The sequence below is a fragment of the Mucilaginibacter sp. genome (assembly GCF_039921305.1).
Classification (GTDB): domain Bacteria; phylum Bacteroidota; class Bacteroidia; order Sphingobacteriales; family Sphingobacteriaceae; genus Mucilaginibacter.
The window spans coordinates 57,672-144,014 of record NZ_JBDSCA010000079.1 but is presented as its reverse complement, the minus strand read 5'-3'; the positions used below and the strand labels follow the sequence as shown (position 1 = coordinate 144,014).

Here is an 86,343-nt window from a genome sequence, read left to right as displayed (position 1 = left end):
CACTCACCACGCGACAAACAAACCAAAAACACCACCACAAAAAAGCGCGCAGGGTGTCACGCTGAGGTACTCGAAGCGCGGAGCGCAAAAGCCACTCACCACGCGACAAACAAACCAAAAACACCACCACAAAAAAGCGCGCAGGGTGTCACGCTGAGGTACTCGAAGCGCGGAGCGCAAAGGCCACTCACCACGCGACAAACAAACCAAAAACACCACCACAAAAAAGCGCGCAGGGGCGTCACGCTGAGGCACTCGAAGCGCGGAGCGCAAAGGCCACTCACCACGCGACAAACAAACCAAAAACATCACCACAAAAATTGCGCAGGGGTGTCACGCTGAGGGCACTCGAAGCGCGGAGGAGTATGTCATTCAAGACAAATCAAGCGCACAAGGTGTCATGCTTAAACACTCAAAGCACAGAACATTTTACAGATATTGATTAAATCAGATAATAAATTTGAGTAATTCCAGAAGTTCCTTGTCGGTGATATTTTCTTTCTCACTTTTATCAAAAACAGAGATCAAATAAACAGTACCATGTACAATTTTGAAACAAGTAATTACGCGCGCACCACCCGATTTGCCTTTCCCTTTGCTGGCAATGGACATTCGGATCTTATAGCAATCATTTCCAAGCGAAATACCTTGAGATGGATCTTCCTTAAGAGATTTTAGAAGAAATAAAAAGTCCGACTTAAGTGAAGGGAATTTTTTAGATAACCGTTTAAGTTCCTTTTCAAATTTAGGTATAAACTTAACCCTATAGCTCATTCAATAATTCATCTGCGTCGCGAGCCTCAAGCTTTCCAGATAAAACAAGGTTTAATTCGTCTACGGCTTCTTTCAGGTCTACAAGCACTTTGGCTTTATAAGGTGTTAAAGGTTTGGTTTTTACATAAGGCAAATCATTAAGCAACGCCATAAGCGCGGCGGCCTTACTCTCCTTAACCTCTAATACAAATTTCATAATAACAAAAATACAAAATTATCTAATCAAACATACATACTTCTTTAACACGTTCACATTGCTATTAATTGATTTTTTGTATCAAAACAAGAATCAATTTTTGACCGCCCTACCAAACAATCTGTCCAATTTTCCAAACTACCTTTAGTTTCAATTACAGGCGATAAATCACGCTATTGGCATCTATGCAAACAAAATCAAGTTTGGTACGCTATTGGCATAAGTACCATCAAAGGAGCAATCATTATGATAGTCACCACAGAACCGAAACCAGAAAACAAGGAAGAAAAGGATTGGGAAAATCCAAAGAATCCTGAAGCGCCAACTGATGCCCGCGATAAAGAACAAGCGCAACGCCTGTTTGAAGAAGCACAAAGGCAAAAAGAAAACCTGACTGATACCGACGATAAGAAACAATAGAAGAGCTATATTTCAACCTAAAGAATAACCCATATGAAAATCGAAGAAAAAACATCTACCAGCGAATTAGTTGATCGTTTTGATAACGAGTTGAGAGAACTTCTGATGAACGATCTGAAAGCCATTCGTGCAACTAAAGATTCGTTGGTCAATAAAATAAACAAAGGGCTTAACCAAGACAGTTTAACCGCTGCCTGACCATCATATAAATATACACACCGCCTTCACACCTGATGAAGAATTAGTCCTGGCTCACAAGCCGGGATTTATTTATTTGTGGCGTATTGGATAATTAATGCCGCAGTTTTAGCCGATGCGCCGGGCCTACCCATCCGCACATCAAGTTCGTCATAGTTTTTAAGCATACTATCGCGATAATCGGCATCATTTAAAAGCAGGTTTAATTCAGCCGAAGCCGTTTCTATGGTGTAATCGGCCTGTATCAGTTCTTTAACCACCAGCTTGTCCATAATCAGGTTCACTAAGGATATAAACCTGATCTTGATCACCGCCCGCGCTATCCCGATAGAAATTGGGTTGCCTTTATAAACTACCACTTGCGGCACATGGAACAAGGCGGTTTCAAGCGTAGCCGTGCCCGATGCTACAATGGCGGCCTTCGCGTTCTTTAACAGATCGTACGTTGAGTTAAACAATACCGGAGTAGTACTGCCAGCCATATATTGCTCATAAAAATCGACCTTGAAGGATGGCGCGCCGGCTATCACAAACTGGTGATCGGGAAAACGAGCTGCCAGGGCTATCATATCCGGCAGTAAGTAGTTGATCTCTTGCTTGCGGCTGCCGGGTAGCAGGGCCACAATGGGCTTATCAGTAAGCTTATTATTGGCCCTGAATTCCTTATCGGGATCAAAGGCTGATACAGCATCCAGTAGCGGATTGCCAACGTAATCAACTTGCATATCCCAGCTCTTGTAAAAATCAACCTCAAAAGGTAGGATACAAAACATATGATCCACTACCCTCTTTATCTTTAAAACTCTTTTCTGGTTCCATGCCCAAACTTTGGGCGATATATAGTAACATACCAAAATACCATTGGCTTTGGCAAAATCGGCTATCTTCAAATTAAAGCCGGGGAAATCGATCAGCACCAAAACATCGGGCTGCCAGGCCAAAATATCCTCTTTACAGGCTTTCATGTTTTTGAGGATGGTGCGCAGGTTTAGGGCAACTTCTAAAAAGCCCATAAAGGCCATGTCGGCATAGTGCTTTACCAACTCCCCGCCTTCGGCCTGCATCAAATCGCCACCAAAATAACGGAATTCCGCCTGCGCATCGCGCTCTTTAAGCACCTTCATTAAGTTTGAACCATGCAGATCGCCCGAGGCTTCACCGGCAACAAGGTAATATCGCATACGCTACATTTTAAGTTTAAACACCGTCCATATTATCACAAAGCTGGTTACCATAATTCCATAGGCGGCATTCTCTTTACCGTTCCGCACCAAATAACGCATAATAAACAAGTTAACACAAACCGAAACTAAGTAAGGGATGGCGGGTTTATTAAACAACACCCAATTTTTGTTAAGCACATCAAAAATGAGCCATGCAATAGCCGGGATAATCAAGCCGGATAATAATCCGGCTATAAACTGAACTTTAGCGCCCATTAATAGTCTAACATATTTAAACACAAACAATTACCAACCTATAAAAACAATGAAACGATTAAACCTTTTAATACTCGCCATGCTACTGGGTACTGTGGTGTTCGCTCAAAAAGTTGTTCCCAAAATTAAGAGCAATTCTGTTATAAACTATACATTATCGCAAAACGGTCAGGATGCGCCAATGGTGCTCACTTTTACCAGCCTTGGCGACCCAACAAAAATAGACTGGAATATTGACGGCTATGGCTCCGGATCGTACGAAATGAGCGCCAAGGCCCTGCAAAGTGGTAAAAGCACCTTACCCAAAACGCCCGATATTGACGCCTTAACCAAACTGCCCGATTATCAAACCATAGCCTGCATATCTAAAGATGCTTATAACGATATGATAAAAAACCAGGCCTTTAGTTTTGACGAACTTAAATTTGTGGTTAAACCCGATGCCCAAACCATCAAAATAAATGATACAGAACTGGATGTGATACATGCCGTAGCCACCAACGGCAAAGGCGAACTATGGATATTAAACAACCCCGATTTTCCGCTCATATGTAAAACTAAAGATAACGCCCACGGCATAGATTTAAGTTTAGTTAACATACAATAGCCTTAAACACAATCATTAATTAATCACCGCTTAATAACAGAAGGGTACTTTCAGGCATGAAAAAGATCCATCTGTTACTGTTTTTATCAATGGGCTGCCTTGGTGCTTTTGCACAAAAATACGTGCCCCAAATTACCGCCGGAACCCAGATAGCTTACACCGTTTCAAAAGATGGCGAAAGCATCGCCTTTCGTTTAAACATCCATAGCATAAGCGATTCGCTAAAAATGGATTGGGAAGTTTCCGAATACGGCAACGGCAGCTATACAATGGCTTTAAAAAGCTTACAGAACGGCAAAAAGATGGTGCTAAAAGTACCCTTGCCTGATGAAGTAACCCAGCTACCAGATACCGAAACAATGGGCTTTATTTCCCGGTCGGCATTTAAATGCATGGCCAAAAACAAGTTTATGGTATTTGATAATATGAAGTACATATTAAGTACGGTTACAACTCCTCCAATAAACTCAAATGGCCAGGAACTGGATGTTATTCACGCGGTTTCGGTAGATGGGCGTAACCAATTGTGGATATTGAACAACCCCGATTTTCCGCTCATCTGCAAAACCATAAATAATATAGTAGGCGCAAACCTCACTTTACGATATATAAAATAGCCTTTGTTAACTCAAAGTGTAATAGTACATTAGGGGCATGAAAAAAATATCCCTGATTATTTTTGCTTTATTAATGAGCAGCACCATTTTAGCGCAAAAATATGTACCACAAATTGGCATAGGCACCACTTTAAACTACAATGCCGAAGCTACCAACATGGGTTATAAATCGCCGTTAACCTTAAAGGTGATCTCGATGAACGACCCGATGAAATTTAGCTGGGCCATACCCGCATTAGGTACAGGCAGCTTTTTAATACCTACCCGGTCTTTAGATAGCGCCAGCAAAATGATCGTTCGCATCCCTCAGTCAGATCAGCCTATTATTTATAAAAATGATGAGTCCATCATGTTCATTTCCAAAAATTTATTGAATGGTTTGGTCAAAGATCAATTTTTCACACTCAACAAAACCAAATTCAGCGTAAAACCGTTGGAAACGCCCTACCTCATCAACACCAAAGAAGCTGATGTTATTTATGTAACATCCGAAAACGGCAAAGTGAAATTATGGATCCTAAACAACCCTAATTTCCCGCTGTTAGTAAAAATGACCGGCAACCCCGGTGGAGTAGATTTCGATCTGTCGTCGATAAAAGAATAACGGGTTAAACGCTAAAATCCCAGCTATTTAAAAGCGGGATAGCATGGTGCGCGGTCAGGTCAAACTGTACCGGCACTATAGATGCGTAATTATGTTCCAGCGCCCATATGTCGGTATCCTCGCCCATGTCATTATTCTCCAGCACGCCCGATATCCAGTAATATTTACGCTTATACGGATCAACACGCTCATCAAAATCCTCAGTCCATTTGGCATTGGCCTGGCGGCATATCTTAACACCCTTAATATCCTTTGTATTGGGGAAGTTTACATTGAGCAAGGTACCCGCCTGCAAGCCATTTTGTAAAACCTGTAAAGCTATCTGCTTAATAAATTTGGTGCAATGGCTAAAATCGGCCTCCCAACCATAATCGTCCAACGAAAAACCGATAGACGGGATACTTTCAATAGCCCCCTCTACCGCCGCCGACATGGTACCCGAATACAGCACATTGATAGCATTATTCAACCCATGGTTAATACCCGATACGCATAGATCCGGTTTTTTACCTTTAAACACTTTGGTAACCGCAAGCTTCACACAATCAACCGGTGTACCGCTGCATTTATACATTTCAATACCATCGTATAACTCAACCTTATCCAAACGCAAAGGTTTGCCAATGGTAATGGCGTGCCCCATCCCGCTCTGCGGAGTATCCGGAGCAACCACAACTACACGGCCAATTTCGGCCATAGTTTCTATCAAAGCTTTAATACCCGGAGCGGTAATGCCGTCGTCGTTTACAACAAGTATGGTAGGTTTGGTGGTTTTCATATTGGTGCAAAGTTAGAAAAGCAATTTACCTATCTAAAGTTTAAAACATAAAAAAGGCGGTGAGTTACCTCCATCGCCTTTTCAAAAAAACTATCAATCAAATTCTATTATAAACTATTGATCCATTTTACCAGTTCATCACGGCCTTTGCCGGTTTTTTGCTGGAGCTTGCCTAACAGTTCATCATCTTTTCCTTCTTCGTGGGCCAAATCATCTTCGGTTAAATCGCCATAGGCTTGTTTAACTTTTCCTTTAAGCTCGTTCCACTTTCCTTTTATCTCTAACTTATCCATTGTTTCTATTTTTAGATGTAATTAAACAACATTCTAAAATAGAATTAGTTTCAAATAATTCATACAAAACCATGAACTATCACCCATGAACTACGAACCTTTTATAACGCTCCCGCCTTGATCTCATCCACCACACCCGGATCTAATAGCGTAGACGTATCACCTAAATTAGAAGTATCGCCTTCGGCTATCTTCCGCAATATCCTGCGCATAATTTTACCGGAACGCGTTTTTGGCAAGCCGCTCACAAACTGAATTTTGTCTGGCCTGGCAATAGCGCCAATAATGCGTGTTACCGTCATCATGATATCCTTACGGGTCAGTTCTTCATTATGTCCTCCTAAATCCGGACAAACCACAAAGGCGTAAACACCCTGCCCCTTTATATCATGCGGGTAACCCACCACGGCCGATTCCACTACAGTCGAGTGCATGTTAATAGCGTTCTCTACCTCGGCAGTACCAATACGGTGACCGGATACATTCAGCACATCATCAACACGGCCTGTTATCCTATAATAGCCATCTTCATCGCGCAAGCAACCGTCACCGGTAAAATACATATCCGGGTAAGTAGCGAAGTAGGTGGTACGGCAGCGCTCGTGGTCGCCATAAGTAGTACGCAACATTCCCGGCCAGGGGAACTTGATGCACAGGTTTCCGCTTACGCCGTTACCTTCTATAACATTACCTTGTTCGTCTACCAAAACAGGCTGTACTCCAGGCAAGGGTAAAGTAGCATATCCCGGCTTGGTTGGTGTGATACCTGCTATTGGCGATATCATTAAACCACCGTTTTCGGTTTGCCACCAGGTATCAACTATAGGGCAGTTCTTTTTGCCTATCTTTTCGTCAAACCAGTGCCAGGCTTCCTCATTAATAGGTTCACCTACCGAACCCAATTTCTTTAATGAGCTTAGATCCTTCCCCTCAACAAAAGAGTCACCAAAGCTCATCAACGAGCGGATGGCGGTTGGGGCAGTATATAATATATTAACCTTATGTTTGGCTACAATATCCCAAAACCTTCCGGCATCGGGCCAGGTTGGTATCCCCTCAAACATCAGCGTAGTTGCACCTTGCGATAACGGACCATATACTATGTAAGAGTGACCGGTTATCCAGCCAATATCGGCAGTACAAAAATAAACCTCGCCTGGGTTGTATTGAAATACATTAGCGAAGGTATAACCTGTATACACCATATAACCGCCACAGGTATGTACCACACCCTTAGGTTTACCGGTTGAGCCGGATGTATATAAGATGAATAACATATCCTCGGCATCCATTTCTTCGGCCGGGCAATCTATGTTACCTTGGGTTTCTACTTTTTTAATTTCATCTTCCCACCAAACATCGCGGCCTTTTATCATAGCAACCGGGGTGCGGCTACGGGTTAAAACAATTACGCGTTTAACGGATGGGCACTGAACCAAAGCATCGTCTATCACATTCTTCAACGGAACTTCCTTAGTACCGCGGTAACTGCCATCGGCAGTAATAACAACTTCGCACTGCGCGTCAATAATCCTATCGGATATAGACTGCGCCGAAAAACCACCGAATACTACCGAATGTATGGCCCCTAATCTGGCGCAAGCCAAAACCGCTATGGCCAATTCAGGCAGCATAGGCATATAGATACAAACCCTGTCGCCTTTTTTAACGCCATTGTTTTTAAGCACATTGGCAAACTGGCAAACCTTGGCGTGTAATTGTTTATAGGTTAGTACGCGATGATCTTCTGTCGGGTCGTTTGGCTCCCAGATGATGGCCGGGGTATCACCATTTTTTTCAAGGTGGCGATCTAAGCAGTTCTCGGTGATATTAAGTTTCGCTCCCTGGAACCATTTAATGTTTGGCTCTTTAAAATTCCACTCTAAAGTTTTGTCCCACTTTTTGCGCCACTGGAAGTTTTCGGCAATGCCATCCCAAAATTTTTCAGGCTGCTCTACACTTTGTTTATAAACTTCTTTGTACTCGTCAAACGATGATATTTTCAAATTCATTATAATAGGTATGTTTGGTGCGGTTAAATTACAACTTATAGGCTAAAAAACCCTCAAAAAAGTTGATTAAAAAGAATTTGAAAATATTTACACAACACTATTGTCTTATTCACCTAAAATCCTGATATTTGCAAACTCTTTAAAAAAAGGGGTTTATTAAAAATTGATCAGTCATGTCAAGAATTTGTGATTTAACAGGAAAGGGCTCTATGAATGGGTTCAACGTTTCTAACTCTAACGTTAAAACGAAACGTAGATTTTATCCTAACCTGCAAACAAAAAAGTTTTACATACCAGAAGAGGATAAATGGATCACTTTAAAAGTGTCTACCGCTGCTATTAAAACCATCAGCAAGAACGGTATAACCGCTTGTATTAATAAATTTGTTAAAAAAGGATACATATAACATTTGGTAATTAGTTATTTGTTATTGAGTTGCTGAGTTTATTCAAATTCATGTCGCTCAGATCAACCGATAACTTAATAACCCAATAACTCAATAACCAACAAGGCAATGGCAAAAAAAGGCAACAGAGTTCAGGTAATATTAGAGTGTACAGAGCACAAAACCAGCGGTATGCCGGGTATGTCTCGTTACATCACTACCAAGAACAAAAAAAATACAACTGAGCGTTTAGAATTAAAAAAATTCAACCCGGTTTTACGTAAAGTTACTGTTCACAAAGAGATCAAGTAATCACCAAATAATACGATAAGAAAATGGCAAAGAAAGTAGTTGCAACCCTGAACACTGGTAAGGGTAAAGAATATTCAAAAGTGATCACAATGACTAAATCACCTAAAACTGGTGCTTACTCATTTAAAGAAGTGATTGCTCACAATGATGCTGTTAAAGATATAATTGCAGCAAGCAAAAATTAATATTTTTATAGCTCAATAAAAAAGCCGTTCCGTTTTACAGGGAAGGGCTTTTTTTGTTAATTAGAATTTCAGAATGGGATTATTCGATTTTTTTAAGAAAAAGGAGAGCACCCCGCAAGAGCAGGAAGCCCTTGATACTGGTTTAGAAAAAACCAAGGAGAATATCTTTTCAAAGATCTCCAAAGCTGTTGCCGGTAAAACTACCGTTGACGATGATGTGCTTGATGAATTGGAAGAGATATTGGTAACATCCGACGTGGGTGTGGCCACCACCCTGAAAATTATCGACCGTATACAAACCCGCGTTGCCCGCGATAAATACCTCGGTGCATCCGAACTGCAAACCCTCCTTCGCGACGAAATTCAACAATTACTATCCGAAAACAACAGCAACGATTTTCAAAGCTTTGAATACGGCAACCACAAACCCTATGTAATTATGGTGGTTGGTGTTAACGGTGTAGGTAAAACAACCACTATTGGCAAACTGGCGCACAAGCTAAAACAAGCCGGTAACAGCGTAGTATTAGGTGCAGCCGATACATTCCGCGCGGCAGCGGTTGATCAGATCCAACTTTGGGGCGAGCGTGTCGGCGTGCGTGTTGTAGCGCAGCCCATGGGTTCCGATCCTGCCTCGGTAGCTTTCGACACCTTAAAATCTGCCGTAGCCAATAGCGATGATGTAGTCATAATTGATACCGCTGGCCGCCTGCACAACAAAGTGAACCTGATGAACGAGCTCACCAAGATCAAAAACGTAATGCAAAAGGTTATCCCCGATGCACCGCACGAGATCTTGTTGGTACTTGACGCATCAACCGGTCAGAACGCTATTGAACAATGCAAGCAATTTACCCAGGCTACAGACGTTAACGCTTTAGCATTAACCAAGTTAGATGGCACGGCTAAAGGTGGTGTAGTAATAGGCATATCAGATCAGTTTAAAATACCCGTTAAATACATAGGTGTTGGCGAAGCGATAAACGATCTACAGTTATTTGACCGTAAAGGGTTCGTAGACTCGTTATTCAAGCAATAATACAAAGCTTCGCCCCCGTGTCATTGCAGGGAACGAAGCAACCGCACGGTAGCATAGCAAACTCGCATAGTTCGCGATTGCTTCGTTCCCCGCAATGACAATTAGATAGAAACGAATGAAGACGAAATCGATAGATAAATCAATAATCATCAAAAAGCCCCGTGTAAACGTGGTTACCCTCGGTTGCTCAAAAAATACGTACGACTCCGAAATACTAATGGGTCAGCTACGCGGCAACGCTTTTGATGTAGTGCACGAAGCCGAAAAAGTAGGTAAAGACGATATCATTGTAATCAATACCTGTGGCTTTATTGATAATGCCAAGCAGGAATCTATCGACACCATTCTACAATACAGCGAATTAAAAGACCAGGGTAAGGTGGGCAAAGTTATCGTTACCGGATGCTTATCCGAACGTTACAAACCCGAACTGGAAGCCGAAATAACTAACGTTGATGCCTTTTTTGGCACTAACGACTTACAAAATTTACTGCAAAGCGTAGGCGCTAACTACAAACACGAACTGATTGGCGAGCGTTTACTAACCACCCCGTCACACTTCGCCTACTTTAAAATATCCGAAGGTTGTAACCGCCCATGCTCATTTTGCGCCATCCCCTTAATGCGTGGCAAGCACCTGAGCACACCAATGGAACAATTGGTTAAGGATGCTGAAAATTTAGCCAAACAAGGCACTAAAGAATTGGTGGTAATTGCTCAGGATTTAACCTATTATGGTTTGGATCTATATGGCAAACGTAACTTAGATGAGCTTTTACGCAGATTATCCGACGTAAACGGTATCGAATGGATCCGCCTGCAATACGCGTACCCTTCCGGTTTCCCAATGGAGGTTTTGGATGTGATGAACGAGCGTAGCAACATTTGCAATTACATGGATATGCCATTGCAGCACATCAGCGATAACATGCTCAAATCAATGCGCCGTGGTATCACCAAGCAAAAAACCATTGATATTGTGAATGCCATCCGCGATAAAGTGCCTGATATTGCTTTCCGCACCACACTAATTACCGGTTATCCGGGCGAAACACAGCGCGATTTTGAAGAAATGGCCGAATGGGTTGAAGAAACCAAGTTCGACCGCTTGGGTTGCTTCACTTATTCGCACGAAGAAAAAACACACGCCTATCAATTGGTTGATGATGTACCTGATGAAGTTAAACAGGAACGTGCCGACGCCATTATGGAAATTCAGCAAGGCATCTCTTTCGATAAAAACCAAACTCGTATTGGTAACACTTACAAAGTACTCATCGATAAAAAAGAAGGCGATTACTTTGTAGGCCGTACCGAATATGATTCGCCCGAAGTGGATAACGAAGTACTCATTGATGCCAGCAAACACTACGCAACCGTAGGCAGCTTTGTGAACGTAAAAATTGATACCGCCGAAGATTTTGACCTTTATGGACAAATTGTAAAATAATTTATAGCGCACTGCTATTTAACTTATTGCTTATAAATTTGCTGCCCATGTACCACGATTGTATAAACTACGCCCAAACCGGCTACTTCTCCAAAACTATCATTAGTTACCTGGATAACGCACCCGAGTTAAGGCCATTTTACAATCACCGGCCCGATGTGGATGGTTTTAAACAACTCATCCAAACTAAAAAAAACACTCCCGGCAGGCAAGTTTTAGTTGATGTTTTAAAGGAACAGTATAGTCAGTTATCAGTTGTGAGTGGCGAGTTGTCAGTTGCCGTGATGGATAATATTGAATCCCTTCGCAACGAAAATACCTTTACCATTACCACCGGGCACCAGCTTAATATCTTTACAGGTCCCTTTTATTTTATTTTTAAGATAGCTTCGGCCATAAAATTGTGTAAGCAGTTAAAGGCCGGGTTTCCCGATAAAAATTTTGTGCCGGTTTACTGGATGGCTTCCGAAGATCATGATTTTGCGGAGATCAATCACACCAGCGCAGGTGGCAAAAAAATACAGTGGGATCTGGACGCGGCCGGAGCAACCGGTCGCCTAAATACTAAAACTATCCGCGAAGCGCTCAACCAATACAAGGGCGTTTTAGGCACACAAGGCAGTGCAAATGAGTTAGCAGAGATCGTTGAAACGGCTTACTCTAAATTCACCAATCTTGCCGATGCTACCCGTTACATGGTAAACGCGTTGTTTGCCGAATACGGTTTGGTGATTATTGATGCCGACGATGCACGCTTAAAACAACTCTTCGCCCCTATTATGGAGCAGGATATAATTGGTCAGCATAGTTTTAAAAACATATCGGATAGCAATGCCGCTCTGCAAAAACTGGGCATACATATCCAGGTTAATCCGCGCGAGATCAATTTCTTTTACCTGATTGACGGCTTACGCGAACGCCTTGTTTTTGAAAATAACATTTACGAAGTACTCAACTCCAATATCCAATTCACCGAAGCCGAATTGCGTACCGAAATAAAACAGCATCCCGAAAGGTTTAGCCCTAACGTTGCCATGCGCCCCCTTTACCAGGAGGTGATACTGCCAAACTTAGCCTACATAGGCGGCGGTGGTGAATTGGCCTATTGGTTTGAGTTGAAAAGCAATTTCGATTTTTACGGGGTTGATTTCCCTATCATTATCCTGCGTAATTCAGGTTTGATCGTACCCAAACAAACGGCTGCCAAGATCAATAAATTGGGCCTAACCACTGCCCACCTGTTTAAAAGTGCTGATGAATTAAAAACCCAATGGGTTAAACAACACAGCAACAATAATCTTAGTCTGAAAGAAGAATGGCAGCAATTGCAAGTCGTTTTTGATAGCATCAAACAACATTCCGCACAAATAGACGCTACGCTTGCGCCATCAACCGAAGCCATACAAGCCCGTTTAAAACACGCCATTGATAACCTGGAGCGCAAATTTGTTAAAGCCGAAAAACGCAATTACGATACGCGACTATCTCAAATAGACGCCATAAAAACCGACCTGTTCCCCGGCGGTGGATTGCAGGAACGTAATGAAAATTTCGGGTTGTTTTATGTGAAGTTTGGCAAGCAATTAATTGCTGAACTGGTTGATAAATTTGAGCCGTTGGAGTTTAAGTTTACGGTGTTAACGGAATAAATAAATTAAATACCCATATTTACCCATGTATCTCAACGCGTCATTGCGAGGTACGAAGCAATCCCTAGACTGTACAGAGCCGCTCTGTAAGTCCGATTGTCCTAAAGAGATTGCTTCGTTCCTCGCAATGACGTGTGGTAAAAACATCTACTATCCATGATCATCTCCGAATCCACCCTCCGCACATTCACTCAAAATATATTCCTGGCTATGGGTTGCAGCGACGAGCATGCGCAACTTGCTGCCGATGTTTTGATCCGGTCGGACATGCGGGGCATTGATTCGCATGGCGTGGCCCGTTTAAGCGGCTATGTGAGGCTTTGGGAAAAGAAACGCATTAACCCCACTCCCAATATCACCATCGTACACGAAACCCCAACCACAGCTACTGTTGATGGTGATGCCGGTTTAGGCCTGGTGGTTGCACCTTATGCTATGAAAATAGCTATCGAAAAAGCAAAAACTTATGGTTCTGGCTGGGTAGCAGTGCGTAACTCTAACCACTTTGGCATATCAGGTTATCATGCACTAATGGCCGTTGAGCAGGACATGATCGGCTACGCCATGACGAATGCCAGTCCGCTGGTTGCGCCTACTTTTAGTAATGAGCGGATGTTGGGAACCAATCCCATGTGTTACGCTTTCCCGGCAGGTAATTATCCGCCTGTTGTTGTTGATATGGCAACATCGGCAGCGGCTAATGGTAAATTAGAGATAGCCCAGCGTGCAGGCAAACCCGTACCCGAAGGATGGATACAAGACGGTGAGGGTAACTTCACTACCGATCCGCACGCTTTAAAAAAAGGAGGCTCCCTGCTCCCACTTGGCAGCGACCGCGAACATGGCAGCCACAAAGGTTTTGGCTTAAGCGCCACGGTTGATATATTATCGGCAGTGCTATCAGGTGCAAACTATGGCCCCTGGGTGCCGCCATTTGTTTCGTTTTTAGAACCGCCTACTGATCCGGTTGGTTTGGGTATCGGTCACTTTTTGGGTGCGATGCGTGTAGATGGTTTCCGCCCGGTTGATGAGTTTAAATCACATATGGATAACTGGATCAGCCGCTTTAAATCGGCTAATAAAATTGATCCCGGTCAAGGCGTAATTATCCCAGGTGAACCGGAGCTGGAAGCAGAAAAGGAACGTATTATAAGCGGTATACCTCTGGTTGATGCGGTTGTTACCGATTTGAATGAGCTGGCAGATCGGTTTGGATTGGAAAGAATTCAATAAAAAGCGTCATTGCGAGGTACGAAGCAATCCCTAACTGTACAGGGCGAATTTGCATAGCCGCTTTGCTAATCGGGGATTGCTTCGTACCTCGCAATGACGCGATGGTTAATAGCTATATTAAGCTTAATGTATTCCTCTAAATAACCTGCTCCAGCGTATTTTGTGCAGGAATGAACCTTCATCATCCCAGCTCATCCAGATAAACAGAGCCTTACCCACGATATGGTCTTCGGGAACAAAACCCCAGAAACGGGAATCCAATGAATCGTGGCGGTTATCACCCATCATCCAATAGTAGTTCATTTTAAAGGTATAGGTACTGGTTTTAGCACCATTGATAAATACCTCGCCATTTTTCACTTCTAATTTATTACCCTCGTATATTTCAATAGCGCGGGCATATATAGGGAAGCTCAAGCTATCCAACTTAACTGTCCAGCCTTTTTTAGGAATAATAATGGGGCCGTAGTTATCCAGATTCCAGTTATATGTAGGATATTTATCACCCAATTTATATTTCGGATTGAGTACAAAATCACGGTTATCCAACGGATAAACCGGGCCGTACTGATCAACACCCTTAGCCTTAATATTAGGTACTACCGATGTTACGTTCGAATATGTTTTTAACGTGGCCGCGGCATCTGCGGTCATGGTATAAAGCGGGTTATTTTCATATAAGGTCATGTTCAAATCCTCGGCCGCTTTTGGGTTCAGCATTGAGCTTAAGGTTACGTTGTAATCTATCTGCTCGCCCGGAGGGTTTGGCATAGCTTTACCATTTACGTAAACCTGCGCGTCAACAACACTTAAGGTATCGCCGGGAGCACCCTGGCAGCGCTTGATATAATTTTCGCGCTTATCAACCGGTCGGCTAAGCGGCGAATCGGCATCCATTGGGTAGTTGAATACTACTACATCTCCTTTTTTAACGTCGCTTAATCCCGGTAAACGGTAATAAGGCAATTTAACACCATCCCAATAAGCCTTGGTATTGAGCAATGGCATGGTATGGTGCGCGAACGGGAAGGCAACAGGCGTCATGGGTGTACGGGCGCCGTAGTTCACTTTACTTACAAACAAAAAATCTCCCACTAAAAGGGAGCGTTCCATTGATGGGGTTGGTATGGTATAAGCTTCTATAAATAAGGTACGTATTAAAGTAGCGGCTACAACGGCAAATATGATGGCTTCTGTCCACTCTTGAGTTGATGATTTTTTAATGCTTTTTTGATACTTTGCCTTAAACCCTTCGCTTGCTGAAGGACCTAAATATTGTGTTTTAGGGTCAAGACCCCATAGCGGAAGGTAGATAAATTGCAATAAAGTACCTTTAATAATATCACCAAAAGTAATTTTACCATATGATTTTATAAAATCAACAGTGATACCGACACCGACAATTACGCCAATACCGGGTATAATCAAAAGCAGAACCCACCATTTAGGTCGGCCGCTTAATTCTATCATGATATATAAATTATACAAAGGTATCAATGCTTTCCAACCAGGTTGGCCAGCTTTTTCAAACATCTTCCACAATCCTATGAATGGGAATACTATGAGTAAAAAAAAGACAATTACAAATCCTACTATATTCACTTTCTAAAATTTAAATTTTATTTACTTAAAACATCAAAATTAAACATATCAGCGGCACTAAAAAAGCCCTTTTTATGTTGGATCCATTCGGCAGCTAACACAGCGCCTAAAGCAAAACCATTGCGGTTGTGCGCGGTATGCTTAAACTCTATACTGTCTACTTCCGAATCGTATATAACGGTGTGCGTACCGGGAATGCTATCAATCCTTAACGACTCTATCAGCACCTGGTTAGGTTTTACTACATCATCAATGGCGTTGCCACTTTCTGGTTCCAGTACATTTACCCACTCGGTTTTATCGGCTATGTTATCAATAATACCTTCGGCAATGGTCATGGCTGTTCCACTTGGCGAATCCAGCTTTTGAGTATGGTGAATTTCTTCTACCTGCACATCATAGTACGGGTATTTATTCATCATCTTAGCCAACACCTTATTCAGGTGAAAAAAAACATTCACACCTACGCTAAAATTGGTGGCGTAAAGCAGGGCATTATTTGTGCTTAAACACTCATCTTTAATTTGTTGCAGTTGGCCGTACCAGCCGGTAGTACCAATAACAATAGGCACTTTAGCTTCAAAACACTTAGCTATATTACCCAATACAGAATCGGGTGTACTGAATTCGATGGCTACATCGGCCTTTTTCAGGTTTTCAACCGTTAAATCTTCCAGGTTGTTGTAATCTATTTTGAGTACGATATCGTGTTTACGGTCAATAGCTATCTTCTCGATAATTTTGCCCATTTTTCCGTATCCTAATAATGCTATGTTCATTTTAAAAAGAATGTGACTTTTAAAGAAGGTGTAAAGCTATAATTAAAATTTGAAGCGTAAACAGGCCCCGTTGCCGGATTGCCCATTAATGATGGTGTAACTTTAAAACTCAGATCGTTATCCATAGAATACGAGTGTGTAAACTTGGCATCAATATAAGCATCAATGGCGTTTACACCCCAAACCAATATAAAACCAAAAATACTCAGATCGCGGTTACGCCTTAAATTATCCTTATAATCGTATATGGTTTGATCTGCAATGTTGGTAATTGGCGAACCTTGATAATAGGGCAAAGGCTCATCCCCTATTCTGCCATGCGCGCGCCATTCCGATTCTTTTAAAAATACATTATAATCTTTACCATTCGAATAAATATTATAAGCCAGGGCACCTAAACCTCCGTAAATAAGGGGCAAACGCCACCATATACCATGCCGGTTATATATTTGCCCTAAACCCGGGAAAGATAAAGATTTGATAACCGCTTTACGCGGACTATGGGTACTATCGGGATGGTAAATTTTAAGCGATTTAACCGTGGGTTTAAAAGGCTTTGATGTAATAGAATCGCGGTGGGCATTTAATATATCATTCTTACTACGCTGTTTGGTGGTATCGGCAATTTGGGCCTTAACCCCAACAAATGCGAGCAAAAAAGCAATTAGAAACAGGTATTTATGCATGCTTACCAATCCAACATTTCAAGAATACGGCCCAGGTCGTTTTCTGATAAAAAAGGAATTTCTATTGCACCTTTACCCTGATCGCCAATTTTAACCTTTACACGGGCGCCAAACCTGGAAGCCAGATCGTCTTGTATTTTTTGCACCTGGAACGATAAGCCAGCAGGTCTTTTCACTTCCTTTTTTTGTGATTGATTCTGTATCTCACGCGCAATCTCTTCAACTTTACGAACAGATAAACCACCCTGCAAAATTTGCTGATGAATGAATAGTTGGTTAACCGGATCGGCAATGGTAATTAACGCCTTAGCATGGCCCATTGTTATACGGCCATCGCGGATGGAAGCCTGTATAGTTGGTGGCAGTTTTAATAAGCGTAAATAGTTGGTAACTGTTGAGCGGTTTTTGCTTACGCGCTCGCTCAATTCATCTTGCTTTAAGCTGCACTCGTCAATCATTCTTTGGAAACTCAGAGCCACCTCAATAGCATTTAAGTTTTCACGTTGAATGTTTTCTATCAGCGCCATTTCCAGCATTTGCTGGTCGTTAGCCAGGCGAATGTAGGCTGGTATAGTTTTCAGGCCTGCCAGCTTTGACGCCCGTAAGCGGCGTTCGCCGGATATTAATTGGTATTCGTGGCCACTTACCTTACGTACAGTTATAGGCTGTATTAAGCCTTGTAGCTTAATGGAATCGGCCAATTCAAGTAAGGCCTGCTCGTCAAACTCGGTACGGGGCTGAAATGGGTTTACCTCGATCTCGCTAATGCGGATCTCATTAACCGAGCCCATATCATTAACCTGCGGACTGCTTTCAACTTTAGTATTGCTACTATTGTTATTGTTCCCGGTAGGCCGCGTATTCGGAATTACATCTGCAGAATCATTTAACAGTGCACTTAATCCTCTTCCTAATGCGTTTCTTTTTTCTGCACTCATTTATTCTATAGTTGCGGTATCTAAGTTGGCTTCGCTTTTAGTGAGGCCGTTGTTGCTGATAATTTCGCGGGCCAAATTCAGGTAATTGATGGCGCCTTTGCAATTAGCATCGTGCATAATTACCGATAAGCCAAAGCTTGGAGCCTCGCTTAAACGGGTATTACGTTGGATGATGGTATCGAAAACCAGATCTTCAAAATGGGTTCTAACCTCTTCTACAACCTGGTTTGATAAGCGTAAACGCACATCGTACATGGTTAATAAAATACCTTCTATCTCCAGTTTGGTATTCAAACGGTTTTGAACAATTTTGATGGTATTTAACAGTTTGCCCAAACCTTCTAATGCGAAGTATTCGCACTGTACCGGTATGATAACCGAATCGGCGGCAGACAAAGCGTTAATGGTAATTAAACCTAACGATGGTGAGCAATCAATGATGATGAAATCATAATCGTCGCGAATTTTAGCCAATACGCCGCGCATTTTGTATTCACGGTCGGTAAGGTTTATCATTTCTATCTCGGCACCTACCAGGTCAATGTGAGCAGGTAGCAGATCAAGGTTAGGGGTATCCGTTTTTTGGATGGCATCGGCAGGGTGCACATCGTTAATGATACACTCGTAAATACTATTTTTAATATTGCGCGGATCAAAACCAATACCCGAAGTTGAGTTGGCCTGCGGATCAGCATCAACCAATAGTGTTTTGAACTCCAATACAGCTAAACAAGCAGCCAAATTGATTGATGATGTAGTTTTACCCACACCGCCTTTTTGATTAGCTAAAGCAATAATTTTACTCATTTGTTATGTTATAATTTATTGACCAGCGAAACAAACCGGTGCTATATTAACGAACATTTATGTGCAACTATATAAAACACGGGCTAAATAAAGTTGCATTGGTTATCACCTAAAACTGAAAACAAAAGCCGGAATATAAATTACAGGCAGAATTTTATAATTTCGTGGTGTTTAAACCGGGTTAAAGATACAAAATTAAACAATTCTGTAATCCACACCTAACACTAACTTACAAACAAAAAACATACATGGTAACTATTATTGCCGGTACTAACAGGCCCGGAAGCTCCACCCTTAAACTGGCAAATTATTACCAAAAAGCATTAGCCAAAAAAGGCATTGAAGCCGGAGTATTATCGTTAACAGAACTACCCGATACTTTAATAGCCAGCGACCTGTTTGGCAAACGTAGCGAAGCCTTTGCCCCTATTCAACAACGCATAACCGCTACCGATAAATTCATTTTCATTATCCCCGAGTACAACGGCAGTTTCCCCGGTGTATTGAAGGTTTTTATTGATGCCTGCACCTTTCCGGATAGCTTTTACGATAAGAAGGCGGCTCTGGTTGGCCTGTCATCGGGCAGGTATGGCAACATCCGCGGCATTGAGCACTTTACAGGGATCTGTAATTACATCAACCTGCATGTAATGCCACTTAAAATCCATATCACATCGGTTAAAGGCGAGATTGACGCGGATGGAAATTTGACCAATCCGGAAACGATAAAATTTACGGATGAGCAGATTGATAAGTTTATTAAATACTAAGCTATCCGGTAATCTGTCTGGCACCTTCGCCCATTTAAGCGTCCATGCCTGAACGGGCGTTATTCGATGTTAAATCTATTTCTACCCCGTTATTTGTCTGGCCACTAAAAATGCAGCTGCCGCGGCCAATGCACCAATAACAACCACTTTAAGCGCTCCGTTAACCGGATTTTGCCCCGTTACTTTACTCTTAAAGTACCCAAAAACAAACAGGCATATCAAGGTAATACCACACGAGTAATATAGCGCCATTTGCGAGTTACTGATGAAAAAGTACGGCGATAACGGAATGATACCACCAACTATATATGAAAAACCTATGGTGATGGCGCTTTGGGTAGCACGGTTGGCTTCGGGTTTTTCAAGGCCCAGTTCGTAGCGCATCATAAAATCAACCCATTTATCTTTGTCTTTAGCCATTTCATCGGCAACCTGGCGTTGCAGGGTTGGTGATAAACCAAAATCGGCAAACACCTCCATTACTTCGGTCTTTTCCTGCTCGGGTACACGCTCAACCTCCTCGTACTCGCGCTGCAATTCTGAGCTGTAGTGGTCGGCTTCGGTTTTACCGGCTAAAAAACCGCCTAATCCCATGGCAATGGAACCAGCCACTATTTCGGCAATACCGGCGGTAACAACAATGGTTGATGAGTTAATGGCCCCGCTTAACCCAGCGGCCAACGCAAAAGGAACAGTTAACCCGTCGGACATGCCGATCACAATATCGCGGATGGTATCAGAGCTTTTGAGGTGGTTTTCGTTATGCATTGTTAAAGGTAAACAGGTTTAGGGGTTACCACAATAAATAAATCAGTTTAGTATTAGTATTGATACACAGCCGCTGCTTCACAAACAAAAAACCCAACCAGCAGTTACTATCAAACTAAATAAATTGTTACTTAATGAACAAGCAATTATTAGCCCTAATATTTATTACCACAATGCTTGCGGGCTGCGCACAAAACAAACCTGCCGACTATAGTAAAACGAGTGTAGCAACAAGTGTGGGTACCATTGAATTGGCTGCACCACATGCCACAAAATCAACCACTACTTATTGCGATGTGATTGGCTGGGATAATAAAACCCCTGTTGCGCCGGCTGGTTTTAAGGTGAGTTTGTTTGGCAATAACTTAACCAACCCGCGCAATATTTATGTGGGCCGTAATGGCGATGTATTTGTATCAGAAGCCAATACCGAAGTTGGGGTTATCAAACGGATAGGCGCGGCTATCATCGGCGTAAGCAAATCGCAATACTTAGGCAAAAGCAAAAACGACATTGTTTTATTTAGAGAGATTAATGGTAAACCTACCAATATGGGCGTATTTTTAAGCGGACTGCATCAGCCTTACGGGATGCTTGTTTGGCGGAATTGGTTTTATGTGGCTTGCACCGATGGTTTGTGGGCCTACCCCTATCACGCAGGTGATACTAAAATTACTGGCGCGGGTAAAAAATTATTGGACTTACCCGCCGGGGGCTATAACAACCACTGGACACGCAACATTGTTGTAAGCGGCGATAGCTCACACATTTACATCTCGGTAGGTTCGGGTAGTAACGATGGAGAGCATGGAATGGATAATGAGAAAAGGCGTGCCTGTATTTTACAGATCAAACCTGATGGCAGCAACGAGAAAATATATGCCAGTGGTTTACGTAACCCCGCGGGCATAGCCATCAACCCATTCAATTACGAAGTTTGGGCTTCGGTTAATGAACGTGATGATCTGGGCGACGAGTTGGTTCCCGATTATTTAACCAGTGTTAAGGATAGCGCATTTTATGGCTGGCCCTACGCTTATTTTGGCCAGCACGAAGACCCTAACCATAAAGGTGAACGGCCAGATCTGGTTGCCAAAACCCTGGTTCCGGATGTTTCTTTGGGGGCTCATACAGCATCGTTAGGGTTAACTTTTTATAAATCCAGAACCTTCCCTGTAAAATATTACCGTGGCGCGTTTGTTACGCAGCATGGATCGTGGAACAGCTCAAAACTGGTGGGCTATAAAGTTTTGTTTGTCCCTTTCAATCACGGGAAACCGGGTAAGCCCGAAGATTTTTTAACCGGCTTTATTGCCGATGCTGATAAACATGAGGTACATGGCAGGCCGGTTGGTGTTGCTGTTGCCAAGGATGGCTCGCTGCTGATAGCCGATGATACATCAAACAGCATATGGAAAGTTAGTGTAAATCCTTAATTACAATTATCTTCCAGCTTTCACAAAGTCTATATTTACGCCTTTAAACCTATTTATGTTTTACAGGCCTTATTTATTGCTGCTCCCGTTTATTTTTTTGCATTTACCATCCATCGCGCAAAAGCGGGATACCAGTAAATTGGATACCAATAAACATTTAAACGAGATTACCATCAGGGGCTACCTTTCCGAAAGGCCATTGCTCAATATCCCGGCATCAGTTGGGGTTTTAAGTAATCAGCAGTTGGGTTTACAGCCGGGTAATTCGTTGGTTACGGCTGTTAATACTATTCCGGGAGTGCGGATGGAGGAACGCTCGCCGGGGAGCTATCGCTTGGCTATCCGCGGCAGTTTATTGCGATCGCCGTTTGGGGTGCGGGATGTAAAGATCTATTTTGATGAGATACCTTTAACCGACGCGGGCGGCAATACTTACCTCAACGCTATTGATGTAAATAACATATACAGCATTGAAGTTTTAAAAGGGCCCGATGGCAGCTTGTTTGGCGCCAACTCCGGCGGGGTAATGCTCATCAACCCGGTTAATAAATATGCGGATAGCAACAGCGTATCCATTGGTGTTAATGGTGGCTCGTATGGATTGTTTCATCAGTATGGTTCGGTTCAAAATAAAGCGGGTAATAACTTGTTAAACATTAGCGAAGCTTATCAAAACGCTAATGGCTTTAGACAGAACAGCGCTATGGAGCGCAAGTATATACAACTGATTGACCAGTTAAATTATGGGCAGGATAACAAAGTAAAAGCGATAGGTTTTTATTCGGATATGAATTACCAAACGCCGGGTGGGTTAACGCTTGCGCAGTTTCAGACTGATCCGTCTTCGGCAAGGTTGGCTACTAAGGCTACGCTATCCGCCCAGGATTTAAAGGCGGCTATTTATAGTAAAACGTTTTTTGGTGGTTTGGTTAACGATGCGCGTTTAAGCAGCAATTTGCGTAATGTGGTTACCATTTTCGGTACCCATGTTGACTTTACCAATCCATCATTCACTACTTATGAGCATCGTAACGAAAATACTTTTGGCGCACGTACTTATTTTGAATTATCGGGCCAACCTAAAACCAACTTTAGCTGGAAAGCAAATTTGGGCGGCGAGTGGCAGCAAACCAATTCGGATATTAATAATACTGATAATAACCGTGGCGAGCCAGGTAACCCACAAACGCACGATTTGATCCATACTACGCAGAGTTTCATCTTCGCCCGTTTTGAGGCGCATATCCTAAAAAAACTGAATATAGAAGCGGCTTTAAGTTTAAACAATTACCAGTACCAGTTTGAAGGTATTTACCCCATAGCCCAAAGCAATTTTACTAAACGGCCCTTTGATGAGGAGTTGATGCCGAGGCTGGCCTTATCTTATAACGTAACTAATGATTTCATCTGGCGGGCATCGGTTAGTCGCGGGTACTCTACTCCTACTACGGGCGAGGTAAGGCCTACTGATCATATTATCAACCCATCGTTACAAGCCCAGGATGGTTATAATTACGAAACCGGCTTTAGGTTGCGCAGTAAGGATGAACGCCTTTTACTGGATGCCTCGGTGTTTTATTACCGCCTGAACAATGCCATTATTCAATTACAACATGCTGATGGCACTACCTATTACACCAACGCGGGCGGCACTAACCAGCCTGGATTGGAGCTTTATTTTACGGGATGGTTAATTAAGCAAGGCGCAAGGGATTTTATTAAAGGTTTGCAATTTAATCAGAGTTATAGCTATAACCAATTCACCTTCCGGGATTACAGTAATGCCACTACCAACTTTTCGGGAAACGATCTAACTGGTGTACCGAGGCAGAATGTAGTAAGCAGCTTTTATGCTTTCCTCCCAGAGCGGTTGTATGTATTTACCCAATATAGCTTCACCGGAAAAGCGCCACTTGACGATGCCAATACAGTTTATGCCGCTGCCTACCATTTACTGGAAGCCAAAATTGGATGGCATGTTTCATATGGCAAAACACAATTTGAGCTTTACGCCGGTGCGGATAATCTATTAAACCAACATTATAGCCTGGGTAATGATTTAAATGCCGCTGCAGCACGGTACTATAACCCGGCGGCTTTGCGTAATTATTTTGGCGGGGTTAATGTGAAGTTTTAAAGTTGTCATTGCGAGGTACGAAGCAATCGCGAACGATACAGGGCGAACTTGTATAGCTGCCCGGCTTCCGTGCGTTTGCTTCGTTACAGCAATGACAGAAAATTGTCTACACCGAAAACTTGATCCACCCCTCGCCCTCATATCCAAAAATAAATTGTTTTGGGTTGATGATCTCGGCCAGTATCTCGATAGAATCTATTATTCTCGGGCCGGAACGGTTAAAGTATTGGTTGCCATCGGTAATGTAGAGGCGGTTGTTTTTTACGGCTTTTAGTTCGTCAAATCCCGGCAAGGCCAATAAAATACTCATCTCTTTCATGCTGCGCTCTATGGAGAAACCACAGGGCATTACTACAATAATATCCGGGTTTTGCAGCCTGATATCGTCCCAGTCAACATAAGGTGAATGTTTCCCGGTTTGGGTTAAGATGGAGCTGCCACCTGCAATATCAACCAGTTCGGGAGTCCAGTTACCGGCCAGCATTAACGGTTCTATCCATTCTATACAGGCTACGGTGGGTTTATCGGTAATAAATTTGAGTTTGTGGCGGATGATGTCGATACGCTCTTCCATTAATTCGATCAACAAGTCGCCTTGTTGTTTTGCATCCAGTTCGGCGGCTATCAGTTTAATATCGGCAAAAATATGATCGAGGTTGTTGGGTTCTAATGATATGATCTCCACTTCTTTTTCCAGCAGGTTTTCTAAAGCCTCTTCAACATCCTTTAAGCTTACGGCGCAAACATCGCATTGGGTTTGGGTGATCACAACATCGGGATCAAGGCTTTTAATAAGCTCTTTGTTTACGGTGTAAATGGAAAGTGCGTGGGTTAAAGTTTCTTTTACCAGCTTGTCTATTTCTAAACTACTTGAGCCGGGCATAAATTTGGCTTCGGAACAAATGGGCAAATCTTTTACCGTGTCGGGATAGTCGCACTCATGCGAGCGGCCAACCAGGTTTTGTTCAAGGCCCAGCGCGCAGATGATCTCGGTGGCGGCGGGTAAAAGTGAAATGATCTTTTGGTTTGTCATTATCGGGCAAATGTACAAATCTGCGGCAAGCTATCTTAATCCCATTATAAACTGTTTACCTTTGGGTGATGCTATTTTTAACCTTTATAATAGGGCTGGCGGTAAACTTTGTGGGCTACGTACCGCCCGGAAACATCAATTTAACGCTGGTGCAAATTGCCATTAACCGTGGTTTAAAGCAAGCTCTGTACTTTATTTCGGCGTTCTCGTTCATCGAATTCTTTTTTACCTGGTTTATTATTCACGCGGCAAACTGGCTAACCGGGCAGTTAAAACTGGATATTATTATTGACTGGGTGATGATCGTGCTCTTTTCGGCATTAGCCATAATAACCTGGCTTAACCGCAAAAAACCGCCAACGGCTGATTATTCTAAATACGACAGCTTAAAATATGGCATCATACTGGGTTTTATTAACCCTATGCAAATACCTTTCTGGATGATTTGCGGAACGTATTTAATTGCTCACGGTTGGATATTGACGGGTACTTTGCCGCTTATTATTTTTAGTTTAGGATCGGCAGCGGGTGCATTTTTGTGTTTGTTTATTTACTCGCGGATGGCGAATTATATACAGCGCAGGTTTGAGTTGAGTACTCAGGCTATCAATACTTGTATAGCGGTTTTGTTTTTCGCTTTCGCGCTATATCATATTATTAAACAAGTACTTCCCTTGCTTTTAAAATAGTTTGTGCTTCCAGCGGAAGCGAAACATAAAATTTACTACCTATATTTTCTTTACTCTCCATCCAAATGCGGCCTTTGTTGAGTTCGATAAAATCCCGGCAGATCTTTAGTCCGATACCCGTTCCTTTTTCGTTGGCTGTACCCAGGGTGGTGTGTGATGTGAACGAGAATATTTTAGCCTGGTCTTTTTCTTTGATCCCAATGCCGGTATCTTCTACACAAATAACAATCTGTCCATCTTTTGTATAACTGCTGATGCGGATAGTGCCATTATCGGGCGTAAACTTAATGGCATTCGAGATAAGGTTACGGAGTACGATCTTGATCATTTCCATATCGGCATGAACTATTGTATCCGGCTCTATATCATTCTCAATACTGATGTCTTTTTTATCTACAATAGAATCTAAATTCTTTAAATTTTCTTCGGTAAGCCCGCGCAGATCAAACGCTAAGGGATTAAAGTTGAAGCCTTGTAATTGGTTTTTAGACCAGATGAGCAGGTTATCCAATAATTCGAGCGTGTGCATGATGCTGCTTTTTACGGTAGGGGTTAAAACCGACATTTCCTGATGGTTCATCTCGCCGGCTTCCCACAGATTGAGCAGGCCAACTACCTGTGTTATTGGACTGCGAAGATCGTGCGAGATCACAGAAAACAGCTTATCCTTAACCAGATTATTATTTTCGAGCACCTGGTTTTGCTCGTTAATGATCTTGTTTTTATCGTTTACCTGGTTATTGATACGGAAGAGGTAAACCGCGCCTACAAAAATGATAATGAAACCAATGATCAATACAACTTCGATAGTGTGTTGCTGATTAATGATGGCTTCACTCCTTTCCTCTTCTATTTTTAAACGCTGGTTTTCGGCAATACGTTTTTGCGAGTCGAACTTGATCTGATAAAGCGCTACCAGTTGGTTTTTATTTACGTTGATCAAGCTATCATCTAAGCGGGTATATTGCGAGTAGTTTTTGAGCGCCGACTCATAATCGCCTTTCACAGAATCGAGCAGGTACATGTTGTAATAATTCTGGCTCAGGTATTCGGCATTGCCCAGGTTAGTGGCAATGGCCAAACTTTGATCAAATACTTTTCGGGCCTTATCATACTGCCTCAACTTATAATAAATTTTACCCTGCAAAATGTAAATATTGGCTAAATCGCGAGGTTTAAAGTTATCGCTTGTATTGTGTATGGCTAAAACCTGGTTACAGTAATCCATAGCCAGTTCATACTTTTCTTCTTTGAGGAAAACGGATGCCAAATTGGAGTAAGCAGCAACAATTCCGTTCGATATTTTGTATTTCACAGCCAGATCAAGGGCTTTTGTATAGTAATCTTTGGCTTTACTAAACTGACCAATAGCTTCGTAAGCGTTACCAATGTTACCGAGTATGGTACTTTTAGCCGTTTGATCGTTAGAAAACTTAGCCTCATCATAAGCTTGTAACAAGTAGTTCAATTCCTGATGATGATCTTTGATCACGCCGTAGTAATACCCCATATTGTTTAACACTTTCGCACTGTTCAGCCTCTCACGAAGTGATATAAATATGCCGAGAGATTTGTTAAAATAATCAAGCGCGGTAGGATTGGCATTATCGGCAAGGTAACCAAGTCCCAAATTTTTGTAGGCAAAGGCCTGCCCCCTGGGGTAGTTTAGTTGTGTTGCCAGTTTTAATGCTTCGGAGCCGTATAGCCTAAGGTAACTTAGCTTAGTATTGTAATAACTGAGAGATAGCTTATTGAGTGTAATAACACGGTTTGTATCGGTCCCCGGATAGTTTTGAAGAACTTTTTTTAAGCTATCGATATCGTGTTGCTGGCTATAGCCCGGTTGGTACGGATATAAAGCTATAAAAGCAATAAGCGCACTTATATAAAGGCCCTTTAAACGTATACTGTTAGTTAAAATAGTAATTTTCAATACAATTTAAAATATGGCATTGTACGGTATTTTACCCAATTTGGTTACATACCCAATCAATGAGTTAATTAAAAGTTAAGATAAGATTATTATTCGAAAGCAGAAATTTCTTGCTGGTCGTTTTGTTTAAGCAGGCGGATAACCTGTATAAACCGATGTTTATAACGCTCATCCATATTGCTGATGGTAACACCGTGTTCTTTACCGGATGTGGAGTGGATAAAGGTTACCCCGCTTTCCTGGTTACTCATCATAATGGCAATATGGCCTATTCTGCGGCTGCGTTTGCTGGTACCTGTAAATAGAATGATATCGCCCGGTTTGGCATCAACCAGCTTTATCTTTTCGCCTACGCTGATAAATTCGCATGATGAACGCGGAACATTAAAATTAAAATTTTTGAATACATAGCTTACGAAGCCCGAGCAATCAAAACCGGATACAGGGCTTGACGAAGAGGAACGGTACCGGGTACCAATTAATGTTTGGGCAAAACCAAGTAAATCATCGGCACAAACATCGTTGGTGTTTAGAGAAGTATTATCGGTTTTTGCTTTGTGTGACCTTTTTATTTTACCTGCATAGGTGGGGTTTACCAACAGCAATGCGCTGCATAAAAAAACTATTCCAAAAACTGCCAGGTATTTCCTCATTTTAGAATTAGCAAGATAGATACTAATCTGATCCCGACATAACCATTAAGCTGCCAATGTTTCCACAAAGCGGTGTACTTATTAACATTATTTTGTTTTAACACGATTCTTTTTATTGATATTACAATATTAAACTCAACAAATCTCATAAATTTATTAAGCCGACAGTTATCAATAAATCAAGCAGTTAACTAAAAAGAAATACATTATCTAAATGTGGACAAATAGTATAAAAAGACCAGTACGTCAGTATTTTTTATATGACCAATATGGCTTATTTTAGCGGAAAGTTAGGTTTAGTATAGTAAACAGATCAGTAATTTATTATTTGATATTTTATTATACATACCTACTAATAACGTTTTAACTAACCCCCTAAACTTTAACTATGAAAAAACCCTTACTCGGTTTATTATTGGTGCTGCCATTGCTTGTTTCGGCACAGCAAAAAATCAAATCAAAAGCTTCGGCACCTCAAAAACAAGAAGACATCCTTTACAGCAAACCGCTATCATTACAACTACAAGCCGGAACACAAGGCGTAGGTGCCGATTTACGTTATGGCTTATTCAAACGACTATCATTACGTGCCGGAGCCAGTTTTATTCCTGTATCTAAAGATAACCTGATTACCTTACCAGGTTTTAAATCAGACAACACAGCCAGCATCAATTTTTACAATGCCCACCTTTTGGCCGATTTTGTTCCGTTTAAAGGAATGCGCGGTTTTAGATTGGTAGGTGGAGCAGCCTATTTATATAAGGCCAGCGGAGCTTTAGCGGTTACACCTGTGGGCAACTATACTTATGGCAACAGTACGTATACCCCTGCAGATATTGGTACTTTAAACATGGATGTATCATGGAAGGGTATCGCACCATACGCAGGTATTGGCCTGTTTAAAAGTTTCCCTAACCACTTTTTTAATTTCAATTTAGATTTAGGCACTTATTACCTAACACAGCCAAGCACGCATGTGGTTGGTACCGGCGTACTAAGCCCGAACAACCAGCTTGAACCACAGTTTAACGATAACTTGAAAGAGTACCGCTGGTTACCTGTAATACAATTGAATTTCAACTTCAGGTTAAAATAAGAATCTGTAAGCATCACATACAAATCAAGATCATAATCAATGAAAAAATTATATACCCAAAAAAAATTTTCAAGGCTGGCTATCGTGCTGATATCGTGCATAACGGCTTTATCCCTATTATTATACGCTTGTAAAAAGCCAACGGACGGCATTAAAATACTGTTGGATTCGACCTCATTATTTCCATCGCCAACGCTTGTAAAATTCACCAATGCCGATACCATATCCAATGGCCAGTTACCCGCCAGTTTCGCGGTAGCGATAAGCGGACCAGGTGCCAAGTATGTGCAAATGGCATCGGGCGGTACGGATTTTAAGGTTACAAGCGGTTTACTATCATTAGCCTTAACTAAAGATGCACATGCATCAGTTACCAACCCAATCACTTTTACTGTTACTGCAAGCCTTACAGGTTATGCACCTATAACACAAAATATCACCATCACTAAAAACGACTTATCGATTTACCCGGTAAAGGTGCTTGAATATGCTCATCCGCCGGTTGGTACTACAGTTTTGTCGGTTGAAAATAATGGCTTAACAGCAGGCGCGTTAACATCGGCATATGCTTTAACCACGTCTAAAACTGCTACCATGAACGAGCAAGCTACCATCACCTTTGCAGCAGGTACGCAAATGCAGGATGCCAATGGTGTAGCTTTGGGGGGTACAAAATTACTATCAAACATTGTACAATATGGTACCGGTACAGATGCATCAATGCAGGCGTTTCCGGGTGGTTTAAATGCCCCGCTAGCTTACAAGAGCGATAATACACAAATTGCAGGCGGTGTTACCTTTGTTACCGCCGGTTTATTGCAAATGAATTTAGAAGCCAGTGGAGTACCTGTTAAAAAGTTCTCGAAACCGGTATCAGTTAGTATCGAGTTGAATAGCAATATGGTAAACTTTGCCACATTCGCTACCATACAGGTTGGCGATAAAATACCGGTTTGGAGCATGAACGAAACCACCGGGCAGTGGACCAACGAGCTTGACGCGACTGTTGTATTGGACGGCAACGGACGGAAAGCGGCCCAGTTTTCAATCAATCACTTATCATGCTGGAATTTGGATTGGAGTTATGGTGCCAACTTTGGTACTTACACTACCTGCACCAACACCCTATCTGTTACGGTTAACCCAAGCGACCCGGCTTTTAAAGGCGGCCCTTATGAAATTACGTTGCAAACGCCATCCGGTCAATATCTGGGTGCTCTGCATAGTGCAACCATATCACAGGGTTTTGTGGCTACTTTCCCATCGGTACCTAATATTCCGCTGGCTAAAATTGTGGTTAGCGGCGGTATACCATATGCCAGAGTACAGAGCAATACGTTTAGCCCATGCGGAGCAGGCGGCGTAACAGTTACAATGCCTGTGGGTACCAATAACCCTATCAATGTTAATATAGATATTAAAGGAATATGCAGTGGTAAGGATATTGTTATTTTACCATCTGCAACATTTGAGCTGTATCAACAAACAGGTGGTTCAATAGCACAAGGTACAGGTATTTTTGCCGATGCTGGAACTTTCTAGTTAAACAATGGCAAGGGTGTAACCACCTTACAGGTTGGCAAGCAGTATTATTTTGTTACGGTATACAATGGTACACAGTATAAAACGGATCCGTTCTCGGTTAGTAAGTCGGATATCATTATCCCATCAACCAGCAGCGCTTTACAAGCATCGGCTACTTATGATGCCACTACAAACTCGCTGAATATTGTAGGTACTATACCTGTAAACTGTAACTAATTCAGAATATATTTTAGTGTAATTTATATGGAGCCGGGCTAAAATAGCCCGGCTTTTTGCGCAATATGGGCTATATTTTGTATCTTTGTATGAACGTGGTACAGAGCTTCTTTGGATTAAATAACAAGGAGCAACATCAAAAACCAGTGATCAATGAAACCAGACCGATCAGTGGCTGGTATAAAAAACATCTCACTTTATCCCCCTTTTTTTGGGAGAAGTAAGAATCAGAGATTAGAGCAATTTACTGATTAGTGACACTACCAACAACGGTTATAATTCTTACTTTATCCCCCTGGTTAATAATTGAAGCCTGCCTGTCGGCAGACAGGGATGGAACGAGAATTAAAGAAAGTTCTTTTTAAATCCCCCTTATTCCCCCCTGGTGTGATCCTGGTTATTGAGGTTATTGTCTCAAATTTCATATCTCAATACTCAGATCTATACTTTATATTTGCTTAAACTGATCTTGTACCATATATGAAATTTAAACTCACCTTACTTTTCCTGTTCTGTATTTCCGCTATTGCTTCGGCCCAAAATACCGACTCATTGATGCTTCGTAAAATATATGATGAAGCTTTGGTGAATGGGCAGTGCTATCAAAATCTTCATTATTTGTGTAAGAATATAGGCCAGCGTTTAAGCGGTTCGGCTAATGCGCAAAAGGCGGTGGACTGGAGTAAAAAGCTGATGGAAACCTATGGTTTTGACCGTGTGTTTTTACAGCCGGTTATGGTTACCCATTGGGAGCGTGGCGAGAAGGAAGTGGGTAAGATAATCAATGGCAAAACAGAGATACCTGTTGCTATCGCGGCATTGGGTGGTTCGGTAGCTACACCGAAGGGGGGCTTATCGGCTAATATTATAGAGGTACGGAGTTTAGCTGAATTGAAAGACTTGGGTGAGAGGGTTATTAAAGGCAAGATCGTGTTTTTTAACCGCCCGTTTGACCCACGTTTTATAGAGACCGGCAGCGCTTATGGCACAGCCGGTGATCAGCGTTTTGCAGGGCCTGCCGCGGCAGCTAAGTTTGGCGCGGTTGGTGTGATTGTTAGATCGTTAACTGAGGCTTTAGATAATTATCCCCATACGGGAACAACACAGTACGACGAAGGTGGTATTAAGATACCTGCCGCGGCTATATCAACTATGGCGGCTAATAAGTTGAGCAATATGCTGAGGTTAAAAAAGCTTCCGCTAATCAAATTCTACTTTAAGCAAAGTTGCCAAAGCATGCCTGATGCACCGTCGTTCAATGTGGTTGGCGAAATAAAAGGGAGCGAGAACCCCGGCAGGTTTATTATTGTTGGCGGGCATTTGGATTCGTGGGATCTGGCTGAAGGCGCACATGATGATGGTACAGGAGTAATGCAATCGGTAGAGGTGTTGCGGATACTTAAAGCAGTTGGTTATCATCCTAAAAACAGCATCCGCGCGGTTTTATATATGGACGAAGAAAGCGGTGGTAAAGGCGGTGCAGAATATGCCAGGTTAGCCAAACAAAATAACGAAGATCATATTGCCGCTATCGAAACTGATGAAGGTGGTTTTACGCCACGCGGTTTTAGTTTTGTTGATGCTTCGCCGGCATTTCTAAAAGGAGTAAATCAAAGCTGGAAAAAGCTATTTGAGCCTTACGAAAGTGATCGCCTGGTTGCCGGTGGTGGCGGTAGTGATATTGAACATTTAAAGGATACTCAGCCATCGGTTAAACTAATTGGCTTCCGTCCGGATTCTCAGCGTTACTTTGATATTCACCATACACCTAATGATGTATTTGAGAATGTTAACAAGCGCGAGCTGGAATTGGGTTCGGCATCCATGGCTTCGCTGATCTATCTGATAGATCAATATGGATTAAATTTCAAGTAATTTATATCCTTAAAACAGCTTTCCCTATTTTTGTAACTCAATAATTTGCTTTGGAAGACGGAGAACAGATAGTAAAAAAAGATCCATACGCGGCTTTACGCTTTCAAGAGTTTCGGTATTATATGGCCATGCGCTTTTTTTTAACGCTGGGTTATACCATGCAGGCTGTAATTATCGGTTATTATATATATCAGCAAACTAATGATCCGCTGGCATTGGCCATGATAGGTTTGGTTGAGGCCATACCATCAATAGGCATCGCTTTATATGGTGGTTATGTTGCCGATAAATCCGAAAAGAAAGGTTTGTTGCTCAAAATATTCAGTGTAATGTGGGCTTGTTCGATAGTGATGTTAGTGGTTACCTTACCGGGGATCCATCACTACATTAACTATCACCTTTCGCTGATCATTATTTATGTGATGATATTTTGTATTGGATTGGCGCGTGGCTTTTATGGCCCTACAGCCTTTTCGGTGATGACGCATATTATACCGCGCGAACTTTATCCCAACTCATCAACCTGGAATAGTTCGGCTTATCAAACAGCGGCAGTTATTGGCCCCATGATCGGTGGATTGCTTTATGCTTATGCCGGTATTACGCCAACGTTTATTGTAGTAGTTGTATTTATCAGCATTGCATTACTGGCTATTACATTTTTGAATCGCCATGCGGCAGAGTACATCCCGAAAGAAAGCATTAAGGATAGTTTGAAAGAAGGGATCAGCTTTGTATGGAACAGCCGGATGATGCTGGGCGCATTGAGTCTCGATTTGTTTTCGGTACTGTTTGGTGGGGTGGTAGCGGTGTTGCCTATTTTTGCCAAAGATATTTTGGACGTTGGCGCAAGCGGTTTTGGTTTGATGCGGTCTATTGATTCGATAGGGGCGGTATTAACCATGCTTTTGATGACACGTTACTCGCCAATGGGAAAACCATGGCGTAACCTGCTGATAGCCGTTACAGGCTTTGGCGCATCTATTATTTGCTTTGGTTTATCTAAAAACTTTTACTGGTCGTTATTCTTCCTGTTTACGTTGGGGGCTTTTGATAGCATTAGCGTACTGATCCGGTCAACCATTATGCAGGTACTAACTCCTGATAGAATGCGTGGCCGGGTATCGGCAGTAAACTCCATGTTTATTGGCTCATCTAACGAGTTAGGCGCTGCGGAATCTGGTGCTATGGCTAAGTTATTGGGTGCGGTACCATCTGTGCTTGTAGGTGGTACAATTACCTTAGGTGTAGTATTTACAACCTGGTTAAAAACCAAGAAACTGGTACCAATGACCTTGAATGAAATACATCAGCCCGAGCCGGTTGAGGCAGCAGCCTCAGACGAAATCCTGGTTGCGGCCCCAAAAAATGTAGAGTAGCGAGCCTATAAAGGGTATCAGTATAATAATGATGATCCAAAGTAATTTGGTGTTCATATTCATTGGGCTTCGTAAAATGGATAGCACGGCATATAACACCAACAGGATGTTGATGATAAAGAAGATCAATCCGAAAGCACCGCTGATCAATGAACCAATAAAATGCATAATGTTAGGGTTGAATGCGACCTGCATCGGTCGCGCATATTAAACAACTCAAAATCAGATTGGTTTAGCGTGCGGTAACAATTATATTACGGCATGCTTTTCGCCTATCTGCTGGCGCCACATGGCATAGTATAAACCCTTCTGATCTATCAGATCAAAGTGTTTGCCCGATTCGATTATCGAACCACGTTCCAATACATAGATTCTGTCGGCATGCATAATGGTTGATAGCCTGTGAGCGATTAGTATAGTGATCTGTCCGCTTGAAACGGATACATCGCGGATGGTTTCGGTGATCTCTTCTTCGGTGATAGAATCCAAGGAAGAAGTAGCCTCGTCAAATACCATAATATCTGGCTGACGTAACAGTGCGCGGGCTATTGATAAACGTTGCTTTTCGCCACCTGATACCTTTACGCCGCCTTCGCCGATCACGGTATCCAAGCCATTACTGGCACGAGCCATTAAGGTGTGGCAGGCTGCTTTGCGTAAAACTTCCAGACATTGCTCGTCGGTAGCTTCGGGGCGAACAAAGAGTAGATTTTCTCGGATGGTTCCTGAAAACAACTGGGTATCCTGGGTTACAAAGCCTATCTTTTCGCGAAGCTGATCAAGATCGATCTCTTTGCTGGATATCTCGTTATACAGCACATCGCCTTCAAGCGTTTGGTATAATCCTACCAAAAGCTTAACCAGCGTAGTTTTACCAGATCCTGATGGGCCAACAAAAGCGATGGTTTCACCGCTTTTAACCTCAAAACCAATGCTATTTAAAGCGTTACGGTTAGCGGTTAAATGTTTAAAGCTAACGTTATCGAAAGTTAGTTTTTCAACCTTCTCAATGAGTACAGGTTTTGTTGGTTTAACATCAATAGGTGTTGAGAGAATACTTTTGAAGTTGTTTAACGAAACTTCGGACTCGCGCCAAGCTAAAATAACATTTCCAAGTTCTTGTAAAGGATTGAACAGGAAAAACGAATAGAACAGAAAACTGAAGTATTGACCTGGTGAAATGGTACGCTCAAATATGAGCAATAACAAAACCACAACCATAGTGCTCCGAACAAAGTTTACGGTGGTGCCTTGTACAAAGCTCATGCTACGTACAAATTTTACTTTTTGCAATTCGAGACCCAATATTTTGTAGGTGGTTTTGTTCAGGCGGTCAATTTCCTGATCGGCGAGACCCAAGCTTTTGATCAATTCGATATTGCGCAAAGATTCGGTGGTTGAACCAGCAAGCGCTGTAGTTTCACCCACAATTTTGCGCTGTATAACCTTGATCTTACGACTTAAAACAATACTTACTATGGTAATTATGGGTATGGCGGCAATATAAACCAATGTTACTTTGTAGCTTACACTTAATGAGTATACAATTACAAAGCTCATACCTATAAGGCTCACAAAAAGTACACTTATAAACGCAGTAATGAATTTTTCGCTATCTAAACGTACCTTTTGCAGAATACCCAAAGTTTCGCCGCTACGCTGGTCTTCAAAAACCTGGTAGGGCAATTTAAGCGAGTGCTGCAAGCCATCTGCATACATTTTTGCACCAACTTTTTGCACAATGATACTGGTATAATAATCCTGGAAGTTTTTGGCGATGCGCGATACCATTGCAGAACCTACGGCCAGGCCAACCCATTTTAAGATAACGGACACGTATTCGGCATGGTTCAATGCGTTACGTTTTTCAATAGCCTGGTCAACAAGCTTTCCGGTAAAAAAAGGATCGAGCAACGAGAAACCCTGGTTAATGGCTGCCAGAAGCAGGGCAAATATAACTACGCCCGTATAATTTTTTAAATAACTGAGTAATATTTTCATCGATGCACAAAAATAAAAAAGGGAATGGCTAAATAGCTCATTCCCTTATAATTTGACATTAGGTTGGCTGTTTACACAGTCATGATATCTTTTTCCTTTATTGCTGTTAACTGGTCTATCTTTATAATATAGCTATCCACCAGTTTTTGAACATCGGCTTCACCAACTTTGATCTCATCTTCTGATACGCTTTCGCCTTTCATTTTTTTGATCTTCTCATTAGCATCTTTGCGGATGTTACGCAGCGTGATCTTTCCGTTTTCTGCTTCAGCTTTAACCCGTTTAACCAGGTCGCGGCGGCGCTCTTCGGTCAATGGTGGTACATTAATGCGAATAACAATACCATCATTTTGTGGATTGAAACCTAAATTAGCCTCCATAATACCACGCTCAATTGGGCCAAGCATGGTTTTTTCCCAGGGCTGTACAGTTAAGGTGCGTGCATCCGGACTGGTGATACTGGCAACAGAAGTTATAGGGGTTGGAGCACCATAGTACTCAACCATTACACCCTCAATCATTGCAGGCGATGCCTTGCCGGCACGGATCTTTAAAAATTCACTATCGGTATGCTCAATGGCTCTATCCATTAAAGCTTTGGCATCAGTCAGTTGTTTTTTAATGAGTTCGCTCATCGAATTTTAATTTTGCCCAAAAATAGTAAAATCTACCATTTACTGAGTGGCAGATTTTCAATTAGATAATTTTTATGTATTTGTTAATCCCTATTCTATTTAATTTCAAACCTTTGCGATCTGAGTTTATCGGTATCATAACCCATATCCTTTGGAAAAAGTTACGAGATTTAGCTGCTGTGAGATTTTATTCGGGAAGAAAGCTCAAAAAAAATGCCCGCTATTGCAGGCATTCTCTATTTCATGGTCAGGATATTATTTAACCAAAGTACCTATTGATTCACCTTCGGCAATCTTCATAAAATTGCCAGGGCGGTTCATATCGAATACAATGATAGGCAGTTTATTTTCGCGGCAAAGGGTAATGGCTGTCATGTCCATCACGTTTAAACCCTTATCATAAACTTCCTGGAAAGTAATTTCTTCATACCGGGTAGCGGTTGGGTCTTTCTCAGGATCGGCGGTGTAGATGCCATCAACACGGGTCCCTTTCAAAACTACGTCGGCTTTGGTTTCTATAGCGCGTAAAGAAGCAGCCGTGTCTGTAGTGAAATAAGGGTTACCTGTGCCGGCTCCGAATATTACAATACGGCCGATCTCCAAATGGCGCATAGCACGGCGGCGGATATAAGGTTCGCAGATCTGCTCCATTTTAATGGCCGATTGTAAGCGTGTTGGTGCGCCAATGGTTTCCAGAGCATTTTGTAAAGCCATGCAATTGATCACTGTGGCCAGCATACCCATATAATCGGCCTGAGCACGGTCCATACCCGATTTTTCGGCACTTAGCCCGCGGAATATATTACCACCACCCACAACAATGGCAATTTCAATGCCTTTATCAAAAACGGCTTTGATCTCGTGCGCGTATTGTAAAACACGGGCATTGTCAATACCGTACTGTTTATCGCCCATCAGCGATTCTCCGCTAAGTTTTAAGAGGATCCTTTTGTATTTCATGGATGTGAGTAGTTTGTCAAAATTATTGAAATATACTTAGTGTTAAAATTTTATATTGTAATTGTGAATAGTGCCCTTAAAAATAACGGCCTGCAATTCAAAATTATCGTCAAATACAATCAGGTTAGCCAAATAGTTATCAGCTATTTTACCTTGCTCGTTATCTTTCCCGATAAGCTCTGCGGGGTACAACGATGCCATATTCACAGCTTCTGCCAAATCAATACCTGCACGGTTAACGCAGTTTTGCACCGCTTTTAACATAGTAAGGTTTGATCCCGATAAGGTACCATCTGGCATTGTGTAATGATCGCCATTCAAAACATGCTGATAAACGCCTTTGTTAGCTTCGGCAACCGCATCTGTAATCAGGAATAGCTTATTGCCCAGCATCCGTTTAGCCAATTTAATCATCGTAAAATCAACATGGATACCATCAGCTACTACACTGGTATAAGGCTTATCCTCAAACACCGCCGGAATAATACCCGGTTGCCTGTGGTGCATTGGCGGCATGGCATTGTATAAATGAGTAATCGCCTTTACAGGATTGTGAAGAAATGCTTTAGTTTGCTCATAAGTAGCATCGCTATGACCTGATGAAAGTACGATACCCTGTTCATCCAAATATGCCAACACTTCGGCATCCTGTAACTCTGGCGCAAGGGTTATCATTTTGATCTCGCCATCGGCCATTTCAACCCAATGTTTTACTTCGGCTAAGGTTGCTTTTTTGATCAGGCTATCGGGGTGTGCGCCTTTGCGTTTGGGGTTAAGATAGGGGCCTTCCAAATGTAAGCCCATCATATTACCCAGCTTGTTATCGCGGTGAGCTAATGCGGCTTGTATGCCTTGTTCAACAATATCATTGGTATTGGTAGCAATGGTGGCGAAGAAGCCTGTACAGCCCTGCTTTAGCAACGATGCTTCCATTTGAGATAGAGCCGCTGCCGATGGATCGCCACCAAAAAATAGTGGTGAGCCGCTACCATAAATTTGCAGATCTATTAATCCGGGAGCGAGGTATGCTCCGTTAAGGTCAACTTTTGTTGCTCCTTGCGGGATATCGCCTTCTTCGATAACGCTTATGATCTTATCACCTTCAATTAAAACAGCTTTCCCCTGGGATATTACCCCATCCGAAACCAATTTTAAATGATGCAACAGCTTTATCATATGTCAGTTGAAAAAGAAAGGCAAAAAAAATCCCCGCCTGTTAGGCGAGGATCTAAATAATATTAAGCTCCTAAAGCAACTCGCTTAAAGGCGGTTACGGTAAGGTCTTTTTGAACCCCGTTTAAAAACTGGGCTACTGTTTTAGATGAATCTTTTACAAACTCCTGGTTTAACAAAGTTGAGTCTTTGTAAAATTTGTTCAGTTTACCGGCAGCAATTTTTTCAACCATTGCTTCTGGTTTACCTTCAGCACGAATCACATCGGCAGCAATTGCCATTTCGCGTTCTACTGTAGTTGAATCAACACCATCTTTATCGATAGCGATTGGGTTCATGGCAGCAATTTGCATTGATACATCTTTACCGGCTTCGTCGGCACCATCAGCAGTAGCTGATAAAGCAACCAATACACCTAAACGGAAGTTACCGTGAATGTAAGCAACAACTTTTTCGCCGGTTACAGTTTCAAATTTAGAAACACCGATCTTCTCGCCAATTTTACCTGTTTTTTCGATAACCAGATCACCGATCTTAGCACGGCCGGTATCTGTATCTAATTCCAGGTTATATAATTCTTCAACTGATTTTACATCAGATTCGATAGCCGCGTTAGCAACAGCGTTACCGAAAGCGATGAACTCAGCATTTTTAGCTACGAAATCTGTTTCGCAGTTTAACTCGATAATAACACCGCGTTTTCCATCAACAGATGAACGTGCGATAACCACACCTTCGTTTGATTCTCTATCCTGACGGCTGGCGGCTACTTTAGCACCTTTTTTACGTAAAAAATCGATAGCTGCTTCAAAATCACCGTTAGTTTCGGTTAAAGCTTTTTTACAATCCATCATACCCGCACCTGTTTGTTGGCGCAGTTTGTTTACGTCGGCTGCAGAAATTTGTACTGTAGACATTTTATTTTCCTTTTTTAGTAGGTTATACATTCAATAAAAAACCGGATTCTGGCATTTAACCCTGGAACCAAGTCCGGGATTATTATCCAGATTCCGGTTTCCCTTAATTATTCTTCAGTTTTCTCAGCTTCTGCTGATACTTTCCTTGTTCTTTTACCAGCTTCGTCTTTTGAACCAGCTTCAGCAACCGGGGCATCAGCTTTCGCTTTAGCAGCAGCGCCTTCTTTTTCAGCTTCGTCTTCTTTCTCGCGTTTGCGCTCATCCAAACCTTCTTCGATAGCCTTGATGATAATGCTCGCGATCAATGAAATTGATTTTGTAGCATCGTCATTAGCAGGGATAGGGAAGTCGATGTTTGAAGGATCAGAGTTGGTATCAACCATTGCAAAGGTAGGAATGTTTAATTTCATTGCCTCAGCTACAGCGATGTGCTCTTTCTTAACGTCGATCAAAAATAATGCTGCCGGTAAACGGTTTAAGTCAGCAATACCACCTAATAATGATTCTAACTTGATACGCTCACGTTGGATCATCAGTCTTTCTTTTTTAGAAAGGTTGCTGTATGTTCCGTCTTTAGTCAATTTATCGATGTTTGACATCTTTTTGATCGACTTACGCACGGTAGCGAAGTTAGTTAACATACCACCTAACCAACGCTCGGTTACGTAAGGCATGTTTACACCTTTTGCATAATCAGCAACGATATCTTTTGCTTGCTTTTTAGTAGCAACAAATAATACTTTACGACCTGATTTTACAATTTGTTTTATAGCTGCAGCAGCTTCTTCAACCTTAGTTAAGGTTTTGTTTAAATCGATAATGTGGATACCGTTACGCTCCATGAAAATGTACTGAGACATTTTCGGATCCCATTTGCGGGTAAGGTGACCAAAGTGTACACCTGCATCCAGTAAATCCTGATATGTTGTTCTTGCCATTGTGTTGTCCTCCTTAAAATATTAACGTTTACTGAATTGGAATTTCTTACGGGCTTTCTTACGACCTGGTTTCTTACGCTCAACCATACGGTCATCGCGGGTCATAATACCTTTAGCCCTTAAAGCTGGTTTCTTTTCAGCGTCAAGTTCAACAATAGCTTTAGCGATAGCTAAACGAACGGCTTCTGCCTGTCCTTTAACACCACCACCTGCTACGTTAGCTTTAACATCAAATTTTCCGGTTGAGCCAGATACTTCTACAGATTGTGTAGCGATGTATTGCAATGGCAGAGTTGGGAAATACTCTTTGTAATCCTTACCGTTAACGATAAGTTGGCCTGTACCCTCAGTTAAATAAATGCGGGCAACTGCTGTTTTTCTTCTTCCTGAAGTGTTTGTAGTTGACATTTCTCTTGGGGATTAAAGTGTAATGGTTTTTGGTGATTGGGCCTCATGTGGATGAGTGGCGCCAGCATAAACATGCAGGTTTCCGTAGATTGCTCTACCCAAACGATTTTTAGGTAACATACCACGAACGGCTTTCTCAATGATGCGTTCTGGATGTTTCGCCATTAACTCCTTAGGAGAAATGAAACGCTGACCACCTGGATAACCAGTGTAGCGAACATATTCTTTGTTTTCGAATTTGTTGCCGGTCAACTTTACCTTGTCTGCGTTAATAACGATCACGTTATCACCGCAGTCTACGTTCGGGGTGAATCCTGGCTTGTTTTTTCCTCTGATGATCATAGCGATCTTAGAAGACAAGCGCCCCAAAATCTCGCCTTGAGCGTCAACAACAACCCATTCCTTGTTAACGGTTTTTTTGTTGGCAGAGACAGTTTTGTAACTTAACGTATTCACTTGCTTAATATTAAATGATGTAAATTAATTTATTACCCCTTATTTTAGGGACTGCAAAGATACACGAATTATTATTACTGTCAAATGGTTTATAACATTTTGTTGGCCACCTTGTAATGATATTGTAAGATTGCTTGCCGCCATACCCGCTATCACCTAACTACTTATAGCTAAATGCCACTTTTTTGTATATTTAGCACTCTATATGAAAGCATTTCAACTCTATATACTTCTTTCGTTAATCGGCCTTACCACCATAACATCCTGCAACAAGAGCAATAAAGATTCATCCAAAACCATTTTTAATATGAATATGGAAGATGGTTTAACCTCGCTCGATCCTGCTTTTGCCCGTAACCAGTTTGCTTTGTGGATGGACAATCAGTTGTTTGATGGTTTGGTACAGGTGGATGATAGCTTACATATTAAACCCTGTGTAGCCAAAAACTGGGAAATATCCGATAACGGTATGCGCTACACATTTCATTTACGAAACGATGTTTACTTTCAGGACGACCCTAAGTTTGACAAAGGGATTGGCCGCAAAGCAACAGCCGTCGATTGGGTGTATAGCCTTGGCCGTTTGATTGACCCCAAGGTGGCATCATCAGGCTCCTGGATATTTAGTGATAAGGTAACCGGTAAAGATGCTTTTAAGGCCCTGGATGATACCACTTTTCAAATACAGTTAAAGTTTGCCTTTCCGCCGCTGATCAGTTTGCTTACCGCGCAATACTGCTCGGTAGTTCCGCACGAGGTAGTTGATGCTTATGGTAAGGATTTTCGTGCCCATCCGGTAGGAACCGGTCCCTTTAAATTTAAGTATTGGAAAGAAGGTGAAGTACTGGTATTACTCAAAAATGAAAAGTATTGGGATAAGGATTCGAGCGGACATTCGTTACCTTATTTAGATGCAGTACGTGCAACTTTTATTAACGACAAGCAAACCGCCTTTATGGAGTTCATTAAAAAGAACCTTGATTTTTTTAATGATATTGATGGCAGCTACCGTGATGATATACTCACAAAATCTGGCGAGATAACTACTAAATACAAAGGCAAGTTCCAGTTTAATACCCGCCCTTTTTTAAATACCGAATATTTGGGGATGTTGGTTGATAGCACCTTGCCCATTGTGAAGAAATCACCGTTAAGGATCAAAAAAGTGAGGCAGGCTATAAACTACGCTATCGATAAAAAAACGATGGTGAAATATCTGCGTAACAGTATAGGCACACCGGGATATGCAGGCTTTATCCCCAAAGGTATGCCGGGCTTTGATGATAAAGAAGTGGTTGGTTATAGCTACAATCCCGAAAAGGCCAAAAAACTATTAGCTGAAGCTGGTTTCCCGGAAGGAAGGAATATGCCCGAGATTGTATTAAGCGCTACCACCACAACCCGAAACCTGATCGAGTTTATACAGGGTGAGTTAGGTAAGATAGGCATCCGTAGTAAAGTTGAAATAACCCAACGCGCCAGCCTGCGCGAGTTGATCGCTAAAAACGGTGTTAACTTTTTCCGCGGTACCTGGATAGCCGATTATCCGGACGGCGAAAATTACCTTTCGGTATTCTATTCTAAAAACAAGATCCCGTTTGGGCCAAATTATACCGGCTTTAATAATAAGGAGTTTGACGCATTGTTTGAGAAGGCTTATACGTCTATTAATGACGAGGAACGCTTTAAACTATATCGCCAAATGGATAATATTGTGATGCAGGAAGCCCCTGTAGTTGTTTTGTATTATGATAAGCTGGTTAATCTGTATCAGAATAACATATCAGGATACGGTAAAAATTCAGAGAATTTACTGGTGTTGAAAAGGGTTAAGAAGGTAAACCCTAAATAATAAAAATGTCATTTCGAACCGAAGGGGAGAAATCTTTTGCGATTGCTTAGTCTGCTGTATACTTATCGCGCGTAAAAGATTTCTCCTCGTTCCTCGTTCGAAATGACAATTTCTATCGTGGATAATTATTAATTACCTACCAGGGCCGCTACTTTCGCCTTGTTTTAAGTCATCATTGTTAACACCCTTCTTTTTCTTCTGGGTTGGGTCATTCGGATCAGCAAATTTAACCTTACCAAACGCGTAGCTAAATGATACCCCGAAAGAACGGAAAGGGAATTGTGTATTACTGTATTGTGTAACTGTTTTACCTTTAATGTTAGTGTTAAAGGCAATGTTTTCGGCAAATGGATTAAAGGTATTTATACCAAGGCTTGCTTTTTTATCCCAAAACTCTTTCTTCACACCTATTATCCATAAGCTGAACGCTGGGTTTGTACCTTGAATGGTACGGCGTGGCGAATTCATTATCACGAATGATTCTGCTGCGAAACCATTTTTAAGGTTTACCGAACCACTTAAGAACGCGTTGTAGTTAATATAGGTTCCGTTTTGTGATTGCTCTAATCCGTAAGTACCTGTTGGGTCTGGCTTGTAGGTGAACGCGTTGATACTACCGCGGATAGTTAATATTTTAATAGGATTTATTGAACCAAAAAAGCTTGAACCAAATGAGTTATTGGTACCAATGTTTTGGAAGCTGGTTAAAGTAACTCCTGGTTTATAGATACTTACAATGCTCTCTATCAAATTACTGGTGTGTTTATAATAAGCCGAAAGGTTAATTACAGATGCGCCAATGTAAGTTGAATAATTTAACTCTGCATATTGTGAAATTTCTGGAGCCAATAATGGGTTACCCTGGCTGTATGCTGTTTGGTTTGTTGTATTTAAAAATGGATTCAAATAAGTTAAACTTGGCCTTTGTATACGCTTGGTGTAGGTTAACTTATAAGTTGAGTTACTTATCGTTTTTGATAAAGTTAATGTTGGGATGTAAATGTTATAGTTATTGCTGAATGGTAATAAAGTAGCCGAAGATGTTTTGGGTGCTCCGCTTATTTGTGTGTTCTCTAAACGGCTACCAACTTGTAAGGCATAATTTTTAGGCAGTGTAAAGGTTAATACAGCATAACCGGCGTAAATATCCTGATCGTAGTTGTAGTTGTTTGATGTTAAGCTATTAAACGCAAATGTATTAGGATCAACATTCAGATCGCTTGATGTTCCGTTGTAGTTATCAAATTCGCTTTCAATTTTTCTTATGATGGTTTTACCACCAGCCTCTATCTTAAATTTTTCAGTAACTGGTAAAGTATAATCAGCCTGTGCGGTATACTCATTATTACTGCCGTTGTTTTTAGATCTCAGATCAGAGAAAAAGGTAGTGTTATAAAGTGCAGTAGAATTAAAATCAGTTATACCGTGACTCCATTGACCGGCGATGTCTATCTGATGGCCTTCTTTTTTGAATTTATGAACATAGTCGTTATTCCAGTCAAAACCACCAAAAGTGGTTTTGCTGTTTGATAAGCTTAAATAACTAAATGCTGTTGCGGGAGTAGTTGTATTCAAAAGATAATCACTATTTGAATTGCCTTCCGCTTTAAAACCGCCCTGATTTAAGGCAATATTTGATGTAAAACTGTTAAAGTTATTAAAATCATAACTCAACGCGCCTGATCCCCTGTAGCCATAACGGGTTATTTTGCTTTGCGTTGTTGCAGTGTTTGAATAAGTCCCGGCATTATCACTGCTTCCTGATAAGGTGTTACTGGTTTGCGGCCAGGTAAAGTTACCACCAAAGTTACCGGTAACACTTAAACGATTTTGATTGATGTTTAAGTTAGCATTACCGTTGTTTTGGCGTGTACCCACACCACCGCTTATAGAACCACTAACACCTGACACATTTTTGTTTTTGGTTACGATATTAATGATACCAGCCGAACCTTCTGCATCATATTTTGCTGATGGCGAAGTGATCACTTCAACGCTTTTGATCTGATCTGCAGGTATAGATTTCAATACATCGGCAACATTATTAGCCATCGCCCCAGATGGTTTACCATTGATCAATACCTTTACATTCTGATCCCCACGGAGTGAAACATTACCGTTAATATCAACAGATACCAATGGTACTTTACGCATTACGTCGGAAGCGTTACCACCTTGAGAAGTAATATCCTTTTCAGCATTGTAAACGATCTTGTCTATTTTAGTTTCGATAACGCTTTTAGTAGCGGATACTTCAACTGCTTTTAAAGCTCTGCCAGATGGCGCTACAGTAACTGTACCCATGTTAAAATCGGGCTTCTCTGGCGTAGTAATTACCGGGTCGATGGTTTTTGATGGGTAGCCTATAAAGGATACCACTATTTTCCATTTACCGCTTTTAACCTCGTTTAGTTTAAAACTTCCTTTTTCGTCGGTTAAAACACCGTTAATTGGTGCCCTGCCGCCGCTGCGATAAATAGATACCGAAGCATAATCCATTGGTTTTTTGGTGATCGAATCAATCACGATACCGGATATTCTACCCACAACACCGCCGCTGCCGCCACCCATTTGGGCCATGGCCGATGCTGTTGTAAATAGTATAGTTATAAAAGTAAAAATATGTTTCATTGTTGTGTTTTTGATATTAGAGGCAAAAGTACTTCAAATGTTACTGCGAACACGAGAATTTTTTTGCCATTATTGTAATGGTAATATGAATTTGATTGAAGTATGCTAAAATTGGGCATACGTATAAGTATGCGGGTTTAATCGCTTATAGGCAATAGAAAGCCCCACTTCCAAAACATGTTTAGTAGTGGGGCTAAAAATTAAGTGCTATTATATAACCAGGTTAATAATACGCCCTTTAACAACGATAACTTTTTTCAAGGTTTTACCTTCCAGATATCTTTGTACATCGGTATTGGCTTTTACCAGTTCTTCAACCTCACTGTTATCTAAAGACAGCGAAAGATTGAGGTTCATTTTGGTTTTACCGTTGATGGATACCGGGTAAGCAAATTCGTTCTCAACCAAATATTCGGCATTGAATTTTGGATACGGGGCGTATGATAAAGTACCAGCCTCGTTACCTAATAATACCCAAAGTTCTTCGCAAATATGTGGCGCGTATGGCGATAAGATCAACACCATATCCTGCAAAATAGAACGTTTGTTACATTTCAGATCAGTCAACTCATTCACCGCGATCATAAAACTGGATACTGAAGTGTTAAATGAGAACCTGTCTACATCTTCTTCAACCTTACGGATGATCTTGTGTAACGATTTGTATTCGGCTTTGTTTGGTTCTGCATCAGACACATTAAACTCCCATGCATCATTATGGAACAGCCTCCAGAATTTACGCAGGAATTTGAACACACCCTCAATACCATTGGTATTCCAGGGTTTACTTTGCTCTAACGGACCTAAGAACATTTCGTACATGCGCAAAGTATCGGCACCGTAACGCTCAATGATATCATCCGGGTTAACCACGTTGAATTTAGATTTCGACATTTTTTCAACCTCAACACCGCAGATGTATTTACCGTTTTCTAAAATGAATTCAGCATCAGCAAAGTCCTCACGCCATTTTTTGAACTTCTGTGTATCTAAAATTTCGTTCTCTACAATATTAACATCAACATGTAAAGCGGTAGTTTTATACTCACCTTTCAATCCAAAAGATACAAACGTATTAGTGCCCCGGCCTTCATCATCGTTCACACGATAAACAAAGTTCGAGCGCCCCTGGATCATCCCTTGATTGATTAATTTTTTGAAAGGTTCTTCTTCACCTACCAATCCCAGATCTTTCAAAAACTTGTTCCAGAAACGGCTGTACAACAAGTGACCGGTAGCATGTTCGCTTCCACCGATGTATAAGTCAACATCTTTCCAATAAGCTATCGCTTCTTTTGATGCAAATTCGGTTGAGTTTTGCGCATCCATGTAGCGGTACCAATACCAGCTACTTCCGGCCCAGCCCGGCATGGTGCTTAGTTCGTACTCGTAAAGAGCCTCACCCCCGCCCTCTCCAAAGGAGAAGGAGTTAACCTCATTTATTTCAGAAGTCCTCTCCTTTGGAGAGGATTTAGGTGAGGCATATTTCCAGTTTTCGGCGCGGGCCAAAGGTGGCTCGCCGCTTTCTGTTGGCAGGTATTTATCAACTTCGGGCAGTATTAAAGGCAATTCGCTTTCCTCAATTAAATAAGGCAAACCATCTTTAAAATAAACAGGAACAGGCTCACCCCAATAACGCTGACGGCCAAAAATGGCATCGCGCATGCGGTAGTTTATTTTGCCATAACCCATACCCAATTCTTCCAATTTGGCAATAACTACTGTAGTGGCTTCTTTATAACCTAAGCCGTTAATAAAATCGGAATTAATGTATTTACCTTCCTTAGTTGGGTCGGCCTCCACTTCAATATTTTGGATATCAAGGATGGGGATGATAGGCAGATCAAAATGCTTGGCGAACAAATAATCACGCTGATCGCCCGATGGTACACCCATTACACAACCGGTTCCGTATCCAGCCAAAACGTAATCGGCTATCCAAACCGGAACTTTAGCTCCGTTTAACGGATTGATCACATAGCTACCGGTAAATGCGCCGGAAATAGTTTTGGTATCGGCCATCCGGTCCAGTTCACTCTTCTTTTTAGTTTGAGCTATGCAGGCATCAATTTCGGCTTTGTGCTCTGGTGTGGTTAAGGTTTGTACCAATTCATGTTCAGGAGCAATTACAATGGTAGTTACGCCAAATATGGTATCAACCCTTGTAGTGAAAACTTCTAAGTAAGAAACTTCGGCACCCGACTCAGGACTCAAAACTTTAGACTCCAGACTAAACTTTACCATGGCGCCAACGCTTTTACCTATCCAGTTGCGTTGCATTTCCTTTAAAGGATCGGGCCAGTCAATGTTGTCCAACCCTTGCAATAAGCGCTCGGCATAAGCGGTGATGCGCATACTCCACTGCATCATTTTCTTTTGCTCAACCGGGTAACCCCCGCGTTCGCTAAAGCCGTCTTTAACTTCATCATTAGCTAAAACGGTACCCAAAGCGGCACACCAATTTACGGTGCTTTCGCGAAGGTAAGTTAAGCGGTATTTTAAAAGTTCGGTTTGTTTTTCATCGTGGCTCAAAGCCTTCCATTCTTCGGCTGTAAAGCTGGCGGTATCATCATCGCTAACAGCGTTGATGCCTTTTGAACCGCTTTGTTCAAGGTGAGCTATAAGCGTATCTATCGATTGCGCTTTATCTGCATCCTTATTATACCAGCTGTTAAATAGCTGCATAAATATCCACTGCGTCCACTTGTAATAATCAGGCGAACTGGTGCGCACTTCCCGGCTCCAATCGAACGAAAAACCGATCTGGTCTAATTGGCGGCGATAGGTGGCAATATTATCTTCGGTAGTGATGGCCGGGTGTTGTCCGGTTTGTATGGCGTATTGCTCGGCAGGTAGTCCGAATGAATCATAACCCATTGGGTGCAATACATTAAAGCCTTTTAAGCGTTTGTAACGTGCAAAAATATCGGAAGCGATATAGCCCAGCGGGTGGCCAACATGTAGCCCCGCGCCCGATGGGTAGGGGAACATATCCAGCACATAATACTTTGGCTTAGATGATTGGCTATCGGCCTTAAAAGTTTGGTTGGCTGCCCAAAACGACTGCCATTTTTTCTCGATGTCTTTAAATTGATAATCCATTTCGCTGTTTTCCGGACTGCGAAAATAGTAAACCTATATGATTGATGGGTAATTAATTGCAGAATTACCCAAACTACTCTTTAGGAGCCTTTTTTACCGAATGTACAGGCTGCTCCTCATTCTCATAGCGTTTGGCAATGTTTTCTTTTTTAGGCTCATCAGCATGGTATTCTTTATCCTCTTTTTTTACCACGCTTTTATGGCCGTTATCTTTTGGTCTCTCAGTTGGCGTATCTGATGGTGATGGTTTATCGTGCGAATTAGCGTCTTTTTTCATGATGATATTTCAACTAATAACCATTATCAAACAAAAGAGTTTTAGTGTCCCTAACTTCCGGTCTTCCGGACTTTTCCGTCTCGCCTAAGCGTTAATTTTTGTTAAAACCAATACATTACTATTCCGCCTTTATAATATAAACAGAATTATATTTTACCTTTATGGCAACGTTTTTTTATTTTCGCGAATTAAAAGGTAATTATGGAAGAATTTGAGGCCAGCGTATCGGCAAAAAAAACCAAGGCGATCTACATATCAACAGTATTTGGTATTGCCATGGTATTATTGATGATTGGCCTTTTGGGTTTGATTTTGGTGCATGCCAACAACCTTTCGCGCTATGTGAAGGAAAACATCGTACTCAATATTATAGTTGACGATGCCGCTCACGAAACAGATGTGCTGCAACTGCAAAAGCAACTGGATACCGATCCATCTGTTAAAAGCACCCAATACGTAAGTAAAGAATTAGCCGCGCGTAACCTGCAAAAAGATCTGGGTAAGGATTTTGTGAGCTTTTTAGGTTTCAATCCGTTACCATCATCCATAGATGTTTATTTAAAGGCCGATTATGCCAATAATGTCAATATAGCCCAGTTTAAAGCCAAATTGCTTAAAAACACCCTGGTTAAAGAAGTGATCTACCAACAATCATTAGTTGACCTGATGAATCAAAAACTGGCATCCATCAGTTTAGTTATTCTGGCTTTCGCCGGGATATTTGCGGTGGTATCTGTGGCTTTGATCAACAATACAATACGCCTGGCCATCTACTCGCAAAGGTTCTTAATTAAATCGATGCAGCTGGTTGGCGCTACTAAAGGCTTTATCCGCAAGCCATTTTTGCTTTATGGTTTATGGCATGGCTTATTGGGCGGCCTTATCGCGATCATTATGTTGATCGGTATGCTTTATTTAGCTACCATTCAAATTCCAGACCTGGTTATTCTTCAAAACTACTACGAATTTGGTATTGTATTTTTGGGTGTGATAGGCATTGGTATATTCATTTCAGGCTTTAGCACCTATCTGGCTGTAAGCAAATTCCTTCGTTTAAAAATTTACGATCTATATAGATAATAATGGCAAAAGAAACTAAACCCGTAATTGCTCAACCTGTTAAAACAGCCGAAGCTAAAACACCACAAGCTGTTCCGGCGGCACAATTTGTGTTTGGTAAAGAAAATTACCGCATCTTTTTATTGGCGATTGCTGTAGTAGCTATCGGCTTCTTTTTAATGAGTGGGACTACCGATATTTATGAGTTCCGCAAAATAGTTTTAGCGCCTTTAGTGGTGCTTGGTGGTTTCGCTATTGGATTTTTTGCCATCTTTAAAAAATCGGCTACCAAAGCATGAATCTAATTCACGTAATTATTCTCGCTATAATTGAGGGGATAACTGAATTTTTACCTGTATCATCAACCGGGCACATGGTTATTGCAAGCTCATTTATGGGCATTGCAAGTGATGCTTTTGTAAAACTTTTTGAAGTTGTAATTCAATTAGGCGCTATCCTTTCGGTGATTATTTTATACTTTAAGCGATTTTTTAAATCTTTTGATTTTTACTTTAAGCTTATTGTGGGTGTTATTCCGGCAGTTATTGTCGGTGTCCTTTTTAAAAAGAAGATTAATTTATTATTGGAAAGTCCGCTTGTGGTGGCTTGTTCACTATTAATTGGAGGTATCATCCTGTTATTTGTTGACGAATGGTTTAATAAGCCGGCAGTAAAAGAAGAAGCCGAAATTAGCTATGCCACAGCTTTAAAAGTAGGGTTATTTCAATGTCTGGCGGTTATCCCTGGCGTTTCCCGTTCTGCCGCTACAATAGTTGGTGGTATGAGTCAGAAATTAACCCGCACCGCCGCCGCGGAGTTTTCTTTCTTTTTAGCGGTACCAACCATGTTAGGTGCCACACTAAAAGAAATATATGATTACCATAAAGAACATGAGCACATGTTTAACGGTGAGCAGATTAAATTTTTGATCATTGGTAACATTATCGCATTTATTGTAGCTATGCTCGCCATCAAAACCTTTATTACTTTTTTAGAGAAAAAGGGCTTTAAGTTATTTGGTTACTATCGTATCATCGTTGGTATTGTATTGATTGCGATGTACTACACCGGGCACTTAACGGCTTAATATTAAAACATTGATGCTGAATGTTGAATTATAACCTGATTCGATATTCAGCATTATTATTTAAACAGCTATTCATTTGACAGCAGACAACACCAAATTCCGCGACTTTAACTTTACCCAGGGCGAACTGCTGCTGATCAATAAACCCTATAACTGGACGAGCTTTGATGTAGTTGGTAAAATACGCAACACACTAAAACCCCTTAAACTCAAAGTAGGCCATGCGGGTACACTTGATCCCTTAGCAACGGGCTTACTAATCGTTTGTACAGGGAAGCTTACCAAACAAATAGATACCTTTCAAGCTGAAGACAAGGAATACACAGGTACCATGGTATTAGGCGCAACCACGCCATCTTACGATATGGAAACGGACGAGGATGAAACCTTCGACATCAGTAACCTAACCGATGAACAAATATACGCTGCCACCGCACAATTTACCGGTGATATTCAACAATATCCGCCAGCGCACTCGGCAGTAAAGATCAATGGGGAGCGCTTGTACGAAAAAGCCCGCCGTGGCGAAGAGGTTGAGCTACGCCTGCGCTTTGTAACCGTTAGCGAGTTTGAAATAACCCGTATCGCTTTACCCGAAGTTGATTTCCGTGTGGTATGCAGCAAGGGTACATACATCCGTTCTTTAGTTAACGATTTTGGAAAGGCGCTAAATAATGGCGCTTACCTATCCAAACTTTGCCGCACCCGTAGCGGTAATTTCCGACTGGAAGATGCTTTTGAAGTGCTGGAACTGGTTGATCACATCCGCGAATTAAAAACCCAACCAGAATTGCTTAAATAAAAAAACCTCTGCCAAAAATAATTTCGCAGAGGTTTGATGATAGATTGAACTACTAAGGCAACATTGAAACAGTGCCCATATCCTTAACAGAGCCATTAATTACCAATACATTATCAATGGTTTTAGGTAAATAAGGGCTTGCGGGTATAAAGTTAACCTTATAAGTACCTGCGGCTAAACCAGGAAAATAAAACTTGCCATTGCCATCAGCAAGTGTACCTACAGTATCTGTACCCATAATAGCATATACCTTAGGATAGGATGCAATTGGCGTAACGGTACCGGTAATAGCGCCTGAAACAGCCTGCGAAATGGCTCGTATTACAGGTTTTAAAATGTACTTTCCGCTTCCGGTGTTTACAATGGATTGACTTGCATCAAAATCGAGCAATAAGGTATAATCAATGCCTGCGGTTAAATCATCCTTAACTTTAAGCTTAACACCGGATGTTTGTCCGCTTGGAGTTGTTAAGTCGTACGATGTTCCACTAATAACTACACGGTTTCCGGTATTATTTAGTACAAGTCGTATTTCCTGAATTTGCCCTGCCGGAATATCTTTTGCTGCAAGTAAAGTATCTTTACCCAACCTGAAATGCAAAATATCAATCGGACCACCTCCAATATCAATGGTTTCTTGTCCGCCAGTGGTAATAACTACAACTTGTTTGACGCTTAAAATAACAGCATCATATGCTCCTGGTGCATCGGTTAGCCTTACGCTAACATGAGCTGTGTTTGATGTACTGCTTTTTTTGCACGCAGTAAATCCTAAACATAAAGCAGCTACAGATAACAAAAATAATCTTTTCATAATAGTATTGGTTTGTATTGTAATAAATATATTACAAATGGTATGCAGTAACCGTGCCAATGGGGTTTCTGGCGTTTACCAAAATAACAAGACTATTAAATTATAAAATAAGTTACTTTTGCATTTTTAACATCCCGCTGTCAGGTAAATGAAGATCTATAACAATATTGACGAGTTTAAGTTAATAGAAAACGCCGTTGTAACCATCGGGACGTTTGATGGTGTGCATACCGGGCACCGTAAGATCATCGCTAAACTACAGGAACTGGCGAAAGAGATAGGTGGCGAAACGGTGATCCTTACCTTCTTCCCGCACCCGCGGATGATACTGCATCCCGAAGATCAAGACCTAAAACTTATCACCACCATTACCGAAAAGGCACAGCTTTTAGAAGAAATGGGTGTTGATCATTTAATAGTAACACCGTTTTCACGGGATTTTTCAAACCTATCGGCCCTGGAATACATTCACGATATCTTAGTTGCTAAGATCGGGACTAAAAGGATCGTAATTGGCTACGACCACCGTTTTGGTAAAGACCGTAAAGGCGGTTTGGAAGATTTACAAAGGTTAAGCAAAGTTTACGATTTTGAGGTTGTAGAAATCCCCGAACAGGATATTAACGATGTAGCCGTAAGCTCTACCAAAATACGCACCGCTTTACTAAGCGATGATATAGCGCTTGCCAACCAGTTTTTGAGCTATCCCTTCTTCATCACCGGCAAGGTTATCCGTGGCGATCAGTTGGGCCGTACTTTAGGTTATCCAACTGCTAATATCCTCATCGGCGAAAGCTATAAACTGATACCTGCTGATGGTATTTTTGCCGTAACTGTTGAGGTTAACGGAGCCCCGCACAAAGGCATGGCTTACATTGGTCACCGCCCAACCATTAACGGGATGACACGTAACATTGAGGTTAATATATTCGACTTTAACCAGGATATTTATGATCAGCAGATCCGTATGAATTTCCACCACTTTGTACGCAGCGATATTAAGTTTAACGGGTTGGACGCTTTGGTTGTACAACTGGCAAAAGACAGGGAAAGCGTGTTGGCCTTGCTATCCTAATTTCAAATAAACACAACCATTTTGCCACGATAAGGTTTATCTTTAATAAAATCTTACAAAAACCATTGGAAAAACTCGACCTTGATAAGCAGGAAAGCGAATTTCTAAATCAAACCATTGCCCATTGGGAAAAGGAAGGGGTGATAGAAAAGGCTGTTGCCGATAAGTTACGAACTACCTACGATGTAAAAGGTTTCGATTGGATGCGCCTGGCCAAATATTCCTTTTGGATAGCTTTAATATGCGGCGCAACTTCGTTCGGTTGGTTTATTATTGACGATGCTTTTTTAAACTACATCAAAAAGCTTTATTATACGCCAAACATTGTTATCGCTATTATTTCGGGCATCGCGGCCGCGGGGTTGTTTTTATGGGAGCGGCGTTTAAAACGCATATCACCCGAAAAGGTATTCAGTAACGAAGCCGTAACCTTTATGGCCGTACTATTCACTGCCTTATGTATTGCATATTTGGGCAAAGCCCTGGATAATGGCTCGGGGCACTATTCCATACTCTTCCTCATCTCTGTATTTGTTTATGGCATATTGGCCTGGAATATGGATTCAAGGTTGATCTGGCTCTTCGCGCTCATCTCTCTAGGTAGCTGGTTTGGCAGCGAAACCGGTTACCAAACCCATTGGGGCTATTATTTTTTAGGGATGAATTATCCTTTACGTTTTGTGCTATTTGGGATATTAGTTGTTACCGCCGGCGCCATTTTGAAAAACAAGGCATGGTTTAAGCAATTTGCCGATATTACTTATATCACCGGTTTGTTGTACTTGTTTTTGTCGTTATGGTTCCTCTCATTTTTTGGCAACTATGCCAATTTCGACCAGTGGTGGCCGGTTAAACAGATCACCTTATTTTATTGGGGTATCATAGCGGCCGTTTTTTTTGGCGGCTTCCTTTTATATGGCTTGAAGAATAACGATGTGATAGCCCGCGAATTCGGTATTAGTTTCCTCATCATACTCATCTATACCAAATATTTTGAATATTTTTGGATGAACACCAACAAGCCGCTTTTCTTTGCTATACTGGCTGTTTCGTTCTGGTTCATCGGTCGCAAGGCCGAGAAGATCTGGAACGTTCGCTCGGCTAAAAGTAAAGATTAGGTATTTACAGTGTTCAAAAATTAACCATCTTCACAGTTCAATTCATACAATGGCAACAGAAGTTAAGTGTCCGGGATGCGGTAATGTATTTCCTTTAGAGGAAGCCATGACCGAGGAATATAAAAAAGAACTACGCGAAAAGATGCTGTCGTTCACCAAACAAAAGGAGGACGAGTATAGCCGTAAGCTCGAAGAGTTCAGCAAAAAGGAACAACAACAATTACAGCAGTTTGAGCAAAAACTTACTGATGAAAAGAAAGCCCTGCAATTATCCCTGGAAGAAAGCCTGCGCAAAACTATAGCTACCGATTTTGAGAACAAGCTCCAAATGCTCGAAACCAGTAATAAAGACGCTGAAGAAAAGCTAAAGGCATCGCGCCAAAAGGAGCTGGAGTTTCTGCAAAAGGAGCAACACCTCAAAACCCGCGAAGAGGAAATGGAGATCAACCTGCAACGCAAATTGCAGGAGCAACGCGGCGAGTTGGCAGAGTTGATACGCAAACAGGAAGCTGAGAAAAGCCAATTGAAAGATTCTGAACATCAACTACTTGTGGCCGAGCTCAAAAAGCAACTCGATGACCAAAAGAAGCTTGCCGAAGAAATGAAGCGCAAAGCCGAACAAGGCTCAATGCAATTACAAGGCGAAGTGCAGGAACTGATATTGGAAGAGCTTTTGCGTAACACCTTCCCGTTTGATGTGATCAGCGAGGTGGGTAAAGGTGTTCGTGGTGCCGATTGTGTACAGCTGATACGTAACCAGTTTGGCCAGGAATGTGGCCGCATTATCTACGAAAGTAAGCGCACCGCAACCTTTGGCGGCGATTGGGTTGATAAGCTTAAAAAAGACATGCGCGCCAACGGTGTTGATGTAGCCGTAATAGTTACTCAATGCTACCCTAAGGGCATGGATTGCTTTGGTGAAAAGGATGGCGTTTGGATCTGCTCTTTCGAGGAAGCCAAAGCTGTAGCTTATGTATTGCGCGATGGCATCATCAAACTCTATAACTCCACCCGGTCACAAGAGAACAAGGGCGATAAGATGCATCTGTTATATGATTACCTTACGGGAAGCGAGTTCTCTGAACAATGGAAAGCCATCCGCGAGGGTTACATGCGTATGCGCGGATCCATCATCAAAGAACGTGAAGCCATGGAACGACTATGGAAAGCCCGCGAAAAGGAACTGGACAAGGTATTGCTAAACGCCGCAGGCATCCGTGGCTCAATCGAAGGCATAGCCGGTAATCAGGACATCCACCTAAGCCTCACCGATGACGAAGATCTGCTGTTAGAAGAATAGACAAAATAACAACAAAAACATAGCGGTGCCCAATGAGCGATTCCCTCCCAACGGGAACTTTCAGAGATGGACTTCTACTTTGTGAAAAAACGCAGGCCAAGTGCGATTCCCCTCTTGAGAGGGGCGGAGGGGTGCGTCATCTCTACGCCAAGCAAATAGCCATCTAATAAAAAAGGACCGGGGAAAAATCAAACCCCGGTCCTCACATTATCCAAACTATTTACAAAACATTAATTACAATTGATAGGGATGCTTCCTGTAAAGTTAAGCGTGTTGGTTGTAGCATTATACGTGGCATTTAAAGTTAAAGCTGATGATGGAACTGTAAAATCACTCTTACTTACCGAGAAGGCATCCGTAGTATAATCTTTACCATTATAAGTGGTGGTTAAGTAATACATACGGCCCACCTGTAAACCGGTTGTACCTTTGCCATTGGTGAGTTGTAAGGTACCGGCATCGGTATAAGTACTGCCTGTTTGCTGGTATAATTCAAACGTTGCCGAAGGTAAGATAGTTAAGTCTTTACCATTGCATAAGCCAATCACATCCACACTCACATTTACCGTATTTGAACTTACCGGAACATTAATAGTTACCGAACCCGCGCCACAAGGCTCAAATAACGAGCTTTGCACACTGGTATAAGGTATACCGCCGCTCACCACAATTTTAGCCCGTGCAATATTAGGTACCGATGTTAAAGTAACCACATTGCCATTGCTAATGGTTACGCCTTGCACCCCACCCAAATAAGTACCATCTGGTGTTTGTAACGATACATTGTATGGGCCACCTTTAAAATTAGGATCGCTGGTATTGATAGTAACATTTAAACTACTGCTGCAAGTTGAGTATGAGCCAACTGCGCCCCAGCTCCAGCCCACGCTCCAGCATGATAGGTGCGAAATTTGCATTGGTGCCGATAGTTTGCCCTTACCATCTATAACAACGGTTGTGTTACCCTCGCTTTTCCATTCGCCGGTAGTTTCGTTCAAGCTCCAGTAAGGGATAACATCACCCGCCTGAATAGGCTTGCCGGTAGCAAAGTTGGTTAGCTTGCTGTTGATCTCGATACTCACATTAACCGGTTTCGAAAACCGTTTAACCGCTACGCCGCCTGCATCCAAATTCATTTGTAATAAGCCGGCAGTAACAAAATTCACGTTCCCGCTTATTGGTGTGCCATCAGCTTTAACTGCTGTATTGGTACTTGTTCCACCTGGTAAAGCCTGTAAGCTCGCGCTGCTGTTGGTGCCATATTGTACCACGTTCAGGTTTAAATTACCTCCGGTAATGGTTGTGCCATTCGCATCCTGCATTTGGGTACCGCCATCAAAAGTTACCGTGGCCTGTTCGGTCATGGTGCTGGTTTTGGGCGTTGTTATGGCATAAGTAGCAGGCAGTATTCCTGCGCTCAGGCCTGTATTCTGCGCCAGTACGGTAGTGCCTTCGGCAGGCTTGGCGTATTCTAAAGCTTTGATGGTATACACAGATAGCTTGTCTTCAGTAATGGTAATATTTTGCAATACAGGCGCAAAATTGTTTAACGATGCTGCTACCGTGAACGAAATGGGGTTAGCCGCCGATGCATGCGCATCCTTAGTTAATGCTATTGATAAAATACCATTAGATGCCTGGAAGTTTACACCACCAGATGCCATTTGCACGTATTTAGCACCCGGACCAGAAATAGTTACCGCGAAATTGCCCAGTTTATTAGCCGAAGTTGAATCGGCATTGGCAAATTTGATAACCGTAGGCGATGGAAACAATGAGTTAGAGTTAATAAGAATCTTAACACCTTCGGTTGGTTTTTTACAACCTGATATTGAAACCGCTACAATTGCAGCCGCAGAAAGTAATACCACTTTCGTAATAGATAGAATAGATTTCATGATGTTTCTTACTTTAATTTAAAGTTGAAATTCAATTGGATAACCGGTAACCATCGGTAATCTTTTAAATTGTTATTGAACTGCGGCTCAAGGCTGCTATTATCGGCTAATAAGCCGGTGCCAATAATATGGGTTGATGGCGATGTCATGTAATAGGTACCCAGGTCCAGGTTAAAATTGAACATATGGCTGGGAAAGCTTTTAAACAAACCAATACCAGCGTAAGGTGCAACGCCTTTCCATGATACATTCATATTGAGGTTACCAATATCGGCACCGGTAACTGTAGTATTGCCATAAGTGTAGCTGCCTGTGGGGATGATAGATAAACCGCCATCGGCTTTATACAAATAGCCTGCACCGCCAACCAGCCTGAAACCACGCATCCCTTTAAACGGAACAAAATCGGCCAGTAGGTGGGCATTATAAAAATTGATAGTAGCGCTATTGGTCGACTGGAATCCCGGAAGGCTCAAAACATTATTTGCCTTAACGGGGATAAAGCTCAACCCACCGCGTACTGAAAGGCGCGATAATATGCCAAACCTTAGATCAGCACCTACACCTTGTGTGCCGGCCTGTAATTGTAATGATAAGGAATGTTTAAATGGAGTTTGAACCACAGGCTTAGGATAAAATTCGGCTTGGCCATCCTTATCCGTCAGGGTTCTTGCTACTGATAGCATGGGAAATGCTAAAAGTACTAAGATTAAATAGTTCTTCATGTTATTAATTAGGGGGTGTTATGTTTTACTTAAAGTACAACAGGTATTTATTGCACTTTATATTAGGCTTTTACGATAGGATTAAAAAAATGTTTCGCCTCGATAAAAAATTGCCATAAAACATCCAAAGGGAAAATTTCGGAAATTAGGAATGTTAAATCATCGAAGAACGGGGGAGGATAAGAGGGATATTTTAAACAACATATAACGCTTTGCTCCTTTTGCTTTGCCTTATACAAAAATATCAGCAACAGGCACTATTTAGGATATCTTATCCCAACTCAAGCCACCATTATGCGTGAGCGATGCCTGGTTCAAAATCTGATTTTCGGGCAATTGTAATTGAGGGTCCTGCTCAAAAACCTCCTCAACACATCTGCGGGCCACCAATAACATTTGCTGGTCGGTAGCCAGGTTAGCCAGTTTCAGATCGAGCACACCACTTTGCTGTGTACCCTCAATATTACCCGGACCACGTAATTGCAGATCGATCTCCGATATCTCGAAACCGTTATTCGTTTTCACCATCGTATCCAAGCGTACCTTACCATCATGACTCAGCTTTTGGGTACTCATCAATATACAAAACGATTGCTCTGCCCCCCTGCCCACACGTCCGCGCAATTGGTGCAACTGTGATAGCCCGAAGCGCTCAGCGTTCTCAATAATCATTACCGATGCATTAGGCACATTTACCCCAACCTCAATAACCGTGGTAGCCACCATAATTTGCGTTTCGCCCCTTACAAAGCGTTGCATTTCGGCATCCTTATCAGCGGCGCTCAACTTACCATGAACTATACTAATGCGGAATTGCGGTAAAGGAAACTCCCGGCTCATCACCTCAATACCATCCGTCAGGTTCTTTAGGTCAAGTTTTTCACTTTCTTTAATTAAAGGGTAAACCACATAAATCTGCCTGCCTTTAGCTATCTCCTGTTTCATAAAACCGAACATGCGTAAACGGCTACTTTCAAAAAAATGCAGTGTCTCTATAGGCTTGCGGCCTTTGGGCAGCTCATCAATTACAGATACGTCCAGATCGCCATAAAGCGTCATGGCTAAAGTGCGTGGTATGGGCGTTGCTGTCATCACCAACACATGGGGTGGTACCACATTCTTTCGCCAAAGCTTGGCACGCTGCTCAACGCCAAAACGGTGCTGCTCATCAATCACCACAAAACCCAGGTTTTTAAATTGAACTTTATCTTCAATCAAGGCATGCGTGCCTATTAATATTTTCAATTCGCCACTTTCCAGCTTCTCATGAATAACTCTCCTCCGTTTGGCCGGGGTTGATCCGGTTAATAGCGCAACCTCCAAAAATTCATCATTAATCAAACTCTCTATCGATTGATAATGCTGATTAGCCAGTATCTCGGTAGGCGCCATAATACAGGTTTGGAAGCCGTTATCTATAGCCAGCAACATGCTCATTAACGCCACAACCGTTTTACCGCTACCTACGTCGCCTTGAAGCAGGCGGTTCATTTGAATACCGCGCTGGGTATCTAACCGAATCTCCTTCAACACGCGTTTTTGCGCGCTGGTTAAATCAAACGGAAGTTTATTTTTGTAAAAGTCATTAAAGTAATCGCCAACGGTATTAAACACATTCCCTTTAAACTTAAATGCCCGTTGAACTTTATTCTTCAGCATTTTAAACTGAATGAAGAATAACTCTTCAAACTTGAGTCGGTTAGTAGCCACCATTAACGTAGCAGAATCTGCCGGGAAATGGATGTTATGATAAGCCTCACGCCTATCAACCAACTTAAACTTTTGCAGGATCTGCTGCGGAATGGTTTCTAAAATATCTCTCGAAGTTTGCTCAATTAATATCGCGATAAGCTTCTGTAAACCTTTGCTATCTAATGAAAATGCCTTCAGTTTTTCGGTAGAATTATAAACCGGCTGCAACTTTAAATTACCGCTCTGTTTTGTCCCACCTGGTATATATGGCTCAATTTCGGGATGGGCCATTTGTGCCTTGCCATTAAATGAGCCTGGCTTACCAAAAATAACATACGCCTTGCCGGGAATCAGCAACTTTTCAACCCATTTAACACCCTGAAACCAGGCCAGCTCCATCACACCGGTATCATCGTAAACTTGCGCGATTAATCGTTTGGTATGTTTTTCGCCAACAATCTCTTTACTTTTTAAGCGCACAATAATTTGTACGTGCGGCAAATCGGGATTGGTTTCGCTTATCTTATAAAACCGGGTACGATCAATGTATTTATAGGGGAAATGCCTCAGCAGATCGGCAAAGTTTGATATACCCAGTTCTTTTCTTAAAACTTCAGCCCGGGCGGTACCTACGCCTCTCAGATATTCTATTGGGGTTTGGAATATTTGCTGATTCAAGCTTAAAGCGTATTAATAGCCGGGCCATCAATTACCCGGCTTAATTTATGTATTAACCCTTAAAGGCGATAACCGAAATCTCGACATTTAAATTTTTAGGCAATACCGATACCTGCACCGTTTCGCGGGCGGGGTAATTGCCTGTAAAATACGAACCATATATCTCGTTTACTTTAGCAAAGGTACCCATGTCTGATAAAAAGATGGTGGTCTTTACTACATCTTCAAACCCAAAACCTGCTTCATTTAAAATAGCTTTAAGGTTATTCATTACAAGTATAGTCTCAACTTCAATGGTACCCTGTACAACCTGGTTAGTAGCAGGATCAATAGCAACCTGGCCAGATACATACAAAGTATCACCAGCCAATATGGCCTGATTATATGGCCCTATAGGCGCTGGCGCTTTATCGGTTTTTATTATGGTTTTCATTTTTTTATAAAATATAGATCAATTATTTTCCAGATGATACCTGCCAAAAATATAACAATGGCCAATGCATTAATAAAATGCATCGCCCTCAGGTTAAAACTGGTTGGTCTGTTTGGGTCTTTCTTTCTGAAAAAGTACATGGCCAAATATAATAAAAAAAGAGGGTTCCAGTTTCCCGGAACCCTCTTTCAAGTTTTATTGATTCAACTAATTCAAAAATTATTTTTTGAATTCAACACGGCGGTTTAATACACGTCCGTCTTCAGTTGAGTTATCAGCAATTGGGTGAGTTTCACCTAAGCCTTTAATTTTAACACGTTTAGCATCAACACCAGAGTTAACTAAGTAAGTTTTAACTGAGTTAGCACGATCTTTAGATAAAGCAAGGTTGTGTGCTGCAGTACCTTCTGATGAAGCATAACCGTTAACAGTTACAGATGATTTAGAAGCACGTAGGTCAGCAGAAGTAGCATCTAATACTGGGTAAGATGAAGTACGTAATACTGAGCTATCAAATTCAAACTGAATGTTTGAGTAAGCTGTAGCTGCTACTGCAGGAGTAGCTGTTGCTGCTGCTGCAACTGGCTCAGGGAATTTGATTGGGCAACCAGAACCATCAACTACTGTACCAGCAGGAGTGTTAGGGCATTTGTCAAATTGATCAGCAACACCGTCACCGTCTGAATCTTTTTTCAAGTCGTTAACTGCGTTTTCAACGTTAGTAACACGGCCTTTTAAAGCTTCAACTTCTTGACGTAAAGTTGGGTCTTTCAACTCATCATACATCAAAGCTACTGGGTTAACCCAATCCAAGTTAGGTTTAGCACTTGAACCTAAAGAGAATTCTAAACCACCGTAAGCGTAAGAGAATTTATCCTTGTGGTAACCATTTGCCTTAGTTGCATCAAAGTAATCACCATCTAAGAAATTAGCTGTATAACCAAAGTTCAAAGCAGCTCTGTCGCTTAACCTGAATTTCAAGCCTACGCCAATTGGAATAGTAATTTGAGTTAAAGCATCACCATTTGTGCTTGTTCTAAAAGCTGGACCTGTTTGATCAACTGATTTGTAAGCTGTAGGTACATAACCAATAACACCAGCACCAGCACTAACGAAGAAGTTAACAGAATTTTTACGGGCAAGGAAATCAACAGTAGCAACATTAACAACACCACTTAATGTAGCTGTATACTTAATTTCTGTTGAGAATGACCCTGGACCTGTGAGTGCATTTGCATTTTCAATGTTGTGACCTTTTACTTTAGAGCCGTAACCCATAACATCCAATTGTAAACCGAATGAGTGAGCTAATTGATCTCTCAAAGAGATGCCGTAAGCAAAGCCAAGATCGAAGTTTTTGTAATTGTTTGTACCACCGATAGCAAGGAATGGAGATGTAACACCAGCGTTAACACCTATACTCCAGGTTCTGTACTGTCCGCTACCACCAAATATCTTTGGAGTAGTTGCAGTTGACATTGTCGTGTCCTTTACAGCATGAGCGCTAACAGCGCCAACAGCTAACAAAGAGGCGAATGACAAAGCAACTGTTTTCTTTAATGTAGAATAGTTCATAGTTTTAAGATTAAACAATTTTAATTGTGATTTTTTTTTCAAATTTAGTTATTATGTTTGAAACCAATACCAAACTCCGTTCCAATTTTTATTATTTTTTGATATTTATTATGAGAAAAAAAATAAAAGTTGAAATGAAACTATAACAACAATGAAATATTTGCCTTTAAGTTCTGATTTATTTACAAATAATAGAAATAATTTCGTTTTGCGATTAAAAAGCAATTCAATAGCCATTTTTAACTCAAGTGATGAGTACACAAAAAGTGGCGATCAAACTTTTACTTTTAAGCAAAATGCCGATTTTTTTTATCTTTCAGGCATCGATCAGGAACAATGTGTACTAATTTTATACCCCGATTGTCCTAATCCGCTATACAAAGAAGTACTTTTTTTAAGACAAACCAACGAACATATTGCCGTTTGGGAAGGACACAAATATACCAAAGAAGAAGCTTTAAATGCATCGGGCATAAAAAGCATTTATTGGTTAGATGATTTTAATAGTATATTACATAGTATAATAAACTATTCCGATAATATATATCTAAATACAAATGAGAATGATAGGTATCAATATACCGTACCTTATAAAGACTTAAGGTTTGCAAAAGACCTTCGTGAGCGCTATCCTTTGCACAATTATTTAAGATCGGCACCTATACTGCGGGATCTGCGGTCGATAAAGTCCCCTACCGAGATCGAACTGACCCAAAAAGCCTGCGATATAACTAACGATGCATTTAAAAGGGTTTTAAAATTTGTTAAACCCGGCGTTACCGAGTACGAAATAGAAGCCGAGATCATCCACGAGTTTATTCGCCAGCGCGCTACCGGGCATGCATATAATCCTATTATAGCATCGGGGCCAAATGCTAACATCCTGCATTACAATGACAATAACCAGGTTTGTAAAGATGGCGATGTGATTTTATTTGACTTTGGCGCCGAATACGCGAACTATAATGCCGATATGAGCCGCTCCATCCCGGTTAACGGCCGTTTTACTGATCGGCAGCGTGCGGTATATAATGCGGTACTGCGGGTAATGAAAGAAGCCACCAAAATGATAATAGCCGGAGCCATCTGGAACGAGTACCACGAAGAGGTAGGTAAAATAATGACAAGCGAATTAATAGGCCTTGGTTTACTGGATAAGCACGATGTTGAAAAACAAAACCCGGCTATGCCAGCCTATAAAAAGTACTTTATGCATGGTACATCGCATCACTTAGGGCTTGATGTTCATGATTTTGCGAGCCGTTACGAGCCTTTCCGCGTAGGGAACATTCTAACTTGCGAACCTGGCATCTATATCCAAAAAGAAAACTTAGGTATCAGGCTTGAGAATAACATTTTAATAACCGAAGGTGGCAATATCGACCTCATGGCAGCTATTCCGATAGAAGCCGACGATATCGAAGAGATCATGAATTCATAAAATCATCGGCAAACCGATAAATATTAAAATCACTTTTTAAGTAAACTCCGGCAATAATTTCCCGGAGTTTATTTTTTTCTATGTCATGCATTCTGTTATACTGTATTAATCTGTATACTTTTTCGGTCAGTAAGTGTAGCTTTTTAATACTTTTTGTTGTATCCTGAGTATACACATGCTCTAAAACTGCTGCAATACCTGTATTATTAATGGCAACCGTTTTAAAAACCGGCACCTGCACCTGGTTATAATGTATTAACTTTTGCAGATTATTGGCAAAGGCATCACCATTATCCCTATCGGCCTTGTTCACAATAAAGGCATCGGCAATTTCCATCAATCCCGATTTAATGTGCTGTATCTCATCTCCCGATTCGGGCACCAGTACAACCATGGTTATATCGGCCAAACCGGCAATATCAATTTCCGACTGGCCCACACCTACCGTCTCTATTATAATGGTATCAAAACCTGCCGCTTTTAAAACATCGGTCATCTCCATTGTTTTCACACTCAAACCACCAACCCAACCACGCGTAGCTACCGACCGGATAAAAACATCCGGATGGTTAAAGTGCGATGTCATCCTGATCCTATCTCCCAACAGCGATCCCATGTTAAATGGCGAAGTAGGATCAACCGCCAATACGGCAATCCTTTTTCCTTCCTTTAATAATTCACCAATTAAAGCATTTACTAAGGTACTCTTGCCCGCCCCCGGCGGACCGGTTAATCCTATTACGGGCACATTTGCATTAAATTTCAACCCTTTCAATAAATCATCAGCACCCGGCAGGTTGTTTTCGACCTGGGTTAAATGCCTCGCCAGCAATTTAAAATCTATTTTATTTTCGGCCTTTGTGGATGACATTGTTGAGTTTTGTGTTTAACAGCTAGCTAATTTAGGTGCTTTTATCTTTAATTAAAACATTTGGGGCTTATACTTTATCTTTACACCTTATATATAAGGTATATTAATCACAATTAATTTAATTCCTCCTTTAGGGGGTTAGGGGGCCAATGAAAGTTGCAGGTTTTACATTCATCCGCAACGCGGTAAAAAACGATTACCCGGTTGTAGAAGCCATTACATCTATTTTGCCCATTTGCGATGAGTTTATTGTAGCCCTTGGTAATTGCGACGATGGCACCCGCGAGTTGATAGAAAGTATTGATTCGCCTAAGATCAAAATACTGAATACCGAGTGGGATGAATCCAAACGTAACGGCGGAACCGTGTTTGCCGACGAAACCGATAAAGCCTTCGCGGCGATATCGCCAGATGCAGACTGGGCCTTTTATATACAGGGTGACGAAGCCGTTCACGAAAAGTATCTCCCTACCATAAAAAAGGAGATGGAAGACAACCTGAACAATCCTAAAATTGAAGGCCTTTTATTTAAATACCTACACTTTTATGGATCGTATGATTATTACAGCCAGTCGCGCCGTTGGTACAGGCGCGAGATCCGCATCATCCGTAATAACCAAGCCATTCATTCCTATCGGGATGCGCAAGGTTTTAGGTTAGATAGCCGGAAGATAAATGTTAAACTGATTGATGCTTATATCTATCATTATGGTTGGGTGAAACCTCCAAAAGGCATCGTCAACAAAATGTACAACTTTAACAAGTTTTACCATGGCGAACAGGCAGCCAATGCGCCCGAGCCTCAAACTTTTGATTTTGACTATGGCAATGCCGATAAGCTGATCCGTTATACCGACACGCACCCGGCAAGCATGCTTAAACGCATAGCCGTTGCCAACTGGAAACTGAACATTGATTGGGCAGCCGTAAAAAAGAATATGCCCTTCCGCCGTAAGGTACTCCAAAAAATAGAAGAACTAACCGGCTGGCGCGTGGGCGAATACCGCAATTATAAAATAGTTAAAAAGTAGTGAGCATAAATAAACAACAACATATATTAATTAGCCGGGTTGATGCCATTGGCGATGTAGTGCTCACATTACCCCTATGCGGATATTTAAAAAGTATTTACCCCGATATAAAGCTCTCTTTTTTGGGCCGCACTTATACCGGCCCGGTAATTAAAACCTGCGCCGCAGTTGATCACTTTATTAACTATGATGAATTAAAGGCATTGCCGGAGCAGGAGCAGATACTGGCGCTCCGGTCCGAAAACATAGATACCATTATTCACGTTTATCCTCAAAAAAAAATAGCAGCACTGGCTAAACGCGCGGGCATAAAGAAGCGGATAGGCACAACCAACAGAACCTTCCATTGGTTAACCTGTAATAAATTAGTAAAACTAAGCCGTAAAAATTCTGATCTGCACGAAGCACAATTGAATATTGCGTTATTAAAGCCTTTGGATATTACACAAATACCCAAGCTTAACGAGTTAGCCGGTTTTTATAATTACCGATCAACAACAAAATTACCAGAAGAACTTGCCAAGCTGCTACCAGCAAATAAATTCAATATCATCCTCCACCCTAAATCAAACGGTAGCGGCCGCGAATGGGGGCTTGAACATTTTAAAGAATTAATAGAATTATTACCTGCCGATCAATTCAACATCTTCATTTCGGGATCTGATAAAGAAAAAGAGCTGCTTAAAAACTGGTTACCTACCTTACCAGCCCATGTAATTGACATGACGGGGAAATTAACTCTCGATCAGTTTATCGCTTTTATTGCTCATGCCGATGGTTTGATAGCAGCAAGCACCGGGCCTTTGCACATTGCTGCACTCACAGGAATACATGCTTTAGGTTTATACCCGTCAATACGGCCAATCCATCCCGGCCGCTGGGGGCCAATAGGTAAACAAGCCGAATATATAGAAAGTGGTGCCGACCAGTTGCATAACATATCCCCGACTGATGTTTATGACAGGATTAAGAAATGGATTTAACTGGTTTTACCCATTCCATTATCGCATCCATAACCATATCAACAGATATACTCGAAAGATCATCAGAATCACTTTCAATGTGCTGGCCTTTGCGGCCTAAAGGTGCCCATTGTATAGCATTCATGGCCCAGCTGATTGGGAATAAGCCAAGCGTATGTATACCTGATGCCGCGCCAATATGTACCGGCCCAGTACCCGAAGCCAATAAACCATCCGCTTTAAAAATAAAGGCTACCAATTCGGCCAAGCTCATTTTTCCGCTCAGGTCGGTTACGTTAGCGGGCATATCTTTCACCCAATCTTCAAACAGTAAGGCCTCTTTTGGCGATCCGGTGATAATGATATTGAATTTGCTTGCAGGTATTTTATTAATAAGTGCCTTAAAGCGGTCCATATGCCACTCCCTGCCACTCCCGTTTGATTTTGGGTGCAGTATCAGGTTAAATTTATCAGCTTTTAAATGTTGCGATAACCTTTCGGGAAGCTCTGTTGCCGGTTTAAAATGATCGCGGTAGCTATAAGCCAGTGTACCCTGAGTTGGTACATGATCAATACCTATGGCACGCAGTAAAAATATAGGGCGTTGTGCTTCGTGTAAAAATGATTTACCGCGACTCAGCCTGATCAACCTGTTACAATATAAAAAGTGGCTGTTTTTGCTGGTAATACCTATCCTTATCGGGATGCCAGCTTTTTTACCTAGCCTGGCTACAGTAGTTTTAATAAAGGCATGAACAATTACATCAATATTCCTGGCCCTGATATTTGCTATCTGTTCCTGTTCGGTCATCAAAACCAACTCATCATGATCAATAAAATGATCAACTGCCGAGCAGGCATCAACAATGGGTTTGGTATAACCACGACCTAAAAAACTGATAATTACCTCCGGTATTACTTGTTTCAAATAAATGCAGGTTGGTAACGTTAATACAACATCGCCAACCGCATCGATACGGTGAATCAGAATATGCTTTATATTGTCGTTAGGGTTAACAGCCATGCTTGTAAATGATATTTCTAATCCCGCAAAAATAGGTTAATAAAATTTTGAACGAAATTATCGGGATTAATTATATGCAATATAAGCTAAAAATTGATTTTACCCACAGAATACAATGTAGCCGTAATGCCATACAAAATATCCATTACTATTGATTATTTTTGCAACCTTAAATTCTTTAATGAAAACTTATTTCCGTTTACTATCCTTTGCAAAACCTATTGAAAAGTTTGCAATACCATATATCATTTTTACCATATTCTCGGTAATTTTTAATACGCTCAATTTAGCATTGCTTGCTCCATTATTAAACTCCATATTTTTCAGCAAAGCCATTCCAGATGTTGTGACTAAGCCCGAGAGCTTATTTGATATAAAAAAAGCATTTGATTATTACTCTTACCTGGCACAGGTTAACTATGGGCAATCCGGTGTGCTGCACTTTGTTTGTTTGGTTATTGTAGTATCCGTTTTGTTAGGGAACCTTTTCCGCTACCTTTCACAGCGTACTATGGAAAACCTCCGGATCCACACCTTATTAAACCTGCGCAAATCGGTTTTTGATAACGTGATGAATTTGCACATGGGCTTTTTTAGCAACGAGCGCAAGGGCGATATCATATCAAAAATAGCATCAGATGTACAGGTAGTTCAATTTTCGGTTACGGGTACGTTGCAGGTTATTTTTAAAGAGCCTTTAACATTAATTACCTATCTGGTTTGGTTATTTGCCATATCATACAAACTAACCTTCTTTTCCATGCTGGTTATCCCGGTATCGGCGTTCATTATTTCAAGAATTGTGAAACGTTTAAAAGAGCAGGCCATCGAATCGCAAAAATCATATGGTAATATGATCAGTAATCTGGATGAGGCCTTAACCGGAATAAAGATCATTAAAGCATTTAATGCCGTAACCTTTATTAAAAATAAGTTTCATGGCGAAAACCTGCGTTACTCAAAAATTGTCCGTTCAATGGCTAAGAGGCAGCAATTGGCATCACCGGTGTCTGAGTTTTTAGGAACTGCCATGGTAGCGGCCATTGTATTGTATGGTGGCGATCTGGTTATTCAGCATAAAGGCGATTTGGATGGGCCTCACTTTATTGCCTACATCGCCATGTTTTCGCAGGTAATGCGCCCGGCGAAAGCTATGTCTGATGCCTTTAGCGGCATTCACTCAGGTATTGCGGCCGGCGAGCGTGTTTTGGCTTTGATAGATGAGAGGCCATTAATAGTTGACGCACCTAACGCTGTACCAATTGAAAGTTTCAATAGCGATATCAAATTCCAGAATGTATCCTTCGCTTACAACGAAAAAGTGGTTCTGAATAATATTAATATCACCATCCCGAAAGGTAAAAAAGTAGCATTAGTTGGCCCATCAGGTGGTGGTAAATCAACCATGATGGATTTGATACCACGTTTTATTGAACCACAAAATGGCAGCATTTTAATTGACGGGCAGGATATTAAAGGCTTGACAACCGACTCCGTTCGTAATTTGATGGGGATTGTGAATCAGGAATCCATTCTCTTTAACGATTCCATTTTCAACAATATAGCCTTTGGCAAACCCGGCTCTACACTGGCCGAAGTTGAAGCCGCCGCCCGCATAGCCAACGCGCACGAATTTATTTTGGCTACTGAAAACGGTTATCAAACCAACATTGGCGATAGGGGTTCTAAACTATCCGGTGGTCAAAAACAACGGATCTGTATCGCGCGTGCCGTTTTAAGCAACCCACCACTGATGTTGCTTGATGAAGCTACCTCGGCATTGGATACAGAATCGGAAGTGTTAGTACAAGAGGCCCTGAATAATTTGATGGAGAACCGCACATCATTAATTATAGCTCACCGTTTGAGCACCATCAAAAATGCCGACCTGATTTTTGTACTGGAGGATGGCCGTGTAGTTGAGCAAGGCACCCACCAGGAATTATATGATAAGAACGGCTTATACCGCAGGCTAATTGACATGCAGGCTTTTAATTCGTAATTATAATGGGCGATAAAAAAGTAGCTGTAATTGTTCCGTTTTACACGAGCGATATCTCGGAATACGAACACATAGCCCTTGCCCAATGCGAAAAGATCTTATCATCATATCCCATTATCGCGGTTAAGCCCCAATCGTTGGATCTTAGTTCGATAGCATCCAAATATAACTTTACAGGTACCATTAGTTTTGATGATAGCTACTTTGCCAGTGTGCAGGGCTATAATAAACTAATGTTAGCCGAAGAATTTTATGCCGCGTTTACCGCTTACGAATACATACTAATTCACCAATTGGATGCCTTTGTATTTAACGACGAATTGCTAAATTGGTGCAACCGTGATATTGATTACATTGGTGCACCCTGGTTACGCATTAATGGTTACACAGATTTGTTTAAGGCCGTAAAATCAAGAATCCAACGACTTTATCATGCTCGTTTTAATGTGTATGTAAAAGGAATGCCGAGTGATATGCAGTTTATAAACAAGGTTGGTAATGGCGGTTTCTCATTACGCAGGGTTAATAAATTTAAAAACTTATGTGTAACCCATAAACCTAAAATAGAAGAATACCTTGCCGAAGGGTGGCATTATTTTAATGAGGATTCCTTTTGGAGTATTGAGGTAAACCGCAAACGGAAAATATTAAATATCCCCGGCTTTAAAACCGGATTGAAATTCGCTTTTGAACACGCTCCGCATAAGGCATTAAAACTTAATAATAACCGCCTACCATTTGGCTGCCACGCCTGGAACCGCAACGTGGAGTTTTGGCGAACGATATTTGCCCGCTACGGTTATACAATTTAGGATCTTGATAATTTTAAACGGGTACGCAGCACATAGTATTGCAGCTTGATAAACAGCTTAAAGCTCAACGTGCGCATTTTACTATCCTTCCATAAAAAGTGATCGGCAATATCCATAGATTGATTGCTTTTAACCAGTTGCTCCACAAAATACCGGAATGATTTTTTCTCTATCCTGATCTTATCCTGCAACGTATGCGGCTCAGCTTCTTTGGGTAAAATATGGAACCATTTATCCTGTAACTTAATGGTATCCTTTAACCAATGCTCGTTATAGCTCCCTTCCGAAAAATGCTCGAGCAATACATCAAAGGTAACGGCAACCGTTTTCTCCTGCCCTATCGTTAGCGAAAAATCAATATCGTATACGTGGAAACCAGTAAAGCTCTCATCAAACATATATTTGCTGGCTAATGCTTTAGTGGTGCAAAACCACACCCCGTCAACACATACCACGGGGGCCAGCTTAACCTTATCAGGATTACGGTATTCGTGCTTGCTTTCCCCTTCGGTAAATTTGTAACATTGTATCAGGTTGGTATAGTAATTTTCGCTGCCTATCCCATTCCACGATGTTGGGGTTATGGGGCGATAAGCACTCCCGGCAACGCCTATCAAACCAATATCTTCACGTGCTGTAAAGGTGCTCACAACAGCCTCGCCCCAGTTTTGGGTTTTGATTGCTATGTCTTCGTGCATAAAACATAAAACATTATACTTAGCCGCGCGGATACCCTGGTTGTAGATCTGGCACATGCCCTTGGCACCATCGCTGTTATCATAGGCGATGATCTCATAGGCAACACCAATAGTATTTTCAACATTTTTGCGTACCTGCTCTAATAATTCTTTCTTTGCCGAAGATATGATGATGGATATCATGAAGGTAGATAAGGTGTATTATAAACTTTTACCAATTAAACCGTTACTATACTGTATTGTTGATATTTCATTCTATTTTCATCAAACAGCGTATTTTTGTATTCGTATCCGTTCTAATTAAATAAAGACTGATAACTTTTACGAAGATACGGTTTTCGCCCCCTTAAATAAATACAACGAAATTGATATTCAAACAGAACCTGATTAACTAAGCCAAAGCATTTCGATCAAAATCGAAAAAGAAAAAATATCAAATCAAACTATCTGTTACAAATACCGTCAGAGAGATAGCAAACCATTATACCAACTTGGAACAACTCATTACACCTACCACCAAAACCACCTACACGTTTATCGATAGCATGCGCTTTATATCCATGATAGGTATCGTGATGGAGCACTGTGGTAATTTTTATGGTATCTTTTATCCAACCATGTTACAACGCCTTACGGTGATCGGTAACATTCAGATCTATAAATTCGGTACCATCATCTTCTTTTTACTCTCCGGATTTTTAATTGGCGATAAGATCAAAACCACTACTGCTAAAGATTATATGGCCAAGCGCTTTAGCAATACCATTAAGCCCTGGCTGTTTTGGGTGTTTTTGTACATCCTTTTAAGCTACGTAACATCGGCCATTATTTATTTCAAATTCCACCCGTCTGATTTTTGGCAAACGCCTACCCTGCCTATTACCTATCAGCTTAAAAACACCTTGCTTTTTACCAACTACTGGTTCATATTAAACTTTATGATCTGTTTGGGTATGTTGCTGGCTTTCCGTAAATATTTAGATTCATACTATTTTGGCGGGATCTTGCTTTTATTATCGCTGTTTTATTCCGTAAACCTTTATTTCAACTGGATAGAAACATCGCACACTACAGCTGTAGTAGGTTTTGTGTTTTACCTATGGTTAGGGTACCAGCTGCACAGGCATTACGATGCCTTTAAAAACTGGGTGAACTCGCTATCGGGATGGATACTAACCTTAGCTCTACTCGTAACTTTAGCTATCGCGATAGCCGAAAGCTATCATTTACTTCGGTTAGGTTCAACCGATGGATTCAATACTTTAAGAGCTTCAAATATCCTCTATTCGCTGGTGGCGTTTGTTGCGCTATTTAAATACAGTAAGTACTTTAATGTGAGTGTTTTTAAACCAAGGCATACTACCTATGGTATTTACCTGATCCACCAGTTGATCATATTCCACTTTTTACCGCTCATATTTTACCCCCTGGGTTATCACGATGATATCAACAACGTTCCGCAGATTATCGGGATGCAGTTGATACGTTTTGTAATGGTTTACGGCGTATCGTACGGATTAACCTTGCTACTCACCTACGCGCCTAAACGGATTAGCTGGATAGTAGGGCAATAAACGGGATTACTCTTTAAATCTTTCCGCAAATTCGGGCAGGCCCGATGCAGTATATTTTTCAAATTCGCGCTTAAGGTGTCCGTATTCTTTTGCGTAATATGGGCCGCAGGCATGTAAGCAAACCGCGTTTTTAATTAAGCCGGCCTTTAACTTTAAACGGATTGATAATAAGGACGACAGCACACCGTCTTCGCTCATTTTCATATCCATTTTAGCAAAATAGAGGCGCCATTTAATTTTATTATAATCCGATTTACGGTAACAGGTACACCAGCCACCGGTTGGGCCGCGCTCAATTACCTTGTCGCCACGCACATCATCGGTATAATGTTCGGGGCCGGGTTTGGCACCGTTGGTCAATTCGTTTTGGATAACGTTTAAAGCTACAAAACCGTAATCGGTGTAGGTGGTCATATAGTCTGCAAAAATCTTATCCAAACCTTGCGGAAAGCTCAATACATCGTCATCAACAATAACGGCATATTTGCCTTTTACCTCCCTGAACAGCTTTTTGTACGAGCTGATACCGTAGTTTTTTTTCAGTTTAATGATCCGGAAGCTTTTATGATTCTTATATTTTTCCAGAACATCATGCGTAGCATCGGTAGAACCGTTGTCCATTATCACGATCTCGCAATCAGACAGATCATCAATAGAAGCCAGCAAATTGCTGAGGCATTGCTCTAAAAACTTATACCGGTTCCAGGTTAATATCAGGAAACTGATCTTCATAACTTTAATTATTTATGGATACCAAAAACAAGCGTTTTAATATCTTTAGCCTGCCTTTTCAATGGCGATTTACTGATGTATTGAAATTCACGCTTATGTTTAAGCATGAGGTAATATAGCTGCAATTTGCTAAAAAATGATAAATCGCGCCTAACTAAACGTGTAATTCGTTTGATATATTCTGAATATTGCCCATTAAACGTACCGCAATAAACGGCCCAAGCCTTTTTATCCAGTAGCTCGTTAGGTTTTTCAACGGCCATATCGCGCTTGCTTTCTAAAATGTCGATGGTATTGGTAGTATGCTGTCTGTACTTAACCAATGGCTCACGTATTACTTTAACACTACCCACGTTACCCGCAACAAAAGCCAGCCACCAATCATGAAAAAACTGAGGGTTGAATGGCAAAGCATATTCAATCAGCTTATTATCAAATAGTATAGCATGGCCCGAAACACAATTCATAAATAAAAACGGCAAGGGCGAATCACCCTCATATAAGTTTAAAATATCGGATACATTTTTGTTTAAACTATTACCTTCCTCATCAATAAATTCCGAATCATGGTAAATAAGCACCGCATCGCCAATAGCGGCTACCTGCTTTGATATTTTTTGCGGATGCCAAATATCATCCTGGTCAGATAAAGCGATGTATTTCCCCTCGCATAAGGTTATAGCCCGCTCAAAATTTTTGACGTAGCCCAAGTTTTTTTCGTTATTAAAAACTTTAAGGTTGCTGTATCGTTCAACATAGCTTTCTAAAATGGCTTGCGAGTTATCTTTAGAGCAATCGTTAACAGCAATAACTTCCAGGTTTTGGTAGTCCTGATTGAGTATGGAATCCAATTGAAGTTCCAGGTACTTTTCGCCGTTATAAACACAGAGCGCTACAGAAACCAAAGGTTGTTGATTCATCATAGATATAGTTGCCTCAAATATAAAACATTGTGGGGCAGGTAAAGTTGTAGAATAAAAAAGCCTCCAAAAGATAAACTTCCGGAGGCTTTGTATTTTAAAGCTTGTTGCTTATGCCAGCTTGCGTTTAACTTCTACGTTTTCGTAAGCTTCAACAATATCGTTAACCTCAATGTTGTTAAAGTTGTGGATATTTAAACCACACTCGTAACCGCGGGCAACTTCTTTAACATCGTCTTTATAACGTTTTAACGAAGCCAGTTCGCCGGTGTAAATTACCACACCTTCGCGGATGATACGGATCTTACTATTACGGGTTATGGTACCATCTAACACCATACAACCTGCGATTGTACCAACCTTGCTAATCTTGAAGGTTTCGCGGATCTCAACGTTAGCGACGATCTTCTCTTCGAACGTTGGTGCCAACATACCTTCCATCGCGGTTTTGATCTCGTTAATGGCATCGTAAATGATGGAGTATAAACGGATATCAATTTGCTCTTGTTCAGCAAGCTTACGCGCACTGCCCGAAGGACGAACCTGAAAACCGATGATGATCGCATCCGAAGCGGAAGCTAACAATACATCCGACTCGGAGATCTGACCTACTGCTTTTGATATGATGTTTACCTGGATCTGATCTGTTGATAGTTTCAGCAATGAATCTGACAAGGCCTCGATAGAACCATCCACGTCACCCTTAACAATAATGTTAAGCTCCTTGAAGTTACCGATAGCCAAACGACGACCGATCTCATCAAGTGTGATGTGTTTTTGGGTACGTAAACCTTGCTCACGTTGTAACTGTAAACGTTTGTTTGCAATTTCGCGTGCTTCTGGTTCACTATCTAACGCGTTGAACTTATCACCCGCTGTAGGCGCGCCCTGCATACCCAACACCTGTACCGGTGTTGATGGACCAGCAGACTCAACCCTTTGGCCACGTTCGTTGGTTAACGCCTTAACACGGCCGCTGTAGCAACCTGCCAATATTGGGTCACCTACCTTTAAACGGCCTGCCTGTACCAATACTGTGGTAACAATACCACGGCCTTTATCTAAAGCAGCCTCAATAACGGTACCTACGGCACGTTTATTAGGGTTAGCTTTCAGTTCAAGCAATTCAGCTTCAAGTAATATTTTCTCTAATAAAAGATCAACATTTAAACCTGTTTTGGCCGATATCTCTTGAGTTTGGAATTTACCACCCCACTCTTCAACCAAAATATTCATGGCTGATAATTGTTCACGAATTTTATCCGCGTTAGCGCCCGGCCTGTCTATCTTGTTAAACGCGAACACGATTGGCGCGCCTGCAGCCTGCGCATGGTTTATGGCCTCGCGGGTTTGTGGCATCACGCTATCATCAGCAGCGATAACAATAATTACAATATCTGTTACCTGTGCACCACGAGCACGCATAGCGGTAAACGCTTCGTGACCCGGTGTATCCAGGAAGGTGATCTTTTGATTGTCTTTTAACGATACTTCGTAAGCGCCAATGTGCTGGGTTATACCCCCGGCCTCACCGCCTATTACGTTTGTATTGCGGATAAAATCCAGCAATGATGTTTTACCATGATCTACGTGACCCATTATCGTAACAATTGGTGCACGAGGGATCAGATCTTCAGGAGCATCAGGTTCATCTAATGTACTTTCTTCATCCTGTGGTTTAACAAACTCAACTTCGTAACCAAACTCTTCGGCAACGATGCTTAGCGTTTCGGCATCCAAACGTTGGTTAATAGACACAAACATACCCAAGCTCATACAAGTTGAGATAATTTGCGTCACACTAACATCCATCATGGAAGCTAATTCATTGGCGGTTACAAACTCGGTTACCTTGATAACCTTTGATTGCATTTCCTGATCCATTGCATCCTGTTCGGCAGATGCCGCAACATCATCACGCTTTTGGCGACGGAACTTAGCACGTTGGGCAAATTTACCCGACTTACCTGCACCGCTCAACCTGGCGAGTGTTGCCTTAATTTGATCTTGTATTTCTTTTTCTGAAGGTTCTTCTTTAGTACCGCCGTTAGAAACAGGTTGTTGCCCTTTGTTCCGGAAATCGGGACGTGAAGGACCCGGACCGGCTGGTTTATTGAAGCCCGGACGGTTACCCGGAGCGCCACCACCCTGAGGTGCCTGCTGACCCGGCGCGCCTTGCGGACGTTGACCCTGACCTTGTCCTTGTTGACCTTGCCCTTGACCACCACCCGGGTTTTGACCAGGAGGATTATCTTTACGTTTACGTTTGCGGCGTTGCTCGGCAGCGCTGTTAGCAGCGTTTGACGATGCCACAGGCGAGTTACGCTTAGGCTGATCAACCGGAAGAACGATTTTACCAATAACCTTAGGGCCTGTTAATTGCTCTGCTTTAGCGCGGATAACATCGTCACCTGCTTCTTCTGGAGCTGCTGGTGCTTCTGCAACCGGTGTTGCCGGAGCTGCTATAGGAACTTCTGCTACCGGAGGTGCTGCCACAACCGGTGCCGGAGCGGCCGGAGGTGTAACCACTACAGGTTTTTCTTCGGCAACAACTGGTTCTGGTTTTGGCTCTGGAGCTTTAACCTCTTCAGGTTTAACTTCCGGAGCTTTAACTTCAACCGGTGCCGGTGCCGCTACTACAGGTTCTTCCTTAACAGGTTCTTCCGCTTTCTTTTCAGGGCGTGTTTTAGCATTCAGGTCGTCAAGGTTAATTTTACCAACAACCTTAACACCCTGAAGTGTACTATCATCGCGCTCTTCGGGTACAACCGGCTTAGGTTTTTCAACCACGGGCGGCGCAACCGGAGCTTGCGGTGCACTGTATGAATGTAAATTTTTTACTAAAATTTCCTCGTGTTCAAAATCCTTTGAACGTGCAGGCGAAGTATGAGCCACTTCTGACCCAGGTGCCTGCTCTTCGCGTCTGATCTTACCAATACTGATCTGTTTTGCCTCTTCTTTGATATTTTTATCAAATTGAAATTCCTTCAACAGGGCATCATACATCTCGCCTTCTATTTTAGCGTTAGGCTGCTTTTCTATCTTGTAGCCTTTGGACGCTAAAAAGTCAACAATAGTACCAGTACCAATGTTCAGCTCTTTTGCTGCTTTAAATAACTTTATGGATTTGTCGTCTGACATTTATTAATTGTTTCTCCGCTTTATTTTTGCAAAAATACGTTTTTATTTCCATTGGTCTAATTTGTTTTCAATGGAATGGAGCTATCATGAGCCGTTTTACAAATGTTGGTTGTAATTTCTTAGCTCATGATGGTTCCGTTATTCTGCTTATTCAAATTCTGCCTGAAGAATAGAAAGTACATCTTTCACGGTTTCTTCTTCAAGGTCAGTACGTTTTACTAATTCGCCAACGCTTAAAGCCAGTATAGATTTTGCTGTGTCTAAACCAATACGTTTAAACTCATCTAATACCCAACCTTCAATTTCGTCGCTAAATTCTTCGATGTCCACATCTTCCTCGTGCTCGTCAGCCTCGCGGTAAACATCAATTTCGTATCCTGTCAATTTACCTGCCAATTTAATATTATGGCCCCCACGACCGATAGCTAATGAAACCTGGTCGGGTTTTAAGTACACCGCGGCTGTTTTTTTATCATCATCTAATTTAATAGAAGTAATTTTAGCAGGCGACAATGCACGTTGTATATATAACTGAATATTGTTGGTAAAGTTGATCACATCGATATTTTCGTTCTTCAACTCACGAACGATACCGTGGATACGTGAACCCTTCATACCCACACAGGCACCAACCGGATCGATACGATCATCGTATGATTCAACTGCAACCTTTGCACGCTCACCTGGTTCGCGAACGATCTTTTTGATGGTAATTAAACCGTCGAAAATTTCTGGAACCTCCAATTCAAATAAGCGCTGTAAAAAATCGGGCGCTGTACGCGAGATGATAATTTTAGGATTGGTATTCATCATATCAACCTTGTAAACTACCGCACGCACGCTATCACCTTTTTTGAAATAATCGGCAGGAATCTGTTCTGATTTTGGTAATAACAACTCGTTACCTTCATCATCCAATACTAAAGTTTCTTTTTTCCAAACCTGGTAAACCTCGCCTGTGATAATTTCGCCTACGCGATCTTTATATTTTTTGTAGATCTCGTCTTTCTCTAATTCTAAAATTTTAGATACCAGCGTTTGGCGGGCAGCTAAAATGGCACGGCGGCCAAAGCTTTCTAAGGTGATCAGTTCGATATGCTCATCGCCAACTTCCAGATCCGGATCCAATGTTTTGGCTTCGGCCAATTCAATTTCCAGGTCATCATCTTCGCTAAAGCCATCTTCCATAACCACACGTGTACGCCAGATTTCCAAGTCACCATTATCGGTGTTCACAATAACGTCGCAGTTTTCGTCTGTTCCGTATTTTTTACGGATCATGCTTCTGAAAACGTCTTCCAGCACACTCATCATCGTTGGACGATCGATGTTTTTGAAATCCTTAAATTCCTGAAAGGAATCAATTAAATTAATATTGCTCATTGTACTATTTGAATGATATTAAAACTTTTGCCTCTGCAATGTCGCTTAGCGGAATGGTGGCCTCAGCTGTTTCGGCCTTTCTTCCCTTTACGCCTGCTTTTATTATTTCGTTTATTACTATGTTATCTTCTGTTGCGCTTAACAATTCGCCTTCGCGTTTTGCGCCTTCGGTTGTTTTTATCTCCAGGTTACGGCCAATGTTTTTAGCGTATTGCCTTACCAACGTAAGCGGTGTATCAATACCCGGCGATGATACTTCTAAATTATAAGCTTCATCAATCACGTTCTCTTCTTCCAGCTTAAAGCCTACGTAGCGGCTTACTTTAGCGCAATCGCCAACGCCTATACCCTCATCGCCATCTAATAAAATAATGAGTTTGTGGTTAGGTAACATTTTGATATCAACCACAAAAACGCCCGGCAATTCGGCTAATTTTTCTTCAACCAGTTGGGCAACCCGCTTTTCAATATTCATATCCGCCATTTGATCGACAAAATAAAAGAGGGGACTATTGTCCCCTCTCCCTGTATTCTTTAATAATGATACAAATATAGTGATTTTTATTTGAATGTCAAGTGATTTCGAATGTTGGGATTTCGATTTCGGTTTTTTGGTATTTAATTGATTTACTTTTTTATTTCAGTAATTGTATATTTATTCTCAATTGTAGTTAAGTATGTTTAAAAAGTTAACCCGTAACCCCTTCTTCCTATTTCTACCCTTCCTTTTTTATTATGGCTATGTTATAGTTCATAACAAATTGCCAACACTTTATGGCGACGAGGTTAGGTATTTTGAATTTGCTCAGCATTTATTAAACGGTTACTATTCGCCACCAATGCCCTACATTAATTTGTGGAATGGGCCGGGCTATCCCTTGTTGCTTACACCTTTTGTGGCTCTGGGTATCCCTGCTTTGTATATTATTTTAATGAACGCGGTGTACCTGTACCTTACTATTGTTTTTCTGTACAAAGCATTGAGTTTGCTGGCCAGCCGCAAAATTGCGTTGGTGCTCTGCCTGTTGCTGGCTATTTATCCCAGCGCACTGGCTATTTTACCAATTTTGTATACCGAGGCGGTAACGTATCTGTTGGTATCGGCCTTTATTTATACGGTTAGTTTGTTTTATGTTAAGGGAAAAACTAAATATGCTGTAATAGCCGGGTTAGTGCTGGGGTATCTTATCCTGACCAAGGTTATTTTTGGGTATGTGGTGGTGATTTGTTTGGGTACTTGCCTGGTGGGTTTACTGTTCAGGAAGTATAAAAGTAGTTATTTGAGATCGGTTAAAATATTGGCTATCCCGTTCGCCGTTTCGGTGCCTTACTTGTGTTATACTTATAGCCTTACGGGGAAGTTTTTTTACTGGGGCAATTCGGGCGGGATGAGTTTGTATTGGATGAGTACACCGTATGAGCATGAGTATGGCGATTGGAAGAATCCCAATTTATTGAACAGGCAATACCCCGCGTTATTTAAAGCTAAAGAGGTTGCTAAGCTGCTGCATGATAATCACGTGAAGGATATTATGTATGTATTAAAAGAGAAACCTATTGAACAGGACGCGCTTTATAAACAGATGGCTATAGCAAACATCAAAAAACACCCGATGAAGTTTTTTCAGAACTATTGTAATAACGTCTCGCGGATGTTGTTCAACTTTCCCTACTCCTATTCTTTCCAGGATGCGAACATTGGGCGGAACATTATTATTGGATCGTCTATTATGTGGGCTACAGTGCTTGGTATCATCATGACGCTTATTAACTGGCGGCGTATTACTTTCCCTATTAAATTGGTGCTATTGGTTACGGGTGTTTACCTGGCCCTCAGTGGTGCTTTAAGTGCTTACCCAAGGCAACTGGATGTGGTAATACCTGTACTGCTTTTTTGGATTGGTTTTTTAATGGCTAATATGCAAAAGCTGAGTTTGAGGTTTATTGAGGAAGAGAATCTGGATGAGATAGAGTTAACTGAATTGACGGAGATGGGGATGATTATGGAAGATAGTGGCCGGGTATGATTTTGATTAATTATTGTTTCTATTCATATTTAAAATCTTATACTTACCTTTATAGTATGACTACGATGACAATACAGGTTCCGGATGCGCTTGAAAAAGAGCACGATGAAACCGTGCGTTTGATTGCAGCCAAGCTGTATGAAGCGCACAAATTGACTTTAGGTCAGGCTGCCGAAATGTGCGGCATGAAAAAGTGGGATTTCCCGGCGGTATTGGCGCAGTATGATGTGGATTATTTTCAGTACACGGCAGAAGATGTAATTGCGGAAGTTGAAAGATTCAAAAAGCATTAATACAATCATCACTGATGCCAGTTGTTTCATATTGTTGGATAAAATTGGTTGTTTAGCTTTCCTAAATGAAATTTATGGAAATGTTTTTACCACTCCCGAAGTTGCGGCCGAGTATGGAAAACGCTTGCCAAACTGGGTACATGTACAAGCTGTTAACGATAGAGATTTATTATATACTTATGCTGAAGTAGTAGACATTGGCGAGGCCAGTGCCATTGCTTTGGCTAACGAAGTTATTTCTCCTTCCTTAATTCTGGACGATCTTAAAGGCCGAAAACTTGCTAAGTCTTTGAATTTAGAATTCACTGGAACTGTTGGTGTATTAGTATTAGCAAAAGAGGTTGGTTTAATACCACTATTAAAACCTTATTTTGATATGGTAAAAGGCACAAATTTTCGTATTCCTCATAATCTTCTCCAAATACTAATAGATAAATACGATAAGATTTAATTATTACAATCTAATATCATTGAAAAAAATACTAATAGTTGACGACCTGCACCCCATTTTTATTGAAATGGCCGAAGCGCAGGGTTACGAATGTAATTACCAGCCACAATATACTTTGGCCGATACTTTAGCGGTTATTGCCGGTTATGAAGGCTTAATGGTACGCTCTAAATTCCAGGTGAATAAGGCGTTGTTTGATGCTGCTACCAAACTCCAGTTTATTTGCCGGGCCGGTGCCGGGATGGATAATATTGATGAAGCTTATGCCCGGCAAAAAAGCATCGCGCTGATTAATGCCCCCGAAGGTAATATGGATGCCGTTGGCGAACATGCCATCGGAATGTTGTTAAGCCTGATGAATAACTTAAACCGGGCCGATGCCGAAGTACGTAATGGTTTATGGAAACGTGAAGCTAACCGCGGGCACGAGTTAAAGGGCCACATTGTGGGCATTGTTGGGTATGGATTTATGGGGCAAAGCTTCGCCAAAAAACTTTCGGGATTTGGGGTTGAGGTTATTGCTTATGATAAATACAAAACCGGCTTTAGCGACAGGTACGCCCGTGAAGTGAGCATGGAAGAAATTGTAAGGCAGAGCGATGTGCTGAGTTTCCATGTTCCGCTTACTAAAGAAACCAATTACCTGTTTAATGATGAATTGCTGTTCCATTTCAGGAAGCCTTTTTACCTGATCAATACCTCGCGCGGTAAGGTGGTGCAAACGCAGGCAGTTTTGAATGGGATAAAAAGCGGCAAAATATTAGGCGCTTGTTTAGATGTGCTGGAGGTAGAGAAATTCCCGGTACTGGGCGAGCAGGTTTGGTATGAAGAGTTGAAACAAAGCGGCAAGGTTATTTTAACGCCGCATGTGGCGGGGTGGACGTTTGAATCGTACCGGAAAATTAGCGAGGTAATGGCTGAGAAATTAAGAGACTTGAACGTGGATAACCATTAGAATACCTATTTGTTAAATAATCTTAAAAAAAGCATGATGAAATTAAAAGATTTGGAATTGTAAACATAAATCCATTATCTTCGTTTTACACTAAACAAGACTATGTAGGCAGTGCCGATATAGTCTTGTTTGTTTTTAGTAACCCGCTGATGTCCTCTTGATTTAGGAGGGCTATTTTTTTTAGCGGGATTTGACCGATTGTTAACAGCATAAAATAATACGTGAGTTATGGCAGATGTAGCATACTACACCAAGGAAGGTTTAGAAAAATTAAAAGAAGAATTACAATACTTAAAAACTACAGGCAGACAAATTATATCTGCCGCGATAGCCGAAGCGCGCGATAAAGGTGATTTAAGTGAGAACGCGGAATATGATGCAGCTAAAGATGCTCAAGGGCACCACGAGGCTAAAATATCCAAACTGGAAGATGCGATGAGCAATGCCAGATTATTAGATGATTCGAAGATAGACCTATCTAAAGTGCTTGCGCTATCGGTAGTAAAGATCAAGAACCTAAAAAACGGCGCTACCATGACCTACCAATTGGTATCAGAAACCGAGGCCGATCTAAAATCGGGCAAAATATCTACGCTATCGCCAATTGCTAAAGGTTTATTGGGCAAAAAGGTTGGTGATAAAACCGAGATCGTTGTACCGGCTGGTAAGATAGAGTTTGAGATACTTGAGATATCAAGATAATGATTGAATGACTGAAGGATTGAGTGATTGAATATTCTATTGCTTAATTCTTCAGTATTTCACTCTTCTATTCAATCCTTCAATAAATCAATCCCCGTCTGCCGACAGGCAGGCTTCAATCATTAAAAAAATGTCAAGCATCTTTTCCAAAATAGTAGCAGGCGAAATACCCGCCCATGTTGTTGCCGAAACGGTTGAGTTTTTGGCGTTTTTAGATATCGCTCCATTGGCTATTGGCCATGTGTTGGTGATACCTAAAAAGGAGGTTGATTACTTGTTTGATCTGGATGATGAAACGTATACCGGTTTGCAAATATTCGCGAAGATAGTTGCCAGGGGTATTGAGAAAGCTATCCCTTGTGCAAGAATAGGCGTTACCGTTATTGGATTGGAAGTACCACACGCGCATATTCATTTGATACCTATTAACGGTGTGAATGATATGAATTTTTCGAAGCCTAAATTGCAGTTGAGCCAGGAAGAACTGGCTGATGTTGCTTTGAGAATTAAAGAGGCTTTGCGAACTATAGAGGATTGATTTTTTGAGCGATTTTTCGTATCTTTGAGTGAACGGCTGGCACTTGCTGCTGAGCGTTTTGTTTTTTGAAAACACCCCGTTATTCCCCCCTGCGCTTCGTGAGCGTAGACGCCATAGCCGTTAACTTAAGGGATTGAATATCCCATTTACAATTGCAAAGCTCGGCTCTTTGTCTTTTTTTGGTTCGATGAGCATATTCCGGATAATAGGAAGAATACACAACTTGAGCCAGTGCCTGCAAGTTAATTTCCCTGTAACCACGCCCTTTAATGATTGGCTGTGTAGCTTGGCTTGTTTAAAGAACTTCCACATGGAACAGGCATAAGTTAGCGACCCTTTTTTAATGAAGCTATCTATGCATCTGAAAGCCTTCCAGTTCAATAATATCCAAATGAACTTCGCGATTAACTGGCATTCCAACCGTTCTTTTTTTACGGATTTAACTTTATGTACATCAAGCAACGACTTCCATGTTTTGAATATCAGTTCAACCTGCCATCTTAGGCGATACAATTGAATTACATCTGTGGCTTTAAGCGTATTTTCATCAGTATTAGTGATAAATACACTGAACCGTGCACGCGCCTTATATTCATCAGAAAGCGTATGCCTTTGGCTTTTGGCCCTGATTTTTGCTTTACGTATC

General features: G+C 41.5%; 84 protein-coding genes (1 of these 84 cut by a window edge). 40 read left to right on the top strand and 44 right to left on the bottom strand.

The features are described from left to right. Window positions 1-447: 447 nt before the first annotated feature. Window positions 448-774, bottom strand: a complete 327-nt coding sequence (locus ABIN91_RS23135) for a type II toxin-antitoxin system RelE/ParE family toxin (protein WP_348053992.1) — start codon at window positions 772-774, stop codon at window positions 448-450. Then, complete coding sequence (locus tag ABIN91_RS23130; RefSeq protein ID WP_348053991.1) at window positions 764-970, bottom strand: hypothetical protein; 207 nt, start codon at window positions 968-970, stop codon at window positions 764-766. The genes ABIN91_RS23135 and ABIN91_RS23130 overlap by 11 nt, the downstream gene beginning before the upstream one ends. Before the next feature lie 246 nt (window positions 971-1,216). On the opposite strand from ABIN91_RS23130, the gene ABIN91_RS23125 reads away from it, so the two are divergent. Together ABIN91_RS23125 and ABIN91_RS23120 are read left to right on the top strand one after the other, a co-directional pair. Continuing rightward, complete coding sequence (locus tag ABIN91_RS23125; protein WP_348053990.1) at window positions 1,217-1,390, top strand: hypothetical protein; 174 nt, start codon at window positions 1,217-1,219, stop codon at window positions 1,388-1,390. Between the two features lie 33 nt (window positions 1,391-1,423). Further along, window positions 1,424-1,588, top strand: coding sequence for a hypothetical protein (locus tag ABIN91_RS23120; RefSeq protein WP_348053989.1), 165 nt, complete (start codon window positions 1,424-1,426; stop codon window positions 1,586-1,588). A 68-nt stretch (window positions 1,589-1,656) separates the two neighbouring features. Here the strand turns inward: ABIN91_RS23120 and lpxB are convergent, their stop codons facing one another. Continuing rightward, on the bottom strand, window positions 1,657-2,769 hold the full coding sequence (lpxB, locus tag ABIN91_RS23115) for a lipid-A-disaccharide synthase (RefSeq protein WP_348053988.1): 1,113 nt from the start codon (window positions 2,767-2,769) through the stop codon (window positions 1,657-1,659). 3 nt (window positions 2,770-2,772) lie between these two features. Continuing rightward, window positions 2,773-3,027 carry a stationary phase survival protein SurE gene (locus tag ABIN91_RS23110; protein WP_348053987.1) on the bottom strand — a complete coding sequence of 85 codons (255 nt, stop codon included), beginning with the start codon at window positions 3,025-3,027 and terminating at the stop codon, window positions 2,773-2,775. 49 nt (window positions 3,028-3,076) lie between these two features. Between ABIN91_RS23110 and ABIN91_RS23105 the strand changes: the two genes are divergently transcribed. The 3 genes from ABIN91_RS23105 to ABIN91_RS23095 are packed head-to-tail and all read left to right on the top strand — an operon-like array spanning window position 3,077 to window position 4,855. Next, window positions 3,077-3,634, top strand: coding sequence for a hypothetical protein (locus ABIN91_RS23105; RefSeq protein ID WP_348053986.1), 558 nt, complete (start codon window positions 3,077-3,079; stop codon window positions 3,632-3,634). Window positions 3,635-3,690: 56 nt separating this feature from the next. After that, the gene (locus tag ABIN91_RS23100; protein ID WP_348053985.1) at window positions 3,691-4,251 is read left to right on the top strand and encodes a hypothetical protein; all 561 of its coding nucleotides are present in this window, start codon (window positions 3,691-3,693) and stop codon (window positions 4,249-4,251) included. Between the two features lie 37 nt (window positions 4,252-4,288). Then, on the top strand, window positions 4,289-4,855 hold the full coding sequence (locus ABIN91_RS23095; protein WP_348053984.1) for a hypothetical protein: 567 nt from the start codon (window positions 4,289-4,291) through the stop codon (window positions 4,853-4,855). Between the two features lie 4 nt (window positions 4,856-4,859). Here ABIN91_RS23095 and surE read toward each other — a convergent pair whose 3' ends face one another. The 3 genes from surE to acs form a co-directional block, all read right to left on the bottom strand. Then, window positions 4,860-5,633 (bottom strand): 5'/3'-nucleotidase SurE, encoded by a 774-nt coding sequence (surE, locus tag ABIN91_RS23090; protein ID WP_348053983.1) that lies wholly within the window; start codon window positions 5,631-5,633, stop codon window positions 4,860-4,862. Between the two features lie 107 nt (window positions 5,634-5,740). Continuing rightward, window positions 5,741-5,926, bottom strand: a complete 186-nt coding sequence (locus ABIN91_RS23085) for a CsbD family protein (protein WP_238414453.1) — start codon at window positions 5,924-5,926, stop codon at window positions 5,741-5,743. A gap of 101 nt (window positions 5,927-6,027) precedes the next feature. Then, entirely contained in the window at window positions 6,028-7,938 is a 1,911-nt protein-coding gene (gene acs, locus ABIN91_RS23080; RefSeq protein ID WP_348053982.1) for an acetate--CoA ligase, read from the bottom strand. Window positions 7,939-8,111: 173 nt separating this feature from the next. Here acs and rpmB point away from each other — a divergent pair, with 173 nt between their 5' ends. The 7 genes from rpmB (at window position 8,112) to ABIN91_RS23045 (ending at window position 14,192) form a co-directional block, all read left to right on the top strand. Continuing rightward, a complete protein-coding gene (gene rpmB, locus ABIN91_RS23075) occupies window positions 8,112-8,345 on the top strand; it encodes a 50S ribosomal protein L28 (RefSeq protein WP_008505040.1) in 234 nt (77 codons plus the stop codon). A 108-nt stretch (window positions 8,346-8,453) separates the two neighbouring features. Next, on the top strand, window positions 8,454-8,636 hold the full coding sequence (rpmG, locus tag ABIN91_RS23070) for a 50S ribosomal protein L33 (protein WP_022830075.1): 183 nt from the start codon (window positions 8,454-8,456) through the stop codon (window positions 8,634-8,636). Window positions 8,637-8,659: 23 nt separating this feature from the next. Further along, a complete protein-coding gene (locus ABIN91_RS23065; protein WP_348053981.1) occupies window positions 8,660-8,821 on the top strand; it encodes a DUF4295 domain-containing protein in 162 nt (53 codons plus the stop codon). A gap of 73 nt (window positions 8,822-8,894) precedes the next feature. After that, window positions 8,895-9,860 (top strand): signal recognition particle-docking protein FtsY, encoded by a 966-nt coding sequence (gene ftsY, locus ABIN91_RS23060; RefSeq protein ID WP_348053980.1) that lies wholly within the window; start codon window positions 8,895-8,897, stop codon window positions 9,858-9,860. 115 nt (window positions 9,861-9,975) lie between these two features. After that, window positions 9,976-11,310 (top strand): 30S ribosomal protein S12 methylthiotransferase RimO, encoded by a 1,335-nt coding sequence (rimO, locus tag ABIN91_RS23055; protein WP_348053979.1) that lies wholly within the window; start codon window positions 9,976-9,978, stop codon window positions 11,308-11,310. Between the two features lie 47 nt (window positions 11,311-11,357). After that, window positions 11,358-12,959 (top strand): bacillithiol biosynthesis cysteine-adding enzyme BshC, encoded by a 1,602-nt coding sequence (gene bshC, locus ABIN91_RS23050; protein ID WP_348053978.1) that lies wholly within the window; start codon window positions 11,358-11,360, stop codon window positions 12,957-12,959. Window positions 12,960-13,115: 156 nt separating this feature from the next. Next, window positions 13,116-14,192, top strand: coding sequence for an Ldh family oxidoreductase (locus tag ABIN91_RS23045; RefSeq protein WP_348053977.1), 1,077 nt, complete (start codon window positions 13,116-13,118; stop codon window positions 14,190-14,192). Between the two features lie 123 nt (window positions 14,193-14,315). On the opposite strand, the gene lepB is transcribed toward ABIN91_RS23045, so the two are convergent. The 5 genes from lepB to ABIN91_RS23020 all read right to left on the bottom strand — a co-directional run bounded on the left by lepB (window position 14,316) and on the right by ABIN91_RS23020 (window position 19,004). Further along, complete coding sequence (lepB, locus tag ABIN91_RS23040; protein ID WP_348053995.1) at window positions 14,316-15,725, bottom strand: signal peptidase I; 1,410 nt, start codon at window positions 15,723-15,725, stop codon at window positions 14,316-14,318. A gap of 86 nt (window positions 15,726-15,811) precedes the next feature. Next, on the bottom strand, window positions 15,812-16,573 hold the full coding sequence (gene dapB / locus ABIN91_RS23035; RefSeq protein WP_348053976.1) for a 4-hydroxy-tetrahydrodipicolinate reductase: 762 nt from the start codon (window positions 16,571-16,573) through the stop codon (window positions 15,812-15,814). Continuing rightward, the gene (locus ABIN91_RS23030) at window positions 16,570-17,259 is read right to left on the bottom strand and encodes a DUF5683 domain-containing protein (RefSeq protein WP_348053975.1); all 690 of its coding nucleotides are present in this window, start codon (window positions 17,257-17,259) and stop codon (window positions 16,570-16,572) included. The genes dapB and ABIN91_RS23030 overlap by 4 nt, the downstream gene beginning before the upstream one ends. A 2-nt stretch (window positions 17,260-17,261) precedes the next feature. Further along, window positions 17,262-18,197 carry a ParB/RepB/Spo0J family partition protein gene (locus ABIN91_RS23025; protein ID WP_348053974.1) on the bottom strand — a complete coding sequence of 312 codons (936 nt, stop codon included), beginning with the start codon at window positions 18,195-18,197 and terminating at the stop codon, window positions 17,262-17,264. After that, window positions 18,198-19,004 (bottom strand): AAA family ATPase, encoded by an 807-nt coding sequence (locus ABIN91_RS23020; protein ID WP_348053973.1) that lies wholly within the window; start codon window positions 19,002-19,004, stop codon window positions 18,198-18,200. 248 nt (window positions 19,005-19,252) lie between these two features. On the opposite strand from ABIN91_RS23020, the gene ABIN91_RS23015 reads away from it, so the two are divergent. After that, window positions 19,253-19,774, top strand: a complete 522-nt coding sequence (locus ABIN91_RS23015; protein ID WP_348053972.1) for an NAD(P)H-dependent oxidoreductase — start codon at window positions 19,253-19,255, stop codon at window positions 19,772-19,774. Between the two features lie 81 nt (window positions 19,775-19,855). Here the strand turns inward: ABIN91_RS23015 and ABIN91_RS23010 are convergent, their stop codons facing one another. Beyond that, the gene (locus ABIN91_RS23010) at window positions 19,856-20,542 is read right to left on the bottom strand and encodes a VIT1/CCC1 transporter family protein (protein ID WP_348053971.1); all 687 of its coding nucleotides are present in this window, start codon (window positions 20,540-20,542) and stop codon (window positions 19,856-19,858) included. 134 nt (window positions 20,543-20,676) lie between these two features. Here ABIN91_RS23010 and ABIN91_RS23005 point away from each other — a divergent pair, with 134 nt between their 5' ends. Then, a complete protein-coding gene (locus ABIN91_RS23005) occupies window positions 20,677-21,978 on the top strand; it encodes a sorbosone dehydrogenase family protein (RefSeq protein WP_348053970.1) in 1,302 nt (433 codons plus the stop codon). Window positions 21,979-22,033: 55 nt separating this feature from the next. After that, window positions 22,034-24,115, top strand: a complete 2,082-nt coding sequence (locus ABIN91_RS23000; protein WP_348053969.1) for a TonB-dependent receptor — start codon at window positions 22,034-22,036, stop codon at window positions 24,113-24,115. A gap of 106 nt (window positions 24,116-24,221) precedes the next feature. Here the strand turns inward: ABIN91_RS23000 and ABIN91_RS22995 are convergent, their stop codons facing one another. After that, window positions 24,222-25,148 (bottom strand): cobalamin-binding protein, encoded by a 927-nt coding sequence (locus ABIN91_RS22995; protein ID WP_348053968.1) that lies wholly within the window; start codon window positions 25,146-25,148, stop codon window positions 24,222-24,224. Between the two features lie 68 nt (window positions 25,149-25,216). Here ABIN91_RS22995 and ABIN91_RS22990 point away from each other — a divergent pair, with 68 nt between their 5' ends. After that, window positions 25,217-25,837, top strand: a complete 621-nt coding sequence (locus ABIN91_RS22990) for a LysE family transporter (protein WP_348053967.1) — start codon at window positions 25,217-25,219, stop codon at window positions 25,835-25,837. On the opposite strand, the gene ABIN91_RS22985 is transcribed toward ABIN91_RS22990, so the two are convergent. Together ABIN91_RS22985 and ABIN91_RS22980 are read right to left on the bottom strand one after the other, a co-directional pair. After that, window positions 25,806-27,770 (bottom strand): tetratricopeptide repeat-containing sensor histidine kinase, encoded by a 1,965-nt coding sequence (locus tag ABIN91_RS22985; protein ID WP_348053966.1) that lies wholly within the window; start codon window positions 27,768-27,770, stop codon window positions 25,806-25,808. The two genes, ABIN91_RS22990 and ABIN91_RS22985, sit on opposite strands and share 32 nt — an antisense overlap. A gap of 89 nt (window positions 27,771-27,859) precedes the next feature. Next, a complete protein-coding gene (locus ABIN91_RS22980) occupies window positions 27,860-28,423 on the bottom strand; it encodes a C40 family peptidase (protein ID WP_348053965.1) in 564 nt (187 codons plus the stop codon). 388 nt (window positions 28,424-28,811) lie between these two features. On the opposite strand from ABIN91_RS22980, the gene ABIN91_RS22975 reads away from it, so the two are divergent. The 4 genes from ABIN91_RS22975 (at window position 28,812) to ABIN91_RS22960 (ending at window position 34,534) form a co-directional block, all read left to right on the top strand. Then, the gene (locus ABIN91_RS22975; RefSeq protein ID WP_348053964.1) at window positions 28,812-29,519 is read left to right on the top strand and encodes a hypothetical protein; all 708 of its coding nucleotides are present in this window, start codon (window positions 28,812-28,814) and stop codon (window positions 29,517-29,519) included. Between the two features lie 39 nt (window positions 29,520-29,558). Continuing rightward, window positions 29,559-31,061 carry a hypothetical protein gene (locus tag ABIN91_RS22970; protein WP_348053963.1) on the top strand — a complete coding sequence of 501 codons (1,503 nt, stop codon included), beginning with the start codon at window positions 29,559-29,561 and terminating at the stop codon, window positions 31,059-31,061. A gap of 699 nt (window positions 31,062-31,760) precedes the next feature. Then, the gene (locus ABIN91_RS22965) at window positions 31,761-33,155 is read left to right on the top strand and encodes a M20/M25/M40 family metallo-hydrolase (protein WP_348053962.1); all 1,395 of its coding nucleotides are present in this window, start codon (window positions 31,761-31,763) and stop codon (window positions 33,153-33,155) included. Window positions 33,156-33,205: 50 nt separating this feature from the next. Continuing rightward, on the top strand, window positions 33,206-34,534 hold the full coding sequence (locus tag ABIN91_RS22960; RefSeq protein WP_348053961.1) for an MFS transporter: 1,329 nt from the start codon (window positions 33,206-33,208) through the stop codon (window positions 34,532-34,534). On the opposite strand, the gene ABIN91_RS22955 is transcribed toward ABIN91_RS22960, so the two are convergent. From ABIN91_RS22955 to rplM, 9 genes are all read right to left on the bottom strand, one after another. Continuing rightward, complete coding sequence (locus ABIN91_RS22955; protein ID WP_348053960.1) at window positions 34,493-34,729, bottom strand: PLDc N-terminal domain-containing protein; 237 nt, start codon at window positions 34,727-34,729, stop codon at window positions 34,493-34,495. The genes ABIN91_RS22960 and ABIN91_RS22955 overlap by 42 nt on opposite strands. 54 nt (window positions 34,730-34,783) lie before the next feature. Next, a complete protein-coding gene (locus tag ABIN91_RS22950; protein ID WP_348053959.1) occupies window positions 34,784-36,535 on the bottom strand; it encodes an ABC transporter ATP-binding protein in 1,752 nt (583 codons plus the stop codon). A gap of 71 nt (window positions 36,536-36,606) precedes the next feature. Next, window positions 36,607-37,170, bottom strand: coding sequence for a ribosome recycling factor (gene frr, locus ABIN91_RS22945; RefSeq protein ID WP_348053958.1), 564 nt, complete (start codon window positions 37,168-37,170; stop codon window positions 36,607-36,609). A gap of 255 nt (window positions 37,171-37,425) precedes the next feature. Then, window positions 37,426-38,130, bottom strand: coding sequence for a UMP kinase (gene pyrH / locus ABIN91_RS22940; protein ID WP_348053957.1), 705 nt, complete (start codon window positions 38,128-38,130; stop codon window positions 37,426-37,428). A gap of 42 nt (window positions 38,131-38,172) precedes the next feature. Next, window positions 38,173-39,306 carry an N-acetylglucosamine-6-phosphate deacetylase gene (nagA, locus tag ABIN91_RS22935; protein WP_348053956.1) on the bottom strand — a complete coding sequence of 378 codons (1,134 nt, stop codon included), beginning with the start codon at window positions 39,304-39,306 and terminating at the stop codon, window positions 38,173-38,175. Between the two features lie 62 nt (window positions 39,307-39,368). Continuing rightward, window positions 39,369-40,220, bottom strand: a complete 852-nt coding sequence (gene tsf / locus ABIN91_RS22930; protein ID WP_348053955.1) for a translation elongation factor Ts — start codon at window positions 40,218-40,220, stop codon at window positions 39,369-39,371. 107 nt (window positions 40,221-40,327) lie between these two features. Next, complete coding sequence (gene rpsB / locus ABIN91_RS22925) at window positions 40,328-41,158, bottom strand: 30S ribosomal protein S2 (RefSeq protein ID WP_348053954.1); 831 nt, start codon at window positions 41,156-41,158, stop codon at window positions 40,328-40,330. A gap of 21 nt (window positions 41,159-41,179) precedes the next feature. Further along, on the bottom strand, window positions 41,180-41,566 hold the full coding sequence (rpsI, locus tag ABIN91_RS22920) for a 30S ribosomal protein S9 (protein ID WP_121201687.1): 387 nt from the start codon (window positions 41,564-41,566) through the stop codon (window positions 41,180-41,182). A gap of 12 nt (window positions 41,567-41,578) precedes the next feature. After that, window positions 41,579-42,022 carry a 50S ribosomal protein L13 gene (rplM, locus tag ABIN91_RS22915; protein WP_348053953.1) on the bottom strand — a complete coding sequence of 148 codons (444 nt, stop codon included), beginning with the start codon at window positions 42,020-42,022 and terminating at the stop codon, window positions 41,579-41,581. Between the two features lie 205 nt (window positions 42,023-42,227). Between rplM and ABIN91_RS22910 the strand changes: the two genes are divergently transcribed. Next, window positions 42,228-43,874 carry an ABC transporter substrate-binding protein gene (locus tag ABIN91_RS22910; RefSeq protein WP_348053952.1) on the top strand — a complete coding sequence of 549 codons (1,647 nt, stop codon included), beginning with the start codon at window positions 42,228-42,230 and terminating at the stop codon, window positions 43,872-43,874. Between the two features lie 132 nt (window positions 43,875-44,006). Here the strand turns inward: ABIN91_RS22910 and ABIN91_RS22905 are convergent, their stop codons facing one another. The 3 genes from ABIN91_RS22905 to ABIN91_RS22895 form a co-directional block, all read right to left on the bottom strand. Further along, window positions 44,007-46,505: a TonB-dependent receptor gene (locus ABIN91_RS22905; RefSeq protein ID WP_348053951.1), complete on the bottom strand. Its 2,499-nt coding sequence runs from the start codon at window positions 46,503-46,505 to the stop codon at window positions 44,007-44,009. A 210-nt stretch (window positions 46,506-46,715) separates the two neighbouring features. Continuing rightward, a complete protein-coding gene (leuS, locus tag ABIN91_RS22900; protein WP_348053950.1) occupies window positions 46,716-49,607 on the bottom strand; it encodes a leucine--tRNA ligase in 2,892 nt (963 codons plus the stop codon). Between the two features lie 73 nt (window positions 49,608-49,680). Continuing rightward, complete coding sequence (locus ABIN91_RS22895) at window positions 49,681-49,884, bottom strand: hypothetical protein (protein WP_348053949.1); 204 nt, start codon at window positions 49,882-49,884, stop codon at window positions 49,681-49,683. A gap of 201 nt (window positions 49,885-50,085) precedes the next feature. On the opposite strand from ABIN91_RS22895, the gene ABIN91_RS22890 reads away from it, so the two are divergent. The 4 genes from ABIN91_RS22890 to truB all read left to right on the top strand — a co-directional run bounded on the left by ABIN91_RS22890 (window position 50,086) and on the right by truB (window position 52,832). Then, window positions 50,086-50,964 (top strand): permease-like cell division protein FtsX, encoded by an 879-nt coding sequence (locus ABIN91_RS22890; RefSeq protein ID WP_348053948.1) that lies wholly within the window; start codon window positions 50,086-50,088, stop codon window positions 50,962-50,964. Between the two features lie 2 nt (window positions 50,965-50,966). Continuing rightward, complete coding sequence (locus tag ABIN91_RS22885; RefSeq protein ID WP_348053947.1) at window positions 50,967-51,242, top strand: DUF3098 domain-containing protein; 276 nt, start codon at window positions 50,967-50,969, stop codon at window positions 51,240-51,242. Next, entirely contained in the window at window positions 51,239-52,030 is a 792-nt protein-coding gene (locus tag ABIN91_RS22880) for an undecaprenyl-diphosphate phosphatase (protein ID WP_348053946.1), read from the top strand. The genes ABIN91_RS22885 and ABIN91_RS22880 overlap by 4 nt, the downstream gene beginning before the upstream one ends. Window positions 52,031-52,106: 76 nt before the next feature. Then, the gene (gene truB, locus ABIN91_RS22875; protein WP_348053945.1) at window positions 52,107-52,832 is read left to right on the top strand and encodes a tRNA pseudouridine(55) synthase TruB; all 726 of its coding nucleotides are present in this window, start codon (window positions 52,107-52,109) and stop codon (window positions 52,830-52,832) included. A gap of 52 nt (window positions 52,833-52,884) precedes the next feature. Here truB and ABIN91_RS22870 read toward each other — a convergent pair whose 3' ends face one another. After that, window positions 52,885-53,646, bottom strand: coding sequence for a DUF4382 domain-containing protein (locus ABIN91_RS22870; RefSeq protein ID WP_348053944.1), 762 nt, complete (start codon window positions 53,644-53,646; stop codon window positions 52,885-52,887). Window positions 53,647-53,794: 148 nt separating this feature from the next. On the opposite strand from ABIN91_RS22870, the gene ABIN91_RS22865 reads away from it, so the two are divergent. The 3 genes from ABIN91_RS22865 (at window position 53,795) to ABIN91_RS22855 (ending at window position 57,139) form a co-directional block, all read left to right on the top strand. Beyond that, window positions 53,795-54,721 carry a bifunctional riboflavin kinase/FAD synthetase gene (locus ABIN91_RS22865; RefSeq protein ID WP_348053943.1) on the top strand — a complete coding sequence of 309 codons (927 nt, stop codon included), beginning with the start codon at window positions 53,795-53,797 and terminating at the stop codon, window positions 54,719-54,721. 65 nt (window positions 54,722-54,786) lie between these two features. Then, the gene (locus ABIN91_RS22860) at window positions 54,787-55,839 is read left to right on the top strand and encodes a DUF2157 domain-containing protein (protein ID WP_348053942.1); all 1,053 of its coding nucleotides are present in this window, start codon (window positions 54,787-54,789) and stop codon (window positions 55,837-55,839) included. Window positions 55,840-55,888: 49 nt separating this feature from the next. Then, complete coding sequence (locus ABIN91_RS22855; protein ID WP_348053941.1) at window positions 55,889-57,139, top strand: DUF2130 domain-containing protein; 1,251 nt, start codon at window positions 55,889-55,891, stop codon at window positions 57,137-57,139. Window positions 57,140-57,369: 230 nt separating this feature from the next. Here ABIN91_RS22855 and ABIN91_RS22850 read toward each other — a convergent pair whose 3' ends face one another. The 6 genes from ABIN91_RS22850 to ABIN91_RS22825 form a co-directional block, all read right to left on the bottom strand. After that, window positions 57,370-59,037: a hypothetical protein gene (locus ABIN91_RS22850; RefSeq protein ID WP_348053940.1), complete on the bottom strand. Its 1,668-nt coding sequence runs from the start codon at window positions 59,035-59,037 to the stop codon at window positions 57,370-57,372. Between the two features lie 8 nt (window positions 59,038-59,045). Continuing rightward, entirely contained in the window at window positions 59,046-59,762 is a 717-nt protein-coding gene (locus ABIN91_RS22845) for a hypothetical protein (RefSeq protein WP_348053939.1), read from the bottom strand. A gap of 261 nt (window positions 59,763-60,023) precedes the next feature. Further along, window positions 60,024-62,132 (bottom strand): ATP-dependent DNA helicase RecG, encoded by a 2,109-nt coding sequence (gene recG, locus ABIN91_RS22840; RefSeq protein ID WP_348053938.1) that lies wholly within the window; start codon window positions 62,130-62,132, stop codon window positions 60,024-60,026. Window positions 62,133-62,184: 52 nt separating this feature from the next. Continuing rightward, entirely contained in the window at window positions 62,185-62,565 is a 381-nt protein-coding gene (locus tag ABIN91_RS22835; protein ID WP_348053937.1) for a RidA family protein, read from the bottom strand. Beyond that, window positions 62,562-62,705: a DUF6728 family protein gene (locus ABIN91_RS22830; RefSeq protein WP_348053936.1), complete on the bottom strand. Its 144-nt coding sequence runs from the start codon at window positions 62,703-62,705 to the stop codon at window positions 62,562-62,564. The genes ABIN91_RS22835 and ABIN91_RS22830 overlap by 4 nt, the downstream gene beginning before the upstream one ends. A 79-nt stretch (window positions 62,706-62,784) precedes the next feature. Further along, the gene (locus tag ABIN91_RS22825; RefSeq protein WP_348053935.1) at window positions 62,785-64,182 is read right to left on the bottom strand and encodes an OmpA family protein; all 1,398 of its coding nucleotides are present in this window, start codon (window positions 64,180-64,182) and stop codon (window positions 62,785-62,787) included. A 109-nt stretch (window positions 64,183-64,291) separates the two neighbouring features. On the opposite strand from ABIN91_RS22825, the gene ABIN91_RS22820 reads away from it, so the two are divergent. Next, complete coding sequence (locus tag ABIN91_RS22820; RefSeq protein WP_348053934.1) at window positions 64,292-65,581, top strand: aminopeptidase P family protein; 1,290 nt, start codon at window positions 64,292-64,294, stop codon at window positions 65,579-65,581. Here the strand turns inward: ABIN91_RS22820 and meaB are convergent. Beyond that, window positions 65,568-66,452, bottom strand: coding sequence for a methylmalonyl Co-A mutase-associated GTPase MeaB (gene meaB, locus ABIN91_RS22815; protein ID WP_348053933.1), 885 nt, complete (start codon window positions 66,450-66,452; stop codon window positions 65,568-65,570). The two genes, ABIN91_RS22820 and meaB, sit on opposite strands and share 14 nt — an antisense overlap. A gap of 149 nt (window positions 66,453-66,601) precedes the next feature. On the opposite strand from meaB, the gene ABIN91_RS22810 reads away from it, so the two are divergent. Continuing rightward, the gene (locus ABIN91_RS22810; RefSeq protein WP_348053932.1) at window positions 66,602-67,483 is read left to right on the top strand and encodes a glycosyltransferase family 2 protein; all 882 of its coding nucleotides are present in this window, start codon (window positions 66,602-66,604) and stop codon (window positions 67,481-67,483) included. Then, the gene (locus ABIN91_RS22805; RefSeq protein ID WP_348053931.1) at window positions 67,483-68,466 is read left to right on the top strand and encodes a glycosyltransferase family 9 protein; all 984 of its coding nucleotides are present in this window, start codon (window positions 67,483-67,485) and stop codon (window positions 68,464-68,466) included. The genes ABIN91_RS22810 and ABIN91_RS22805 overlap by 1 nt, the downstream gene beginning before the upstream one ends. On the opposite strand, the gene ABIN91_RS22800 is transcribed toward ABIN91_RS22805, so the two are convergent. Further along, a complete protein-coding gene (locus tag ABIN91_RS22800; protein ID WP_348053930.1) occupies window positions 68,450-69,469 on the bottom strand; it encodes a glycosyltransferase family 9 protein in 1,020 nt (339 codons plus the stop codon). The two genes, ABIN91_RS22805 and ABIN91_RS22800, sit on opposite strands and share 17 nt — an antisense overlap. A gap of 181 nt (window positions 69,470-69,650) precedes the next feature. Between ABIN91_RS22800 and ABIN91_RS22795 the strand changes: the two genes are divergently transcribed. Together ABIN91_RS22795 and ABIN91_RS22790 are read left to right on the top strand one after the other, a co-directional pair. Beyond that, window positions 69,651-71,471, top strand: coding sequence for an ABC transporter ATP-binding protein (locus ABIN91_RS22795; RefSeq protein ID WP_348053929.1), 1,821 nt, complete (start codon window positions 69,651-69,653; stop codon window positions 71,469-71,471). 5 nt (window positions 71,472-71,476) lie between these two features. Further along, window positions 71,477-72,283, top strand: a complete 807-nt coding sequence (locus ABIN91_RS22790; protein ID WP_348053928.1) for a DUF5672 family protein — start codon at window positions 71,477-71,479, stop codon at window positions 72,281-72,283. Here ABIN91_RS22790 and ABIN91_RS22785 read toward each other — a convergent pair. Further along, window positions 72,280-73,164 carry a glycosyltransferase gene (locus ABIN91_RS22785; protein WP_348053927.1) on the bottom strand — a complete coding sequence of 295 codons (885 nt, stop codon included), beginning with the start codon at window positions 73,162-73,164 and terminating at the stop codon, window positions 72,280-72,282. The genes ABIN91_RS22790 and ABIN91_RS22785 overlap by 4 nt on opposite strands. 308 nt (window positions 73,165-73,472) lie before the next feature. Between ABIN91_RS22785 and ABIN91_RS22780 the strand changes: the two genes are divergently transcribed. After that, on the top strand, window positions 73,473-74,555 hold the full coding sequence (locus ABIN91_RS22780) for an acyltransferase (RefSeq protein ID WP_348053926.1): 1,083 nt from the start codon (window positions 73,473-73,475) through the stop codon (window positions 74,553-74,555). A gap of 6 nt (window positions 74,556-74,561) precedes the next feature. Here ABIN91_RS22780 and ABIN91_RS22775 read toward each other — a convergent pair whose 3' ends face one another. From ABIN91_RS22775 to rimP, 5 genes are all read right to left on the bottom strand, one after another. Then, on the bottom strand, window positions 74,562-75,287 hold the full coding sequence (locus ABIN91_RS22775) for a glycosyltransferase family 2 protein (RefSeq protein WP_348053925.1): 726 nt from the start codon (window positions 75,285-75,287) through the stop codon (window positions 74,562-74,564). Between the two features lie 8 nt (window positions 75,288-75,295). Next, window positions 75,296-76,210, bottom strand: a complete 915-nt coding sequence (locus ABIN91_RS22770; protein WP_348053924.1) for a glycosyltransferase family 2 protein — start codon at window positions 76,208-76,210, stop codon at window positions 75,296-75,298. A 108-nt stretch (window positions 76,211-76,318) separates the two neighbouring features. Continuing rightward, window positions 76,319-79,348: a translation initiation factor IF-2 gene (gene infB / locus ABIN91_RS22765; RefSeq protein WP_348053923.1), complete on the bottom strand. Its 3,030-nt coding sequence runs from the start codon at window positions 79,346-79,348 to the stop codon at window positions 76,319-76,321. 147 nt (window positions 79,349-79,495) lie between these two features. Next, the gene (gene nusA, locus ABIN91_RS22760; protein WP_348053922.1) at window positions 79,496-80,731 is read right to left on the bottom strand and encodes a transcription termination factor NusA; all 1,236 of its coding nucleotides are present in this window, start codon (window positions 80,729-80,731) and stop codon (window positions 79,496-79,498) included. Between the two features lie 4 nt (window positions 80,732-80,735). Further along, entirely contained in the window at window positions 80,736-81,206 is a 471-nt protein-coding gene (rimP, locus tag ABIN91_RS22755; protein ID WP_348053921.1) for a ribosome assembly cofactor RimP, read from the bottom strand. 202 nt (window positions 81,207-81,408) lie between these two features. Here rimP and ABIN91_RS22750 point away from each other — a divergent pair, with 202 nt between their 5' ends. The 6 genes from ABIN91_RS22750 to ABIN91_RS22725 all read left to right on the top strand — a co-directional run bounded on the left by ABIN91_RS22750 (window position 81,409) and on the right by ABIN91_RS22725 (window position 85,697). After that, complete coding sequence (locus tag ABIN91_RS22750) at window positions 81,409-82,758, top strand: glycosyltransferase family 39 protein (RefSeq protein ID WP_348053920.1); 1,350 nt, start codon at window positions 81,409-81,411, stop codon at window positions 82,756-82,758. Between the two features lie 56 nt (window positions 82,759-82,814). Further along, window positions 82,815-83,051: a UPF0175 family protein gene (locus ABIN91_RS22745; RefSeq protein ID WP_348053919.1), complete on the top strand. Its 237-nt coding sequence runs from the start codon at window positions 82,815-82,817 to the stop codon at window positions 83,049-83,051. Then, a complete protein-coding gene (locus ABIN91_RS22740; RefSeq protein WP_348053918.1) occupies window positions 83,029-83,502 on the top strand; it encodes a DUF3368 domain-containing protein in 474 nt (157 codons plus the stop codon). Before ABIN91_RS22745 ends, ABIN91_RS22740 begins: the two co-directional genes overlap by 23 nt. A gap of 19 nt (window positions 83,503-83,521) precedes the next feature. Next, window positions 83,522-84,457, top strand: a complete 936-nt coding sequence (locus tag ABIN91_RS22735) for a 2-hydroxyacid dehydrogenase (RefSeq protein ID WP_348053917.1) — start codon at window positions 83,522-83,524, stop codon at window positions 84,455-84,457. 228 nt (window positions 84,458-84,685) lie between these two features. Further along, window positions 84,686-85,159 carry a transcription elongation factor GreA gene (greA, locus tag ABIN91_RS22730; RefSeq protein WP_348053916.1) on the top strand — a complete coding sequence of 158 codons (474 nt, stop codon included), beginning with the start codon at window positions 84,686-84,688 and terminating at the stop codon, window positions 85,157-85,159. A gap of 130 nt (window positions 85,160-85,289) precedes the next feature. Continuing rightward, a complete protein-coding gene (locus ABIN91_RS22725; protein ID WP_348053915.1) occupies window positions 85,290-85,697 on the top strand; it encodes an HIT family protein in 408 nt (135 codons plus the stop codon). Window positions 85,698-85,817: 120 nt separating this feature from the next. On the opposite strand, the gene ABIN91_RS22720 is transcribed toward ABIN91_RS22725, so the two are convergent. Then, window positions 85,818-86,343, bottom strand: partial view of an IS4 family transposase gene (locus tag ABIN91_RS22720; protein ID WP_348053994.1) — the 3' portion only. 794 nt of this gene lie beyond the right edge of the window; the window shows 526 of its 1,320 coding nt (coding positions 795-1,320); the start codon falls outside the window, past its right edge; the stop codon is at window positions 85,818-85,820.

Coding starts and splice junctions, on each gene's coding strand:
- ABIN91_RS23135 (WP_348053992.1), bottom strand. CDS start 774: ATGAGCTATAGGGTTAAGTTTATACCTAAATTTGAAAAGGAACTTAAA.
- ABIN91_RS23130 (WP_348053991.1), bottom strand. CDS start 970: ATGAAATTTGTATTAGAGGTTAAGGAGAGTAAGGCCGCCGCGCTTATG.
- ABIN91_RS23125 (WP_348053990.1), top strand. CDS start 1,217: ATGATAGTCACCACAGAACCGAAACCAGAAAACAAGGAAGAAAAGGAT.
- ABIN91_RS23120 (WP_348053989.1), top strand. CDS start 1,424: ATGAAAATCGAAGAAAAAACATCTACCAGCGAATTAGTTGATCGTTTT.
- lpxB (WP_348053988.1), bottom strand. CDS start 2,769: ATGCGATATTACCTTGTTGCCGGTGAAGCCTCGGGCGATCTGCATGGT.
- ABIN91_RS23110 (WP_348053987.1), bottom strand. CDS start 3,027: ATGGGCGCTAAAGTTCAGTTTATAGCCGGATTATTATCCGGCTTGATT.
- ABIN91_RS23105 (WP_348053986.1), top strand. CDS start 3,077: ATGAAACGATTAAACCTTTTAATACTCGCCATGCTACTGGGTACTGTG.
- ABIN91_RS23100 (WP_348053985.1), top strand. CDS start 3,691: ATGAAAAAGATCCATCTGTTACTGTTTTTATCAATGGGCTGCCTTGGT.
- ABIN91_RS23095 (WP_348053984.1), top strand. CDS start 4,289: ATGAAAAAAATATCCCTGATTATTTTTGCTTTATTAATGAGCAGCACC.
- surE (WP_348053983.1), bottom strand. CDS start 5,633: ATGAAAACCACCAAACCTACCATACTTGTTGTAAACGACGACGGCATT.
- ABIN91_RS23085 (WP_238414453.1), bottom strand. CDS start 5,926: ATGGATAAGTTAGAGATAAAAGGAAAGTGGAACGAGCTTAAAGGAAAA.
- acs (WP_348053982.1), bottom strand. CDS start 7,938: ATGAATTTGAAAATATCATCGTTTGACGAGTACAAAGAAGTTTATAAA.
- rpmB (WP_008505040.1), top strand. CDS start 8,112: ATGTCAAGAATTTGTGATTTAACAGGAAAGGGCTCTATGAATGGGTTC.
- rpmG (WP_022830075.1), top strand. CDS start 8,454: ATGGCAAAAAAAGGCAACAGAGTTCAGGTAATATTAGAGTGTACAGAG.
- ABIN91_RS23065 (WP_348053981.1), top strand. CDS start 8,660: ATGGCAAAGAAAGTAGTTGCAACCCTGAACACTGGTAAGGGTAAAGAA.
- ftsY (WP_348053980.1), top strand. CDS start 8,895: ATGGGATTATTCGATTTTTTTAAGAAAAAGGAGAGCACCCCGCAAGAG.
- rimO (WP_348053979.1), top strand. CDS start 9,976: ATGAAGACGAAATCGATAGATAAATCAATAATCATCAAAAAGCCCCGT.
- bshC (WP_348053978.1), top strand. CDS start 11,358: ATGTACCACGATTGTATAAACTACGCCCAAACCGGCTACTTCTCCAAA.
- ABIN91_RS23045 (WP_348053977.1), top strand. CDS start 13,116: ATGATCATCTCCGAATCCACCCTCCGCACATTCACTCAAAATATATTC.
- lepB (WP_348053995.1), bottom strand. CDS start 15,725: ATGTTTGAAAAAGCTGGCCAACCTGGTTGGAAAGCATTGATACCTTTG.
- dapB (WP_348053976.1), bottom strand. CDS start 16,573: ATGAACATAGCATTATTAGGATACGGAAAAATGGGCAAAATTATCGAG.
- ABIN91_RS23030 (WP_348053975.1), bottom strand. CDS start 17,259: ATGCATAAATACCTGTTTCTAATTGCTTTTTTGCTCGCATTTGTTGGG.
- ABIN91_RS23025 (WP_348053974.1), bottom strand. CDS start 18,197: ATGAGTGCAGAAAAAAGAAACGCATTAGGAAGAGGATTAAGTGCACTG.
- ABIN91_RS23020 (WP_348053973.1), bottom strand. CDS start 19,004: ATGAGTAAAATTATTGCTTTAGCTAATCAAAAAGGCGGTGTGGGTAAA.
- ABIN91_RS23015 (WP_348053972.1), top strand. CDS start 19,253: ATGGTAACTATTATTGCCGGTACTAACAGGCCCGGAAGCTCCACCCTT.
- ABIN91_RS23010 (WP_348053971.1), bottom strand. CDS start 20,542: ATGCATAACGAAAACCACCTCAAAAGCTCTGATACCATCCGCGATATT.
- ABIN91_RS23005 (WP_348053970.1), top strand. CDS start 20,677: ATGAACAAGCAATTATTAGCCCTAATATTTATTACCACAATGCTTGCG.
- ABIN91_RS23000 (WP_348053969.1), top strand. CDS start 22,034: ATGTTTTACAGGCCTTATTTATTGCTGCTCCCGTTTATTTTTTTGCAT.
- ABIN91_RS22995 (WP_348053968.1), bottom strand. CDS start 25,148: ATGACAAACCAAAAGATCATTTCACTTTTACCCGCCGCCACCGAGATC.
- ABIN91_RS22990 (WP_348053967.1), top strand. CDS start 25,217: ATGCTATTTTTAACCTTTATAATAGGGCTGGCGGTAAACTTTGTGGGC.
- ABIN91_RS22980 (WP_348053965.1), bottom strand. CDS start 28,423: ATGAGGAAATACCTGGCAGTTTTTGGAATAGTTTTTTTATGCAGCGCA.
- ABIN91_RS22975 (WP_348053964.1), top strand. CDS start 28,812: ATGAAAAAACCCTTACTCGGTTTATTATTGGTGCTGCCATTGCTTGTT.
- ABIN91_RS22970 (WP_348053963.1), top strand. CDS start 29,559: ATGAAAAAATTATATACCCAAAAAAAATTTTCAAGGCTGGCTATCGTG.
- ABIN91_RS22965 (WP_348053962.1), top strand. CDS start 31,761: ATGAAATTTAAACTCACCTTACTTTTCCTGTTCTGTATTTCCGCTATT.
- ABIN91_RS22955 (WP_348053960.1), bottom strand. CDS start 34,729: ATGCAGGTCGCATTCAACCCTAACATTATGCATTTTATTGGTTCATTG.
- ABIN91_RS22950 (WP_348053959.1), bottom strand. CDS start 36,535: ATGAAAATATTACTCAGTTATTTAAAAAATTATACGGGCGTAGTTATA.
- frr (WP_348053958.1), bottom strand. CDS start 37,170: ATGAGCGAACTCATTAAAAAACAACTGACTGATGCCAAAGCTTTAATG.
- pyrH (WP_348053957.1), bottom strand. CDS start 38,130: ATGAAATACAAAAGGATCCTCTTAAAACTTAGCGGAGAATCGCTGATG.
- nagA (WP_348053956.1), bottom strand. CDS start 39,306: ATGATAAAGCTGTTGCATCATTTAAAATTGGTTTCGGATGGGGTAATA.
- tsf (WP_348053955.1), bottom strand. CDS start 40,220: ATGTCTACAGTACAAATTTCTGCAGCCGACGTAAACAAACTGCGCCAA.
- rpsB (WP_348053954.1), bottom strand. CDS start 41,158: ATGGCAAGAACAACATATCAGGATTTACTGGATGCAGGTGTACACTTT.
- rpsI (WP_121201687.1), bottom strand. CDS start 41,566: ATGTCAACTACAAACACTTCAGGAAGAAGAAAAACAGCAGTTGCCCGC.
- ABIN91_RS22910 (WP_348053952.1), top strand. CDS start 42,228: ATGAAAGCATTTCAACTCTATATACTTCTTTCGTTAATCGGCCTTACC.
- ABIN91_RS22905 (WP_348053951.1), bottom strand. CDS start 46,505: ATGAAACATATTTTTACTTTTATAACTATACTATTTACAACAGCATCG.
- leuS (WP_348053950.1), bottom strand. CDS start 49,607: ATGGATTATCAATTTAAAGACATCGAGAAAAAATGGCAGTCGTTTTGG.
- ABIN91_RS22895 (WP_348053949.1), bottom strand. CDS start 49,884: ATGAAAAAAGACGCTAATTCGCACGATAAACCATCACCATCAGATACG.
- ABIN91_RS22890 (WP_348053948.1), top strand. CDS start 50,086: ATGGAAGAATTTGAGGCCAGCGTATCGGCAAAAAAAACCAAGGCGATC.
- ABIN91_RS22885 (WP_348053947.1), top strand. CDS start 50,967: ATGGCAAAAGAAACTAAACCCGTAATTGCTCAACCTGTTAAAACAGCC.
- ABIN91_RS22880 (WP_348053946.1), top strand. CDS start 51,239: ATGAATCTAATTCACGTAATTATTCTCGCTATAATTGAGGGGATAACT.
- ABIN91_RS22870 (WP_348053944.1), bottom strand. CDS start 53,646: ATGAAAAGATTATTTTTGTTATCTGTAGCTGCTTTATGTTTAGGATTT.
- ABIN91_RS22865 (WP_348053943.1), top strand. CDS start 53,795: ATGAAGATCTATAACAATATTGACGAGTTTAAGTTAATAGAAAACGCC.
- ABIN91_RS22855 (WP_348053941.1), top strand. CDS start 55,889: ATGGCAACAGAAGTTAAGTGTCCGGGATGCGGTAATGTATTTCCTTTA.
- ABIN91_RS22850 (WP_348053940.1), bottom strand. CDS start 59,037: ATGAAATCTATTCTATCTATTACGAAAGTGGTATTACTTTCTGCGGCT.
- ABIN91_RS22845 (WP_348053939.1), bottom strand. CDS start 59,762: ATGAAGAACTATTTAATCTTAGTACTTTTAGCATTTCCCATGCTATCA.
- ABIN91_RS22835 (WP_348053937.1), bottom strand. CDS start 62,565: ATGAAAACCATAATAAAAACCGATAAAGCGCCAGCGCCTATAGGGCCA.
- ABIN91_RS22830 (WP_348053936.1), bottom strand. CDS start 62,705: ATGTACTTTTTCAGAAAGAAAGACCCAAACAGACCAACCAGTTTTAAC.
- ABIN91_RS22820 (WP_348053934.1), top strand. CDS start 64,292: ATGAAATATTTGCCTTTAAGTTCTGATTTATTTACAAATAATAGAAAT.
- meaB (WP_348053933.1), bottom strand. CDS start 66,452: ATGTCATCCACAAAGGCCGAAAATAAAATAGATTTTAAATTGCTGGCG.
- ABIN91_RS22810 (WP_348053932.1), top strand. CDS start 66,602: ATGAAAGTTGCAGGTTTTACATTCATCCGCAACGCGGTAAAAAACGAT.
- ABIN91_RS22800 (WP_348053930.1), bottom strand. CDS start 69,469: ATGGCTGTTAACCCTAACGACAATATAAAGCATATTCTGATTCACCGT.
- ABIN91_RS22795 (WP_348053929.1), top strand. CDS start 69,651: ATGAAAACTTATTTCCGTTTACTATCCTTTGCAAAACCTATTGAAAAG.
- ABIN91_RS22790 (WP_348053928.1), top strand. CDS start 71,477: ATGGGCGATAAAAAAGTAGCTGTAATTGTTCCGTTTTACACGAGCGAT.
- ABIN91_RS22785 (WP_348053927.1), bottom strand. CDS start 73,164: ATGATATCCATCATCATATCTTCGGCAAAGAAAGAATTATTAGAGCAG.
- ABIN91_RS22775 (WP_348053925.1), bottom strand. CDS start 75,287: ATGAAGATCAGTTTCCTGATATTAACCTGGAACCGGTATAAGTTTTTA.
- ABIN91_RS22770 (WP_348053924.1), bottom strand. CDS start 76,210: ATGATGAATCAACAACCTTTGGTTTCTGTAGCGCTCTGTGTTTATAAC.
- infB (WP_348053923.1), bottom strand. CDS start 79,348: ATGTCAGACGACAAATCCATAAAGTTATTTAAAGCAGCAAAAGAGCTG.
- nusA (WP_348053922.1), bottom strand. CDS start 80,731: ATGAGCAATATTAATTTAATTGATTCCTTTCAGGAATTTAAGGATTTC.
- rimP (WP_348053921.1), bottom strand. CDS start 81,206: ATGAATATTGAAAAGCGGGTTGCCCAACTGGTTGAAGAAAAATTAGCC.
- ABIN91_RS22750 (WP_348053920.1), top strand. CDS start 81,409: ATGTTTAAAAAGTTAACCCGTAACCCCTTCTTCCTATTTCTACCCTTC.
- ABIN91_RS22745 (WP_348053919.1), top strand. CDS start 82,815: ATGACTACGATGACAATACAGGTTCCGGATGCGCTTGAAAAAGAGCAC.
- greA (WP_348053916.1), top strand. CDS start 84,686: ATGGCAGATGTAGCATACTACACCAAGGAAGGTTTAGAAAAATTAAAA.
- ABIN91_RS22725 (WP_348053915.1), top strand. CDS start 85,290: ATGTCAAGCATCTTTTCCAAAATAGTAGCAGGCGAAATACCCGCCCAT.